93 protein-coding genes, 2 pseudogenes and 2 riboswitches (1 of these 97 only partly in view) are annotated in these 91610 nt (G+C 49.3%); of the genes and pseudogenes, 21 read left to right on the forward strand and 74 right to left on the reverse strand.

Annotation, left to right across the window (positions count from 1 at the left end; all coding sequences use genetic code 11):
• The 21 genes from wecB to E0698_RS13950 all read right to left on the reverse strand — a co-directional run.
• Positions 1-226 carry the 5' portion of a non-hydrolyzing UDP-N-acetylglucosamine 2-epimerase gene (wecB, locus tag E0698_RS13850; protein ID WP_192511930.1) on the reverse strand. 944 nt of this gene lie to the left of the window's left edge, so the window shows 226 of its 1170 coding nt (coding positions 1-226); its start codon is at positions 224-226; its stop codon lies beyond the left edge, outside the window.
• Between the two features lie 109 nt (positions 227-335).
• Entirely contained in the window at positions 336-965 is a 630-nt protein-coding gene (gene upp / locus E0698_RS13855) for a uracil phosphoribosyltransferase (protein ID WP_013312332.1), read from the reverse strand.
• 356 nt (positions 966-1321) lie between these two features.
• Positions 1322-2587: an ABC transporter substrate-binding protein gene (locus tag E0698_RS13860; protein WP_134912161.1), complete on the reverse strand. Its 1266-nt coding sequence runs from the start codon at positions 2585-2587 to the stop codon at positions 1322-1324.
• A 15-nt stretch (positions 2588-2602) separates the two neighbouring features.
• Entirely contained in the window at positions 2603-3439 is an 837-nt protein-coding gene (locus E0698_RS13865; RefSeq protein WP_192511931.1) for a carbohydrate ABC transporter permease, read from the reverse strand.
• Positions 3439-4320: a carbohydrate ABC transporter permease gene (locus E0698_RS13870; RefSeq protein ID WP_149095556.1), complete on the reverse strand. Its 882-nt coding sequence runs from the start codon at positions 4318-4320 to the stop codon at positions 3439-3441. Before E0698_RS13870 ends, E0698_RS13865 begins: the two co-directional genes overlap by 1 nt.
• Positions 4321-4485: 165 nt before the next feature.
• The gene (gene glyA, locus E0698_RS13875) at positions 4486-5736 is read right to left on the reverse strand and encodes a serine hydroxymethyltransferase (protein ID WP_134912158.1); all 1251 of its coding nucleotides are present in this window, start codon (positions 5734-5736) and stop codon (positions 4486-4488) included.
• Positions 5737-5864: 128 nt separating this feature from the next.
• Complete coding sequence (locus E0698_RS13880; protein ID WP_192511932.1) at positions 5865-6452, reverse strand: TIGR01440 family protein; 588 nt, start codon at positions 6450-6452, stop codon at positions 5865-5867.
• A gap of 284 nt (positions 6453-6736) precedes the next feature.
• Positions 6737-6818: riboswitch (ZMP/ZTP riboswitch) on the reverse strand.
• A 78-nt stretch (positions 6819-6896) separates the two neighbouring features.
• Positions 6897-7481, reverse strand: coding sequence for a low molecular weight protein arginine phosphatase (locus E0698_RS13885; RefSeq protein ID WP_192511933.1), 585 nt, complete (start codon positions 7479-7481; stop codon positions 6897-6899).
• A gap of 85 nt (positions 7482-7566) precedes the next feature.
• Positions 7567-8127 (reverse strand): manganese efflux pump MntP, encoded by a 561-nt coding sequence (locus E0698_RS13890; RefSeq protein WP_192511934.1) that lies wholly within the window; start codon positions 8125-8127, stop codon positions 7567-7569.
• A gap of 196 nt (positions 8128-8323) precedes the next feature.
• Positions 8324-9562: an L-threonylcarbamoyladenylate synthase gene (locus E0698_RS13895; protein WP_192511935.1), complete on the reverse strand. Its 1239-nt coding sequence runs from the start codon at positions 9560-9562 to the stop codon at positions 8324-8326.
• Between the two features lie 182 nt (positions 9563-9744).
• Positions 9745-10437 carry a stage II sporulation protein R gene (gene spoIIR, locus E0698_RS13900; RefSeq protein WP_192511936.1) on the reverse strand — a complete coding sequence of 231 codons (693 nt, stop codon included), beginning with the start codon at positions 10435-10437 and terminating at the stop codon, positions 9745-9747.
• Between the two features lie 259 nt (positions 10438-10696).
• Positions 10697-11890, reverse strand: a complete 1194-nt coding sequence (locus tag E0698_RS13905) for an FtsW/RodA/SpoVE family cell cycle protein (protein ID WP_192511937.1) — start codon at positions 11888-11890, stop codon at positions 10697-10699.
• Positions 11891-11965: 75 nt separating this feature from the next.
• Positions 11966-12865 carry a peptide chain release factor N(5)-glutamine methyltransferase gene (gene prmC / locus E0698_RS13910; RefSeq protein WP_192511938.1) on the reverse strand — a complete coding sequence of 300 codons (900 nt, stop codon included), beginning with the start codon at positions 12863-12865 and terminating at the stop codon, positions 11966-11968.
• Positions 12866-12868: 3 nt separating this feature from the next.
• Positions 12869-13936 carry a peptide chain release factor 1 gene (gene prfA / locus E0698_RS13915; protein WP_025683383.1) on the reverse strand — a complete coding sequence of 356 codons (1068 nt, stop codon included), beginning with the start codon at positions 13934-13936 and terminating at the stop codon, positions 12869-12871.
• Positions 13937-14149: 213 nt separating this feature from the next.
• The gene (gene ychF / locus E0698_RS13920; RefSeq protein WP_014278491.1) at positions 14150-15250 is read right to left on the reverse strand and encodes a redox-regulated ATPase YchF; all 1101 of its coding nucleotides are present in this window, start codon (positions 15248-15250) and stop codon (positions 14150-14152) included.
• A 142-nt stretch (positions 15251-15392) separates the two neighbouring features.
• Positions 15393-15887, reverse strand: a complete 495-nt coding sequence (locus tag E0698_RS13925) for a GNAT family N-acetyltransferase (RefSeq protein ID WP_192511939.1) — start codon at positions 15885-15887, stop codon at positions 15393-15395.
• Complete coding sequence (gene fni / locus E0698_RS13930) at positions 15884-16984, reverse strand: type 2 isopentenyl-diphosphate Delta-isomerase (RefSeq protein ID WP_192511940.1); 1101 nt, start codon at positions 16982-16984, stop codon at positions 15884-15886. The genes E0698_RS13925 and fni overlap by 4 nt, the downstream gene beginning before the upstream one ends.
• A 214-nt stretch (positions 16985-17198) precedes the next feature.
• Positions 17199-17816, reverse strand: a complete 618-nt coding sequence (locus E0698_RS13935) for a sugar O-acetyltransferase (RefSeq protein ID WP_134912149.1) — start codon at positions 17814-17816, stop codon at positions 17199-17201.
• A gap of 389 nt (positions 17817-18205) precedes the next feature.
• On the reverse strand, positions 18206-18697 hold the full coding sequence (locus E0698_RS13940; RefSeq protein ID WP_025683387.1) for a DMT family transporter: 492 nt from the start codon (positions 18695-18697) through the stop codon (positions 18206-18208).
• 35 nt (positions 18698-18732) lie between these two features.
• A complete protein-coding gene (locus tag E0698_RS13945; protein ID WP_149095544.1) occupies positions 18733-19437 on the reverse strand; it encodes a Crp/Fnr family transcriptional regulator in 705 nt (234 codons plus the stop codon).
• 57 nt (positions 19438-19494) lie between these two features.
• A complete protein-coding gene (locus tag E0698_RS13950; protein WP_044646203.1) occupies positions 19495-19920 on the reverse strand; it encodes a DMT family transporter in 426 nt (141 codons plus the stop codon).
• A gap of 375 nt (positions 19921-20295) precedes the next feature.
• On the opposite strand from E0698_RS13950, the gene E0698_RS13955 reads away from it, so the two are divergent.
• The gene (locus tag E0698_RS13955) at positions 20296-21834 is read left to right on the forward strand and encodes a phospholipase D family protein (RefSeq protein ID WP_192511941.1); all 1539 of its coding nucleotides are present in this window, start codon (positions 20296-20298) and stop codon (positions 21832-21834) included.
• A 42-nt stretch (positions 21835-21876) separates the two neighbouring features.
• Here E0698_RS13955 and cls read toward each other — a convergent pair whose 3' ends face one another.
• Complete coding sequence (gene cls, locus E0698_RS13960; RefSeq protein WP_025683391.1) at positions 21877-23388, reverse strand: cardiolipin synthase; 1512 nt, start codon at positions 23386-23388, stop codon at positions 21877-21879.
• Positions 23389-23597: 209 nt separating this feature from the next.
• Between cls and E0698_RS13965 the strand changes: the two genes are divergently transcribed.
• From E0698_RS13965 to E0698_RS13980, 4 genes are all read left to right on the forward strand, one after another.
• A complete protein-coding gene (locus tag E0698_RS13965; protein WP_192511942.1) occupies positions 23598-24191 on the forward strand; it encodes a TetR family transcriptional regulator in 594 nt (197 codons plus the stop codon).
• Positions 24192-24255: 64 nt separating this feature from the next.
• Positions 24256-24597, forward strand: coding sequence for a DMT family transporter (locus E0698_RS13970; protein WP_014278502.1), 342 nt, complete (start codon positions 24256-24258; stop codon positions 24595-24597).
• Positions 24597-24911 carry a DMT family transporter gene (locus tag E0698_RS13975; protein WP_137060600.1) on the forward strand — a complete coding sequence of 105 codons (315 nt, stop codon included), beginning with the start codon at positions 24597-24599 and terminating at the stop codon, positions 24909-24911. Before E0698_RS13970 ends, E0698_RS13975 begins: the two co-directional genes overlap by 1 nt.
• Before the next feature lie 14 nt (positions 24912-24925).
• Complete coding sequence (locus E0698_RS13980) at positions 24926-25858, forward strand: hexose kinase (protein ID WP_192511943.1); 933 nt, start codon at positions 24926-24928, stop codon at positions 25856-25858.
• Between the two features lie 89 nt (positions 25859-25947).
• On the opposite strand, the gene E0698_RS13985 is transcribed toward E0698_RS13980, so the two are convergent.
• Positions 25948-26382, reverse strand: a complete 435-nt coding sequence (locus E0698_RS13985) for an Lrp/AsnC family transcriptional regulator (protein ID WP_014278505.1) — start codon at positions 26380-26382, stop codon at positions 25948-25950.
• 159 nt (positions 26383-26541) lie between these two features.
• On the opposite strand from E0698_RS13985, the gene E0698_RS13990 reads away from it, so the two are divergent.
• Both E0698_RS13990 and E0698_RS13995 read left to right on the forward strand, forming a co-directional pair.
• A complete protein-coding gene (locus E0698_RS13990; protein ID WP_192511944.1) occupies positions 26542-27003 on the forward strand; it encodes a VOC family protein in 462 nt (153 codons plus the stop codon).
• Positions 27004-27241: 238 nt separating this feature from the next.
• A complete protein-coding gene (locus E0698_RS13995; protein WP_192511945.1) occupies positions 27242-27706 on the forward strand; it encodes a DUF3592 domain-containing protein in 465 nt (154 codons plus the stop codon).
• A 124-nt stretch (positions 27707-27830) separates the two neighbouring features.
• On the opposite strand, the pseudogene E0698_RS26860 reads toward E0698_RS13995, so the two are convergent.
• A pseudogene (locus tag E0698_RS26860) lies at positions 27831-28016 on the reverse strand (LysE/ArgO family amino acid transporter); the annotation flags it as partial.
• Positions 28017-28102: 86 nt separating this feature from the next.
• A complete protein-coding gene (gene mobA, locus E0698_RS14005; RefSeq protein WP_134912141.1) occupies positions 28103-28783 on the reverse strand; it encodes a molybdenum cofactor guanylyltransferase in 681 nt (226 codons plus the stop codon).
• Positions 28784-28980: 197 nt separating this feature from the next.
• On the opposite strand from mobA, the gene E0698_RS14010 reads away from it, so the two are divergent.
• Positions 28981-30204 (forward strand): MFS transporter, encoded by a 1224-nt coding sequence (locus E0698_RS14010; RefSeq protein WP_192511946.1) that lies wholly within the window; start codon positions 28981-28983, stop codon positions 30202-30204.
• A 191-nt stretch (positions 30205-30395) separates the two neighbouring features.
• Here E0698_RS14010 and E0698_RS14015 read toward each other — a convergent pair whose 3' ends face one another.
• Entirely contained in the window at positions 30396-32075 is a 1680-nt protein-coding gene (locus E0698_RS14015) for a glutamine--tRNA ligase/YqeY domain fusion protein (RefSeq protein ID WP_192511947.1), read from the reverse strand.
• A gap of 208 nt (positions 32076-32283) precedes the next feature.
• Between E0698_RS14015 and E0698_RS14020 the strand changes: the two genes are divergently transcribed.
• The gene (locus E0698_RS14020) at positions 32284-33009 is read left to right on the forward strand and encodes a copper amine oxidase (protein WP_192511948.1); all 726 of its coding nucleotides are present in this window, start codon (positions 32284-32286) and stop codon (positions 33007-33009) included.
• Between the two features lie 84 nt (positions 33010-33093).
• Positions 33094-33642: a GNAT family N-acetyltransferase gene (locus E0698_RS14025; protein WP_134912137.1), complete on the forward strand. Its 549-nt coding sequence runs from the start codon at positions 33094-33096 to the stop codon at positions 33640-33642.
• Between the two features lie 109 nt (positions 33643-33751).
• On the opposite strand, the gene E0698_RS14030 is transcribed toward E0698_RS14025, so the two are convergent.
• The 13 genes from E0698_RS14030 to E0698_RS14090 form a co-directional block, all read right to left on the reverse strand.
• Positions 33752-34246 carry a GNAT family N-acetyltransferase gene (locus E0698_RS14030; protein ID WP_134912136.1) on the reverse strand — a complete coding sequence of 165 codons (495 nt, stop codon included), beginning with the start codon at positions 34244-34246 and terminating at the stop codon, positions 33752-33754.
• Positions 34247-34349: 103 nt separating this feature from the next.
• Positions 34350-35603, reverse strand: coding sequence for an MFS transporter (locus E0698_RS14035; protein ID WP_192511949.1), 1254 nt, complete (start codon positions 35601-35603; stop codon positions 34350-34352).
• 47 nt (positions 35604-35650) lie between these two features.
• The gene (locus tag E0698_RS14040) at positions 35651-37783 is read right to left on the reverse strand and encodes a molybdopterin-containing oxidoreductase family protein (protein ID WP_192511950.1); all 2133 of its coding nucleotides are present in this window, start codon (positions 37781-37783) and stop codon (positions 35651-35653) included.
• A 359-nt stretch (positions 37784-38142) separates the two neighbouring features.
• Positions 38143-38991, reverse strand: coding sequence for a formate/nitrite transporter family protein (locus E0698_RS14045; RefSeq protein WP_192511951.1), 849 nt, complete (start codon positions 38989-38991; stop codon positions 38143-38145).
• Between the two features lie 386 nt (positions 38992-39377).
• A complete protein-coding gene (locus tag E0698_RS14050) occupies positions 39378-40739 on the reverse strand; it encodes an FAD-dependent oxidoreductase (RefSeq protein ID WP_192511952.1) in 1362 nt (453 codons plus the stop codon).
• A 387-nt stretch (positions 40740-41126) separates the two neighbouring features.
• Entirely contained in the window at positions 41127-41603 is a 477-nt protein-coding gene (locus E0698_RS14055; protein ID WP_192511953.1) for a glutathione peroxidase, read from the reverse strand.
• Between the two features lie 85 nt (positions 41604-41688).
• Positions 41689-42489 (reverse strand): hypothetical protein, encoded by an 801-nt coding sequence (locus E0698_RS14060; RefSeq protein ID WP_192511954.1) that lies wholly within the window; start codon positions 42487-42489, stop codon positions 41689-41691.
• Positions 42490-42499: 10 nt separating this feature from the next.
• Positions 42500-43393, reverse strand: coding sequence for an ABC transporter ATP-binding protein (locus tag E0698_RS14065; RefSeq protein ID WP_134912129.1), 894 nt, complete (start codon positions 43391-43393; stop codon positions 42500-42502).
• 232 nt (positions 43394-43625) lie between these two features.
• Positions 43626-44645 (reverse strand): LLM class flavin-dependent oxidoreductase, encoded by a 1020-nt coding sequence (locus tag E0698_RS14070; protein ID WP_192511955.1) that lies wholly within the window; start codon positions 44643-44645, stop codon positions 43626-43628.
• Positions 44646-44743: 98 nt separating this feature from the next.
• Entirely contained in the window at positions 44744-45907 is a 1164-nt protein-coding gene (locus E0698_RS14075; protein WP_192511956.1) for an AI-2E family transporter, read from the reverse strand.
• Positions 45908-46061: 154 nt separating this feature from the next.
• Positions 46062-47084, reverse strand: a complete 1023-nt coding sequence (locus tag E0698_RS14080) for an LCP family protein (RefSeq protein ID WP_149095529.1) — start codon at positions 47082-47084, stop codon at positions 46062-46064.
• 114 nt (positions 47085-47198) lie between these two features.
• On the reverse strand, positions 47199-48167 hold the full coding sequence (locus E0698_RS14085) for a cation diffusion facilitator family transporter (RefSeq protein ID WP_192511957.1): 969 nt from the start codon (positions 48165-48167) through the stop codon (positions 47199-47201).
• 238 nt (positions 48168-48405) lie between these two features.
• Positions 48406-50109 carry a DEAD/DEAH box helicase gene (locus E0698_RS14090; protein WP_192511958.1) on the reverse strand — a complete coding sequence of 568 codons (1704 nt, stop codon included), beginning with the start codon at positions 50107-50109 and terminating at the stop codon, positions 48406-48408.
• Between the two features lie 428 nt (positions 50110-50537).
• On the opposite strand from E0698_RS14090, the gene E0698_RS14095 reads away from it, so the two are divergent.
• The 6 genes from E0698_RS14095 to E0698_RS14120 all read left to right on the forward strand — a co-directional run bounded on the left by E0698_RS14095 (position 50538) and on the right by E0698_RS14120 (position 53790).
• Positions 50538-51182: an immunity 50 family protein gene (locus E0698_RS14095; protein WP_192511959.1), complete on the forward strand. Its 645-nt coding sequence runs from the start codon at positions 50538-50540 to the stop codon at positions 51180-51182.
• Between the two features lie 282 nt (positions 51183-51464).
• Positions 51465-52094 (forward strand): hypothetical protein, encoded by a 630-nt coding sequence (locus E0698_RS14100; RefSeq protein WP_192511960.1) that lies wholly within the window; start codon positions 51465-51467, stop codon positions 52092-52094.
• Between the two features lie 91 nt (positions 52095-52185).
• On the forward strand, positions 52186-52527 hold the full coding sequence (locus E0698_RS14105) for an SMI1/KNR4 family protein (RefSeq protein ID WP_149096471.1): 342 nt from the start codon (positions 52186-52188) through the stop codon (positions 52525-52527).
• A gap of 167 nt (positions 52528-52694) precedes the next feature.
• Positions 52695-52934, forward strand: a complete 240-nt coding sequence (locus E0698_RS14110) for a hypothetical protein (RefSeq protein WP_223263998.1) — start codon at positions 52695-52697, stop codon at positions 52932-52934.
• 30 nt (positions 52935-52964) lie between these two features.
• Positions 52965-53135 carry a hypothetical protein gene (locus E0698_RS14115; RefSeq protein WP_192511961.1) on the forward strand — a complete coding sequence of 57 codons (171 nt, stop codon included), beginning with the start codon at positions 52965-52967 and terminating at the stop codon, positions 53133-53135.
• Between the two features lie 295 nt (positions 53136-53430).
• Positions 53431-53790, forward strand: coding sequence for a DUF7716 domain-containing protein (locus tag E0698_RS14120; protein WP_192511985.1), 360 nt, complete (start codon positions 53431-53433; stop codon positions 53788-53790).
• On the opposite strand, the gene E0698_RS14125 is transcribed toward E0698_RS14120, so the two are convergent.
• Complete coding sequence (locus E0698_RS14125; protein WP_192511962.1) at positions 53780-55414, reverse strand: DUF6138 family protein; 1635 nt, start codon at positions 55412-55414, stop codon at positions 53780-53782. The genes E0698_RS14120 and E0698_RS14125 overlap by 11 nt on opposite strands.
• Before the next feature lie 208 nt (positions 55415-55622).
• Here E0698_RS14125 and E0698_RS14130 point away from each other — a divergent pair, with 208 nt between their 5' ends.
• Positions 55623-57044 carry an SMI1/KNR4 family protein gene (locus tag E0698_RS14130; protein WP_192511963.1) on the forward strand — a complete coding sequence of 474 codons (1422 nt, stop codon included), beginning with the start codon at positions 55623-55625 and terminating at the stop codon, positions 57042-57044.
• A gap of 18 nt (positions 57045-57062) precedes the next feature.
• Here E0698_RS14130 and E0698_RS14135 read toward each other — a convergent pair whose 3' ends face one another.
• Complete coding sequence (locus tag E0698_RS14135; RefSeq protein ID WP_192511964.1) at positions 57063-57677, reverse strand: TetR/AcrR family transcriptional regulator; 615 nt, start codon at positions 57675-57677, stop codon at positions 57063-57065.
• On the reverse strand, positions 57649-59193 hold the full coding sequence (locus E0698_RS14140; protein WP_192511965.1) for a phytoene desaturase family protein: 1545 nt from the start codon (positions 59191-59193) through the stop codon (positions 57649-57651). The genes E0698_RS14135 and E0698_RS14140 overlap by 29 nt, the downstream gene beginning before the upstream one ends.
• 389 nt (positions 59194-59582) lie before the next feature.
• On the opposite strand from E0698_RS14140, the gene E0698_RS14145 reads away from it, so the two are divergent.
• Positions 59583-60815 (forward strand): PHB depolymerase family esterase, encoded by a 1233-nt coding sequence (locus E0698_RS14145; RefSeq protein WP_192511966.1) that lies wholly within the window; start codon positions 59583-59585, stop codon positions 60813-60815.
• A 546-nt stretch (positions 60816-61361) separates the two neighbouring features.
• Here E0698_RS14145 and E0698_RS14150 read toward each other — a convergent pair.
• Positions 61362-61721, reverse strand: coding sequence for a hypothetical protein (locus E0698_RS14150; RefSeq protein WP_134912114.1), 360 nt, complete (start codon positions 61719-61721; stop codon positions 61362-61364).
• Between the two features lie 226 nt (positions 61722-61947).
• Here E0698_RS14150 and E0698_RS14155 point away from each other — a divergent pair, with 226 nt between their 5' ends.
• Entirely contained in the window at positions 61948-62217 is a 270-nt protein-coding gene (locus E0698_RS14155) for a helix-turn-helix domain-containing protein (protein ID WP_044646157.1), read from the forward strand.
• Between the two features lie 309 nt (positions 62218-62526).
• On the opposite strand, the gene E0698_RS14160 is transcribed toward E0698_RS14155, so the two are convergent.
• The 12 genes from E0698_RS14160 to E0698_RS14210 form a co-directional block, all read right to left on the reverse strand.
• A complete protein-coding gene (locus E0698_RS14160) occupies positions 62527-63405 on the reverse strand; it encodes a cysteine ABC transporter substrate-binding protein (RefSeq protein WP_149096460.1) in 879 nt (292 codons plus the stop codon).
• Between the two features lie 17 nt (positions 63406-63422).
• On the reverse strand, positions 63423-64178 hold the full coding sequence (locus E0698_RS14165; RefSeq protein WP_149096459.1) for an amino acid ABC transporter ATP-binding protein: 756 nt from the start codon (positions 64176-64178) through the stop codon (positions 63423-63425).
• Positions 64179-64196: 18 nt separating this feature from the next.
• Positions 64197-64874: an amino acid ABC transporter permease gene (locus E0698_RS14170; protein ID WP_044644408.1), complete on the reverse strand. Its 678-nt coding sequence runs from the start codon at positions 64872-64874 to the stop codon at positions 64197-64199.
• A complete protein-coding gene (locus E0698_RS14175; RefSeq protein ID WP_149096458.1) occupies positions 64855-65520 on the reverse strand; it encodes an amino acid ABC transporter permease in 666 nt (221 codons plus the stop codon). The genes E0698_RS14170 and E0698_RS14175 overlap by 20 nt, the downstream gene beginning before the upstream one ends.
• 220 nt (positions 65521-65740) lie before the next feature.
• Positions 65741-67189, reverse strand: a complete 1449-nt coding sequence (locus E0698_RS14180; RefSeq protein WP_192511967.1) for a SulP family inorganic anion transporter — start codon at positions 67187-67189, stop codon at positions 65741-65743.
• A gap of 271 nt (positions 67190-67460) precedes the next feature.
• Complete coding sequence (locus tag E0698_RS26865; RefSeq protein WP_337916268.1) at positions 67461-67652, reverse strand: type II toxin-antitoxin system VapC family toxin; 192 nt, start codon at positions 67650-67652, stop codon at positions 67461-67463.
• On the reverse strand, positions 67595-67882 hold the full coding sequence (locus E0698_RS14185; RefSeq protein ID WP_238353995.1) for a VapC toxin family PIN domain ribonuclease: 288 nt from the start codon (positions 67880-67882) through the stop codon (positions 67595-67597). The genes E0698_RS26865 and E0698_RS14185 overlap by 58 nt, the downstream gene beginning before the upstream one ends.
• Positions 67883-68122, reverse strand: coding sequence for a hypothetical protein (locus tag E0698_RS14190; RefSeq protein WP_044644405.1), 240 nt, complete (start codon positions 68120-68122; stop codon positions 67883-67885). It abuts the gene before it with no gap.
• A gap of 92 nt (positions 68123-68214) precedes the next feature.
• Positions 68215-68787: a hypothetical protein gene (locus E0698_RS14195; RefSeq protein WP_192511968.1), complete on the reverse strand. Its 573-nt coding sequence runs from the start codon at positions 68785-68787 to the stop codon at positions 68215-68217.
• A 23-nt stretch (positions 68788-68810) separates the two neighbouring features.
• Entirely contained in the window at positions 68811-70481 is a 1671-nt protein-coding gene (locus E0698_RS14200) for an ABC1 kinase family protein (RefSeq protein WP_192511984.1), read from the reverse strand.
• A gap of 1 nt (position 70482) precedes the next feature.
• A complete protein-coding gene (locus E0698_RS14205; protein ID WP_192511969.1) occupies positions 70483-70842 on the reverse strand; it encodes a phasin family protein in 360 nt (119 codons plus the stop codon).
• A 102-nt stretch (positions 70843-70944) separates the two neighbouring features.
• A complete protein-coding gene (locus E0698_RS14210) occupies positions 70945-71583 on the reverse strand; it encodes a ThuA domain-containing protein (protein ID WP_134912104.1) in 639 nt (212 codons plus the stop codon).
• Positions 71584-72009: 426 nt separating this feature from the next.
• Between E0698_RS14210 and E0698_RS14215 the strand changes: the two genes are divergently transcribed.
• Positions 72010-72459, forward strand: a complete 450-nt coding sequence (locus E0698_RS14215) for an AbrB/MazE/SpoVT family DNA-binding domain-containing protein (RefSeq protein WP_134912103.1) — start codon at positions 72010-72012, stop codon at positions 72457-72459.
• A gap of 173 nt (positions 72460-72632) precedes the next feature.
• Here E0698_RS14215 and E0698_RS14220 read toward each other — a convergent pair whose 3' ends face one another.
• The 19 genes from E0698_RS14220 to E0698_RS27485 form a co-directional block, all read right to left on the reverse strand.
• Positions 72633-74087 carry a cobyrinate a,c-diamide synthase gene (locus E0698_RS14220; protein ID WP_192511970.1) on the reverse strand — a complete coding sequence of 485 codons (1455 nt, stop codon included), beginning with the start codon at positions 74085-74087 and terminating at the stop codon, positions 72633-72635.
• Positions 74080-75168, reverse strand: a complete 1089-nt coding sequence (locus E0698_RS14225) for a cobalamin biosynthesis protein (protein WP_192511971.1) — start codon at positions 75166-75168, stop codon at positions 74080-74082. The genes E0698_RS14220 and E0698_RS14225 overlap by 8 nt, the downstream gene beginning before the upstream one ends.
• Positions 75161-75955 (reverse strand): precorrin-4 C(11)-methyltransferase, encoded by a 795-nt coding sequence (gene cobM / locus E0698_RS14230; protein WP_134912100.1) that lies wholly within the window; start codon positions 75953-75955, stop codon positions 75161-75163. Before cobM ends, E0698_RS14225 begins: the two co-directional genes overlap by 8 nt.
• Entirely contained in the window at positions 75952-76668 is a 717-nt protein-coding gene (cobI, locus tag E0698_RS14235) for a precorrin-2 C(20)-methyltransferase (protein WP_134912099.1), read from the reverse strand. Before cobI ends, cobM begins: the two co-directional genes overlap by 4 nt.
• A gap of 29 nt (positions 76669-76697) precedes the next feature.
• The gene (gene cbiE, locus E0698_RS14240; RefSeq protein WP_192511972.1) at positions 76698-77954 is read right to left on the reverse strand and encodes a precorrin-6y C5,15-methyltransferase (decarboxylating) subunit CbiE; all 1257 of its coding nucleotides are present in this window, start codon (positions 77952-77954) and stop codon (positions 76698-76700) included.
• Positions 77947-79092, reverse strand: a complete 1146-nt coding sequence (locus tag E0698_RS14245) for a cobalt-precorrin-5B (C(1))-methyltransferase (protein ID WP_192511973.1) — start codon at positions 79090-79092, stop codon at positions 77947-77949. The genes cbiE and E0698_RS14245 overlap by 8 nt, the downstream gene beginning before the upstream one ends.
• Before the next feature lie 74 nt (positions 79093-79166).
• Positions 79167-79811 carry a precorrin-8X methylmutase gene (locus E0698_RS14250; RefSeq protein ID WP_014278561.1) on the reverse strand — a complete coding sequence of 215 codons (645 nt, stop codon included), beginning with the start codon at positions 79809-79811 and terminating at the stop codon, positions 79167-79169.
• A 147-nt stretch (positions 79812-79958) separates the two neighbouring features.
• Positions 79959-80738 (reverse strand): precorrin-6A reductase, encoded by a 780-nt coding sequence (cobK, locus tag E0698_RS14255; protein ID WP_192511974.1) that lies wholly within the window; start codon positions 80736-80738, stop codon positions 79959-79961.
• A complete protein-coding gene (locus tag E0698_RS14260; protein ID WP_192511975.1) occupies positions 80735-81856 on the reverse strand; it encodes a sirohydrochlorin chelatase in 1122 nt (373 codons plus the stop codon). The genes cobK and E0698_RS14260 overlap by 4 nt, the downstream gene beginning before the upstream one ends.
• Positions 81857-81951: 95 nt before the next feature.
• Positions 81952-83769 carry a precorrin-3B C(17)-methyltransferase gene (gene cobJ, locus E0698_RS14265; RefSeq protein ID WP_192511976.1) on the reverse strand — a complete coding sequence of 606 codons (1818 nt, stop codon included), beginning with the start codon at positions 83767-83769 and terminating at the stop codon, positions 81952-81954.
• 128 nt (positions 83770-83897) lie between these two features.
• The gene (locus tag E0698_RS14270; protein WP_148639809.1) at positions 83898-84122 is read right to left on the reverse strand and encodes a hypothetical protein; all 225 of its coding nucleotides are present in this window, start codon (positions 84120-84122) and stop codon (positions 83898-83900) included.
• A riboswitch (cobalamin riboswitch) is annotated at positions 84084-84267 on the reverse strand. Its footprint overlaps the gene before it by 39 nt.
• 57 nt (positions 84268-84324) lie before the next feature.
• Positions 84325-84879, reverse strand: coding sequence for a TIGR00730 family Rossman fold protein (locus E0698_RS14275; RefSeq protein WP_134912094.1), 555 nt, complete (start codon positions 84877-84879; stop codon positions 84325-84327).
• 171 nt (positions 84880-85050) lie between these two features.
• The gene (locus E0698_RS14280; RefSeq protein ID WP_192511977.1) at positions 85051-85896 is read right to left on the reverse strand and encodes a uroporphyrinogen-III synthase; all 846 of its coding nucleotides are present in this window, start codon (positions 85894-85896) and stop codon (positions 85051-85053) included.
• Positions 85897-86003: 107 nt separating this feature from the next.
• Positions 86004-87176, reverse strand: coding sequence for a GerAB/ArcD/ProY family transporter (locus tag E0698_RS14285; protein ID WP_192511978.1), 1173 nt, complete (start codon positions 87174-87176; stop codon positions 86004-86006).
• A 39-nt stretch (positions 87177-87215) separates the two neighbouring features.
• On the reverse strand, positions 87216-87440 hold the full coding sequence (locus E0698_RS14290) for a hypothetical protein (RefSeq protein ID WP_192511979.1): 225 nt from the start codon (positions 87438-87440) through the stop codon (positions 87216-87218).
• Positions 87433-88656, reverse strand: coding sequence for a Ger(x)C family spore germination protein (locus E0698_RS14295; protein WP_192511980.1), 1224 nt, complete (start codon positions 88654-88656; stop codon positions 87433-87435). Before E0698_RS14295 ends, E0698_RS14290 begins: the two co-directional genes overlap by 8 nt.
• Positions 88656-90281: a spore germination protein gene (locus tag E0698_RS14300; RefSeq protein ID WP_192511981.1), complete on the reverse strand. Its 1626-nt coding sequence runs from the start codon at positions 90279-90281 to the stop codon at positions 88656-88658. Before E0698_RS14300 ends, E0698_RS14295 begins: the two co-directional genes overlap by 1 nt.
• A gap of 238 nt (positions 90282-90519) precedes the next feature.
• On the reverse strand, positions 90520-90690 hold the full coding sequence (locus tag E0698_RS14305; RefSeq protein ID WP_189338161.1) for a hypothetical protein: 171 nt from the start codon (positions 90688-90690) through the stop codon (positions 90520-90522).
• Positions 90691-91113: 423 nt separating this feature from the next.
• Positions 91114-91356 (reverse strand): WGxxGxxG family protein, encoded by a 243-nt coding sequence (locus E0698_RS27485; protein ID WP_149094200.1) that lies wholly within the window; start codon positions 91354-91356, stop codon positions 91114-91116.
• A 185-nt stretch (positions 91357-91541) separates the two neighbouring features.
• Between E0698_RS27485 and E0698_RS27685 the strand changes: the two are divergent.
• Positions 91542-91610 (forward strand): annotated as a pseudogene (locus tag E0698_RS27685) (DUF3231 family protein); the annotation flags it as partial.

The following is a 91610-nucleotide window of genomic DNA, read 5'->3' on the forward strand; positions in this document are numbered from 1 at the left end:
TGGAAATTTCATTAAGCGTCTGACGATCCTTCATCACATCCAGATCATAGTCAGGGTGAATATTAAATACTTCCAGAACCTGATCGAGCATTTGGCGATGTTGAGCCGTTACGCATACTACAGACTCGATATGCTCGGGGTGACGTTGAAGCTCCAAAATAAGAGGAGCCATCTTAATCGCTTCCGGACGCACGCCAAAAATAGTCATCACTTTGATTTTGGACATTTTCTGTTGAACCCCTTTTCAAAATAAACGCCCGACTCCAAGATCGTTCTCCTATGAAAAACGACTTGTCCGTAACGCCCATATATTATGCCTAATGACCAGAGGCCGTTTACTTGGTTCCGTACAAACGGTCTCCCGCGTCACCAAGACCAGGAATAATGTAGCCGTGATCATCCAGACGCTCGTCCAGTGCAGCAACATAAATATCTACATCGGGGTGGGCATCCTGAACAGCCTTGACTCCCTCGGGAGCGGCAATCAAATTCATCATTTTAATTTGGGTGCAGCCTCTCTTTTTCAACACATCAATAGCCGCGATCGCCGAGCCGCCTGTTGCCAGCATCGGATCAATTACGATCAATTCACGCTCAGTCACGTCTGTAGGCAGCTTCGTATAGTATTCCACAGGCTGCAATGTCTCGGGATCACGGAACAGTCCCACATGCCCTACCTTTGCTGCCGGCAGCAGTTTGACAACGCCATCCAGCATACCCAGGCCTGCGCGCAAGATTGGAATGAGGCCCAGCATACGACCGGAAATCACTTTACCTTCCGTCTCAGCAACCGGTGTCTGCACCGTAATGCTCTCCAGCGGGATATCCCGCGTAATTTCATAAGCCATCAATGTTGCTACTTCATCCACCAGTTCGCGGAAATCCTTGGTGTTGGTCCGCACATCGCGGATAAATGTAAGTTTGTGTTGGATCAAAGGGTGATCACAAACCACCAGTTTTGCCATGATATATTCCCTCCGGTATTATCGTCACGTTCTTTCGCACCAGAATATTGAACATTCTGCATGGAAAGGATCTATGTAACCTATTTGTACAAACCAAATAAGCACAGATGCAATGCGTGCCTGTAAATCCTGTTTATTATAACATTCCCTTGATTGATTTAACACCTGCCACCGCAACCTTTTGTCAAGAGGAAGATATGACAGGTAAAAAGCATACTTTGCCCACTTCAGGGGTGACTTTTGTCATACAAAAAGTGCATAAAAAAAGCTCTGACGGCACTTGACCGTCAAAGCCTTTGAACTTCGGACTACCCACCCAAGCTACAGGCATTGTGTCCTGATACAGTATCAATCTTTTATCTAAACTTCAAATTGTCCCATGCCCCCTGAAATTGCCCGAGCATTTCGTCCTTCGTAATAACCCCTGCAATATAGGCCTGCATGCTGCTGCTGAGATCCTGATTCAGTCCCTTCGGGAAACGTTGAAAGTTCCAGCTCCATATCTTTCCTTCCTTCACATGCTTGGATATCTCAGCACCCAGATCACCTGTCGTCTCGTCACTGGAGGGGATGCTTCTAAAGGCGGGTACGAATTTGAACTCCTTGGTGATGTAATGCTTGCCCGTTTCCGAAGTGACCAGCCAGTTGAGAAAATCCTTTGCTTCCTGCTTCACAGGCGAATTTTTATTCACCACCCAATTGGATGCCACACCCACAGCGAGTCTGCCCCCTTCGGACGGATCATTATCAATGGGCGTGGGCAGGATGCCCAGATTCAGATCCGGGTTAATTCCATCAATTTGCGGCTGAGTCCAGTTCCCTTGGTGCATCATCGCAGCCTTTCCTGTCGCAAACAACGTCACCTGTGTATTGTAATCCGTCGTAAGCGGGTTACGGTTACCATATTTCAGGGTCAGGTCAAGCAACTTCACCCACTGATCAAACACAGGGTTACCGGGGATGCGGGCCATTCCCTTGTTTAAATCCTCCACATATGTCTCTGGGTTCGGCTGTCTGGCAAACGGGATATTAATAAAATGGTTCCCCAGCACCCACCATTCCGCATACCCGTTAGCAAACGGTGTAATCCCCGCAGCCTTCAGGCGTTTAGCCGCTTCTTCCAGCTCATTTATCGTCTGAGGAAGCTTGGTTATCCCCGCCTTTTTGAACAAATCCTTATTATAAACAAAACCAAAGCCCTCCAGATTCATAGGCTGTCCGTAAATTTTACCGTTGACGGTCATCGGCTTGCGGGCGAAATCATCCAAATCCTTGACCCATGGCTGATCCGACAGATCCTCCAAATACTCAAACCACGTATCGCGGTCCTGGTATCCCTCATTCGTGAAAATGTCCGGCTGATCTCCCGATGCGAATTTGGCTTTCAACGAAGCTCCGTAATCCGTTCCGCCTCCGACAGACTGTATATCCAGCTTGATGCCCGGATGTGTTTTTTCATAATCTGCCTTCAGCTTGTTCAGCGGCTCCGAAATTTCTACCTTGAACTGATAGATGTGTATTGTCTTCGTCCCGCCCTGTTGAGCCTGCGTATTTCCACAACCCGAAAGCGTACATGCGAGCAACACGATCAGAGAAAGGACAAGCAGCGCTGTTTTGTTCATCGTTTATCCCTCCCGTCATCCTTTGACCGCACCGGCTGCAATGCCGGAAACGATGTATTTTTGCATCACCAGAAAAAACACAACAATAGGCGTAATCCCTAACACCAGCGCTGGCAGCGCCAAATCCCATTGCTTGGTATACTGGCCGAACAGCATATAGGTGGCAATGGGAATCGTGCGCAGCTCAGGATCATTCAAAATAAGCGAAGGCAGCAGATAGTCATTCCAGATCCATAAAGTATTCAAAATAAGCACGGTTACAAACACGGGCAGCAGCAGCGGACAAACGATGCGAAAGAACACACCGTACCGAGAGGAACCATCTACCCTCGCTGCCTGCTCGACCTCAATAGGCACCGATTTAATAAAGCCATGAAATAGAAACACAGATAAAGGCGCGCCAAAGCCCAAATAGCACAAAATCAGGCCCGGTATACTGTTGTTCAGGCTGAGTACGTTGGACACCTCCATCAGAGGCAGCATGATAGATTGGAAGGGAACCACCATGGCAGCCACGAGCAGACCGAACAGGAAGCGATTAAAACGTGTATCATGCCGAACCATCTGGTAAGCAGCCATCGAGCTGATTAGCAGCAGAAGTGCATTGCTGACAATCGTGACGATTAACGAATTCCCCAGTGCTGTAGGAAAATTTATTTTATTCCAGGCATTCGCATAGTTCTCAAAATGGAAGGTCATCGGCCACGAGGCAGAATGAGCCAAAATGTCGCCAAAGGATTTAACGGAATTGACGAGCAAAAAGTAGAACGGAACCAGAAAGATCAACCCGATCACAATGAGCAGGATTTCAGCAACCCATATGCCCAAACGGTAGTTTGATGTTTTCCCCATTACATTTCGACCTCCTTTTTCTTCGTCAGACGCACCTGAATGCTGGTAATGATCGCAACGATGACAAAGAAAATAATGGCTTTGGCTGTACCCAATCCAAGGCGGTTATTTGTAAACGCTTCATTATATATGTCCAACGCAACAGACTCCGTCGACTTGAAGGGTCCGCCCTTGGTCAGCGCCAAATTCAACTCAAATACTTTAAAGGACCAGGATATCGCCAGAAACAGGCAGACGGTTACGGCTGGCATAATTAACGGCACCACGATATGACGCAAAATCTGTCTGCGGCTCGCACCGTCAATCTGGGCAGATTCTATAAGAGCATGAGGGACATTATTTAACGAGGATATGTAAATAACCATAAGATAGCCGGCATATTGCCATACAAATACAATGACGGTTCCCCAGAAAGCGGTTGGCCCGTCACCAAGCCACGGCAGATTGAAGAAGGACAGTCCTGTAGCCTCTCCCACCGCAGAAAAGCCGCGCACAAAGATAAACTGCCAGATGAATCCCAACAGCAAACCTCCGATCATATTAGGCATAAAAAATACAGTACGCAGCGCATTACGGGTACGCAACGGCTTTGTAAGAACATACGCCAGGAAAAAGCCGATCAGGTTGGTCAGAATCACACCACATACGGTAAAACGGACCGTGAACCAGAACGCATTACGGAAGTCTGGATCATCCCTGAAAATGTGTACGTAATTCCCTAACCCGAGCCACTGAACATTTTCAGATACTCCATCCCAGTTCGTCATGGAATAATACAGACCCAGCAGGAATGGAATGACCATAATCAAGACGAAAAACAACGCCAACGGTCCTACAAATATGAGCTGCTGTAATAACTGCGCGGATTTTCTTTGACTCAATGCAATCACTCCTTTGTTGTAGATCATGAAGGAAAGCGCAGACAAATCCTTACCGTAATCGCTTATTACCCAAAAATGTAAGTTTCGAGTCGTTAGAAATCAAAAAAAGACTGTTTCTCCTCCGGCTTACGGAAGAAAAACAGCCTTATCAAACAAGTAAATAGATTAGTATTGAGTACCTGGGTAGATCGGGAATTTGTCTGTCAGTTCGCCAACAGCTTGGCTGGCTTTAGACAATACCGTATCATCCTTCGGATTTTTGAGAGTTTCAGCAATGATTTTACCGATTTTGACCATAGCCTCTTCATCCATACCACGGGATGTTGCAGCAGGTGTACCAATGCGGATTCCGCTGGTAACGAATGGACTGGTCGGGTCGAAAGGAATCGCGTTTTTGTTGACCGTGATGCCCACGGAATCCAGTACATGCTCCGCTTCTTTTCCAGTGATGTTCAAGTTACGCGTGTCCAGCAGCATCAAGTGATTATCCGTACCGCCGGATACAATGTTAATGCCTTCAGCCAGCAATGTCTCAGCCAGCACCTGGGCGTTGCGAACTACGTTTTGCGCATAGGTTTTGAAGGAAGGCTGGAGCGCTTCACCCAAGGCAACAGCTTTAGATGCGATCACATGCATCAACGGACCCCCTTGAGTACCTGGGAAAATCGCTTTATCAATTGCTTGTGCCCACGCTTTGCGAGTCAGAATCAGACCCCCACGCGGACCACGCAGCGTTTTGTGTGTCGTTGTTGTAACAAATTGAGCATGTGGAACCGGGCTTGGGTGAATACCCGCTGCCACAAGACCCGCGATATGTGCCATATCGACCATGAACAGAGCGCCCACATCGTTGGCAATGGAAGCGAAGGCTTCAAAATCGATGGTACGCGGATACGCGCTCGCTCCGGCTACAATCAGACGAGGGCGATGCTTGAAGGCTGCCTTGCGCACTTCATCATAGTCGATGCGGAAGTTGTCTTCACGTACGCCGTAAGCGGCAAAGTTATACAGCAAGCCGGAGGCGTTAACCGGACTTCCGTGTGTCAGATGGCCACCGTGCGCCAGGTTCATACCCAGTACGGTATCTCCAGGTTTAAGAGCTGCCAGATATACTGCCATGTTCGCTTGCGCTCCCGAGTGAGCCTGTACGTTAGCATGCTCTGCACCGAACAGTTCTTTGGCACGGTCGCGTGCAATGTCCTCGACGATATCCACATGCTCACAGCCACCGTAGTAGCGTTTGCTTGGATAACCTTCAGCATATTTATTCGTCAATACGGAGCCCATTGCTTCCATTACCGCTTCGCTGACGATATTTTCGGATGCGATCAGCTCGATATTGTGGCGTTGTCGTTTCAGTTCAAGTCCCATTGCTTCCAGCACTGCCGGGTCACTTTTACGCAGATGTTCCATCATGATTGATTACTCCCTCTCCATGGTCAATTGTCAGGTATACAGGCAAGCGCCTGCTCCTCTGTTGGGCACCTCATCATCAATGCAAAAAAGATCAGTACAAACATGCAGTCCAAGCCAAAATACAAATGCTAGTCGCAGCTTCCGCCGCCTTCTTGCTCCAGACTATACACTGCTCGCTGTCCGCCAATGAGCGGAGGACGAGTGAATGCCGCCGTCACACGCGCTTCGCCAATCCAGCGAAGGCCTGGACGAAACGGAACGGCAATCGGTCGCAAATGCATACCGATCAGCGTCTCACCAATGTCTACCCCCGCATGCGCCTGTACATTCGCCGCCAGACATGCATCTTCCAGCGCACGATAGGCGGCGGTAGCCATAGATCCGCCTGCCGTACGAACGGGAACAGCGGCGACCTCCGTCAGTCCCAGCCGTTCCAGCACGGCTCGTTCAACCACCAGCGCACGGTTCAAATGCTCGCAGCATTGAAACGCCACATCAAAACCGTACGCCCTGCGAACAGATTCCACTCCAGCCAGCAATTGCTGCGCCACATCGAGCGCTCCCGCCGTGCCAATCCGGCTTCCCGCCACCTCACTGGTGCTTACGCCGATAACCAACAGGCGACCAGCCTTGAGACTGGCTGCTTCTGCGATTTCCTTCACGACAGAAGCGGTCTGTGCTTCAAGCGTAACCTCATGATCCAATTGTCCTACCATTGGAACCTCCTTTGGTTGAACAGCCCCACAGAGACTGGGCACAGGCTTATGCCCCTTGTTCAACACACTCTCTCCTGATATCACAATCTGACTATATTATAGCCGATGAATCGGATTTCGAGCAGGAAAAATGGAAAAACTGCTTAAAGGACCCTCTCTCGGTTTGGATACTCGAAGTAACAGCATGCGGAAGAATAATAGCCATTTGTCTGGACAGAAGGCCATCGGAGGCCGGACCTAGCTCATATACGAAAAAAGAGCAGTCCACAGCCAATGTGGATTTGCTCTTTTGCCCAGGCGACCGGCCGTATATCCGATGCTCCATCGTGGTTAACCCCACTTTTGTCGCCAGTTACACCGGATTCTTGTTTTTCCACCTTATCTTAACGGATTAACCGCCGAAAATCAACAGATCCCGTACAAAATAGATGAGTGATACAAACTTTATTCGGACAAGGCCTTCAGCTTGTCCACCAGCTTGTGCAGCGCCGTTCGGATTTCCGCAGCCGTGACATCGTAATCTTCACGCGACCCGCCGAACGGATCGGAAATATCAAAGCCCGGAATACGTTGACGCAGTTCAATCATCCGCTCACGCTCCCGTGCCGAAAGCTCCTGACCTAATGATCCCATCAGTTGTTGCGAAGCGTACAGACCATCCAGCTCCTGTACATCATTCAGCACTGAATCCCGGTCCTCCACATATTCCTTGAGCGTAAACACTTTGCCCACCGTTTGGGGAAAGCGCTGGATGACTTGCTGCTTATGCCCTTGGGTCAAGGTTAAAATCAGATGTGCCCACTCGGCAAGCCCACCGTTCAAAGAAGTTGAGGTGATTTGATCCGAGATATTATGGTCACGAAGCACTGCCTCTGCATGTCGGGAAATGGGCGTACCTTCCATCGCGGCTACTCCCGCCGAGCGCACTTCCAACCCTAACCCGTGCTCAGCAGACAGCTTGCGCAGCATCCCTTCAGCCATTGGACTGCGACAGGTGTTCCCTGTGCAAACGAATAAGATATGTTTCAACGTCTTCACCCCCCCGTAAGTTAAAAAATATATAAACAGAGGATTACTAAAATCCTGTATTTATTTTACACTGTCCGCCCCAAAATCAAAACATAAACATAAAGCCAAACGCCAGTAAAATGGCACCGCCCACCGCTTCTCCATAGTCTCCCAGATTGCGGCTGACCTTGCGGCCTAACAGCAGTCCCAGCATCGCCATCGCTCCCCCGCAAAAGCCAAACGTCAGAACGGTCAGCACCAAATCACTCTGGAACATGCCCAGTGATACCCCAACAGAAAAGGAGTCGACGCTCACCCCAAGCGAAAATAGTAATAGGCCCAGGGGAGAACGATGGTCCAGCACCTGTACCCCGTCACCTTTGAAGGAATTATACACCATATGCCCGCCCAAAAGGATAAGCAATCCCCCTGCAAAATAGGTCGTCACATGACCCAGTAAAGAACTCATATAATGGCCTGTGAACATACCCAGTAATGGCATCAGTATGTGAAAAAAGCCAATGACCGTGCTGATCCGCAGCACGTCTCGCAGGCGTATCCCCTTCATGCCGATCCCCACGCCTAACGATAACGCATCCATCCCCAGCGCTACAGCCATGACCAGAATCGTTACAATCTGCCCGGCATGGGCAGAGGCTGCCAGCATACTCCATCCCCCCAGTATCCGTCCGCTCTTGTACACGTTATGCGGACAAGAGGCAAAACAGTACAAGCATACGGTTTACCGTGCTTGTACCAGGAAGAAGAGGGGCCAACTATGCTGAAAAGGTCAATCCATGCAAACGTGGGGACTGCATGTATAGGAAATGTTTAGGAAATGTTTGGATAGTGTCCGGATCGTCCTAGAGACGGACGACCCGATGGCCTGCTGCTTTAAGCAGGCGGTTCATAACGGCGTCTCCCAGCCCTTTCGGCGGACAAGCTTCCGCCAAGATGTAGGTGACGCCTTCCTCGTCGCAGCGGCGCAGCACGCCGTACAAGCGCTGCGCCGCCTCATGGAGCTCGTCCAGCTTGCCCAGCGTGTAAACGCGCTCTCCGGCATAGCCGGCGGCATGCTCGTCGAACGCGAGCACCGCCGTGCGCTCTCCACGCGCGGACGCCTCCGCCAGCGCAGCGCGAATCCAGCCCGTCACCTCCGCGGATGACGGGCCTTGCACTACGCTCAAGCGGCCTCGTGGCGCGTAGTGCGTGTACTTCATGCCCGGCGAACGCGGTGCCGGGCTATCGGCGTCCTCGCCGGGCGAAGCGGCGGCGAGCGCCGGGTCCAGCTCGACGGCGCGAGCGACCGCAGCGAGCTGCTCGGCCGTCACTCCGCCGGGGCGCAGGATGGTGACGGTTCCGTCGTCACCGGCCTGCACCACCGTGGACTCCAGCCCCACACCCGTGGGGCCACCGTCCAAAATGCCGCCGATGCGTCCCTCCAGGTCCTCCCGCACATGCTGTGCAAGGGTCGGACTGGGCCTGCCCGAGCGATTGGCGCTTGGCGCAGCCAGCGGACAACCCGCTTCCGCAATCAGGCGCAGCGCTACCGGATGATCTGGCATGCGCACGCCGACCGTGTCCAGCCCCGCCGTCACACGGGGCGACAGTGCTTGCGGAATTACGGGCAGCACCAGCGTTAGCGGTCCCGGCCAGAACGCATTCATCAGCGCCCGCGCCGTATCATTTACTTTCGTTACCATGCCATCCAACTGGGCAGGGTCGGAAATATGCACGATCAGCGGATTATCGGAAGGACGCCCTTTGGCGGCGAATACTGATTCTACCGCTTCCGTGCTACGCGCATCCGCGCCCAAGCCGTACACCGTCTCGGTAGGGAACGCTACCGTCTCTCCTGCTTGCAGCAGCACAGCAGCCTCACGAATGCCTTTTTCCGCCGCGATAAGGGCTTGTCCGGATAATATTTCACCAGAGAAATCCCCTTTAACCACCAAACCTCTGACGTCCCACCAATTCGTATGGGAAGCCGCCAACGGCGGCTTTAGCTCATGAAGCCCCCGTTCATCCAGTACCGATTCACATTTTTCCTTTTGCGCAGACTCTCCGCACAAACCTTGTATTTGATTCAATTTATCGCTCATATCAGATCATCCCATACGTTATTGTCATACAGTCCTGCTCAGTTTGCTCTATCGTCAAAGAACTTCCCTTGGCAGCTTATCTGAACCGAATCTGTCCATGTCTCATAGCTGTAAAACCTATATTTCATTATAACATACCGGAATCATCCACCCGTTGTTCTCTTTTCTACAGCTCACGACGCTTAGGCAAACAAGCCACTCGCCCATGCCCACAGCCCCGTCAACGCATCCCATAGAAAAAACCGTACTTCCGGCTCCTTGTCAGCGGCATTCGTCCGTCCGCCTCCTTGGTCCGCTCTTGCCGAGACCGCTTGTGCTGCTGCTTCCCCGCTGCTCGCATCAATAAAGCACAAGGGAGGAAACAGCACACACCACCAATTTTGCCCTTTGCCTTGTCCCAGCGTAACCCGAAGCGCTTCATAATCTCCTGCCGGATAAACAAGCCCACCGTACATCTTGGTCGGAAAAGGTACGTTTGCCAATTCCACCTGATGGTCGTACGAAATGCCCCGTCGAGCCAGTTCCGCGCCTACTAAACGGTCAATTTCGGGTAAATGATCAGCAATCAGCACTCTGGCTTGCTCCAAACTTTGCGGGTTTTCCAACTTGCCCACCCACGTATCCATCTGTTGTACGATGGAATCCCTTATTTCACGTTTTACCAACTGATCCTCCGGGCGATCCGAATTGGCCAAAATACGCAATCGGATGGAATCATGCGGAATGACGCCCGCTCCTGTCGTGGCCATCCCTGCCCCTACAGGCCCTCTTGACCCTGGTGTCATGGCGGCATCTGTTTTTTGACCTTCCCACGACATCATTAATATTGAAATACAAAATAGTATCATTGCAACTTGCTTGGTCCAGCTTCTCATCCCAATCCCCCCAAACTCTATCATGTCTATCAGTCTGTCCGGTTTGGGAGAGGCTAAACCTATCAATCTCGTAAAATGTTCAAGAAGATTTAAAAAAACATCCATAGCCCTACATCGAGCAACATGGATCTGCGTACCAAAGCTTGGGAGTAACCCGCGTATACGAAAAAGCCCAGATTTCACAATCTGGACCCTTTTGCATCTCACTATTTTTCTCACCCTAAAACACGAAGCTGCATCTATCCACAATTTGTACACACTAAGCTTTTTTCGCCTTCGTCAAGTTCACTCTGGAAGGCTGTGGCAGATCGTCCTCCAACTCCTGACCGTGTACCTTAATGCTCATAACCAAGCCAATACTAGCCATGTTAATGAGCAACGACGTACCCCCATAGCTTATAAAAGGGAGCGTAATCCCCGTCAGTGGCATGATGCCCAAAAACGCGCCGATATTCTCAAAAATCTGATACAGCAGCATGGACACAATGCCGACGATAAGATAGGGTCCAGCCCGATCACGGCATTCCAGCGAGATCAGGATCATACGGTGTATCAAAATAAAATATAGCAGCAGCAGCACCGATGAGCCGACAAAGCCAAATTCCTCCGCTACGACCACAAAAATAGAATCCGCATAGGTGTAAGGCACACGACCAGATTGCACCGAAGTCCCCTGCAAAAAGCCTTTGCCCATCATTCCACCAGAGGCAATGGCCAACTTGGCGTTTTTCGTATGATAAGATGCCTTCGCTGTCGCTTCTTCCGGTACCAGCCAAGGGTCCAGACGCTCTACCCAGTGACTACGGCCAATGCCCTTCATAAAGGTATCAATCTGATCGTGGAAGGAAATATACGCTTTGATCCCGCCGCCTGCGGCGACTGCAAAAATCGTAAATCCGATCAACGCATGGGAGGCCTTCACATTACCGATCCACAGCATCCCGAGAACGATGACAATGTACCCGAGCGCATTACCCAAGTCATTTTGCGCCATTACCATAGCGAACGGGACAAAGGTCACTAAAGCAACTGGAAGTACATCCTGTATAAAATAAAGCTTGCTCTTGCGCTTCTTTATCAGCATATAAGCCAGAAAAATAATAAGCACCAGCTTGAACACCTCAGCAGGCTGAAGGTTCAAGCCACCAATTTTCAAAAAGCCCTGAGAGTTGTTAACCGTCCCGCCAAAAAAGCCGAGACCCAACAGTAATATTCCGCCGCCATATACATACAGCGCTTTTTTAATAAAAATACGAAAATCCACCATCGCCAAACCCAAAACAGCCACAAAACCCAATATATAATACCCGATCATTTTCTGGTAGTCGTTTCCGTGCTCCGCAATGTTGGTAGGGCCTCTACCCGCGCTATACACCGTTATGATACTAATCGCCATCAGCAAAACCAGAATGAAGATAACCGGACCGTCAATTTTTTTCAATTTCTGAAGCATGATTTCCCCCTGAGCCGTTTCTCGGTCATACTCCTTTTATTCTAAAGGAAAGACTCGCAAAAAGAAAATGCAGCATTATTCCGCAACGCCCAGGACATGGCGTTCGATTCCTGCAAGGTCCGGAACGATCAGAATCGTATTCCAATGACCTGCCTGCTCCAGCAGTCCAGCCACGTCTCTGGCCTGTCCCATGCCCAGCTCGAACCCGATCAACCGCGGCGGGGCCTGAAGCAGCCCAAGCTGCTCCAGCATCGCCCGATACGGGCCAAGCCCGTCAGGCCCGCCATCCAGCGCCATGCGCGGCTCATGATCTCGCACCTCCGGCTGCAAGCCTGCGATGTCGGCGGCCGGGATATACGGCGGATTGGACACCAGGATGTCCACCGCCTTTCCCGCGAACGGCGCCAGCAGGTCGCCTTCGCGCAGCTCTACGGCTGCGCCGTTGGCAGCGGCGTTATGCGCCGCCATCTCCAGCGCTGCGGCGGAAATATCCCCCGCCGCCACGCGCCAACGGGGCCGCTCAGCCGCCAGCGTGACGGCAATCGCCCCGCTGCCCGCGCCGATATCGAGCGCCTGCGGAGCGCCGTCCGGCCACAGCCGGTCGCCGTGCTGAAGTATGGCCTCGACGAGAAGTTCTGTCTCGGGGCGCGGAATCAGCACCGACGGCGAAACCGCGAACGGACGGCCATAAAACTCCTGCCGTCCGATAATATACTGCGCTGGCTCGCCCGCTGCTTTGCGGGCTATAACCGCTTCCCACGCCTCTTTGCCCGAGGCTGGGAACGGATCGCCCAGCGCAGCGTAGAACGCCGTGCCTTCCAGCCCGAGCACATGCTCCAGCAGCAGGCGGGCGTTATGCTGCGGCTCCAGCACGCCGCAGCTCCCTAAAAAAGAAGAAGCCTCAACTAAGGCTTCTCTGATACTCATGCTCCGTTCCAACGACATCCGATACACAAAATCGCGTTCGTGTCCCAAAACTTAAACCTCTTGTTCCATCAAATCAGCCTGCTCTGCAATCGTGAGCGCCGATACGATTTCTTCGATCTCCCCGTTCATCACCTGATCCAGCTTGTGCATGGTCAGCCCGATGCGGTGATCTGTTACACGGCTTTGCGGGAAGTTGTAGGTACGAATGCGCTCACTGCGATCTCCGGTACCCACTTTGCTCTTACGCTCGCCTGCATATTTGGCTTCCTCTTCCTGACGAAGCATATCCGAAATACGGGCACGCAAAACCTGGAGTGCCTTCTCCTTGTTGGAGTTTTGGGATTTGCCGTCCTGACAGGTTGCCATAATGCCTGTTGGCATATGCGTTACACGTACCGCCGACTTGGTCGTATTAACGGACTGACCGCCAGCACCGCTGGAGCAGAATGTATCTACGCGGATATCCTTGTCGGAAATTTCAACATCCACTTCTTCGGCCTCAGGCATAACGGATACCGTAGATGTAGATGTATGAATACGTCCGCCGGATTCCGTCGTCGGAATCCGCTGTACGCGGTGTGCTCCGCTTTCGAATTTCATTTTGCTGTATGCGCCGCGTCCGTTAATCATGAAAATAACCTCTTTAAAACCTCCAAGGTCATTCATGTTCGCATCCATCAGCTCTACACGCCAGCCTTGGGTATCGGCATAACGAGTGTACATCCGGTACAGATCCGCTGCGAACAATGCCGCTTCGTCACCACCCGCTGCACCGCGAATTTCGATAATCACATTCTTATCATCATTCGGGTCCTTCGGCAGCAGCAAAATGCGGATTTTCTCGTCCAGCTCCCGCTTGCGGGCACTGAGCTCATCAATCTCCATTTTCACCATTTCACGCATCTCGTCGTCCAGCTTTTCCGCCTGCATGGCTTTAGCAGCGTCCAGCTCTTCAACGACAGTTTTATATTCGGTATATGCTTCATAAGCAGGCTGTAAATCAGACTGTTCTTTGGAATAATCTCTAAGTTTCTTGCTATCGTTCGCTACATCCGGATCGCAGAGCAGTTCGCTCAGTTTATCGTAGCGGTCCGCCAATGATTGCAATCGGTCCAACAAGCGATTCACCTCTTCAGTTAAATTAATATGAAGCCAGATTCAAATTCACTGGCTACAGCTCTTTATTATACCAACTAATTAATTAATTAGCTACTAAAAATACTTCTAATTCATGAATTGAATAACAACCATAATTTCAATAAAAAAAGCCGCCACCCAACACAGGCAGCGACTACTTTATTTAGAACAATGTTTTATACTGCAAACCTAATGTTATACATTAAAACGGAAATGCATAACGTCTCCGTCTTGTACCACATATTCCTTACCTTCCAAACGAAGCTGGCCACGTTCCTTAGCCCCATTCATAGAGCCAGCAGCGACCAAATCATTGTAGGATACAACCTCGGCACGAATAAATCCGCGTTCAAAATCCGTGTGGATAACGCCCGCAGCACCCGGTGCTTTAGTTCCTTTGTGAATGGTCCATGCGCGTACTTCCTGCACACCTGCTGTGAAATACGTATACAGACCCAACAAGCGGTAAGCGGCTTTGATCAGACGATTCAGACCGGATTCAGCCAGTCCCAGTTCCTCCAGGAACATCGCCTTGTCTTCGCCTTCCAGCTCGGCAATTTCAGATTCTACTTTGGCGCTAATCGGCACCACTTCTGCATTTTCCGCTACAGCAAAATCACGTACCTTTTGAACATATGGATTGCTGTCGGCTTCCGTTACACCGTCTTCGCTGACATTAGCTGCGTACAGTACAGGCTTCATCGTAAGCAAATGAAGATCACGTACAATCAACTGTTCTTCATCCGACAATTCCACGCTGCGCGCAGGCTTATCAGCATACAGTGATTCCTTGATCCGCTCCAGCACTTCAACTTCCTGGGTGTATTGCTTGTTGCCACCCTTCATGTTTTTGCGGGAACGCTCAATGCGCTTGTCTACGCTTTCGATATCTGCCAGAATCAGTTCCAGATTAATGGTCTGAATGTCACTGATCGGGTCGATTTTGCCATCCACATGGGTAATGTTCTCATCTTCAAAACAACGTACCACATGCACAATCGCATCCACTTCACGAATATGAGCCAGAAACTTGTTACCCAAACCCTCGCCCTTGCTCGCGCCGCGTACAAGTCCTGCAATATCAACAAATTCAAAAGCCGTCGGCACCGTTTTGTTCGGCACAACCAGTTCAGTCAGCTTATCCAGCCGTTCGTCCGGCACTTCAACGACACCTACATTCGGATCAATCGTACAAAATGGATAGTTTGCGGATTCCGCACCCGCCTGCGTTATTGCGTTAAACAGTGTTGATTTGCCCACGTTCGGCAAGCCCACAATCCCCGCTTTTAAAGCCATAATCAGAACAACTCCCGTTTATATAAAATGTGCGTTATGCCATCCGTTAGTTTACCAACCCACATTATATATGAGAACCTATACATGCGGCAAGCATACGACTGTGACTTTCAGGATTTTGCTATATCCTCTACTTCTTCATTTAAATCTCTTTGCTCATCTGAATATCCGTAACCCGATAGCCTGACTTGCGGTACACATGCAAAGCCCGTTCATTATGCCCAAATACATGCAAACCGATGCGGACAGCTCCCAGCCTGCGAGCTTCCTGTTCCAAAGCCCCCATCGCCAGCGTACCTAGCCCCCGCCCCTGATATGAATCGTAGACGAGAATATCCAGCAGAAAAGCTTCTTTTCCTTGTGCGCTATCCGTAATATTGAACCAGATATAGCCCGCTTCCTCTTGGCCCTCCACAACATCCGTATCCGAATACATCAGCATGTAAAGGTGAGCATGGGGAGTATCCAGTCTCTTTGGCAAATACTTGCCAAAGCTTTCCCTAGCCCGTTCCGGTGCTTCCTCCACCGTCCACGTCCCTGCTTGAATTTTGTCCTCTGCGTAATCCACAAGCGAGCGCTGCTCAAAACGATCATACTGCTCGTCGTTCATAGGAACCAATCTGATGAATCCACTCATCTGTTCGCCTTCTTTCTTAATCGAGTCGTATCTTTAAGACTTTCAATCCCATCTACCCCGATGCCAAACATGACTGTGCGCAGTTCCAGTTCCACCTGCTCCAGCCGCGCTTCCAGCGCCTCTGTGGAGGCGACCGCCGATCCGAGCAGCGACCGTCCGAAACCCGCCATATCAGCGCCCAAGGCAAGCGCCTTGGCTGCATCGACACCGTCTCTCAGTCCGCCACTGCCAATCACTGCGCCATTCGGCTGCGCCGCCCTGACCTCTACGATACAATCTGCGGTGGAGTTTCCCCAATCCGCAAATGCTTCCGCCGCCGCACGGCGTACAGGATCAGAATTGCGGAATTTTTCCACCTGACTCCAGCTTGTCCCGCCTGCGCCCGCGACATCAATAAAAGCTGCACCCGCATCATACAGTCTCGAAGCCGTCTCGCCATCTATGCCCCAGCCTACTTCCTTCACGCCTACGGGCACTGAAAGCTGGCGGCACAGCTCTTCAATACGTCCAAGCAATCCGCCAAAATCCAGATTCCCCTCGGGTTGAAAAACCTCCTGCAATCCGTTCAAATGCAGTACAAGCATGTCCGCTCCGGCAATCTCTACCGCACGGCGACAGTCGTCCACGCCAAATCCGTAATTCAACTGCACTGCTCCCAGATTGGCAAGGATCGGAATATTCGGTGCCAAGCGACGAACCGCAAAGGTCGGAGCCAGTTCTTCTTTTTCCACCGCAGCTCGCACCGAGCCTACTCCCAGCGCCCAGCCGCGTTTCTCCGCTGTTTCTGCCAAGCGCTCATTAATCGCTCCCGTCTCTGCGCTGCCGCCTGTCATGGAGCTAATCAGCAGCGGCGTTCGCACTGCGCGCCCCAGAAAAGTAGTGTCCAAACATACCTCATCAAAATGCAGTTCAGGCAGTGCACAGTGTTTAAAGGCATAGCGCTCCAGTCCATTCGTGATGCCTTGGCCTGCCACGTCCTCTTGCAAACAAAGGCGGACATGCTCTATTTTTCGTTCACCTGTGCGTGCAGCAGGCAGCAAAGAACCGGATTTGCCGGAACTCTCAGGTGTTTCAGATTTATTTTCCACATTACTCATCTATGTCCCACCTCATTCAGGTCACTTCATGTATTTACATTGGTCTGAAAACACAAATAAGACCGCTCCCGAACACGGTAACCGATCTATTTATGTATGATTACAGGCAATTATTTAGATACTTTTATTGTAGCATGGATGGAAAAATATATACACAAAATCGCGAGCCTTTCCTCTGCTTATATAAACCGTTCAGGTGAGTTTTATTTGTACCTTAGTCCTCAATGTCAGCGTAATAATCATTTTTTTGCTTTTCCCAGTACCGTCTGTCTTCATCTGTAATTTCCCTTAGCACTTTACATGGATTTCCTACGGCAACCACATTATCAGGAATGTCTTTGGTAACGATAGATCCCGCCCCGATAACTACATTATTTCCAATATTCACTCCTGGAGTGATTACGGTATTTGCGCCAATCCATACACTGTTCCCAATCGTTATCGGTTTACCAAATTCGAGCAGGGTGTTGCGTACATCTGAATCTATCGGATGCCCAGCCGTATATACACCTACCCTGGGGCCGAAAAAAACATGATCCCCTATTGTTACTTTCGCTACGTCAATAATGATGCAGTCATAATTGGCATAGAACTGATTGCCCACTGTAATGTGACAGCCATAGTCACAGCGAAATGGGGGTTCGATATATATCTCCTGACCTGTAGACTCGAACAGTTGTTTAAGTAGCTCTACCCGGTACTCCTGTTGCTCTTCCGTACTGTTATTGAACAAGCGGGTAAGCATTCTCGATTTCTTGCTATCCTTTGCTAATTCTTTTCCACCAGCCATATATAATTTGCCTTCTAACATATTATCTTTATTCGTTGCCATGTACACTTTCCTTCCTGTTTAAAAGGTTTTCATTTCACTCCATGAAGTTGGACAAATGCCAGATACTAAATTATAGTATAGTTTATTATTATACTTTTAATAAGCATTGTCAAAAGCGAGTGGGTGCAGTGGCTACCACCGGATACATTGCCTTTTTAGTAGGCCCCCCAGGATTAGGATTTCTGGGAGAGTCTTTCGGTCTCTTACACGCCATGATCGCGGTGCTTATCGGTGTTATCCTTGCTGGCCTTTTATCAGACGCTGCCAAGCCAATGGATTCAGGAGGAACCCGGCAATGCCATATAGCTAATCATGATTTAATATAGCGTCATATTATAGTAAAAGACAAAAGAAGCCTTGAATATCAAGGCTTCTTTAAGTAAAATCCGTCATCCCTTCATGGAATCAGGTACATGTGAAATGCTTTCCTGCTGCTCCTTCGTACGCCCGTTACCAAACTTGAATATCAGGATGCCACCGATAATGACCAGCACGCCGATCAGCTTGGTAAAGGTGAACGGAATCTTTTCCAGTCCCAGCCATCCTAACGAATCCCACAGCAAAGCAGTACCCAATTGTGCCGTTAATACGATAGATATCGCATAAGTCGGACCAAGCAGCTTCACTCCTTGTACCAGACAGAACACCACGCCAACACCAATCATCCCACTGACCCAGTACCACGGCTGCATATGTTGTAGTGTAAATGTATTTTTTCCTGCAAAAATAAGACTGCCGAGCAAGGAGGCCAGAAACCCCGTTCCCAGCACAAGTGTGGTTGTGGCCCATGAACCTGTCCGTTCGTTCACCTTATTATTGAATATCGTTTGCAGGCTAACAAAGGCTCCTGCGATTACCGCCAGTACAATTCCTAATAGCATGATTCAGCTCTCCCCTGCTAATTCTTTACAAATGATTATGCTTCATAAATATTATGGCCTGCCAGTTGGTCCAAGCCTTCTCTGTCACGAATCACAATATAGCCCCGTACTCGTTCCACCAATCCATCTGCGCTCATCTTGCGAATCACACGGTTGAGATGCCTGTAGCTGGTTCCGATCAAATTCGCCACATCTACGAGACTGGATGCACGCAATTCTTCATGAAAAGAGGAAGAATCCCCTTCCTCAAAAGAAACGGATAGCAGGTAACTGGCCAGTCTGACTTCCACAGGATACATTAAGTTAAAGCTGGAAAAGTCGGAATCCATGCAAAACTTCCGGGTAACGATATCCAGCAAAAATTGCAGCATTGGAGCATAGTCTCTGCCATATTTATTCATCCATTGCTGGTGAATACCGATTACATATATAGGGGACACAGCCTCCACCGTATTGATCACGTTGCTTCTGCGAATATATTCAACATCCCCAATAACCTCAATTGGTGTTTTGAAGCAGAGAACCAGTGTTTTGCCTTCCGTTGAACTGGTATAGATCTTGACCTTGCCCTGTACCAATATGTACAGATGTTCAATGGAATCCCCTTGTGAGCACAGTTTTTCCCCTTGTTCCAAACGATGCAGTGACAAATAAGGCCGCAGCGGCTCATGTAGTATGGTTTCCAGCTGATGCAATTGTAAAAAATGCTTCAGTTGCTCTTGATCCTGAATTTCTTTCATGCTTGAGCTCACCTTCGTTTTCTACGTTCTGGGTTCCTTCTCTGAATGAAGTTCTATTTAGAGCTTCAAAATGATCACACCCGCGATCATCATGCCAATGCCTATAAATTGCGGCAGCTTCATTTTTTGCTTCACTACACCAAACCATCCGTTAATATCAACCAGAAAGGTTAGGCACAACTGGGCAATCAACAGCGCCGAGATCGTGAATGTAACTCCGATATGCTGAATAGCGGTCACTTCACTGAATATGATGATAGCTGCAAAAGCGCCACCCAAGAGATACATAGGCTTTACCTGCTTCATCTCCGCCACATTTCCATCTCGTGTGAACATCCAGATCAATGCCGCCAAAATAACACCCGTCAACTGAGTAACCGTAGCCGCCTGCCATGTACCGATATCCTGACTTATCCGTGTATTCGCCACCCCTTGCAGCGTAATACAAGCGCCTCCCAAAAAAGCAAATAAAATTCCTCTCATAAATCGTTATTCTCCCTATCTAAGTGACTTTTCTATTTATTAAAGTATAGGTTAGTCTCACCATAAAGGACATATGTCCTGAATCAACAAAAAAATCCCCTCTTCATAATAAGAGGATTAGGATATGTCCCACCTGTTCTGTGAAAATGCTCTCCGTAAATGAGAAAGGGATGGGAACCTATACTGTTATGATCTATTCCGATTCCACATAATCTATAATGGGTGCCCATTCCAACCATCCATACCTTTCCTTCCAGTCATTACGCTTCAATCCGGTACACTTGCGTTAATAACTAGACAGTATCCCATCCTAAAACTGCATGTTCCGGTACGATGAAGTGGAATGCAGCATTCAATAGAGGAGTTGACCCCCATATGGCTAAGCATGATACGCTGCATTCTGAGCCGGCATATAACCCTGTTTCCCAACAAAAGATATCTAAAAGAAAGATATTCCAAAGGAAATCCGGGCGAACAAGCCGCGCTATTAAAATCATTATCCTGTTACTCATCCTGTGGCTGATTGCCATCATGATCTATCAGACCCATAAGCCACTGCCCCCCTTCGTTTCTTATGAAAGTCAGGAGTATTCGACCAACGAGGTAAACTTCTGGACGGATTTGACCTATCCTGCCGGGGATGGAAGTACCGCACAGCACGAAGGGCAAATTTTGAACCGTATGCTTGGGATCGTTGACGAAGCCAAACAATTTATCGTCATCGACCTGTTTCTGTTCAACGATTATAAACATAAGGGCCAGCGCTTCCCCCAAGTCAGCGCACAGATGACCGAGCATCTTATTGCCAAAAAGAAGGCCAATCCTGATATGCCTATCTTTTTCATTACAGATGAAGTCAATACCAATTACAATTCATCCCCCAATCATTTGCTGGAGAATATGAAACGAGCGGGGATTCAGGTTGTGCAGACCGATGTGGACCCGCTGCGGGATTCCACGCCAAGCTATTCTGCGGTGTGGCGTACCTTTTTCCAATGGTTCGGACAGCAGGGCACAGGCTGGATTCCCAACCTGATGGCCAGTGACGGACCTGACGTTACGGCACGCTCTTATCTCAAGCTGTTAAACGTCAAGGCCAATCATCGAAAATTGGTTGCCAGCGAGCAAACAGCGCTCATTTCCACAGGGAATGTTCACGATGCGAGTGCATATCACTCCAATGTGGCGCTGGAGGTGAAGGGACCCATCATCGGGGACATTTTACAAACCGAGCAGGCGGTGCTGGACTTCTCCGGCGGAGGGCAGCTTCCTGCCTATACGCCACAAGCGGAAGCCTCTGCTCAATCGGGAAAAGACAGCTACCGGATCAAATATCTAACCGAAGGCAAGGTATACACATCGGTTCTGGATGCCATCGGGCAGACAAAGAAAGGCGATAGCATTCATATGGGCATGTTTTATTTGGCAGACCGTAAAGTGTTGAACAGCCTGCTGGATGCCTCTGCACGCGGTGTGAACATCCAATTGTTGCTGGACCCGAATCAAAACGCGTTTGGACAGGAAAAAATCGGCATTCCCAATCGTCCGGTCGCCAAAGAATTGTCCGATAAATCGGGCGAAAAAATCCAAATCCGCTGGTACAATACGACCCATGAGCAATATCATACCAAGCTGATTTATATTGCCAAGGGACAGGGAGATCACATCATTTTGGGCGGGTCTACGAATTTGACACCACGTAATTTGAACGACCTGAATCTGGAAAATGAATTGTGGTTGGCCGCTCCGGCGGACAGCAAGCTGACCCGACAGATTGCGGCCTATTTTGATACATTATGGAATAACCGGGGAGCTGAATACAGTCTGGATCTGGAGGCTTACGAGGACAAATCTACATTTTGGAAAGGTATACTATATCGTTTACAAGACATCTTGGGCTTTACCACATTTTAAAATTAGGAGGGCACTGTAGCGTGCTTACTTTATTCATTCAACTTACAGCAGTGGTGAAAGCAGCCGGGCGAGTGATTCCATCAAACGCTTGAACAGACGCTTTTTCATAAATTCCTCGCGTACGATCAGGCTGGCAGACTGCAAATCCCGCTCATAATCCGCCACCATCTGCTGTACACTATGCGTGCGAATCAACAGAGCGTTGACTTCAAAATTCAGGTGGAAGCTACGCATGTCCATATTAGCTGTCCCGATGGTCGCAACCTCCCCGTCAATAATGAGAAGCTTGGAGTGAAGGAAGCCTTTTTCATACTCATATACCTTGACCCCAACCTCCAGCAACGTTTGGAAGTACGAATGGGACGCGAGGAACGGCAGCCACTTGTCCGGTTTGGCAGGAAACAGAATCCGCACGTCCAAACCGGACAGAGCCGCCATCCGTAGCGCGGTCAAAATATCTTCATCCGGGATAAAATAAGGAGTGGCAATCCATACCGATCTGCGGGCGGATGTGATCATGGAGAAGAACAGATTTTTGAGCACTCTCCGCTCATTATCTGGGCCGCTGGCAATAATCTGCACGCCTCCGTCCGTAATTGGCTCGATTTTTGGGGACAGATATTCCTTATTCAGCACCGATTCACCCGTCATATGAAGCCAGTCCTGCAAAAATATAAGTTGCAGCGTTCGCACAGCCTCGCCCTTCACAATCATGTGCGTGTCACGCCAAAAGCCGTAGGCTTTGTTACGGCTGAGGTACTCATCCCCTACATTCAGACCGCCAATCAATCCAATATTGCCGTCGATAACCACAATTTTACGGTGATTACGGTAGTTTACCCGGCTGGAAAAGAACAAGATCCGTGCACCGCCATAAGCGACGACCTCTACCCCCGCATCCCGCATTTCCTTCAAGAAAGCCTTCGACAGTTGAATGCTGCCCACCGCATCGTACATAAACCGTACCTTGACGCCAGCTTTGGCCTTTTCGATCAAGATTTTCTGAATGCTGGTGCCGATATCATCCGACCGGAAAATGTAGTATTCCATGTGGATATGATGCTCTGCCTTGCGCAGTTCCGCCAGCAGCGTGGAGAAGGTCTCATCTCCGTTGTTCAAGATTTGGGTTTCCGCCGCAAAATAAATCGGGGAACGGGCCAGCCTGCGTGCCAAACGCATCAACTGCTGCTGCTCATCTGTAAAGCAGGTCAGATCGCGTTTGACGTGCATGGCATCCTTCTCGATACGCTCGTAAGCCTGCTGGTCACGCAATGCCTTTTTGTCATACTTGCGGCGTTTGAACACATTTTGCCCGAATAAAAAATAAAGAGGAAGTCCAACCACCGGCAGCAAGGCCAGCAGCAAAATCCAGGACATCGTAGTGGAGGGATTGCGATTCTCCGAAAAAATAATCAGACTGATGGAAATGACCGTCAGTGTGGAGAAAATACTGATGACCGTTCCTTCATTTCTGCCGATGGAATTAAACAATCCAAAATAATATATCACAAAAACCATAGCCGCAATTAACACAGCCAGTAAGCTTCGCCTCATAATTTACCTCATTTCCAATGCACTGCATTTGACAGTATTCTTCATTATATTGTACATGAGCACCTTAATTCTTCCCACTTTTTTGTTAGGATTTATGAAGAAAAAAAGAATCCAGGGGAAAACTCAAAACAAAACCGGATAAAGCCGGATTGACACTTACTTTTTTTCATGAGAAAATAAACTAACGAACGTTAGGTAGGTGATTAATATTGGGTATGGAGGATATCCGAAAGGCTGCTCTTTGTCAATTTGCCGCCAATGGGTATGAGGGAGCGTCCTTGAGTAGTATTGCTGCTGAGGTCGGTATTCGAAAACCGTCTATATATGCGCATTATCAAAGCAAGGAGGATCTGTTTCTACAGGTAGCGAGGTACGCTTTTCAAGAGCAGAATTTACGTATTTTTGAATACTTTTCGGAACGCAGAGATCAGTCGCTGGAGCATACGCTGCATGACTTCCTGTTTTGGATGGGACAGGAATATGAGAGCAACAATACAGCCAAGTTTATGCTTCGTTTTTCCTTCTTACCGCCTGTGTCCTTGTATACCGAGGTGCTGGATATTGTTAATCCTTTTCTGGAAAATATGGAGCGAAAATTAACTCGCATCCTGCGGAATGCACGAGATAGGGAACCCTTTGGACATATGGAGCCAGTGGATGTGGCTTTATCCTTCATAACACTGCTGGACGGAATCATGGTGGAACTGCTCTATAGTGGGAGCCTGAACTACCACCGAAGATTGAAAGCTGCATGGCCTATTTTTTGGCGCGGGATTACGTTAACCCCGCCTCATGAAGCGTGAAGGAACAAGAACGTAACGGGTGATTAATTTACAACTAATCTATATTTAAAGGGGAACGCTCATCATGAATCGCAGCTGGATTTATGTTTTTATAGGTGGCCTTATTGAGGTCGTATGGGTCTCGGGTCTGAAGCACGCAGATTCCGCACTCGCCTGGATTGTAACCGTGCTGGCTATGATAGCCAGCTTTTATTTGATCATGAAAGCGGCCAGCCGTTTGCCTGTAGGCACGGTGTACGCTGTATTTACCGGACTTGGAACAGGTGGGACGGTTGTAGGTGAAATGCTGCTGTTCGGGGAACCGTTTCAATGGTCCAAAACACTGTTAATCGCTCTTTTGCTGGCAGGGGTGGTCGGCCTGAAATTGGTTACTGACCGTGATGCTCAGGAAGGGAGTGGCGCATAATGGCTTGGATTGCATTGGTTATCGCGGGATGCTCGGAAGTTTTTGGAGTCATCGGTATGAAGGGAGTTACGATCGGCAAGGGCTGGAAGGCATTCATGCTCATGGTTCTATCTTTTGTCATTAGCTTCTCGCTGCTCAGCTACGCCATGAAGAGTTTGCCTATGGGAACTTCCTACGCGGTGTGGACAGGCATTGGAACGGTCGGCAGCACGATTACGGGCATGTTCTTGTACGGTGAGCAAAAAAGCGTATTGCGTGTGTTGTTTATCGCTATGATTCTTGCTGCAGCCCTGGGCTTAAAGCTGATTTCTTAAAGGAGTGATGCCTTGTGATTACCACCGTAACGCTTAACGCGGCTGTAGATAAAATCTACACGGTTGCAGGCTTCGGTCTGAATGCCGTCCACCGGATCGAGGGCGGCCTGACGGTGCCGGGCGGCAAAGGCGTCAATGCCGCCCGTGTCATTCGCACGCTGGGCGAGCCTGTGCGGGCGACCGGGTTTGCCGCCGGACACACCGGACGGCTGCTCATCGACGGGTTGAACGCGGAAGGCGTAAGCGCCGATTTCATCGAAACGGCGCACGGGGAAACCCGTCTCGCCATTACCGTGCTCGACCCGTCCACGCGCACGCAGACCGAGCTGATCGAAAGCGGCCCGACTATCGGGCCGTCTGAGCTGGCCGCGCTGCGGCGCAAAATCACGACCCTTGCCGCGGACTCGGCTTGGGTCGTGTTCTCGGGTAGCCTGCCTCCGGGCTGCCCGCCGGATCTGTACGCCGAGCTGTGCACGCTGGCGAAGGCGCGCGGTGCGCGAGTGGCGCTGGACGCGAGCGGTGAGGCCTTGCGCCTGGGGCTGCGCGGAAGGCCCGACCTCGTGAAGCCTAACGAGGACGAGGCCGCCCGCTTCGCCGGCATCGAGGACGCGCGCCCGGATGCCGCTGAAGCGGCGGCAGCGCAGCTGCTTGAGGCCGGAGCGCAGCTGGCCGTCATCTCGCTCGGCGCGCGCGGGGCGCTGGCGGTGACGCGCGATGCGCGCTACCGCGTGAGCCTGCCGAACGCGGACATTGTCAGCGCGCTCGGCAGCGGTGACGCCATGGTCGCCGGGCTGGTCACCGGCGCGGCTGCGGGGCTGGAGCTCCCGGCCATGCTACGGCGGGGGGCGGCCTGCGGCACGGCGGCGGCTTTGCACGCCATGGCCGGAAAGATTGAGCTCCAGGACGTGCAACGTCTGGAGCAGAGCATTACAGTGACGCTGTTGTAATCGGCGTCACTTTTTTTCATGCAATCCAATATTCGTTTGTTCGAAGTTGCGAATGTTTGATGCTCGAAATGTCCTGTTCTCCGACTGACTTACAGCAAAACCCTGTTTTCCAGTATATTTTTCATACAAATATGCGACTTCGAAGGGCCTAATTTCACCAGTGAATCCTGAAACTCTGCAATTTCCTCTACCGACGCGGTTTGTACCTTGATGAGATAATTAAATTCCCCGCTGATGCGAAATAAATCGGTGACCTCCTTCGCTTCTCTACAAAAATCGACCAGCTCCTGGCAATACTCTGTCTTTAATAGAATAAACGTGGTCGTCCCACGATTCAGCTCCCGTAAATTAAATACGGTGCTATACCCGGAAATAATTCCTCGTTCCTCCAGCTTCATCATTCTTTCTTTAACGGAAGGTTGAGACATCGAGATTTCTTTACTGATCTGGGAAATAGATATCCGGGCGTCATGCTGAAGCAACTGCATAATTTTGTGGTCAATATCGTCTATGTGATGATGCATATCAAGCACCTCCTGTTTTAATTTTAAAAAATAATGTTTTTTGTGCGAATTAACTTTTATTTAATAACTAATATAGGCTGAAATCCTCACTTTTCATATATATGAACCTTATTATTATCCATATAATAAGGTAAACTTATTTATAAGGGGAGATTTTGAATGAGCGTGAAGGGTCTTGCACATGTGGCGATTCAAGCCCAGGATTATCAAGCAACCATTGCATTCTATACTGAGGTATTGGGTTTTAAAAGAGGACATCATTGGAGTCTGCCGTCTTTTCAAATTCGGGAAGCTTCCATGCTCATTTCACCGGATCAAAGAACCTGTCTTGAGATTTTTGATAACGACGCAGTCATTCCTGCTCAAGGAAAAAAAGCTTCCTCCGAGGATGAAATTGCCCACGGTGCTTTGCTGCACTTCGCATTTTATGTGGATGATGTAAACGAAATATACCAAAAAGCCCTTGCTCATGGAGCAAGAACCTTTGTAGAACCGGATCAGCTCACGCTTGGTGAACCCCCTCTGGTGGTAAAAAACGCTGTGATCTACAGCCCCAATGGCGAGGTTATCGAATTTATCGAGGATGTAGATTTTGATATGTCTTATTCCAACAAAAAATAGTCAGCATCGTTATAAGCTCATGATTTCAAATTTACTGAAAAGTCCGCTTCCCTAGGAAGTGGGCTTTTTCATATTTCACTTAACCCTGATCTATGATCAATCTGCAAGAATTAAAACGATTTTAATCAAGGACCGATATATTGATGAGCTACTTTTTTCACCAACATGGATGGTCACGAAATTATATTTAATATTAAGCTATGCAAAGGAGTAGATTACCATCTAAATTGATTTCAATGTGTATTGGTTTCATTTTAGCTCCGAACTGCTGATGCCGTTCTTCAGCTTGCTTGGACTGGTATTCATCTATTTTGGATTCAGAACGATCCGCCACCATCGCTACCGCAAACGCCATTGGGTTCGTACCAAGGGGCAAATCGTGGATGCGCATATCGAAGTCGACGTTGATGTCGTTCCCTTTGACCGTGATGATCCGGTAGATACCAGCTACACCCGCCGATTGAAAGTACGCTTCTACACCACTTCAGGTGAAGTCGTAGAATTCTGGAATCCTTATAGCACCAATCTGAGCTTCAACCGGATTGGCAGAAAGATTAACGTATTATACAATCCGGCAAATCCCCGGGATGCCCTAATCGCAGGCGGTGTAAATGGTGCAGGCTGCCTTGCCGTTATGCTGTTTCTGATCGGTGTTCCCTTCGCTTTAAGCGGGGTATTCGCTTTACTGAAGTTTTTCTTGTAACAAGGTTTGGATCATATGCTGTTCATAAAATTTACCGCCATATAAATAGCCAAACCTAAAATAATCAAGGCTGATATTTCATTAAGCACAGTGCCGAATCTTCCTTCTAAATCCATACGCCCTACGAGACGCCCCCAACTGCGAGCCCGATCAGGACCGTGTCACAGACTCCCGCCGTAATAACGGCAGGCAATGCATTACGAAACCGGGACTGCGATGCCCCCTGATTGAACACAAATACATTTTGTACCCCCAAGGGCAGAATCAGCCCTACTGCCAATAAAACGGCATGGATAATAGCCTCTAGCATGAATATATTCCCCCAAATTCATTCCATCATATTCTCTCTGGTATTTTCTCTCTTAAATAGTTCTCGAACAAAGAGCTTGTACGTTCCTAATCCTCCTGTGTTTCCTTTAAGTTTTTCACGTTCTGCGTGTTCTGTTGTACGCTATGCTTCAACTGCTCTATAGCAAGCTGGTAATCCTGCGGATTATTCATGTTAAATGTGGCCTTATGCCATATGTCTTCACTCACCCCCGGCAAATCCTCTATCTTCGCATAACGAACGTTCAGCTTGTCTAACCAATCAGTGAGACGAAGTCGTCCACTGCGCAAACATTCCTCGGCAGACGGCAGCACACTCTGATGGTACACAGCCAGCAACGGGTGTATACGTCCGTCCACAGAAGAGATTACAGCTTGCAATGCTGGTTCTGTCGTCCCTTGCAACTCCGCCCACTTCTCAGTTACAGCGAGCAGGACATGCAGCACCTCTGGCTGTACAAAAGGCATATCACAAGCGATAACGATGCCCCACTCCGTTCCAGAAGCAGACAACCCTGCATGGATGCCGCTCAAAGGTCCCATGCCCGGGTATACATCAGGTACATTCTCCAAACCAATCGTCCCATACCCCTGCCCGTCACGAGTGACGACAATAACCCGCTCGGTCACCTGCTCTAAAGCGGCAGCCGTCCGTTCAAGCATAGTAGCTCCCTGGATCTCAAGCAGGGCCTTATCCTGTCCCATTCGACTGGAACGTCCTCCAGCGACAATAATACCAGTCACCTTCACGACCACATCCCCTTTTCTCAATGAAATAAGTTCATAAAATAACCCCTTGAACTATTGGACAAAATTTAATATTACATAATTGTTAATTTATTGGTTTGTTAACCCTTTCAACACATGATACATTGGATAGAGAACCTTCCCATAGATCGGCATCCTATGCTTTATTCTCTACCGGGCTAAGAAAGGAATGGCTTGTCTTGCAAAATAGAGAAATTCAAGAGACTCCTCTATACTCCTTAAAGCTGTACAATTTTTTTCTGTATGGAGCCATGGTCATTTTCTCCAGCTTCTTCCCGTTGTATCTGCAAGAGATCGGCATGGACAAGCTTGAGATTGGGAGCCTGATGGCGATTGGGCCTTTTGTATCGGTATTCGCAAATCCCTTCTGGGGCTATACCAGTGACCGGAGTCGTAACCTTCGGCGTATTTTACTGTTTATGATTGCAGGTACATTACTGCTGTTGCAAGCTTTATTTCATGTCCATACGTATGTCATGATTTATGTGTCGATGATTGGCTTTTATTTCTTCCAAAGTCCTTTGTTTGCCCAAAGTAACAGTCTCATTCTCAGCTACATTGAAGGCACGGACCGAAAATTCGGCTCCTTCCGCATCTGGGGCTCCTTCGGCTGGGCTGTGACGGCGGCCGTCGCCGGCCTGATCATTGACCAAACGGGAGTATTCAGCATATCCAACATCTTTACGGTGCTGCTTCTGGCTGCCCTGATCTGTACCCTGGCGATTCCACCGCTGAAAAGCACTGTTGAAACGGCAACCATTCATTTGCGTGGCTTTGGCAGCATTTTAATGAACGGATACTTTATATCTTTCATTTTGCTGGGGATCTTGGTATCCATTCCGAATTCGATCAACAGCGCCTTTATGTCCCTGTATATCACCGAACTGGGCGGGTCCAAGCTGATGCTGGGTTTCGCTGTCTTTATGTCATCGGTATTCGAAATCATTGTCTTTTTGCTGTTTGATCGCTTTTTGAAGAAAAAAATGACGGTTATGGTCGGCTGTCTGGCCCTCGTTAGTTTGCTGTTTGCTCTACGTTGGGAGCTAATGGCTTTGGCCACAGACCCGATTCAGATCGTGTTCATTCAGGCACTTCATTGCGTCACCTTCGGTGGTTATTTTTATGTAGGCACCCAGTTGACCGTCCTGTTCACACCGATAGCTTACCGCTCATCCGGGCAGGCCGTATATACGTTGACGTGGAGCGGGATATCTGGCATTGTAGCAGGCTTTGCAGGAGGCTGGCTGTTCCAGAATTTCGGTGGTGAAATGATGTACAACGCAGGCGTTTTCTTCGCCTTGCTCGGCTTTGCGGGATTCACCATCATGTGGTATATGCTGTACAAGAACGGTTATCAGCCCTTTCATGCCGACGACCACAAACGAGCAGAAGAAGCCCCTTAAAAACATCCGTGGGACGTGACACCCTTTTTTTCACTTGCTTGCCCGTTACGAACAGGGAGGGAATGTCTAAATATCGCCAATTATCATTACATATAGAGCCCGTGAGCGTAAAGTAAAGGAGTCTGCCGATGGCAGACTCCTTTTTTGACTTGGTCGCACGAGGCTACCATCCGTCCCACGCTGTCCAATAACTATTGCTTGGACAATTGGAAAGAGCTCTTCAGTGATACTACACGGTTGAATACAGGCTCACCCGGCTTGGAAAGCTTCGGATCGACACTGAAATAACCATGACGGAAAAATTGGAACTTGTCCTGCGGTCGTGCTTCCTTCATATTCGGCTCGACAAAACCGTGAGCAATTTCGAGAGAGTTCGGATTCAATTGGTCAAGGAAGGTTTTTTCCGTTCCATCCTCTTCAATCGCTTCCGGGTCCTCTGCATTAATCAAAGGTTCATACAGGCGGAATTCAGCAGGAACGGCCTGAGTAGCCTCCACCCAATGGATTGTACCTTTCACTTTACGTCCGGTAAAGCCGGATCCGCTCTTGGTTTCTATATCATAGGTACAATGGATTTCCGTTACATGACCGTCGGCATCCTTAATGACATCGTTACATTTGATGAAATAAGCATGCTTGAGACGTACTTCATTGCCAGGGAACAGGCGGAAGTATTTGCTCGGCGGATTCTCCATGAAATCCTCACGCTCGATATAAATCTCACGTGAAAACGGAATTTGGCGTGTGCCCAGCTCCGGATTTTCCGTGTTGTTTTCCGCTTCCAGCATTTCAACCTGTCCTTCAGGATAGTTCGTAATGACCACCTTCAACGGATCAATGACCGCCATTGTACGAGGTGCCTGTAGCTTCAAGTCCTCACGTGCAAAATGCTCCAGCACTTGCAGGTCGATCACGCCGTAGGCTTTGGAAATACCCGTCTCATATACAAAGCTGCGGATCGCTTCCGGCGTATAGCCACGGCGGCGCAAGCCGGAAATCGTCGGCATACGCGGATCATCCCAGCCGTCTACATGCTTCTCATCTACCAGAAGCTTGAGCTTGCGTTTGCTGGTTACGGTTTGAGCCAGGTTCAGCCGTCCAAATTCATATTGGTGCGGTACCTTTTCCATCTCGCATTCAGCTACAACCCAATCGTACAGCGGCCGCTGATCCTCAAACTCCAGCGAACAGAGCGAGTGCGTTACACCCTCGATGGCATCCTCCAGCGGATGAGCGTAGGAATACATCGGGTAAATGCACCATTTATCACCCGTGTTGTGATGCTCGGTATGCGAAATACGGTAAATTACCGGATCACGCAAATTAATGTTCGGCGAAGCCATATCAATTTTGGCACGCAGCACCTTTTCACCGTTCTGGTATTTTCCTGCACGCATTTCTTCAAACAGCTTGAAATTTTCCTCCACGCTGCGGTCGCGGTATGGACTGTTTTGCCCCGGTTCGGTCAGTGTGCCACGAGTTTCGCGGATTTGGTCCGCGCTTTGATCGTCCACGTAGGCTTTACCCTTCTGGATCAGCAAAACAGCGCGCTTGTACATTTCGTCAAAATAGTTGGAGGCAAAATGTTTTTCCTCCCATTCGTAACCCAGCCACTTCACGTCCTCCTGAATGGAGTTTACGTATTCCGTGTCTTCCTTCGCCGGATTCGTATCGTCAAAACGCAGGTTAGTGCGTCCTCCGAATTCATCACCCAACGAGAAATTGATCCAGATGGCTTTGGCATGTCCAATGTGTAAATATCCGTTCGGCTCCGGTGGAAAGCGTGTAACAACTTCCTTTACCTTACCAGTACGTAAGTCCTCTTCAATGACACTCTTAATAAAATTGGGGGGAGTGATCGGCTTCTCCACGCTAATCAACCTTTCTTCCGTGTAATCTGTACAAAATCTGTTCCCTTAAATATACCCTTTCACACCGCATAACTCAATAAAATGAAAAACCTTATGCCCTCTTCAGCCCAAAAAGTAACAAGTTATGAAAAAGAGTTAACATTTCTGACAAATAAATTCGTTATAGTGTATATATCTTTTATTTTACCCGGAAAAGGAGAACCCGCCTGTGTTTAAGCTACTCATCGTGATCCTGCTGTCCATGCTGTTGTCCTCCTCCGGTATGATTTCCGGTCATCCTTCACCGGACCCGGTGCCTGAACCCATACAATCTCGTCCGTTAGCCGTCGCTCCTGAAGACTCATCCGTCAAATTGTATGTTATGGAGCCTTCCCAGGGACTATTCCGTACAGCTACGCTGGAAATCGGCCAGCAGCGACGTGCATTCGCATGGTCAGGCTCGGCAGATATCGCCACCGCACCGCAGTTGTACTATACGGATGTAAACGGCGATGGTGTTCGCGAAGCGGTGGTCATACTGACCCTCGCCTCAGGCACAGGTGTCGAATTGCAGGAGCTTCATATCGTCAACGCACAGACCATGGACGAATATCCGGTTGAATCGGCGGCAGATGCTGTGTCCCGGCGCGTCCACAGCAGTGTGGAGCTGCGTGACCACAACCAACAGGTGCATATTGCAGTCACGATTGATGGCATCACACACACGCTCGACCCAAAAGCATCTGCGTTTTACGATGATCCAGCCCATTTTACAGACCACCTCGATTTCAGCTCTGTCGTCATGTATGATGCCGAACAACGTCCTCTGCACGCCACCGTATCCGGCAGCGTATCCCCAACCGAATTTGTAGGGGATTTGGAGCTGAAGTATGTATATGAGCATGGACGGTTCCGGGTGGGACCTATTGAGTTTGCAGCTTCCTCTCCGTTTTGACGACTCTCTCAGAATAAGGTAGCATGGGATTAAATGCTAGACTGGCTGGTTTAGCGATTTTCCGAGTGAAAGAGGGGATCAATCATGTTTACATACGCGTTGGACGAACGCACAGTCCTTCGTCCGCTCACCAAAGAGCATGTGCAGCCTCTGTTTGAGCTGATCGAAATGTCCCGTGACCGCCTGCGTCAGTGGCTTCCATGGGTGGATTCCACCACGGAAATCAGCCACACAGAGCAGTTTGTGCAAAGCGCCTTGAAGCAAGCCGCAGAGAACGGGAGCGTGACCGCAGGAATCTGGCTGGATAATGAGTTGGCTGGCATCATCAGCTACCATGAAATCAATTGGACTCACCGTTCGGTCAGTATTGGATACTGGCTTGGACACGGTTACGAAGGACAAGGTCTCATGACCAGCGCATGCCGCGTTTTCATCGAATATGCGCTGATTGAGCTGGACCTGCACCGGATCGAAATCCGTTGCGCCACCACCAACCGCCGTAGCCGGGGTATCCCGGAACGTCTGGGCTTCGTGCTCGAAGGCATTATCCGCGAAGCGGAACTGCTGCCCGACGGCTATATGAACCATGCTGTGTACGGCATGCTCCAGAGCGAGTGGAAACAGCTTCGGTAACCTTGCACCATAAAACAGCGCCGCAACCCGTTTAGGGTCTGCGGCGCTGTTCCTTATGAACGGCTTATAGAAGGCTTATAAGAAGCTGATTGCGCTATAGAATCCATGTCTATTTCAAGAAAGAAGCCATTAACACATCGTCCACGAATTGGCCCGCTATGTAAAACTCCTCATGCAAACGTCCTTCAATCGAGAATCCGCATTTTTCATAAAACATAAGGGCCTCCGTGTTGCACGAGAGTACCCGCAAGCTTAATTTGCGAATGCCCTCAGCGGCTGCAATATCCTTCATGGCACTCATAAGCGCTGTCCCAATACCTTTGCGGTGATAGGCTGGGTGCACGGCTATATTTATTTCCAACACATGACAATTACTAGCCAATAGCGTTGGAGAACGAAATCCGATATAACCGCAGAGCACTCCCTGTTCGATAGCGACCAGTTGAGAGCCCGGAGGCGTATTGCGCAAAAACTCCCCACGCGACTTCCATGACAGCGAGGCGGGGGCCGTTCGTTCATTCCATACCAATTCATCCAGCGCAATCAGATCAGGAGCATCCTTCATCTCCGAATGACGTATCGTCAGGGGTTGACTTGTAAGCAATTTCTTTCAATCCTTCCTGTGAAGGCATTCCTGAAGTATAGGCAGCAACCATTCGTCATTTATTGTACCATAATCACGGGCTTGTCACAGTCTTTATTAGGACTTAAGAACTGGAAACGTCTGCCTTGGACGTAGTAGTCTCAAAAGCATCCTCTTCACAGCGGGAACGGTTCAATCCGCTATGCAGAATAAAGAACAGGATGGACAAAACCGCCACGCCCGCTGCCAGCCAAAGTGTGGGTGGCAGACCTCCGCCATCATATAGCCTCCCCATAATATAAGGCCCCATCACCCGTCCGGCAGCGCCAATCCCCCCGACTAACCCGATGTAAAAGGGTGCTCCCCGACCTCCGTGGTCGGACAAAAATGCCGGAACCGCTGGCGCGATCAGCATCTCTCCCAGGGTTGCCAAAACCATGGCGAATATCATCCCCGTATAGTTCTGTGTGCCTAGCATGACGATATAGGCTACCAAATAAAATCCTCCGGCCCACGTCATTTGAGCCGAAGCATGCCGGGCATAAAGACGCTTGAGCCAGAAAATAATCGGCTGTGCAGCAAAAATAAGCACACCGTTCAGTGTCCATAGCAGCCCGTACATCGTTTTAGGCAAGCCCTGCTCAATAATATACGGGGACACTCCCGTATTCCAGATCGAATTACCGAACCATAAAAAGAGCGAGCCCAATCCGACGAAGAGATACAGCCTGGTATCACGGAAGAGCAGCCGCGCTGGTATTTCCTCTGTTCTTTTCTTCACGGACTTGCTGAGCTGAACTTCCCCCTCTTCCCGATCTACCCTGCTCAGATAGGACCAGAAAAATCCGGCAAATACCGCAGAGGTAATCCCGTTCATGACAAAGCTGAGCTGATAGGAGAGATCGGCCAGAACGCCGCTCAGTCCCGTTCCCAACGCCACCCCTATATTATTGGCAACATAGATAATGTTGAACAGCTCTCCACGGCGGTCAGCAAAGCGAAAACCTACAAATGCCTGAATCGCGGGCACAGATACGACATTAAAAAAGCCGATAAAGCCCATCATAATAACAAACGCAATCCAGTGACCGCTGGTAAACGGAAGCGTGAGAAGTCCCAACGCGTTCATTGCCAGCGAGCCGACAATCAGTTTTTTGGCCCCAATGCGGTGATAAAGGGCTCCTCCTAACACCTGACCAAAAATCCCGCCCAGAGACTGCACCAAAATCGCAATCCCCGCATCTCCCATACTGCGGTGCAGCTCGTCAAACACATACATGCTAACCAACGGCCACATTAGAGAGCTTCCGGCGGAATTAATCAGGCTGGCGACAAGAAACACTTTCACTTCTTTCGGATAAGAATCCAACCATTTCATATATTTTGTTTCTCCTTTAGCATCTGACACCATAACAACACATTATTTCATTGGCGCTTCACATTCACCACCGTTGAAAAGAAAGTAGCTCCCCGGCCCATATCCGATAGCCGATCAGAGGTCAACACATTAGCACGCTGTCTGCGTCCTTTACCTTCCCACCATAACCCTTGGCTAATCACTGTACCGGGCAACATCAGATCCGTGACTTTGGCTTTCAGCTCATACGTTCCCCGGTCGTTCCATACCGTAACCGGATCACCGTCCGCGATGTCTCTTGCCTGAGCATCCTCCGGGTGAATTTGCAGCAAAGGCTCCCGTTCCAGCCGCTGATGTTTGGGCAAATTCGCGAACGTTGAATTCAGAAAATTATGATTCGGCGGCGAAATAAACATCAGCGGAAACCGCTCGTCCGCTTGCGGTCGATGCTCTCCGTCGTATCCTTCGATCAGCGGCACATACGAAGGCATCGCGGGCAGACCCGCTTGCTTCATCTTTTCTGAATACAGCTCAATCTTGCCCGAAGGCGTAGTCAGACGATCCAGATAGGTAGCCTTTGGCGTCATGTCCAGTTTGACAAAAGGTGACTTTTTCAAGGCTTCCAAAGTCACACCGTTGAGATAAGGATTTGTCGGGTTATCAAGTGCACCCGCGATCATGTCCTCTTCGCTTTCCGTGAAAGCAGCCTCGTCAAAGCCCATAGCCTGTCCGAGCAGGCTAAACAGCTCATAGTTGCTTTTGCTTTCCCCAAGTGGAGCAATGACCGGCTCCTGCATCTGGATATAATGATGCCAATACGATTTATACAGGTCTGTGCCTTCAAAAGAAGACGCCGCAGGCAGTACAATATCTGCATAGCGGGCCGTATCGGTAAGGAACAGGTCGTGAACGACCGTGAACAGATCCTCCCGTTCAAACCCCTGCGTCACCCGATCGGCATCCGGTGCTACGATAACCGGATTGCTGCAGTACACGAGCAGCGCCTTGATCGGCTCGTCCTTCTGTAGCAGCGCTTCGCCGATTTGGTTCATGTTGATCACCCGGGCATCCGGGTTCTTACGCAGATCAGGACGTGCCAGATTGGCGCCGTTGAATTTGCCGTAAGCGCCGTTGGAACGCGATGCTCCCCCGCCGTGCTTCAGCCATTGCCCGGTGAGCGCAGGCAAGCATGTAACCGCGCGTACATTCATACCGCCATTATCGTGATGCTGAAGTCCGTTGCCAATGTTGATATACGCCGCTCGCGCCTGCCCGTACATCTCCGCCAGACGGATAATATCTGCTTCCGGCACGCCTGTAATGCGTGAGACCCGCTGCGGGGTATATGCCTTCACATGCTCGCGCAGTTCCTCATGACCGACCGTATAGCGACGCAAAAATTCATCGTCCGTCAGCCCTTGCTGGAACAGTACGTGCATGACACCCAGCGCGAGCGCGGTATCTGTTCCCGGGTATAGCGGAATGAACCAATCCGCCCATTGCGCTGTCCGGTTACGGTGAACATCAATGACAATTACCTTGGCACCTTTTTTACGTGCCTTCTCAGCCAATACCACCTGATGCATATTGGTGCTGATGACATTTCCTCCCCATACAATAATGAGGTCAGCATCCTCTGTATCCTCCGGACTGGTGCCGCCCTTAAAACCCATGACGGATGCCCAGCCTTCATTCCCAGCCACGCTGCAAATCGTCTGGTCCAGTTGGCTTGAACCCAGCGCATTAAAAAAACGGCGATCCATCCCATCCACACTCAACACGCCCATATTGCCATAAAAGCTGTAGGGGAGAATAGATTCCGGGCCGTCCGTGCGAATCAGTTCCTTGAAGCGGCCTGTAATGGTATCGACTGCCTCCTCCCAGCTAATTCGTTCGAACTTCCCTTGCCCCTTGGAACCTACACGCTTTAACGGATAGAGCAGCCGTTCGGGGTCATACACTCGCTCCGTCATATTGCGAACTTTGTTGCAAATGGCCCCTTTTGTAATGGGATGATCCGGATTACCGGTCACCTTGACGATCTTTCCATCTTCCTTGTGGAGCAGGAGCCCGCACGTATCCGGGCAATCCAGCGGACATACAGCCGGAAAAACACCGTCCGTACGCTCCGTCGTTCGCTGCCCCCTTTGCAAGTCTTGCTGAAGCACAGCCTCAGGAGGCGCGCTGTTGCGATGATCCATGGTGTTGATGCTCCTTTCCGTTACCATTTCCAAAAATTACACTGTTCTTATCATATATACAGCTATGTCCTATGGCAAGAGAAGGATTTTGCCAACCCAAATACGTCCAAAAGATCAAAAAAATCCGCTTGCTGCTCACAGCAAAACGGATTTCTAATATTCTATATTATATTTTGATCATACCTGTTTCATTATTGAATGCCAAGGGTAAAAGAGATCAAGGCATTATGGACGAGAGCACACTCATCCTCCATGCCAAATCATGGACCACTCCCAAAAAAATCCGCCATGACAGGTTTCGTTCCCCCGGACCTGCCATGGCGGATTTGCTTTGTTCCCATTTTCTAAGCCCAGCTTAATCAGGCATGGTCACTCAACGGAGTTGTTGCAGTAGACGAGGGTGCCTGAGATGAATCATTCACAGGATGCACAGCGGTATGAGGCTTTTTCAAATACGCCAACCAGTAAGCCCCAGCTACAAACAGGCTTCCTCCCACCAAATTCCCCAGCCAAACTGGAATGAAGTTCATGATATAATCTGCCCATGAAAAATGACCTGCGAAAATAGCCGCCGGAATCAGAAACATGTTGGCAACAACGTGCTGGAATCCGATAGCTACAAAGGCCATTGTCGGGAACCAGATCCCTATAATTTTGCCGCCGATCGAATCCGTACTATACGCCAACCATACAGCCAACGCTACCAGCCAGTTACATCCAATACCGGATATAAACGATTGCAAAAAGCTTTCATGCAGCTTGTGTCCCGCCATATCCACCACTTTGTCCAAATAAGGCCCTGTTTCGGTCAGGCCCAGCACATGACCAAAGAAAAAAGCAACAAACAACGCACCCGCAAAATTACTTAGCGTAATAATCGCCAAATTACGGAACATTGCCCCGGTCTTGATCCGTCCTGCCCATCTCGCCAGTGGCACAGCCATCATATTACCAGTCAGCAACTCTCCGCCGCCGATCAATACCAATACCAGACCTACAGGGAACACGGCTGCTCCAATAAAGGTAGCGATACTTCCCCATTCTTTGGGTGCGCTTGCGATAACACGTATATCCAGCAAAAAACCAAGCGCAATAAATGCACCTGCCAAAAATCCCAATACCACCGCCACAGTCCATGGATTGTTCGCTTTGGCCACTCCTGTTTCTACCGTCTTTTCGGCAATTTGCCCCGGTTTATAACTTGCCATATATTCCGCTCCTTTAACATCTTTTCACTCGAATGTTCTCTCTCATATTTTATTTAAAATCAGTGATTTTGTTTGTGAAAAAAATCACTTTATTAAATATTAAAAAAACAGCCCTTGGGTAAAGGACTGTTTTTCATGTATTATTACGTCTACTGCGCTACTATGCGCTTTATATTTAGTTGTATTCTTCCTTTTCAACTGCTCTCAAGAACCAAATAACTCCACCGAGGCCTCCCAGCGCCACGACTACAAGAAAAAGGATATAAAACAAACCCATAAGCTACTTACCCCCTAATCCTTATGCTACTCTATATTGTACTATAAGGATTCGTCCATTCATCTCAGATTGTTGACAAACTTATGAACAATGTCACAGACAAAATGAATTATACGGTAACTGGCTTCCGTTCAGACATGAGCGGCAAGGCTTGCAAACCGGCTGCATTCAGGAAATTCCAAGGCTTGTTATAATGCGGCTGGAAGAAGAAATCGACAAAGGCCAGTTGATCAATGGTCATATGATTCTGAATGGCTACGGATAGCGTGTTAATGGATTGCGTCAAATCCACCTTCGACATAATTTGTGCCCCAACAATTCTCCGTGTCTCCTGCTCATATACAACTTTCAGCAGTACCTTTTCGGAGGTTGGCATAAATTCAGGTCGGTAGCTGTCCTCAATGGTAACAGCCTCTACAGCCATACCTTCGTCCGTTGCTGCCGCTTCTGTCATACCTGTTCCTGCAATATTATCTTCATAAATTTTAATACCCGAGGTTCCCTGTGTTCCCATATAAGCAATGGTCGGTTGTACCAAATTGCGTGCCACCAGCGTACCCATACGAACAGCGTTGGTTGCCAATGGAATATAAGCTGATTTGCCTGTCGGGTTGTAGTGGATTGCACAGCTATCACCTGCAGCAAATACGTCCGGGCAACTGCTTTGCATATAATTGTTCACAATGATCGCGCCGTTGGGCAGCATGTCTACCTGACCTTTAAGCAGATCCGTTTGAGGACGGAAGCCGATACAGAGAATAACAAGCTCTGTTTCATATTCTCCTTTAGATGTCACCACTTTATTCACCTTACCGTTACTTCCTTCAAAACGGCTCACTGTTTCTCCCAGCACCAGCTTGATGCCATGCTTCTTCAAGGAATTTTCAATCCGGTCTGTATATTCCGGGTCCAAATATTTATTCAAAATACGATCAGCGCTGTCGATCAGCGTTACGTTCTTGCCGTTCATTTGAAAAGCTTCCACCAGTTCAACACCGATATATCCGGCACCGACAACCGTAATGTTCTGTACATGCTTGGCTTTCTCAATGATGTCATTGGAATGATTATAGTTTTTGCAGAGCAAGATATGATCAAGCTCAATACCTTCCAGCTTCGGAATAATAGGCCACGAGCCCGTAGTTACAATTAATTTATCAAAGGTGTCCGTAAATTCTTCTCCTGTTTGGAGATTGCGTGCTTGCAGCGTTTTGCCTGCTGTATCGACATTCGTTACCTCATGAAGCATCTTGGTCACGACACCCAGCTCAGCCAGTTCATTCGGGGAAGAATAAAACAATCCGTGCGGATCTTTGACGACACCACCTACGTACAGAGCAATACCACAGGATAAAAACGAAATATTGTCATTACGCTCGTAAACGGTAATTTCTGCATCTGGATAACATTTGGCTGTGTTGACGATGGCTGCCGTACCTGCGTGTGTACATCCGATAACTGCTACTTTCATGTTGAATTCCTCCTTGGTGTGTGGGCATACAATGTATAATAATTGTGAATTGTTTCACGTAACTGTGTTATTGATTGTGATTTATTTCACTTCATGCGCTTATTATAATGTGACATTTTTCACATTGCAATAGCTTTCTATGATATTCACAATTTGTCCACATTTTTAAAGTCAGGAAGATACAAAGTCAGCCGTTTGCTGAAACGACTCTTTGCTTCATTCAGTTTTTCCCGTACGGGGCTTGATTATGCCTTTTATCAGGCTTCCAAATGCTACTGCAACGATCAACCTAATGTGAAATGCAGACAATAAAAAAGGCCGAACCCCGGAAAAACACCGGAAATTCAACCTTATCTAAACGCATATTTCTGACTAAGCTGGAAGCTATTACAGGAGTTGCTCGATAGCCGCTTTCATCGCCTCTGGTGATTCCTTGGGTTCAAAGCGATTCACAGGCACACCTTCACGATCCACAATGAATTTCGTAAAATTCCATTGAATCGTGCCGTCTTCCTGCTCTCCAGGCTGCTGCTTTTTCAAATATTCAAACAGAGGTGCTGTATCCGGACCGTTAACGTCCACTTTAGCGAATACCGGGAAATTAACCCCGTAATTCAGTTGGCAAAATTCAGCCGCTTCCTCGCTGCTGCCCGGCTCCTGACCGCCAAATTGGTTACAAGGGAAGCCTAATACAACCAGTCCCCGATCCTTATATTCATCATATAGCTTTTGCAAATCCCCATATTGCGGGGTAAGTCCGCATTTGCTTGCGGTATTTGCGATGACCAGCACCTTACCGGTGTAGGTATCCAGAGGAACCTCCTGATTCGCTGGTGTTACGGCATGATGTGAATAGACAGACATATAGCATCCTCCTTTGTTTTGCTTGGTTTAAGTTTCATCACCTATTTTACCCAAAACGAAACGGACATGCCAACATCCCTCGACTTTAGCGAGACGCCACCACTTCGAGTCTGCGTTCTTCACGTTCTGAAGCGGACATCCTTGGACACGCAAAACAATACCGCTGGCCTCCACCTGTCTTGTAATATTGGCAGCAGGACGGTTTCATATATGCCTTCTCACCGGGACGGTAAGGGTTATCCAGCTCAACGAGACGAACCGTAAACGGGTTTCTTTTACGCCCGAATACCTCTCCCTCCAGCTCCCGTGTCACATAATCATAATCTTGTTCAAAATGCTCCACATCCTGTGGTTCGGTTAGCGATGGCTGTACTCTGTCCTTAAAATACAGCAAAGTCAGCGGGAACTGTCCCCACATCTGTCCAACAGATGCACCTCCTACCGAAGCCATCGCCTCCAGTATCGGTCTGATCTGCAAGCTGTAAAAGTCACGCAACACCTGCTGCGCCTGCCCGGATGAATGATGCTCGTCTTGCCTGATGTTGTCCAGCTCAGTTGTGTCGATGACCTGAAAGCTGATGGCGGGATATTTCCCTTGATAACAAATATGAAATCTGAGATTGGAAACCGACAGATCGAGACGGCGTTCACACAAAGACACCATAAAATGCTGAGCAAACACAAGACCACGCAGCTGGTTCACAAAATAAACGGCTGTGGTCAAGCCGTCTTCCGCACGCAGCAACTCACCATAATACTCCATCACAGAGCCAAGCTTATCCGGTTCAAGCCATTCTGCCACAGGCCCGGAGTATACCGCATCTTCTGGTGTGTCTGTCACTATTCGCGCCAATTGCTCAAGCTGATCATAATCCAGTGGTTTCATTAGGTCTCCTTTATCCTCTTGCCGCTACCTGTGGTCTGGCTTCACGCCGCTCGGAAACGGAGCCTACTAATTGATTCTCTTCCAGTTTCAATCCCTTTACGGCTTGGCTTACGGCTGGTTGTCCGGCCAAAGCATATGGAAGACACAGCGGTACACCCGTACGAGGATCTGTTACGATATCCGCTTCAATACCGAACACCTCGCGCAGCACGTCAGGGGACATGACCTCGGTTGGCGTTCCTACAGCCTCTGCCTTCCCTTTTTTGATCGCGATCATATGCTGGGCGTACCGGGCTGCATGGTTCAAATCATGCACGACCATGACAATGGTACGTTCGGCCGAAGTGTTCAAATACTCTAGCAAATGCAGCACTTCCAATTGATGCGCCATATCCAAAAAGGTAGTCGGTTCATCCAGAAACAAAATATCCGTATCCTGCGCAAGCGCCATGGCAATCCATGCACGCTGGCGCTGCCCGCCAGAAAGCTGGTCGATCGGGCGATCGTGGAACTCGCTCATTCCTGTCACCTGAATGGCCCACTCTACCATTTTACGATCATCTGCTTTCATAGAGCCAAAGCCTTTTTGATAGGGGAAACGTCCGTAAGATACCAGTTCCGTCACAGTCAATCCTTCCGGTGCAGTCGGATTTTGCGGCAAAATAGCCAACTGCTTCGCTACCTCCCGGGTGGATTGCTTATGAATGGATTTACCGTCGAGCAGAACGCTGCCGCCTTTAGGATTCATGATGCGAGCCATCGTCTTCAGAATGGTGGACTTGCCGGAGCCATTTGCGCCCACCAAGGCTGTGATTTTCCCTTGCGGTATTTCTACGTTCAGATCCTCCACAATCAACCGATCTTCATAAGCAATATCCAGATTAGCCGTTTTCAGACGAAACATTCGGAATCATTCCTTTCCCTTATCTAATATATAGTCACGGGCTTAACGCACGTTATTCATCAAAACTTCATCCTATCTTTATATAATAAAGATATTGATAATCATTATCAAGTGTTGATTGGCGCATTTCACTTTAGCATACGAATCATTTCACGGAAAATGACCCCGAAAATTCACAAAAAAAGACCACAGCTCCTCAAAGCTGTGATCTTCTAATATCCGGCAGACAACATCAAGACTGTACAGAACGTAGCCCAAATGCTTCAGCCATGAGACGTATGGATTTCAACTTGGCGTCAAAGTCATGAATAATACTTGCGACCATGATTTCCTGTGTATGATAAGCCTCACTCAATTGCTCAATTTGGTGCTTCACCTGCTCAGGCGAGCCCACCACCATGCGCTTGCGATTCTCGCGGATGCGCATCCGATCATATGGCGTATAAGGATACGTCAATGCCTTTTCTACGGAAGGTGTGCCAGCGGAGCGCATTCCCTGCTCCAGTAACACCAGAGACAAGTCCATGCTGGAAGCCAGGCGGTTCGCTTCTTCCTCGGTATCCGCACAGATAGCAAATACGGCAACAAGTGAACGCGGACGGTCACTATGCTGCGAAGGCTTAAAATGCTCCTGATACTCCTTCATGGCTCCTGTGCCGCCTTCGCCGTTGATGAACTGCGCAAATGCAAAACCCACGCCGCGTTCGGCTGCAAGCCCTGCACTGTCGCCGCTGGAGCCGAGCAGCCACATTTCCGGCACGGTTTCTACGAGCGGCATCGCCTGTAACGAGCCAAAACGATGCTCACTGCCTGTACTGTCATGCAGATAGGCCAGCAGATCATCCAGTTGCTCGGGGTACAGATCAACGCCGCCCCTGATTTTGCCCTCCTGCAAGGCTCTGGTGGCTATTGGCATTCCTCCCGGGGCCCGTCCCAAACCCAAATCCATACGCCCCGGGTATAACCCTTCCAGCACACGAAAGTTTTCCGCTACTTTATAAGCGCTGTAATGCGGCAGCATCACACCGCCCGAGCCGACGCGAATGGTTGAGGTACGGGCGGCCAGATGTGAAATTAGTACCTCCGGGCTGGACCCTGCAAGATTTGCGGCAGAATGATGCTCTGATACCCAAAAGCGATGATAACCCAAGCGTTCCGCCTCTATAGCAAGCTCAGCGGTCTTTTGTAACGCTTGCGCATGCGTCATGCCTTCCGATACCGGAGATTGGTCAAGAATGCTGAGTTTTATCATATAAAGTCTGACCTTTCTGTTTGGGAATAGGAATAGGCATTAATTATAGCACGCGAAGCCACAGTTACCCAAGAGGTGCCTTGATCGACCAGAAAGCTCTATTTTTCGTAGAGACTCTCTCTGGCTTTATCTGCTTCATAGAGGTGTGAACGTTTCTTAAAGAAATTGAACAGATGGGTGACGATAACCTTCAATACAGCATAGCCCGGAACCGCCAGTATAATCCCTACCACTCCAAACAGATTGCCTGCTGTCAGAATGACAAAGATAATCGTGATCGGATGCACCCGGAGAGACTTGCCCATAATTTGCGGAGAAATAAATTTACCCTCGATGAGCTGCACAACTGTCCATACGATGACCATCTTGAGCAGCATAACCGGAGATGTTACCAAAGCTACAATTAATGCAGGCGTAATGGCTATCACGGGTCCCAAATAAGGAACAACGCTCGTAAAGGAAGCAATGACGGCAAGCGTCAGAGAATAGTCCAGTCCGATGATCAAATAACCGATATACAACAGCGCCCCGATACAGAAGCTGACAATAATCTGCCCCCGGATATACGAGCTGACTTGATGGTTAATTTCACCCATTATATGGTCAGTTTCTTTACGCAGCATAGGCGGGAACATTTTCAGAATCGTCTGTGGCAGCTTGTGTCCATCTTTCAGCAAGTAAAATAAAATGAATGGAACCGTGGCAATAGAAAGCACAGTTTCCGTTAATGCGCCCAAGAAGCTCCCCACACCCGTCCATGCATTGTTGATGAAAGCAGATATCTTTTCCGAAGCCTTGGAGGCCAGCTCAGATGGATTAATTTGAATAGTATTCTGGAACTGATTCACAAAATTGCTGCCGATCAGCTTCTCGAATTGTCGTTGTACTTGTTCGCTATATGCAGGCCCATTTTGAATCAACCCCTGAATCTGATCACGTATCACTGGCACTACCGATGTAATCACGATGGTAATAATCCCTAAGATAAGCAAATAAAGCACAATAATGGAGTATATCCGTTTGACCTTATTGCGCTCCAGCATATCAACCAGCGGATTGAACAGATAGTACAAAACACCGGACAAAATGACAGGGAGAATGATCGTTTTCAGCAGCACAATAACGGGGGTAAATATATACGAAATTTTGGTGAGCACCAATACATTTAAACCGATGAGCAGCAGTACCAGCAGGAATAACACAAACTTGTTGTTCAGAAAAAACTTTTTGAATCGGTCTTTCCATGCCGGAGTTGTTTCCACATGACATTCCCCTTCTCTATAAGCAAATAAGTGTAATGATCCTTCATACAGATAAGATATATTTTTAGATCAAAATATACAAGGTTATACCCGAATAAACATAAAAGCAAACAAAGTTGTACAACTTCATACAAACTTTGCTTGCTTTGGGATTTTACGGAGTATCATTTGTCTTGGTAGCAGCAGAATCCGTCGTTGTGGTTACAGGCTTGTTTTCCTGTTCAAACAGGTTTTGTACAAAGCGCTTGAGCTTTCTCTGGTCCACACCCAACACCTGCGCCCCCTTAGCCGTTGTCTCTCGCACCAGCTCATTCGGTGGAATTTGCTGTTTCGCAATCGTCTTGGCATCGATATTAAAGCCCAATGAAGCCAATTGCAGCATTTCTGTTGTGCTCAGGTTCGTTTCAATATAAGGAGAAATGCTGTTTAAAATACTTGGCAGCTTAATCAGAGACGAGGTCGACTGAATTTTGCCACCCAGCTCGGTAATAAATTTACGTTGCCGCTCCGTACGCGTAAAATCGGAAGTGGCATCATGACGAAAACGCACATATTGCAAGGCCGTTTTACCGTCCATGTGCTGCATTCCCTTTTTCAGATCAATATCAAACTGGTGCTTATCTGCTTTGGAGGTGTAGTGCATATCCTTTTCGACATCCAGATCAATACCGCCCACAGAATCCACCAGCGCAATAAAGCCATTAAAATCCGTGTATACATAGTATTGGATCGGTATGCCGAGCAGGTCGCTCACCGTTTGTCTGGTCAGATCAGGCCCGCCGTAAGAAAATGCGGCATTCAATCGACTTTGCCCATGGCCCGGAATATCAACATACGTATCACGCAGGATGGACATGAGCGTAGCCTTCTTCGTGACCGGATCAACAGAAGCAACCATAACAGAGTCAGAACGTCCTGAATCCTCCCCGCGTGAATCGCCGCCCAGCAGCAAAATATTCACTCTCTCTTTTCCATCCCACTCCGGGGGAAGAGACACTTCTACAGGTTGTACATTCGTTGGGGACTGGCTTTGTGCTTGCGGCTTAAATTTCGAATCCTGACCGGTAGCGACCGAAATTTGATTTGTAAAATGATATATAGAGTAAGCATAATATCCGCCCACCAAAAGAACTGCCGCAGTCACAGAAATGCCCAGCCATTTTAATATTTTTCGCATATTTTCGAGTAACCTCGCTTTTATTCAACATCTTTCAGCTTATAAAAGCATACCCTCCCTGCAAGTTATCTGTCAATTTGCGTCGTCTGTTCAGCGTACACGATTGACCTGTGACTAATGGTAGTTTTCCTTGTCTGTCACGCTGTTATTCTTATGTTCTTGCGGCGCCAGGTTAGCATTGTCAGGAGTGTCCGCGTACCATGGATTAAGATGCACAAGCACCTCGTAAACCCTCGGCTCCTGCTTCATCACAGCCCCTTTGATCAGCCGGATAATATCATGTCCCTGCTGAATCGTCAGGGAGGCATCCACAGAAGCGCGGATATCCACAATAATGTAATGACCATGCTCACGGGCACGGATGCGGTCAATTCGCTGAACCTCGGCTACACTTAGGGCTGCTTCGGCATAGCTTTCGATTTCCTCGGTTGCAATCGCCTTTTCCATCAGTACATCTATGGATTCACGGCCCATCTCCCACGCCAGCCTCAGAACCAGCAATGCGACCACAAACCCGGCAATCGGGTCACCGTAGGATAAAATATGAATGCTCCAGTGCTCCCCGATCAAGCCCAAACCGATACCCAGTACAGCAGCAGCGGAGGCATATACATCCGCCAGATGATCCTTGGCCGTAGCAATGAGACCCTGGCTATTGGCTGCCCTTCCGATACGGATCGTATATATATACAGCCATTGCTTCCAGAGCAGGGAGATGATCGCCGCCACCAATGCCAGTATATGCTCCTTCGGCATCGGTTCAAACAGCGCCATAATAGAATGGTAGCCGATAAATATGCCGGCTGCGAACAAAATAACCGCCACCACGCTAGCTCCAATAACCTCTGCCTTGCCGTGACCATATGGATGATCCTCATCCGGCGGCAGACTCGATATACGCATCGCCCCCAGTGCCGTTGCCGAGGCGATTACGTCCCCGGCGTTATGCACACCGTCAGCAACCAGCACCTTGCTGCTGAACATGACGCCTGTAATGATCTTAATGCCGGTTAATAGGATGTTGCTGATCAGGCTGATCCACGCTGACACCATAGCGCGTTTGCCCATATCCTGTTCCTGCATGATGTATAACCTCCGTATCTATCTTGAAAGCAACTGTTAACCCCAAGTCAATCGTTACTTTCAAGGCAGCTAAGCTGCTGGTTTTCTTTAGTTGCTCAGCGCAGTAATGCTGCTTATGTCATCCTATGATGCTGCCGCATCGGCGGTATGGGTGGAGATTACAATAGCCCCGGAAGATGAGCCTCTCCGGGGCTATTATCATAACCATAGTTGAGCGTTCTATGAGAACACTCTTGCTTTATCTGGACCGTCCGCGACGGCCTCCCTGTCCTTGAGCTCCGTGCGGGCCGCCTTTGGCCTGTCCACCGCGACCACCTTGACCTCCGCGGGCGGAGCCGCCGCTGCTGCGGTCATATCCGCCGCGTTCGCTGCTTTGCCCTGCAGAACGGCCTTGGCCTCCGCGTGCGGAACCGCCGCTGCTGCGGTCATATCCGCTGCGTTCGCTGCTTTGCCCTGCGGAACGGCCTTGGCCCCCGCGCGCGGAACCGCCGCTACTGCGGTCTAATCCGCTGCGTTCGCTGCTTTGCCCTGCGGAACGGCCTTGGCCTCCGCGCGCGGAACCACCGCTGCTGCGGTCATACCCGCCGCGTTCGCTGCTGCTGCGGCTGGAGCGACGTTCGCCGCCTGCGGATGCAGCGCGCTCTTCGCGCGGCTGCTCCCGCTCGGTGCGGCCACGGCCTGCGCCGTCACGGCGACCCGCCTGTTCGCGGCCGCTGCCCCGGCGTCCGCCGCCGGAACCGTTGCCGCCGAAGGAACGGCGGTCGTTTCTGCCTGAGCGGCGTTCTCCGCCCTGCCGCTCAGCTGTATTGGCAGCAGATCTACGCTGCCCGCCGCCCTCGCTGCTGGTGAAGGTAACACCAGCAACCTTCTGGATGTTCCGAAGCTCTGGAACATCCCGTGGCGTGGCGAGCGTTACCGCCACACCTTTGCCTCCGGCACGGCCGGTACGCCCGATGCGGTGAATGTAGCTTTCGGCATCCTGCGGCATGTCATAGTTAAAGACATGCGTTACGCCTTCCACATCCAGGCCGCGTGCGGCTACATCGGTCGCTACGAGCAGTTGAAGCTTCGCTTCACGGAACGCCTTCATTACTTGCTCACGCTTGTTCTGGGACAAGTCCCCGTGCAGCTCGCCGCTCTGGAAGCCCATTTCTTGCAACTGCTCATTTAGCGCAGCAGCGCGGCGCTTCGTACGGCAGAAAATCACAGCCAAATACGGACGATCTGTATTCAGCATATCCACCAATGCCTGCTGCTTGTCCCGATCTGTCGTCTGTACAACGACCTGACGGATTTGGCTCACCGGAACGGAAGAAGCGGACTTCACTTTTACATCCACGGGTTCATTCATATATACACGAGCCAATTTGCGGATACCTGCTGGCATCGTAGCAGAGAACAGCATCGTCTGCCTCCGGTACGGAACTTCCTGAAGAATCGTCTCTACATCATTCAGGAAGCCCATGTGCAGCATTTGGTCGGCCTCATCCAGCACCAGCATTTTAACACCGCTCAAATCCAGTGTGCCGCGTCTCAGATGATCCAGCAGTCGTCCGGGTGTACCGATAATCAACTGTGCGCCGCCCTTCAGCTTGCGAAGCTGACGCTCTACATCCTGTCCTCCGTAAACAGCCAGCAACGACAAGCTTGGCTCCGTAGCCGCCAATAAGTTCGCTTCCTGTGTAATCTGGAGCGCCAGCTCACGCGTTGGAGCAATCACGAGCGCCTGCGGATGGCGCTTGTCCAGATTCATTTTTTGCAAAATCGGCAGTAAAAACGCAAGCGTTTTACCTGTTCCCGTATGCGCCTCGGCAATAACGTCCTGACCTTCCATCAACAGCGGAATAGACTCCTGCTGTACAGGTGTTGGTGCTGTAATTCCCTGCTCTTTCAAGGCGTCTACCCAATGCTGCTCTACGCCTAATGCTGAAAAATTCTTCAAGTGGTATTCACTTCCCTTATCTGTATTCAATATGTGTCACGTAAAATAGGTTCATGTGCCATATGACATCCATCGTTCCATAGTTCAGAATTCCCATTTTTGTATCGGTTCTCTTTCAACCCTTTTCAGGAAGGGAGCTTATCCGTTATCGTTGATTCTGTTCATGTAACCAAAACATACGGCCGCAATGCGGCTCAGGCCGTTCCATATATGACTTTCCTAGTATACGCGAATATGAACGGGTTTCCAAACCATTTTAATGAACAGTTGCAAAAGGTGAATTTAGTTGCCCTGTCATATATTATGATAGGAGAAATGCTTGAACAGGATACCCCCGATATGAATTATGTTTTCCAATCATGGAATCGCTTTTCTTTACCACATACTTGAAAAAATCCATTATACTAAACATCAGGAGGTTGAAACTTATGCATATTCAGATTCAAAACGTTGAAAAAAAAGAAAACGATTATCTCATTCATTACAAAGCCGGGGGCGCACTGCCGTTCGTTCCGCATGATATTGTTCTGATTCATGGCAAGCAGTATTTTATCGGCACGATTGTGGAGGTAGGGGCGGAACAGGCTCTTTTACGTATCAATCCGCAATATGAGAGCCAGTTGGCAGGCTCCATCGGGCTTGAACTGGCTTTCTCACCGACCGTCTCCATTCAAGGAGCAGATAAAATCGTGGAAAAGCTCGGATATTTCCCTCCCTTTCATTATGACCAAATTACAGCAGCAGATATCACAAAAGACCAGATAACATTAACGATTGAACTATCACCCGTTACCATACTGACACCCAAATCACCCGATCTGACTCCTTCGGCTGAGCAGCCTTCGCTTTCCACGTCTTCAACGGCAACTGTACCCCGTTACGCGGTGACTTTTACTTTTTTAGAGACAAAGGAACACGAGTTGACCGCTATGGAAACGGAAAATATCATTTTACAGCTTGATTTCCGTTATGAGGAGGCGGACATGGTCATTGATATTGATGCACTGACCGGACTGTCAGGCAGCTTCCTGTGCAGAGGCATCCGTGCGGAGATTGCAGAGTTGAATGAATAAACAGGAGTCTCGGGAGCTGACCGCAGAGCAAATTAACACACTCGACAATTGGGTAGATACCATTTCCTAATACGGTGATGGTGCTTCTGGAGGGGGGCGAGGTCAAAGAAGCTTTCTGTTTCTATAGAGAAAAGGTATCCGGGAATGACAAGCAGATAGATACCTGAAATCCCCCTTCGCACAACATGCCCTGAAGCAATTGCTGCAACATGAAGAATTCGGCGTGTCTGCCAAGCGGGAACTGTCAAGATAATCGACATCCAAAGGAGAATCAACCTACTCATGCGAGTCAAAATATTTATATTCATACTTATCATCGGGGTAATATGTGTTCCCGCCTATTTCATCATGAGCAGCTTCGGGTTATTTCAAAATGAAAAGGTACTTGTACAGTACAAGGTTGCCGTGGACGTGGAGGGTGAAAAGTATGATGCCTGGCCTGTCATCAGCAGCTTTACCGCTATAGACAAAAAAGGCGTCGACCGTCAGCTCTACTATCAGGCGAAAGGCGCCGGCTTGGAGTACCTGTTTCAGTTAGCCTATGGACAATATGAACTCAGGCCCTCCAAAGAAAATCCTTTTCTGGACGGAAGAATTCACTACACCATGGATCATCCCGATTACGTCCAGCAAGAGAAGAAATATAAGAACGCCAACGATTACAGCCAGTTACAGCATTATTATAACCAGCAGGAACAAGTCATCTATACTTATAACCCCGAAGCCAGACTTGACAAGGCATATGTTCGCTCCATCATCACTACAGGTATGACTCGCAGCTCTGGTGGATCAAGCAGTCAGGTGAAAGATAACTATATCAATATCACTAAGCTGTTCAAGGACAAGCTGGAAATTACCGTAAAAGTAGATGTGGACGAGGACAACAAAATCGTCACTCTATCCATGATATAAAAAAATAAAGGTTTCATATAACGGCTTTTATGTAGCCTCCCCTTTTTATTGCAATGTTCCCTTCGATAAGGTGGATAACGGAGACATTGATATGACTTGTCTATTCGGTTACGAGGTGGACAATAAAAATCATGACCTTCTGGCGCTTAACCATGAATTTCTGGATGAAATCAGTCATGTTGATAATGCGTTAATCGTTGGTGCAGATGCGGGTGATAATTTTTACGTTGTGATTTGCAGTGAACATACTCCTTATGTGTACTACTGGGATCGGACGCACCTTCATGCCTATGACGATAAACTGCACTATGATATCGCAGAGCAGGATGAATGCGGACATTTATATTTGGTGGCGATGGACTTTATAACGTTTTTGAATCGTGTGATCGAACTGCTCAACGAACAGGATGCCAACCTTCCGTACCTAAAATAATAGACAGGTCTATACTTAGACTTCTACGGAACGGCGCAAATAAAGATAGGAAGGAATGATTTACTTATGACAGAAACACAACAATATCGTTTGGGGCCTGCTTATCTGGAAAGATGGACTGTACCCGAAAACCCGGAGGCATGGATCGAGCAGGAGTGCCCCCCCTTTTGCCCTATTTAGATGAAGACGGTGAAGATACCTTTGAGGTAAACGTGACCGCTTATTATAATGTCGATTGGGATGACGAGTTTTCAGACGATGTGGATGAGGATGGGCAGCTTGAACTGATCAACGGCGAGCTATGCGATTTTGAAGAGGTGAAGCGAAACGGCTTTGATGCGATCAGCATTACGATTACCAGCGCCAAAGGTCTGAAAACAGAAATCATTCAGGAAGAGCTGGCCTGACGAGGTTGCAAAGCCAAAGGAGCCACGATCATGTTCAAAAGAATCAAACATCAGGAAGGCGATATTTTTGTCATCCCTATGCATGACGGCCGGCCGACGTCATCCGATGCTCCCATTGCTACTATGCCTGTCAGGAACCGGAATCATTTAAATACGATGCACGCGGCGTATGCAGCCATTGCGAGCGATATTTTAATATAGAGATTCACGATGACAGAACAGCCACGCACAAATATACGAATATAGACCGCACTCACTGTGAGACACACAACCAGGTTCCCGTACATCGCGTTGCCTCGCATGAATGGCGTACAAACGTAGTTCAGGATGGAAAGGACCCTATTTTTCATCTCCAGCTATACTATCTTGACTATGATGCGCACAGCTTCTCACTCGATCCCCAAATACATTAAGGATGCGAAGAATCGCCAGGCCATTTTGAAAATATTACAAAAGCTACAGCATAAGCAAGCATCCGAAGGAGGAAGCTCTGAGCGTGAGTATACAAACCTTTGACAACCTAGAAGCATTAGTTCGAGCCGTTAGCCAAACAGATATGAATGAATGGGTATTCACCAATCTGGAACATTTTCAGAGCAATCCTGTCGATGCCACCTATTATATTATCCCGGAGGAAGAGCTATGGGAGCTGGAGGATGCAGGTCTCACCGTCACCAATCACCGCGATGAAAATATTCCTGCGTCCCTTCCCGATCATCACGCACAGACATGGCTGGAGATAGCGACCGTGCAGGATGTCTTTGAAGTGCTACGCCGCAGTGGAAACGAGCCGGACATCCACCGCATCGCACAGGGACTTCAGTATTACCACGAATATGATGCTTTTATGGAATAAGAGATTCCAGCAGTGCTTTTACCTCAGGAGCAGCCTGTTTCAGGCTGCTTTTCAGCTTTTTCTCGCCGCCCCAAATTCGGTAAACGAGCAGCTCTTTGTCGTAATCCTCCAGCTTCTCAAGCTCCTCGACCAACACCCGTGCCTGCTCTACGCTTTCGATTCCAGACGACTTCAACGGCTTGGCACTTTGGTTGCCTGCCAGAAGAATCTTCGTCCAAACTGGAATCGTGTCCGGTGTCAGTCCATGCGCATCTGCAAAAACAGCCGCGTAGCCATCCTGTACCGACTGATGCTCCGTATCCACCAGCTTCATATAGCGAATCACCAATGGAAAATAGTCCGTTCCTTTCAGGCCCAGCCCCATCACCACATAGGTGCCTGGCATCGCCGATTTTTCCCCTGGCTCCACATCGTTGTACCACTTGAACTCTTCCATCACCATATCTGCATATTCAGCCAGTAGCGGGTGGAGAGCTGGGTATTCCAGTGCATTGGCAAAAAAACGATGCAACGTGGATTTAGCCAGCTTGGGCACAGGCAGGAAATTTTTCACCTTGCTCTTGAGCTTCAAGCGGTATTCCCTGGTAAAGCCTTTCTGTAAAATATCGCATACATATACGAGCGCTTCCCTGTAGCTCTCTTCTTCCTCCGAAAGAATATGAACCTCCAGCGTTTGCAAAATATCATTCGCTTGGCAGGTGACGCGCTTGCTTGTATATAGTGCTGGAATACTCCCTGACCCGCTCTTGAGCCACTGGGCAGCCTGCTCCGAGCCTAGCTGTGCAGCGATCTCCAAATATTTCTGCCGTGCATCGGCATCGGTCGAACCCACTCGCATCGCGGTGAGCAGGAACATCTCCATAGCTGGCGCAGGAATATTTGAGGGATGAATATCGGACTTCACCGTATAATCCAACCCGTAGCTTTTTTCCCGATCCGCATACTTCGCCAAAAATTCATCTTCAGCCCAACGCTTTAAGCCACTGTTGAGCTGATGTCTCCATGCTTCCTCACGATTGCGGCTCACTTTCACTTTTGCATCCATTCGATTCAGAAGCTCATCCACCCGTTGGGCATCTATAGGGTACAAGTGAGGATCGAGCATGTGCCTCACAAAGAAAAAATCGTCCTTTTCCTTCGGCACAGCTTTACTGGCAGGGTTGAGCTTCTGCTCCACAAACTGCTGGATAATGGCTAACAGGTGCTGCCGTTTATCTTCGTTCAGGAGCGAGAATGTAAAATGACTGGATTTCTTTTCCAAGACCACTTCCAGATGAAATTCCAGCCGATAACGAAAGAACATGGGACTACATTCTTCAGACTTAAATAGAGCCTCTATCCGTTCCCTGAACACAGGCATCCATTCGTCCTGCACTTGCTGGAGCGTTACCCCCTCCGTAAAACCAGAAATTTTCGTATCCGGTCTACGGTTATCCCAATCAAACGGTTCATAGGTATCCACCCATAGCCCGTCCTCCTTACAGGTCACTTTTAAGTATTCATGAATCCCTTCGTGAAGGACACTTTTTGTCTGGAATTCGGCAATGCGCTTTTGCTCAGAAGCGTACGCCTTATCAATTGCCTCGAAAATCGGATCTATGTATGCTTGTACCCCTGATGCCATACAATGTGCTCCTCCTTCATCCCCTTACAAATTGTAGTTCTAACGAAATTAAGATAGACTAATCTAAAACTATTTTATTTCCTGATTATAGCATATCTCTCATTTACTTTTGGACTCTATCCCTATAGATAGAGTGCCGGAATGAGATTCTATTATTCTTGCAGAAGCAGCATTGCCGGATTTTAAAGTAAGAGGAGGACGAATGAAAATGACGGCATATTTTGAGCAAACCCTTGAGAGGCTGGGGCATATCGCCGACCGTCTGAGACAAAACGGAATGCCTGACGTGGAATACGAGTGGACGGAGGGCATCTCCACAGGTGAGGTAACTGCGCTGGAGGAACGACTACAGAGACCTTTACCCGCCTCCCTGTCTGAACTGATCCAACGGTGCGGCAGCTTATATCTGTTATGGTCGCTTCCTCAACATTGCATTGTAGCTGATGTATCGGGACGTACAGGTGAATATGGTTTCACCTCTGATGACGGACTGAACATACTCGACGATATCACGGGTGAGTTTGGCTGGAACCATGAGTACATTAGCTATTTCACATCCTATGGGGAAAATACAGACTCACCAGCGGCAATGGACGAACATCGGTATCTGATTTTTAACTATAACGGTGCGGGCGATCCAGTGTTACTCGATTTGGCGACATCCACTACCGAGCCTGCGGTGTTCTGCTATGATCACGAGCAGGATCGGTTCACCTTGCTTGCGGACAATCTGCCCGCCTATATAGACACCATCCTCACGTTGCACGGCCTATGGGTATGGGATTGGACGACAGTGATTGACGAGCATGGCATTCAGCTCAAAAGTCTCCCACTACAAATGTGGGTACGCTGGCTGGATGCGTTCTGCAATGTGAGGCTGGAGGCTGCTCATTCGCTTGAAGATTTGATTAAATATGCCACGATGCATGGCGTAGATAATCCTGCCGTTTTGCAGGCTTTTCAGCCCTATGATCCGAAGGATATTTTCCTTGCCTGGGAGCAACGCATTCAACATAACCCTACACAACTCGATACATGGGCCGTTTTTATAGGAGAAACCGCTGGCGACGGGGCTGCCGATTGGGTCCGCTCCTTATGGCAGCCGGGCAACCTGCAAGCGTGGACTTCTTCTTCGGTTCCCAATAGCGACTCTGTTGGTGTAGGTACATTTGTATCCACCCGTGCCTACCTGACCGCCCGCTGTCTTCCTGGGCATGAAGGCTTGGCATACGTGTGCAATTACCTGCTACAGCATTCAGCGGTGGATGGTAAATTAGAAGGGTACACCGCTAACGGGCAGCTACAGCATTTTCATTCACCACAGGTCATTGACTGGATGCGGGATAAGGTGAATCATCCCGTAGAGGGTTTGGCAGCGCTTTTCGCCCACTCCCGTCCTACAACTAAACAGTTGCTTGAATGGCTATCCGACAGCGAGCTTCATCAGAAAATCACAACCGAAGCATTGAATATCATGATTCAACGGGATCTTCTTCCCACTCTGGAAGCAGACACTTGGGCTAACATCTCAGACCTGCTTCATGCTTCTTTGCAGCTTGTTATGCTCAAAAAAGATAAACGCCGTATTGAAGCAGTGCTGGAGCAGCTTTCTGATTTGGAGCAATGTTAGCCTTTTGGAGCCACTACATCAGCGGCTTACCCCCCGGAAAAAGGTATCTATAGTGAATGAAATTAATTCATCATTCGATTTTGCCGTATGGAAATCAAAATTCAGGAGCAGTGAAGTCAATCCGTGCAGCATGCTCCATACGGATGTAGCGATCAGGCGCTCATCCCCTTGAGTTATGCTGCCATCATTCATAGCAGCTTTTAGTCCGGATTCAAGCAGTTCAAAGCCTTTAAAGCGTTCACTATCAATAAGGCTGATTAAACTTACAGATTCCAGGTTGCTGATAAACAGGATATTGTAATATTCCGGGTTAGCCGTTCCAAAACGAACATAAGCGTCAGACACTGTTTTCAGCACATCCAGGGCATTCAATCCTGCTGCCTGCGCTTCTTCCGCACGCTGCTGAAGAGACTGTAAAAACATGGAATTTCCTTCTATCAGCAGTTCACGGACAATCGCTTCCTTATTGGCAAAATAATGATAAATGGTCGTTGGCGAATATTCGATCTGATCCGCAATTTTGCGCATGGAAACTTCGGCATACCCTTGGTTCAGGAAAAGCGAACGGGCGGCCTCGATTATTTTCCGGCGAATCTCACTGCTTTCACGTTCTCGGCGTTTGATATGTTTCATGAGTAAATGTACTAGCCCTTTCTGCCTGCCCCAATTTGGCGGCGATGCGATCAGCTTCCATTATACCTGAGTTCATTGCCCCTTGGAACCCGCCCCCCGGCTGTGTCCATGCCCCCACCAATGACAGGCGTTTCACCGCTGTTTTGCGCTTCAATCTTTTCATGCCGGACTGCCGGACCGTTTGTGCGTAGCCATAAACGGCCCCGTCGGGATTAGCGGTATAACGCTGCATCGTGCGCGGTGTGCCCAACTCGGCTACCACCACTTTACTGCCAAAACCCGGATATAGCTGTTCTAGGCATCCCAATATCTGCTGTGTCACGGCTTCTTTTTTGGCTTTATATTCGGGACGTGCGACAGGCCAGTTCTCCAATCTGTCCAAAAATGTAACTGCAATGACGCCTTTCCCCGGCTCATTAAGCGTGGGGTCCATGGCGTTATAATTGGTGAGCATCCAGTTGCCTTTGGTATACTGACCGCTCATCATGACTTCATAATCTGTCTCCGAATCCGGCTCGTTACGCAGGATTAAGTCTTCTTCGGTGATGCCAAGCTCATGGGGTTCACATAATAACCCAAGATATAACTGGGTGAGAGACGTGCCGGTCTCCAGGCCGCTGACGGCTTCCAGCTCACGGCGGGCAGCATCATGGTTCGATAGCAGATGGCCATAGGTATGATGGGGACTGATACCGGACACAATCCAATTGGCTTCATATACGTCCCCTTTTTTCAGGCGTACACCAACTGCTTTGCCGCCTTCAAGCACAATCTCCGACACCTGACTGCGCAGGTGAACCTCTCCGCCGGCTGACTCAATGGCGGCAACCAGCGCATTGGATAAAGCCTGTGCGCCTCCCTGAATGTAATACGTTCCCTCCAAATGATAGCCGATCCAGGGAATGAAAAAATACAAGGCGGCAAGCCGCTTCGGGGGCAATCCATAATAGGGCCAGAGCGCAGTGAAAAATTCCGTGAATTTCTCAGACAGCCCGAACTGACTTACAGCCTCCCAAGTGGTCATTTGCGTCCAGCGGAAGAAGGTTCCTGCTTTGAGCAGGCCAGCCGCCTTGCGCCAGGAAGTGAGGGAAGAGGAAGAGAAGGCGGAGAAGCCTTCCTCAAAACGGCGAATACCTGCAAACAGGCTGTCGATGGCTGCCTGCTCAGCAGGGAACATGTTTTTGAGGAGCTGCACATATTCCTGCACATCGGACGGGATATCAACGATCTGCCCTTCCCAACGAATGGAATACGGGTGTTTTTTGCGGAGAGGTACGATCTGTCGGTCCACTTTGCAGTCTTTCAGCAACTGAGCGAAGCTGCCTTCTTCGAGTCCGCCGACGCCGTGCAGGGATACGTCAAAAGTATAACCCTTTCTTTTGAATTCAGTTGCGAATCCGCCGGCCAGGGTATGACTTTCAAAAACAGCCGTCCGGTAACCGAGCGCGGAGAGTCTTGCTGCACAGGACAAACCGCCCAGACCTGCGCCGATGACGATAACATCATACTTGTTCATGGTTTCATCTCCTTTGTTAACATTGTTATTTAAATTAACACTGTTAAGTTAAAGGGATTATAACCCACAACATTACGTTTGGGAAGCCCCGGTTTTTGGGGTTATTTGCCGGGGCTAACCATCAAAACATAAGAAATTTAGCTCTTATTACAGCTGCAAAAGTTGAGATAATACAAAAAAAATCCAAAATTGTAGCGCTTTCACTTGTCAAATTCCAATGAAGATGCTATCCTGCAAGTGGGATTGTTACTGAAAAGGCAAAACCCGAGTACATTTGTGTACCCGGAGTTTGCCTTTTTTTGATTTTATATTGATGCAGCATTATACAGTCAACCATCCCAAGCATGTGTAAGCGCTTTAAAAAAATGACACCAAAGGAGATCAATTTCATGCAAAGAAGACGTTTCGCCCTTGTTTTACTATCTTTCGTGTTCCTGCTCACGATCGTTTTCCCGTCCTCCAGCTCTGCCGCAGCATCCGATGTTCCAGCACCACAGGCCACCCTGCTCACCCAGGTACAGCCTTTAGGTGAAGTCGTTTCTGCCGTTGTACTGAAATATAGCGCCAATATCGACGGGGCATCCCTGTCCAAATCCAGCTTTCAGGTACAATCTGTACTCAATGATGTATACACAGACAGAACCGTGACTGGTGTGTATACCAACGATTCTGGAATCATCACCAACCGCAGTACTCATGGCAAATATGTCGTGATCGAACTGGATACACAGGATAAAAATGCAAGTACCCTTACTTACGATGCAACGAGTGGCGTCAACCGCATCAACACGTTGAATTATTACATTAGTCAAAAGAAAGACATTGCAACTCAGAAGAAAACAGTCATTCCAGCCACTGCACAGACTGTAAAAGCAACCGATAAAGTTACACCGATCGTGGACGATTTCCAAAAAAACACCTTTGAAAATAAAGACGGCTTCAAACTGAACTACTTTACGTTTGAGCCTAAAGTAGAGTCTGGCAAAACCTACCCGCTGGTTGTGTTCCTGCACGGAAACGGTGAACGTGGTGACGGAAACGGAGTGAACCTACTGGCGAATGCTGGTGCCGTTACTTGGGCTTCTCCTGAGCAGCAAGCCAAACACCCTTCCTTCGTAATCGCTCCACAAAGCCCGATTGACCTGGAACATAAATTCATTTGGGCGGATGAGCCGCGCAACAGCGCTGTAGCCGATCTGGTACGTGAAACGGCGTTAAAATATCCGATCGACACCAACCGAATCTATATCGTTGGTATTTCTCAAGGAGCTATGGGAACGTGGAGATTATTGGAGAAAAATCTTGATTTGTTCGCCGCAGGTGTACCGATTGCCGGTTTGACCAACTATGAAAAAGCCGTTAACATGTATGCACCTGTTGATCCTAAACACGTCGAAGTACTGAAAAACGTACCTATTTGGGCCTTCCATGCCGTAGACGACACCTCGGTAAGCCCTAAAAACTCGCAAGAAATGGTATCTGCCATTCAAGCACAAAACGGAAATCTCATTCATTTTACTGAATATGAGGCAGGCATTATCAAACCCATAGGGCACTTCTCCTGGGTTCCCGCTTTGCAAAATCAGGATATGATTGAGTGGCTGTTTGCACAAAAGAAATAAAATGATGTTTGTATATAAACCGAACTTAAAAGTTTCATATCATGCCACTACGCAGTCGGATAGTGCTTCCCATCGCCACCGCCCCCGGATTTCTTGAATAAAGCCTTTCACAAGGGTAGAAATCCGGGGAGGTGATGCTTCCGAAGCGAGCTTTCCTACGGAAAGCTTTTAAAGCGACCGCTTCGCTTGTACAGCACTATTCCGCCTACTCCGTTTATATGTTCATTTTTGAACTTGGCTTATATACCTCTAAAAATAAAGCGCCAGGCGGTTCGATACCCGTCTGGCGCTGTTCTGCTATTAAGGCACCTGCCTTCCTGTTACCACCATCAGGAGTGCAGGTACCACATCTGTTTTAGCCATGTGTAAATCACTATTCTATTCATTTAGGCTCTTATTGGGAGTCTGTGCCTAAAGACTATTTGTAGAGTAAATATGTACCTTGAGTAATGGAAGAGTTTGTTTCACCCTTTTACGCTTCTGTGTTACATTATATAAGTAAAGCGAGAACAAAAATTCGAATCAGAATTTACGTTCGCCATTTTTTCATAGTCCTTTATTCCGAACTAAACCAAAGTCTATATCTTCCCGACATGTATTCCATAACAGTTCGTCTGTAAGAAAACTTAATGCATCCATGTTGCGCAATCGTTCGACCAACTCAGTAATCACATCTATGTCTTCACGTTGTACATGCCTTGCAAGAGTGATGCCACCTGTATCGCCGTCAACATATAGATGCGAATGATGTCTTTCCTTTTTTACATGTCGAAGGGTAAGCACGCTATTGTCGATCATCATGACGTAACGGTCCTTGATCAGATAGCCCTCAAAAAGCTCATACATATGCGGAAGATCGCAGGGACCAAGAATGAGGCTTACTTTTTCAAAATTACTTTTGTTCATTAGTATTTAGCTCCCTCTTTATGAAATTAGAGTATTACTATTAGGGCAGACCTATTAACAATTCATTAAAAAAATATTCTTAAAAAACAACAGTAAAACTTCTGAAGTACATTTAATGTACTTTTATAATAATACTTCTGTAGTAAAACTTCAATGATTTTCGTGATTATTTTATTATAACGCGATCAAATCCATACTTTAGATACACAAGAGGAGAATTCAAATTATGGATGTTAAAAATAGATACCATTTTAAACTTGGTGACATCTTGGAAGAACTTGATATTACACGTAACAGACTGGCCGTAGAAGCGAAAATACGTCCTGCTACCGTCATTGACATGGTAAATGGAAAAACCAAAAGACTTGAACTGGAAACACTCGTCCACATACTTGATGCTCTGAACAAATTTGCCCGCCAACGGAGATTTACACGGACTATTACTCTTGCTGATATTGTTGAGTACATTCCTGAGGATGAAATGGACAATCATTGATTCTGCCTGTGATATTAATGTCAAAATAAACAAATTAAATAACAAAAAGACACTGTCTTCAATCGAGGCCACTGAAAAAGTCCCCATTGTTGAGAGTAAGAGAATATCCAAAGAAAAACGAGCCTCTAGAATCGCTTCTAAGGCTCGTTTCGCGTTTGGGGAATCATATTTGACCCCCTAAAGTTTTGGTGTTTTTAAAAATAAGGTAGTTTTTCAGTGGCCTCTCTTCAATACAGTGTCTTTTTGCGAATACGTCAGATCGTTCTTAAGCGGGTTGAGTAACCTCTTCTTTACATACAGCTTCCTCAATCATTCCACTTTGCCGCCTTCTACGACCAATTGGTCTGTGAAGCCTTCTCCGTAAACAGAGGTCAGTGTGTCCTTGTAGGCTTGATGCACAAAGTTTTCCTTGCCTAATGTAGCCAGCTCATTGTTGATCCAGTCCAGCAGCTCTTTATTTCCCTTCGCTACTGCGGGGGCAATGGTATCCTGGCCGCCAAAGGCCGGAATGGTTACGGTGAAGCCGGGATTGGCTTTCGCCCAAGCGATCAGCTCTGTATTATCGTTAGCGATGGCCGCGCCGCGCTTGTCTTTGAGAGCTGAGAAAATTTCCGTGTACTGATCGAATTTGAGCAGCTTGATGTCAGGATAATTTTTCGTAAAATAAGTCTCAGCCGTCGTTCCTTTTGCGACAATCAGCTTCTGATCCGAGTTCTTCAATTGATCAATCGTAGTGATCGGAGCGCTGTCGGGTGATACAATGCCGAAGGATAATTTCATGTATGGATTAGTAAAATCGACCTTTTCTTTGCGCTCGTCCGTCACGGTAAAGTTAGCCATGATGATGTCTACCTTGTTGGATTGCAAATAAGCGACCCGGCTGGCAGCATCCACCAGCACGAACTCTACCTTGGACTCATCGCCCAGTAGATCCTTGGCAAACCGCTTCGCAATATACACGTCAAATCCCTGATTTTTCCCTTCCGAATCCACGTAGCCAAACGGTGGCTTATCCGCGAAAACACCAATTCGGATTTTGCCGTTCTTTTTAATGTCCTCAATCGAAGCAAATTTTGCCGAGCCAGAATTGCCGTTGGCATTGCCTCCTGCTCCCGCGCAGCCCGTCATTCCGATGAGCAACAAGCTTACTGCCAGCAATAATGCCGTTAACTTCAATCCTTTTTTCATCGTATTCATCCCCCTGTTTATGTAGTTTCATACTGAAATATATCCAGAAAGTGCTGGGCACGCTCTGTTTCGGGTTGGGTGAAAAATTGCTGTGGCGTGGTCATTTCGCATATTTGTCCTTGATCCATAAAAACGATGCGATCCCCCACCGACTTGGCGAATCCCATCTCATGCGTCACGATAATCATCGTCATCCCCTGTCGTGCCAGCTCCCGCATCACATCCAGCACCTCTCTGACCATTTCCGGGTCCAACGATGCTGTCACTTCGTCAAAGAGCATAATTTCGGGGTTCATACACAGTGCGCGTACAATCGCAATCCGTTGCTTTTGTCCGCCTGATAACTCTCTCGGATACGCATCCTTGCGATCCAACAGACCGACCCGTTCCAATAATTGCTCCGCTTGCTTGAGCGCTTCCTGCTTGTTTCTCCGCTGTACTTTAAGCGGGCCTAGCAATATATTTTCCAAAACGGTCATATGCGGAAACAGCTCATAGTTCTGGAATACCATCCCGATATGCTGCCGTACCTCCCGCCAATTCACTTTTTTGTCCGTAAGATCCTGTCCTCTATATCGGATTTCTCCGCCTTGGACTGGTTCCAGACCATTGAGGCATCGCAGAAGTGTGCTTTTTCCGCAGCCCGAAGGGCCAAGAACAACCACGACCTCGCCCTTCGTTACCTCCATATCAATCTGTTGGAGTACCTTTCGATCACCGAAGCTCTTGTCCAGCCCTCGAATCTCCAGCAAAACCTCCACAGCCTCTGCCATGACGCCCACCCCATCCTGCTAATTTTGCCATCTGCGTTCGAATCTCTTGGAAAGTCTGGACAACGGATAACATACGAGAAAATATAGTATAAAAATAAAACCATACACCCAAAAGGATGCCGCTGGCGCTTTAATCACACCAAGCTCAATAATCTGTTGTCCGACCTTTACCACCTCTACCACGCCGATCAGCACCACCAATGACGTCGTTTTGATCATCCGTGTCGCCAGATTAATAGAACCCGGCAGCATTCGGCGTACCGCCTGAGGAATGAGCACATGACGGTACAATTGTCCATACGTCAAACCGAGCGCTTGCCCGGATTCCACCTGATGCTTGGGCAATGATTCGAGCGCACCACGAACGATGTCACCGATCTCCGCCGCACCCCAAAGGCTAAACACGATAATTGCCGTTAGTTCCCCGCTAATGTTCACATTCAGCAAAGGCGTGAAGCCAAAGTACACGACATACAGCCAAACTAAAATCGGAATAATGCGAAATGTCTCCAGATAAAGCCGTAATACAAATCGAATCGGACCCGACTTTAAAGTGCGCAATAGCCCCATCACGATGCCCAGCACTGTGCCGATCACAATCGAAATAAATGCAATTTCCATCGTAACGAGTAATCCACCTAACAGACGCTCAAAATTGGAACCTTCAAAAAGCACATTAATCCCCGAATTCTGCATATCGCACCTTCCTTTCCACCCATGTCAGCAGCATCGACAAAGGCAAAAGCAGGATGAGATAAGCCAGCACCAGCAGAATCAGCGATTCCGCCGTTTTGTAGTACATGCCGATCAGGTCTTTTGCCACATTCATAATATCTAACAAAGCAATGGCGCCAACAATGGAGGTTTCTTTGAGCAGAAAAATCGCATTCGCACCCAATGATGGAACACTGATAGCAAAGGCCTGCGGCAAAATAACATACCGCGCCAGTTGCACCTTGGACAGTCCCAGGCTAAGCCCGGATTCCGTCTGCGTTTTACTCACCGCTTCAATTCCGCCACGGAATGCCTCTGCCATATAACCTCCGCCCAAAAAGGTCATACCGACGATGGCACACGTCATTTCACTCATATGCAGACCTATTTTGGTAAAGCCATAATACAGAAAATACAGTTGTACCAGCAGTGGTGTATTTCGGGAAAGCTCGATATACGCTGTAATAATGCCGCTAATTCCCTTCACCTTGTAATACAACACAATACTGCACAACAAACCGACGATCAGCGAAAAAAGGATGGCCCAAAAAGCAATCTTCAATGTAAGCCACATCGCCTCACCATACAGTGGTAAGCTCTCTACGATAAACTCCCAGTCTAGATTCATATGTACATACCTTTCAATTTTCAATTAATCCTATGTATTTTGTAAGTTTAATAACAATGATTGTATTCCAGCCCAATTATTACGTCAATACTTTGACGAAAATTTGTCATATTTATCTGTGATTTAGGAAGAAAAACTTTGTTTCATTTCAGAAATGCATGCAAAAAAGCCTGAAATGGTTAAATTCCATTCCAGGCTTTGATCTATTCTATACGATTTATCACACCAGTGGCTCCGTAACTACAGGGCCGCCGAGCTTTTCCACAATCAAGCGGCTTTCCTCGTTCAGTCCCCGCAGGGTAATCAATTTACCGGATTTCGTGTACTTTTGCAGCACCTTCCCAATGGCGGTTACCGCAGAGTGATCCCAAATATGTGATTGGCTGAAATCCACCACAACGCGCTTCGGATCATCCGAAGGTTCAAAATGGTCGACAAAATGAGTCGTCGAAGCAAAAAACATCGGACCTCTAACATGGTACACCTTTTCATCGTTGTCCTCTGTTGCGCTGATGCGAATTTTAGCCATTTTCCAGCCAAAATGAAGGGCACTCAGCAGCACGCCCACAATAACACCCTTGGACAAATCATGCGTAGCCACCACAATGACGACCGTCGTAACCATGATAAATGTGTCCGCCTTGGGAACCTTGGCGATATTTCGGAGCGAATTCCAGTCCACTGTCCCGATACACACCATAAACATGACTCCCACCAGTGCGCCCATCGGTACTTCCTTCACAACCCCGCCGAGCACCAGCAGCAGAAAGGCCAGAAACATCCCTGCCGTGAAGGTGGACAAGCGCCCTCTACCTCCCGAGCTGACATTAATAACGGATTGTCCAATCATGGCACAGCCACCCATACCGCCGAAAAAGCCATTTACAAAGTTGGCAATTCCTTGCCCGCGGGCTTCCCGGTTTTTATTGCTTTTCGTTTCGGTCATTTCATCCAAAATACTGGCTGTCAGCAGCGATTCCAGCAGTCCCACCAGCGCCATCGTAAAGGAATACGGCAGTAAAATCCACAAAGTATGCAACGACCACTCAATCTGCGGCAAATGGAATGAAGGCAGTGAGCTGGTCAGCGTACCGATATCGCCTACGGTTTTGACATTTAACCCGAACGCATACGTGATGATCGTCATGATAATGATTGCCGTCAATGGAGCGGGAATGCTTTTCACAAACCTCGGCAAAATATACACAATGAGCAGCGTACCCGCCACCATCGCGTACATGATCCAATTGGCTCCATGAAAGTGGGTGAGCTGTGCCATAAAGACGAGGATCGCCAGCGCATTCACAAACCCGGTCATGACCGGCTGCGAAATAAAGCTCATAAAACGCCCTATTTTCAAAACACCCAGCAGCACCTGAATCATACCTGCCAAAATAGTAGCCGCAAACAGATATTCCACGCCATGATCCTTCACTAAACCAACGACCAATATCGCTACAGCCCCGGTTGCTGCCGAGATCATCGCCGGACGTCCGCCTGCAAAAGAAATAACAATTGCCATTGAGATGGAGGCGTACAGTCCGACCATCGGATTGACACCGGCAATGATCGAGAAGGCAATCGCCTCCGGGATCAGCGCCAGCGCCACGGTCATGCCCGCAAGTATATCGGCCCGGATATTACCGAACCATTGTTGTCTAAGATTCATACGGTTTCTTTCCAGCCTCCTATATTAACGGAGAACCGCGTGTTGACCCGCAGCCCGGTATCGTTCCGGGCCTCCGTCCAGCGGTCAATCGCATAGGCTCTCCTATGATTCGGCTCGTTTCTCTCACACGAACCCGCCCGTTACATTCAGTCCATCATTATAACGTAAGGGATTCGCGGAAACGAGTCAGGTAAGAGGCTGTTTATAAAAAGAAAACAGGCGTTTCCTTGGAATATCGCCTGTTTCCTTCGTTTGATTCGTTTTCTTATATTTAAAATTTTCGCAATTCCTTAGACTCCGGTTTGTTAAAATTTATCACTCTAACCTCATACTCGAACTCCGCGAACTGCAAATCTTGATCCGCCGTAACCAATATCAATTTGTTTATGATAGCTGTCGCAAGAATCAAAGCGTCTGGGGTCTTAAGCTTTCTCCCACACTTATCTTTTTGTTCTCTTCTGATACGACCCGTTTAAATGCAATCTCTGAGTCAACTGAAATAAAATCTCCGCCAAGAAAAGGTATCGAATTTAAGTCGGTTTCAGTGGGTAACCCAGCTATAAACTCGGACTGGGTTATAGTTGAAAAGAAAATATTTTCTTTATCTTTCTCAGCCTGTCGAATTACTTCATCCAAGGAAGAATCAAGTCTATGAAGGGCAATAGCTGCATTCGTATCAAATAAGTACCCCATCTATTCCCAATTCTCCCTGGATTGCTTGACGCTCTCTTCAATCTCAAGCAATTGTTCCTTACTTAAGCTGCCTCGCGACTTCAAAACAGCTTGCAGTCCCTTAGGTAATGAAGGCTCTAAATCAATAACCTCGGTTTCGCCTTCCTTAGTTTCTATAGTAACCTTAGATGGTTCGAACCCAATATCCCGAAGGAGACTTAGAAGGCGTATACGATGTATATCCGTTAATTTCTTAGCCATCAGAAACACTCCTTAGCCAAAATTAGTTTCCAGCATGGTCCACCTGATATTGGGGTGCTGAACACCAGCTCGTTTGATTCGTTTTCTTATATTTAAAATTTTCGCAACTCCTGCACAAGCTCCAATAGGGCGTCAGAGATATCCGGGTCGGAGCTATGCTGGAGCATACTCTCAAAATCAGGTAATGCCCGTTTCAATAGCCGAAAGCTATAATCGTAATAGCTCCAAAAGGCCACCGGATCATAGCCTCGCGCTTCTTCCTCTTCCCACTCCAGTTCATCTTCTTCAGGATCGGTATCTTCTGGCCACAGATATTTTTCATCCAACAGCATGGTCAGGGATTCGACAGACTTCTGTGAATCGGCTTGTGCATTTTCCATGTCCAATGCCTCGATAACTGCATGATAACACTCTAATTCGTCTAGCGTGATATCATTCACTTTTCTCGCATGTATATTTCTTAATAAGAAAAGCAAAGCCCACGGCGTAACCTGCCACAATGTGCCCTGATGCTCAATCAGATTAGCAACGTCATCATATTTTCCGTCCGATATCAATTGCGGCAGCTCGGTACCCCTGCCATATGGAGTCGTCAGACGGTGCCACGGCACATCGGTGATTTGGAAACTATGAGTGGGGATGGTGCTGATCTCATGATTATCCATGGCTCATCCTTTCCGATCGGTATCTAAAATCTTCCCGATTTAAAAATAGAATATAGCAAAAAGGCAACCATTAAGAGAGCGACGACAAAGCCAATCTCAATCGCAGGCACATTCCACAGCATGGTCGCCTGATGATTCAGCGATGAGCCGATAATCAGGCCGACCATAATAATGCTGAACGCCAGCAGTACAATGCTGAATGACAGGCGATTGCTGATTTGATCCAGCCTGCGCAGGAGCACTTCCAGCTCGGGCACGGTGACCTCCAGCTTGAGCTTGCCTTTGCTGATAATCGAAGCCAGATGCCTTGCCTGTCCTGGCAGCTCCATCAGCGTCTCCACTAGCTCGGTCGCACCACCCAGCAGCTTGCCCCGGATACGGCGACTGCTAAAGCGCTCCTTTAACAGCTTGTTGCCAAAAGGCTCCGCCAGAGCAAGAATGCTAAGATCAGGGTCGAGATGCTCAACGACCCCTTCCAGCGTCAGCAGCGACTTGCCGAGCAGCAAGACGTCTGAAGGCAGGCCGATCCGGTGCCGCTGTGCTGCGCCGAACAGGTCGTTCAGGGCATTCCCGATGCTGACCTGCGAGAACGGAACGTCCGAGTAATCTTCGCGCATCTTATCCAGATCGGCACGCAGCGCGTTCATATCCGTATCTGGCTCAACCAGCCCCAGCCGTTCGATAGCCCGAACCATGGCATCGGTATTTTTGCGCATCAGCGCGATAATAAGCGAGGCCAGATGATTCTTCATCTCTTCACTCAGCCGCCCGGTCATGCCGAAGTCCAAATATGCGAGACTGCCATTTTTCAGGACAAGCAAATTCCCCGGATGAGGATCGGCGTGAAAAAAACCTTCAATAAATATTTGATGCAGCATACTGTTTACCAGCCGCTGCGCCAGGTCTTTCAAATCATATCCACGACGTAATAGTTCTTCGCGATTGCCCAGATGAGTACCATCCAAAAACTCCATGGTTAATACACGTGAGGAGGTATGGTCCCAATATATTTTCGGAATATGAATATGCGGGTCCTGCTCGAACTGGAGCGAGATTTTCTCCGTATTGCGGGCTTCATGGTTGTAATCCAGTTCCTGAATGAGCGATCTGCCCAGCTCCTCCACCATCTGGCTAAGTTGATAGCGTTCCACCCATTCCCAGCGTTTGACCGCCATTGCAGTCAGTTCCCTCAAAATATCCAGATCCCGCCGAATGATGCGGTTAACGCCGGGGCGCTGGATTTTAATGGCGACCATTTCTCCACTGTGCAGCTTCCCCAGATGCACCTGACCAATGGAAGCGGCAGCCAGCGGAACATCATCAAAACGGGCCATGATATCCTCCAATGACGTGTCCAGCTCCTGTTCCAAAATGCCACGTGCGGTTTCAGAGGAAAAAGGCGGCACCTGATCCTGAAGCTTGACCAGCTCACGGATAATCGGCTCCGGCAACAGGTCTGCGCGCGTGCTTGCCAACTGCCCAAGCTTAATAAACGCAGGCCCCAGATCCTCCAGTACCAGCCGAATCCGTTCGCCCAGCGTTTTGGACTCTGGCGTTTCTCTCATCAGCCACTTGCGAGGCAGCGATAATAGCTGGAACAGGCCCATTTCCTCCACCATATAGCCAAAGCCATGACGCGCCAGCGCCATGGCAATTTCCCGGTAACGACCGGCGTGCTTTATACGAACCGCCATTTTAATCCGGTCGATTCCCTTCCTCAGCATCGCTCGAACCCGTAAGCGCCGCCTTTTCTTTTTCCATCTCCGCTACCTGTTTTTCCAGGGATGCCACACGTTGCTCCAAACTTGCGACATCATTTTCGGTAGGTATATCCAGCTCCTGCAAAATGCGGCTAACCTGCTCGCGGATCACCGTTTTGAACTGTCCCTGTTCCTCTGCGCCCCGTTCGATCAGACGATCAACCAGCGCTTTGGATTCCGAGGGTGCAAGTTCTCCCCGGTTCACAAGATCCTCGACGGCTTTTTCCACCTTTTCTTTGCTGACAATGGTGAGGCCCCATCCCAATGAGATGGCTTTTTTGAACAAATCGCTCATGATATATCCTCCCCTACCTGTATTTCCTATAGTATAACCCGAAAAGGGGAACCGCATAAAGTCCGCAGCTCCCCTTCCCTAGTTTTGACGACATCAGCTATGTTAGCCCGGCAAGCGTCCAGCCCACTTGGCAGCCTGAAGAATCAGCTTACGATATCCTTCATGCTGGAAGCTTGGCTGATTGTGTCCAGGCATCAAGTAGACGACCCGACCCAAGCCATAGGACAACGACCAAGCTGCTGGCCACCATTGGCCCTCGTGTTCGTATTCCATCAGCAGTGTTTTTTCAGTAAACGGGTCAAAATCAAACCGATACGGCTCCTCCTCGATCTCAAACGGTTCAATCCCTTCCATAATCGGATGGTCCGGCTCCGTCACCTTGAAGGACAACTGACCCGCAGCAGGATGCCGCAAAAAACGCGCCCCAATGAGCTGTGCAATTTCATACCGACCTTGCAACGTAATTCCGTTATGCAGTACGAGCAGTCCACCTCCGCCACTGACGTAGGATAGCAGCCCTGCTGTTTGCTGGGGAGACAAAACCTCCTTGCGGCTGTCGCAGTACGAGATGCACAAATCAAATGAGGCTAGGTTTTCCTTGAGCAGCATTTTACGATTTTCGCTGCATTGTACCGTCATCCAATCCTGTAAAATATGGCTAATCTCTCCGTCCACCCCTTGTAGCGGGTGGAACTCCGGATACGTATAATCTCCTAACAACAATGCTTTTCTTCTTTCCATGATGAATCCTCCTTGCCTAATCTGTATATAAGGATTTTAAAGGCGATGCCCCGTGTCATTTGTTCTTATTGGTGGATCGGGCGCTCCAAAATTTCAATTAACCCTCACCTGTTGCGCATAACAACGCCATCATCGTCCGGGCTACGGCATATATAAATAATTCTACAGGCGGGCTATGAAATCCTTTAGCAGAAGATTATAGCATATATATTTGATCGGAATAAACATACTCAAAAATTTATATGCGTGAACGCTGGCGAATTAATCGGTTTATGGTATACTCGTAAGAAAAAAAGCGTGTATATGCGTTTTCTAAAAGGCTGGATCGCTTTTTAGTGAAGTTTATGCTTGCGGTTGTAGAATTGTTAAGCTTTGCTTAAAACTTATACATTCTATGAATCTTAAAAAACCGGGGAGGTTGCATGAATGAAGAGGACTGGAATGACCCGGCCTTTGGACAGCTTGGGACGAATTGTGCTTCCTAAAGAGTTGCGCATGACGATGGAGATTGACATCGGCGATCCATTAGAGTTTTTTATTGAAGACCAGACACTCATGCTCCGTAAGTACAAATCAACCAATTGCATATTTTGCGGTGCGGTTGATACAAACACCTATTTTAAGGACCAGTTTATTTGTGACGAATGTGCAGCCGCAATGAAAACGGAAGATTTGCTTCCAGTCACTTCGGCAGAAACCAATTCGGCTCCAATCAAGCAAAATATGCATATGAAAAAGATTTATCAGCGTACAGATGTTATTCTGGAAAAAATGAGAGAGCTTATGGAAGAGCACCCGGCATCCTCACAAAAACAACTCGCTTCTATGCTAGGCGTGAGTCAGGGAAGGATTTCCCAGTTGAAGAAGCTCATGTGAGCGAATCACCAAAAAAGTAATGAATACGCTTCCATGTAATGTAAGATTGAATCTTGCCTAAGTTTAGAAAAGCCGGACCCTTGTGATAAAGGGAACCGGCCTTTTTGCGTACATATCAAGTTCTTCATTTATCCTGTTAGGAACTACAGTTGCGATGGGCGCTATATAGCGGATTACTGACCGAATGCCCTGCACTTTTCTACCCAGCGTGCTGCTGCTTTGGGAAAAGAGGCAAGGTGAATATGCGTGTAGGCTGCCAACAGGTTACCCTTTGCATAGCCTTCGCTCTGGAGCCCCCGCATCCCCTTGGTTTGATAGGCATAAGGGTACGGGGAGGCTGATTCATCATAGACCATCACGGAATAATGAAACTCATGTCCCCGAATTGTCTCTCCAGCCTCCAGCAACAGACAATCCTGTAATGCAGTTGCTTCCCGGTATCCGAGCGCGGCCCGCTTGTCCTGCATTCGCACATCGGACGGGATGACCCCCGCCATGCTATGCACAGCACCGGAACGATCTGTAAGCGTACGTGCCAGTACCATGTAACCACCGCATTCGGCGAATAGAGGCATATCCCGGTTTACCGCGTTGCGGATATCTTCCAGAAAGCCTGTATTCGCAGCGATATCTGAGGCGAACTCCTCGGGGAAACCGCCGCCCAGGTATAGGCCGCTTGCATGCTCAGGTACGCGTTCTCCAGCCAGCGGACTGAAAAAGGAAAGTTCAGCTCCCGACTGACGCAGCAATTCCAAATTTTCCGGGTAGTAAAAATTGAACGCCGCATCTCTGGCTACGGCAATGACCGGATATTCCCCGGCGTCGGCTTGCTTCTCCGACGAAAGCCGATCCGGGGCAAATAACGGCTGCGCTGGCAAAGACAGCGGCGGAGCCGAGTCCGCCAGTGCCCGCAGCGCGTCCAAATCCGTGCCTGCGCGGATCAGCTCTGCCGCCCGTTGGAAGAGCGGTTCCAGCTCGCCGCGCTCGACAGCCGGGACCAAGCCCAGATGACGCTCGGGAATATCCAGCCCGTCGTCGCGTTGGAGCCAACCGAGCACGGGGATGCCGCACTCCTGCTCGATTGCCTTTTGGACGATGCTATAATGTCCTTGGCTTCCGCAGCGGTTCACGATCACACCCGCAATACGCAGCTTCGGCTCCAAACGCTGGAAGCCGAGTACAATAGCGGCAGCGCTTCGTGCCATACTACGCACATCAACGACCAGCAGCACAGGGCTATCCGTCAGCAAGGCGATTTCGGCGGTCGACCCGGTATTGCTGAGCGGGTCCTTGCCGTCATACAGCCCCATGACGCCTTCGATTACAGAAATATCCGCACCCTCGGAGGCGCGGATAAAGGTTTCACGCACCGTGTCCGGCGAGGTCATCCATGAGTCGAGATTACGCGAAGGCGTTCCGGTCGCGGCGGTATGATAGGTCGGATCAATATAATCCGGTCCACACTTAAAGCCCTGCACCCGCAGGCCGCTATCGGCAAAAGCTTTCATCAGCCCAAGGGTAACGGTCGTCTTGCCCGCGCCGCTGCCCGTTCCAGCCACGACGATACGGCTTCTGGGTGCACCAGCGGCCTGATCCGTCCGCACATCCTGCTTATTGCGGTCAGTCATAAGAAACCCGTGCTACGGAAATGGTCATGTTGCCGCTTTTTTTCTTCTCCAGCAGCCAATGGTCTGCACCGGAGGACAGCAAGGCCGAAGGCTCGCTGACACCGTACGCTCCTGTGTACTTGAAGACCGTTTCCGATGGATTGAGAAGCTGTACGGTGTTTAGCTCTGAAGGCGTATACGTCACCAGCTCCCAGCCATATTTGGCGCAAAGGGCAAGCAGGCCCTCTTCATCCTTTTTCAGATCAATGGTCGCAATATTGCGCACGCTTTTCACAGACAAACGAAGCTCATTCAAGGTGTCCAGCACGCCAGCCTCCAGCTCCTCCACAGCAGTACCCCGATTACAGCCGATGCCGAGCACCAGACTTTTCGGACGATACAGCACGCCATTCGTTAAGAACTGTTCCTCTTCCTCCGGCTCCAGCAGGCGGTCGCTAACGACCAAGGCCGCATTAAACGGCTCTTGTGACGCTTCTGCCATCGAACCATATACCTTGATATGGGCAGGCACAGGCTTGTCATAACGCCACCAGTTCCGTTCGCCTGTCTCTTGAACAAGCGCCACAGGCTCCTCATTCACAACAGCCGCGCTCACCGGAGTTGCCTTGTCGAAGCTGTCGACCACCCAACCCAATTCCCGACCGAACATGTCCACCGGAATCGTGCCCTGTACATCCGATGCAGTCGTAATTACCGGGCGTGCGCCGAGTACGGAAGCCACATGACGGGTCAGTTCATTAGCACCGCCCAAATGCCCGGACAGTACGCTAATGACATGCTCCCCGCGATCATCAATGACGACCACCGCCGGGTCTACCTTTTTATCCACTAAAATCGGCGTAATCATACGGACGACCGCACCGAGGGAAATAAATAAAATAATACCGCTATATTGCTTAAATAAATCCGGCAAAATCAGCTTAACCGAGCCTTCGAACAATTGAATGCCGCGCTCCTGCTCGTCTCCCCGCTCAAACTTGGACATGTAATACACATCCGTTCCCGGAAAGTTGGCTCCTAAATGACGAACCATCTCCACTCCGTGCTTCGTGATCGCCACAGCGGCAAATGGATTACTCACCAGGCTTCACTCCCTTCCGGTAGCCGTGGGTGAACGACTTATCATACAGCTTGGAACGATGCGCGTCCTTGTCTACCAGACCAGGGTCCAGCGCCCAACCTGCCAAAATCATCGCATGCATCGTAATTCCCGCTGCGCGCAGATCGGCAGGCAATTGAGCGAGCGTCGTGCGCACGATCTTTTGGTCTGGCCAGGTTGCACGTTGTACAACCGCTACAGGTGTGTCCTCGCTCCAACCAGCCGCCAGAAACTCGACAACGACCTTCTTCGCCAACGTTGCACTAAGGAACAACGCCACTGTACAGTGATGGGATGCCAAGTCGCGCAGCTTTTCCCGATCCGGTACAGGTGTGCGGCCTTCCGCGCGCGTCAGGATGACGGTCTGCGTCAGGTCAGGCACAGTCAGCTCTGCGCCAAGCACGGCAGCAGAAGCGAAGACTGAGCTAACACCCGGCACGATTTCGTAAGCAACTCCGCGCTGCTTCAGCAATACCATTTGCTCCAAAATTGCGCCGTACACTGCCGGGTCCCCCGTATGTACACGAGCTACACTGCGCCCAGCCTGTACAGCCTCGCTCATAATTTCGACCTGCCGCTCCAGATCCATGCCTGAGCTTTGCAGCACCTGCGCCTCTGGCTTGGCCGTGGCAATCAGCTCGTCGTTCACAAGTGAATCCGTATACAACACAACATCGGCTGTACGTAAAATCCGGGAGCCCTTGACGGTAATCAGTTCCGGGTCGCCGGGACCCGCTCCTACGATATATACTTTCGGCTCCAAACTCATTTGCTCACCACCATCAGACTCAGATATTCAAGCTCCTGTCCGCGCAGCTCGCGCGCGTTACGCCATACCATTTCATAAGGAGAAGTGACCTTGGTAATAACAGACGCCCGATCCCCCAAATTCAATTCATCCAGCACATCCAAAATCAAATCCAATACCTTGGCAACCTTGATAAACACGACCGTATCGTGATTCTCAATCGCCCGCTTCATCGCTTCCCGATCATCCGTAGCCGGAATAATACCGACCTGCTGATCTCCGTCTGCCAAAGGCACTTCCAGCGCCGCCGCCGCTCCCAACACAGACGAAATTCCAGGAATAGATACAATCGGCACCTCGGGATGGAGATCCTTCATGAGCCGTGCCAAGTGAATAAAGGTACTGTACAGATTAGGGTCCCCTTCGGTGACAAAGGCTACATCCTTGCCTTGACTCAGAGCCTCCCAGCAGGCAACCACCGTTTTGTTCCACTCCCGTTCCAGTACAACCGGGTCCTTGGTCATCGGGAAAATGAGCCCCAGCATCTCTTTTTCCTCCGGGTTTACGTACAGCTCCACGATTTCATGAGCATACGATTTGCCTCCACGACGTTTTTTCGGATAAGCCACAACTGCGCATTCCCGAATCATGCGGTACGCCTTGACCGTAATCAGCTCGGGATCACCCGGCCCCACGCCTACGCCGTAAAGTGTTCCTGTTGCCGCCGTATTCATGCTGTCTCTCCCCCTCTTGATCTACCAAATTACTCCCCTGCTACCTCGTCAGCCGCTTCCACCGACGGCCGCCCTGTAATGACATATATCGGATTCAGTCCGTCAAAACGCGTCATATTCAAAATCGGCTTGCTACGCGCTGTTTGCAGTAACGTCACCGAGGTTTCCAGCCCCGCTTCTTGCATCGCCTTCATGCCGTCATGCAGCGTTTCAATCGTTGCGGCATTCACTACGATTCGTCCATCCGCACGCAGACGAGAAGTACACAGACGGATCAGCTCCGCCAGCTCTCCCCCGCTTCCGCCGATAAACACCGCATCCGGGTCTGGCAGCTCGTCCAGTCCGGCAGGCGCTTTGGCGTGAATGACCGGAAAATCGGTGCGGAATTTGATCTTGTTCGCTTCCACATTGGCGAGATCGCCTTCATTCTTCTCAATGGCAAACACTTGCCCGTACTTCGCCAGCCGCGCACACTCCACAGCTACAGAGCCGGACCCTGCGCCAATGTCCCATACAATGCTTCGCTCCGTCAGACGCAGCTCGGACAAACTGAACACGCGCACTTCACGCTTCGTAATTAGCCCTTTTTCCGGCTTGCGCTGGTGAAATTCCGCATCCTCAAAACCAAATCCCCGACGAATCGCAGGCACGTCCGCACCCTTACGGCGGCGCAAAATAACCACATTCAATGGTTGGAACGTTCCCTGCGCCATCTCTTCCAGCGTATAATGCCGATACGTCTCACCCGGTCCGCCCAAATGCTCGCCGACAAAGGCATCGTATTCCGTCATGCCATAATGCAGCAGATAGGCAGCGACTGCGGCGGGATGATTCCGGTCGTCCGTCAGCAGCGCGACCTTGTGCTGTCCGTCGATCCGCTGAACCAGTCCGGTCATCGGACGGCCATGTACGCTTTCCAGCACCGCATCCTGCCAGCTCTCTCCCAGACGTGCAAATGCCAACTGAACCGAGCTGAGATGCGGCAAAATATCCAGATGCTCAGCCCCCAGCTTGGCGGACAAATACCCTGCAATTCCAAAAAAAAGCGGATCGCCTGACGCAAGCACGACAATATCCTTGTCCTCACGCAAACGTCCCAATTCTTCCACCACGGCGGAGAAGCCGCTCTTTAATGTTCGTTTTTCGCCTGCGAATGCCTTGAAAAAGGCTAGCTGGCGCTCTCCGCCAACCAGCACGTCCGCACGCTCGATTCGCTCCAGCGTCTCCTGCGACAGACCTGCCGCTCCATTTTCGCCGATACCAATGACACGGATCACTCTACTCACCGACTCTCGCCCTCCCCAGCACATTCCCTTTCATCGTTACCAGTACCATTTCTACAACGATTTCGCCACCTGCATGCTCCAGACAATGCTGACAGCCATAGGTGCACAGCTTTTCAAAAAAGCTCAGCGCATTCGCCTCGGTCATCATATCCGCCACCTGTGTAGCTGTATTCGCCTCAGCCACCGCCGCTGCAAGCGACTCGTCCACACCCGCTTCACGCGCGACCTCGGCCAAAAAGCCAAAATCCACCGGGGCGCTCTTGGAATGAACCATCATGACACCTTGAGCGACCTTCGACAGCTTGCCGGGCATGCCGACGAGAATGATTTTCTTCATGCCTAACCGTTTTCCATGCTTGATCGCAAAGCCGACAAAATCGCCCATCTGAATAAAAGCTTCTTCCGTGAGCTGATCGTACATTTGCATTGCATATTTTTCACTGCTACCGCCTGTGGTCAGGACAATTTCCTTGCAATCCATGGCTTGCGCAACCGATATGGCCTGCACGACACTGGCTTTATAAGCCGACGTGGAAAATGGAACCACCACACCTCGCGTACCCAGTATGGAAATACCGCCAAGAATACCAAGTCGCCCATTCAGCGTCTTCTTGGCGATTTCTTCGCCGTCCGGTACGCTGATGACGACACGGACACCTTTGGCCGATCCATGCTCTTCAAGCACGCCTGTGACGGCCTCCGTAATCATCCGGCGTGGCACAGGATTAATCGCTGCTTCCCCAACAGGTACAGGCAGGCCGGGCTTCGTCACCCGCCCCACGCCGATGCCGCCGTCGAGCTCAATGCCCGGTTCCTCCCGCCAGCTAACGGACGCGATAATTCTCGCCTGATGCGTCGCATCCGGGTCATCGCCGCCGTCCTTGATCGTCGTGCAGGAAGCCTCGTCCGCGTTCAGCACAGGCTCGATCAGCTCAAACGCATGATCGAATCCCGCTGGCAGCGATATCACCGCTTCCTTCGGCGGAATGCCCGTGATGAGCAGTTGCACCGCTCCCTTGGCAACCGCAGCCGCACAGGCTCCGGTTGTAAAGCCTGACCGCATCGGCTTGTCCGGCGCGGGGGCTTCACCACTTTTCATCCGTTTGGGTCTGTCGGCGGACGCCGCTTCCTTTTCCATGCCCATTCCTCCTTAACCTCTCATGCTGATCATGCTCCAATTCATTTCATGATACAGCAAACAGACAACCGCATCTAGCGGACAGCCATTAAGGAGATCGCATTCAATGCCGCCACGACGATGGTACTGCCACCCTTGCGCCCAATATTCGTAATGAACGGAATATCCAGCTTGCGCAGCTCGTCCTTCGATTCTGCCGCCGATACGAAGCCGACAGGCATTCCGATAATCAGGCCGGGCTTGGCCGCTCCTTCTTTCACCAGACGAATCAGCTCCAGCAGCGCTGTCGGCGCATTACCAATCGCATAGATACCGCCTTCGCCTGCCTGAATCGCTTTACGCATCGAAATAATGGCGCGTGTCGTATTCAGTCTTTTTGCTTCCTCCATCACGTCCGGGTCCGAAATGTACACATGCACATCTCCGCCAAACTGACGGATACGATCCTTGCTGAGTCCCGCCTGAATCATTTGCACGTCAGCAACGACCTGCTGCCCTGCGCGAATGGCTGCAACCCCGGCTTCAATCGCTTTCGGATGAAACACCATGCTGCGGCCCAGCTCAAAATCAGCAGACGCGTGAATCACACGTTGTACGACTGGATATTGCGCTTCTGTAAAAGGATGCTCTCCCAGTTCTTCCGTGATCATCTCGAAGCTTTTGCCCTCAATCTCCTGCGGCTGCACCGTTAACGGTTTGAAATCTGTTTTAAAATCCATCGTTTCGACTACTCCTTTATGGAAAATTAGTTTATATACGTATTTTAAGATGACTATATTTTAAATACACGTCAGAAAAAGTTCTGGATTTATCGGATTGACTGGGTTGTTAATTACCCGGATCGATCAGATTCACAGGGTCATAGTTCAGATCGAAGGGTCCACTTTGGTTGTGCGCAGTGCGTCGATCACTCCGTCAAAATGATCAAATACGGTGCCAAATTCCACTTCCGGTCTGGATATCAAAATGACATGAATCCCCAGCTCCAGGGCAGATTGAACCTTCTCATCTACCGCTCCCGTTCGTCCGCTTTCCTTGGTGACCATCACCGTCGTGCCGAAATGCTTGTACAATGCTTCGTTCATCTCGCGGGAAAAAGGTCCCTGCATGGCGATAATATTTTTTTGCTCCATGCCCAGCTCGCCGCATTTCTCCATATTGTCCAGACGCGGGAGCATGCGGGCAACCAAACGAATATCCGGGTCTCCCAGCAAATGCTTGGTGAACGTGCCGAGCGTCTTGCCGCCTGTTGTAAGCATTACAGAGCCTTTGAGCTGCTTCGCTTCCAATGCGGCTTCCTCATAGGAAGGTACGATGTGAAGTAACAAATGATTGTCATACACCAGCCCTGCCCGCTCATAGCGAACATAAGGAACCCCGGACTCGCGGGCGGCTGTCATGGCATTCGCATGTGCTTCTTCTGCAAAAGGATGACTGGCATCAACGATAGCCTGTACTCCCTGTTCCCGAACCACTGCTGCCATTTCATCGGCTGTCATTCGACCTGTACGTACGTCCAGCCCCACTTCGGACAGACTCGCTGTCGCACTTTCTGTTACGACGGAGGCCAATACTTTGAAGCCGTTGTCACGGATTTGCAGCGCCAGTTCCCGAGCATCGCTCGTTCCGCATAGCATGAATATCATGAGCCCTTCACCTGCCCGCTGCCAGAAATGCCGCTCCCGTTCACCACAGACGGCGTATGTGAATGATCGTGGTGGTGTTCATGATCATGGCCATCATGGCTGTGCGCATGTACATGCTCATGCTCGTGATCATGTGAGTGTTCCTCATGATGATGATCGTGTCCATGTGCATGGTGGTCATGGTCGTGATGATCATGATGGTGATCGTGATGATCGTGGTCATGTCCGTGATCGTGGTCATGTCCGTGATCGTGATCATGGTCGTGGTGATGATGGTGGTGCTCCTGCGCCTCCAGACGGAACTGGCAGTTATCGCAATTGGCCACCACCTTGCCAACCAAGCCTTCGTTGGCACGCTCCAGCACCAGCTCGACCAATTGTGGATGGAACCCAAAATATCCGCCCATTTCCACGTGTAATTCAGGATGAGACTCCGCAAATTCCTCTGTCATTTCTCCGATACGCTTAATCAGCACACCCGTGAATAGAAAGTATGGAAGCACGATGATTTTTTTGGCACCTAGACGTAGACAACGCTCCAAGCCATCTGGAAATGAGGGTTGTGTCACACCGATAAAGCTGCTCTCCACCCACGTATACGGGAGTTTTTCCCACAGCATACGGGTAATTTTGAAAAAGTCGCTGTTCGCATCCGGATCGCTGCTTCCGCGTCCCAGCACCAGCACAGCCGTTTCTTCATCCGTCACCTCAGCAGAAGCCTCCACAGCGCTATCCATACCGGCTGGAACCGCAACCGGACGGGCCTCTTTCAAGCGGCTTTGCAGAATGCTGACGATTTTTTCGTGAACGCCAATCGGACGTCCGTATACAAATTCCACCTGCGGATATTTCGCCTTTGCCCGGTCAATAGCCATCGGAATATCAATTTTGGCATGTACCGCTGCGAACAAAATAATCGGAATAAGAACGACACGCGTCGCCCCTTTTTCCACACATGTCTGCACTCCTTCGGCAATGCCGGGACGTGCCAACTCCAGGAAACAGGTTTCCACGCACATATCCGGTACCCGACCTGCCACCGCCTGTGCAAATTCCATCAGCTCCTGATTCCCCTCCGGGTCCCGACTTCCATGTCCAACCAACAATATTGCATTCACTGCTGTATTTTCCTCCTCATCAAAATAGGGATGACCTGCAAGACGCCCTATTTTATCTATATGCTTACATCCATAAAAACAGGCTTTCTAGCCCATTAATCGCCACAGACGGCATTCACTTCCACTATTGCAGGCGCATCTTCATGCCGAAAACCCGCTACCACGCCCACACGCTTGAAAAATTTATGAAAACGCTCGTTCGGATGCCCTTTTTCCTTATATTCAGCGATGACGTTCTCAACGATATCCGTAATCTGATCCCCCGGAATGCCCTCTGCCACAGGTTGAGCGGCATGAGCGTTGCGTCCGAATTTTTTGCCGCCGAGGAACAGATCATATCCTCCCTTGCGGTACACAATCCCGATATCCTCCAGCACCGCTCCATAGCAGGCCATACCGCAGCCGTTCAAAGCAATGCTCGTTTCCTTGGGTGCCTGCAATCCGCCCAGTACAACCTGTAGATGCTCCGCCACAGGCACAGCGTCATCCTTCTCCATATTGCAGAAGTCGCACGCCTTCACCTTAAACACATCGCCAATCGGCATCACGATGAATCGTTCATCCCGTAGCCGCCCTACCAGCTCCTCCGGGTCCGCGCACGGCACGCGCAGCACGATCTGGTGATCCGGCGTGTACTCCAGCTCGCCTTCATCACCCGCTACCTCGGCGAGCAGCGCCATCTGGCGAGCGGTGAACTTCTTGTTTCCCACGCCGGGGGAAACGCCCACCTCAAACAGCGCAGGCTTGCCAAAGCTGCCTGTCGCTGTCCCGGCCGTAGCCGCCGCTCCGGCCACGGCTGCCGTTCCGGCGACGCTCACGGCGGGCGCTTGCCCGTTCCAGCGCGCACTCGCTTCGCCCGGCAGCTTGCCGCCCGCAGCGAGGCGGCTCAGCGCCTCCGCTGCCAGCGATGCCGGGGCCGCCCCGGCTTGCACGGCAGCCACCGCTTGCGGGCGTGCCTGCGTGGCAACCGCAGCAGCACCGCTCGCGGAAGGCGCGGGCGCGGTCCCGCCAGCACCCGCAGGGGCTGGCACTGCGGGTGCTGCGCCTGTCTGCGACGCATTCAGCGCGCGATCCTCTTCCGCACCCAGCGACCACGGCTCCGCTTCCGTGCGGAGCCGCTGATGCGGCTTGAGCGCCTGCTCGGTCGCACCCAACGTATACTTGCGCTGATACCCGCGCGGCGTCACGATCAGACCGTCATACACCATCGTCGAAGAATTGCCGATGATGACGGTCGTCAGCATACCGATATCATGGTTGAGCATGTCCTCCAGCGTCGTCACAATTACTTGCTGACGGTCGCGATAAGCACTCTTCACCAGCCCGACGGGAGTCTGCGGATCACGGTAACGCAGCAAAATGGACTGCGTCTCAACAATCTGGCGTGTACGCCGACCACTGCGCGGATTGTACAGTGCAATGACAAAATCCGCCGAAGCTGCCGCTTCTACACGTTTCACAATCGTCTCCCACGGGGTCAAATGGTCACTCAGACTGATCGTGCATGCATCATGCATGACGGGCGCACCCAACAGCGAAGCACAGGACTGAATCGCCGATATTCCCGGCACGACTTCTACCTCAACCCCGTCCTCACGGCGCCAGCCCTTTTGCATCAGCACTTCGTACACTAGCCCGGCCATGCCATATACGCCTGCGTCTCCACTGGAAATGACGGCTACCTTCTTGCCCATCTCCGCCTGTCGAACCGCCTCCTGCGCACGGCTCACTTCCTCTGTCATGCCTGTGCGCACAATCTCCTGTCCGTTCAACAACGGGCGGATCAGATCTACATAGGTGTTGTAACCGATAATGACCTCACTCTCGGCCAGCGCGTCCAGCGCCCGTTTGGTGATATGTTCCATATCCCCCGGTCCGAATCCAATCACGAGCAATTTCCCTAATGGGCTCATCGTTATCCTCCTTCTTAAATCTAGGCTATGTTTTCCACACTTCTATCTATTTCACTTATATATGGACATCCTGTAACTCAAAAAAACCCATCCTGCCCGGATGGGTTTCCTATGTACGCATCGTATCATCAGACGGACACAGCATAAGAAGACACTTCTTGTCTTCCGCCATCGTGCCGTTGCTTTCCATCTGCCTGTTCACGCTTGAAATGCTTCTGCATGTTCAGCTCCACGCAAACCTGCAACCAACATGGAAAAAGCAGCGTGCGCCTGATTTCCTGATTTCGTACACCCATCCTCTCCGCGAAGGTTAACGGTGCATACAGATCAAGGTAGGTCTCCTGGCTCGGCATCAACAGATTTTTTCGTCTTCCCCGTTTTCTCACGAGTGACGTCTGAAAAAATCCTCTTCCTTACAGTGGCGGGACCGCTCGGGACTTGCACCCGATTCCCTGTTACCCTTCGCTATCACAAAGGCACCTTGTCTGTCCGCTATTTGATTATGGGTCTTATCATAACCTTGGCTCAATCAGTTGTGCAAGCATGAAAAACGCTTTATTTCAAGTTCTCTGCCTTATTTTTTAACATATGCAACAATTCGTCCGGGTCCGCAGAGATACTCAGCAGCGTTGGATGGTCAACTCCGGTAAATCCCTCGCGCACACTATGACGCACCATTTCCGCCAACGGGTCAAAATATCCGTTCACATTCAGCAGCCCGATGGGCTTGCGATGAATGCCGATTTGCGCCCAGCACAGCACCTCGAACAGCTCTTCAAATGTTCCCAATCCCCCCGGAAGGGCAATAAAGGCATCCGCCATTTCGCTCATGACCGCTTTGCGTTCATGCATGCTTGCCACCTCAATAAATTCGGTGACTCCCCGGTGAATAATCTCTGCATCGAATAACAGGGTCGGCATAATCCCGGTGACCTGACCGCCCCCGGCCAGCATCGCATCTGCGACCTCACCCATCAGCCCCTTGCTGGAGCCTCCATAGATCAGACGAACATGATGTCGGGCCATAGCCTCTCCAAGCTTGCCTGCCTCCTGAAGATATACCGATGAATGTCCGGGTCTGGACCCGGCAAATACACAAATGGAATTCATAATGTCTCAGCTCCTGTTCTGGTATCCCGCATCGAGGCTTTTTCATTATATTAAATAAATATTTTCGTTATAACAAAAACTTCTGTCGATGCATTTCCAACAAAAAAAGATAAAGACCCTGTAGGCCCTTATCTTTATTTTACCCTTTATCGCAAGGATATAGGTTAGTTTTCAGTTCACAACTTCAAGACCGTAGCCGTGCACCGAGGCGCTATGCTCAAAATATCTTCCCAGCTCCACCATCATCGCGCCCATTCGTTCCTCCACTGGAAACACGATCCGTTCAATACCTTCCTCCAAAATGGACTGCGCCGTCACCTTGCCTACCGACACAGCGATCACATCATGGCGAAAAGCTTCCAACACGTCTTCCATCTGCTTCTGTTCCCTCGCATATTGGCACAAAAAGCGGATTTGCGGACCACTGGTGAACGTAACTGCATCAACATTACGACTTACAATATCCGCTAGCAGTGCTTGCAAATTCGCTTCCTCGGGTGGAATATGCTTATAAGGGAGTACCTGCCGGGTAACTGCCCCCTGCTCGTCCAGCCATTTCACCAGCCGTGGGGTCGGATCACCATGCAACTGCAACAGCACTTCCTTCCCCTTCAGATCATACGGCGCAAAAGCACGCGTCAACCCGTCCAAACTTCCATCCTCGTCCCGTACATCTGGTATGAAGCCACGCTTTTTGAGTCCATTGACCGTCTTGTAGCCGCGCGCCGCAATGTTCGAGGATTGCAGCAGCTCCATAATCTGCTCCGCCACGCCCATATCCTCCGCCATATCGAACAGCGCGTCCAGCCCCATACCTGTCGTAAAAATGTTCCAGTCCGGCGGCTGCTTCACCCACGATACAACCGCATTGCGCAGCTCAATATCATCCAGAAAAACCGTACCCTGGGCCGGACGCTGCACTGGCTCGCCTCCCATTTTTGCAACCAGCAATGCCATTTCGTCTGCTTTACGGGGACCGGCAAGGGCAACTCTCTTGCCTGCCATGCGTTGTGCCATCCTGTTCCCTCCCTTGTAGAAATCGAAGTCATAATCCTTTCTACCAAGTATACAATTAGAGGGCTGAAAGACAAATAAGAATTCTTTTTCCAATGAATATAGTAAACTTATAAGTTAGCTTGTCCTGTTCTGCCTGCCTGTTGGCTTTCTTGCTGGCTCGTGCTATCCTGCTGACTCACACTATCCTGCTTCTCTCCAGATGGCTTAGGATATTTGCTATCTTCTTTAGGCTTGGATCGGAGCAGCAGCCATAGCACAAAAGGCATGAAAACAAAGAAAATAACCATTACCATCGTCCATTCCCGGCTGAAATCATAAATTTGGACGATATTAGAGAACAGCATAAAGGAACAGACATAACCCAACAAGCCTACGGGCCAAACCATCAGACTCCCCCGTGTGTGGGCAAACATGCGCTTTACCGCCAAACTGGTTACATACAGATCAACACCAATCTTTGTAAGCAGGGTTGGTACAGTCAGTGCAGCCACAAACAAGTCGAACCGATCCAGAAAGTCGGTTAACTGCAATTGACGCGCCAGTTCATACGATGGATAAAACAGCCGCGACAAGATAGGAACTCCAATAACCAGCTCCTCCAGCAGAACCATGATGATCAGAAAAGCGGTTCCGGTCAAATGTCCTAGCCACGCGCTCCGGGGACCATAGCTTTTTCCCGAAATCACAAAAGGCAGCAGCATAATATCTGCCATATATCCGAGCATACGCCAGCTACCTTTGATAACTCCATTTACATCCGGGTGCAAAATCGGTCTCAGTGCCGAAAAATCCATATTACGCCCGAAAACAAGCGGCATCGTCAGTATCGTCAGAACCGACAACGGTACAAAAATCTCCGCCATATTCACAATCGTGCTTATACCGCCCTTGGCCATGAACGTTAAGGTCAGCAGCATAATAAGGGATATGACAACAATCGGAGTCAGCGGCAAAAGTACAATTCCCACCAGATCGGTAATAATTCTCATATCTCGTGCAAAAATGATCAGAAATAAAACAATATAAACCACAAGTAGCATACGCCCTAGCACGGGGTGAGAACTGACTATGGCCTGTAGCAGATCCTGATCCGGAAAACGCCGCTTAAGCTTCAACATCGCCCAGATCGGCAAGCATATTACGATGGCAGCAATCGCACAGGTCCAATAGGCATGCTGATGCGCGTAATCTGCTGCCTGCGTCGGAGCATGCACAATGGTAATACTGACCTCCATCAACATACCAAGCAGCACGATTTGTCTGGTTGTAAACTGTTTCATACAGGAGACCTCCTTTTTCCCACAGGCATCTTGCGCTCGTTACAACGCAGGAGGGAGCCACATATCAATAAAACGGCTTAGCCATGTGGCCACATAAACGGAACTCTTTGTCGAGGTTCCGTAGATCCAGATACCCATGCTAATGACATACAATACGCGTGAGACCCAGCGATTGACGGCAGGTGCAGCTTTCAGACTTTGGCGTTCAATCAGATACATGAGCAGCATAACCAGCACCAAGGGTAACAAAAATACTTTATTCATTCTGGATTTGCTCCTTTTTGATCCCGAATGGTTTGGTGATCGCACCGATATTCTCAATATGCACAATCGGGTTTATGGTGACCTCCACCTTGGGATACAATTGCTCCCATCGAGGTTTAATCCGTTTCCATTCATCTGGACGACTCATAATGATAGCCCGGCCAAAGCCAAGTATGTCTGAATGATATTTTTGCTGAATAACCCGGACAGCCTCACCCAGCTCTTTCTTGATCTCTTCGGCAACCTGCTGCTCCAGCCACTTCAAATTTCCCTCATTGGATATATCGAATGTTGTCTCATCCTCCCTTACATTCCCATTGCAGTTCAGACGAATGGTCATTCGTATATCATCCCCCTGAATATGAGGCTTGATATGGACGCTATTTTCGATGAGATGAACGGATATATAACCAGCACCTTTAGGAGGAGGAATGAATATCTCCGTATCCTTGGCCTGCTCCATCCCCAATAGTAGAAACCGACTTAGATGGTTATCGATAATCCCTGTTACCCTGTCTTTGCGAAATACAGCCAGCCCATCCACCTGAATATTCGTCTTCTTGTCCTTTATGTTGGCGGGACCATTTTTCACGAGAGACATCACCGGCACAACCGGATCAATACCATCCAGCAGGATTGAATTCATCAACAACTTAATGGAGCGGGGTTCCTTCATATATGCAATGTTGAGCTCACGCACCATCTCTGCTGGATATTGCTCAATCGGGGCATCCGCCTGAAGCACTTCCAGCGCCGAGCCCTTCGTGATGACTATCAGCGAAGACAGACGGTTCTGCGGAATACGCGCCAATACATCCATAAATTTGCTGATCCCCTCACGTGCCAGTGCCTCGCCGAATAATAGTACCCGTCGATGGGAGAAATTCAGCGTTCGTGAAACTCCCCGCTGTTCCTCGGTGCTTGCTCCCCGGAAGCTTGGACCTATCTTGGACTCCAGATAATAGGATTTCGTTCCCCTTGTGCCTCCCCCACCTCCTGTGCTTCCCGAAGAACCGAGCTGTCCGGGGAGAGCAATTTGCATCGTTACACGGTATTGATCCCCTTCCTTATCCAAACCGGTACCCATTACAAAGGCTACATCGTTCACTTCACGACGATCCCAGCATCCCCCCAAAAGAACAGAACAAAGCAACAAACAACTGAGCACAGCCGCTTTACGCACTTTTCCTGCATTACATCCTTCGGGCTTCTTCATCACCATCCCTCCTCGGTTGTAGGCGATCCATTCATCTTTTCCTTCGCTCGTTTGTTGTTGCCTTTTCCAATCCAGGAAGGTCGTTTGGTCAATTTCCACCATGGCGCACGAACGACGATATCCTTTTGGTCCATGTGATTATACGGGCTATACCCGCTCATGTAAGGCACACCAAACGACGTTAGCTGGGTTAAATGTGTAGCGAGCAGTGTGGTTGCGATAATGATTCCAAACAATCCGAATACCCCCGCCATCAGCATGATCGGAAACCGCAGCAAACGAACGGTGATAGCAAAGTTAAAACGCGGAATAGTAAACGACGCAATACCTGTGAGTGACACGATAATAACTACCGGTGCCGACACAATTCCCGCCTGTACAGAGGCTTGACCGATAACGAGCGCGCCGAGGATACTGACAGCCTGGCCGACCGTTTTGGGGAGACGAATCCCCGCTTCCCGTAACGCCTCAAAGGAAATCTCCATAATCAATGCTTCCACCAGGGCGGGGAAAGGGATAGATTCACGCGCCGCCGCAATACTCAAAATGAGCGTCGTCGGCAGCATATCCTGATGATAAGTTGTGACCGCTACATATAATGCAGGCAAAAAGAGGGCTAATATGAGAAAAAGAAACCGAATCCAGCGCACCATATTACTGATGAAAAAGCGTTCGTAATAGTCTTCGCTCGCTTGCATCATCTGCCACATCGTGACTGGCCCAATCAGGGCAAAGGGCGTTCCGTCCACAAAAATGGCAAAATGTCCTTCCAGCAATTGCGCGGTGACCGTATCCGGACGTTCCGTATATTCCATTTGCGGGAACGGTGAAAACGGGTGATCCTCAATCAGTTCCTCTATATATCCCGTCTCCAGCACACCATCAATTTGGATATCGCTGAGTCTTTTTTTTACATCCTCTACCAGCTTCGGATCTATGATCCCCTCGATATAGGTCAGTACGACGCTCGTTTGGGTTTCTTTCCCGATGGTCATGCTGTGCATCTTGAGCTTGGAGGTCTTTAGCTTGAATCGCAGCAAGGCCGTATTCACGCGAAGGGTCTCGGTAAATCCTTCACGCGGCCCGCGAATAACCGCTTCAGTCTGCGGTTCCTCCACGCCACGGCGGACGCCTCCCTTAGCACTGAAAATATACGCACGAGGCGAACCATCTACGAACAAAGCGGCATTGGCATCCAGTATCGCCGCCGAGACCATTTTCCATTGATCCATCGTTTTGGTCTGGGACATGGAAATCCGAGTTTCATCCAGCGGATCTAATGTTCCGTTTACCTCGGGGTCCTTAAGCATCATGCCCAAAATGAAAGGCCGCAGGATATGATCCTGCAAATCCTCCGATTTCACCGTGCCTTCAATATAAGCCAACATCCCTTTGCGTTCAGGGGAAATCATCAGCTCTCGATAGACGAAATCAGAGCAATCCTTGAAAATATCACGCAAAGCAGTCAAATTGTCTTCCAGACTGCTCCTCAACGGCTGTTCCAACCATGATGGTTCAGGCAGTCCTTTAAGAGCATCGTAATTTCGTGTCTTGCGATCTGCAGCCGGAATCGTGCGCCGGCTCCACGGTAATCTCGGCAGCTTGGGAAAGTGTACTTTCTTCATCGTTATCCCCCTCTACGAATGGCCGATCAGGAATATGACATGTAGGATGTACCAGCCTGCAAAGGATTATGTATCCAATAAGCACAAAAAGAAGACTCCAGTTCCACTTTAAGGTGGTTTTGGAGTCTTCTTTTAATCTGATCTTAAAAGTTACCTATTACGCCACTGCGCAGTCGGATGGTGCTTCCCATCGCCACCGCCCTGCTCTGCCGACCAATTTAGGTTAGCAGAGCTTTTTTTATTTCTCTCGTTTTGACAATGTAAAATTGATTATCTCTCCAGTTACAGTTCCAGTCAAAATAATATAAAACATCATAGCATTCAGCTTATATCCCAGTGCATAAAAAATTCCTATGCCTATTGCATAGCCTAGCAAAATACCCGCATAACGTTTTAAAAATTTGTTCATGGAGTACACCCGATAGGGACAACAGGAATTATTCGATGGGCGTCGTCTTTAAAGTTTGTTGTTATAGTTGCTTCTCCACGGTCGGTCTGAATAACTTCGGTTTGGATCTGATTTTCCTCTGACTCAGTCAATTGCTCCGCACTACCTACTGAAGGTAAAATAGTTGCGCAGAGTAATACCGATGCCAAAGTGGGTACGAACACTTTATTGAAAATTCCCATAAATAAATCTCCATCTTACCTGGCTTAATGCAGCTGCAAATAGTTCTATATCCGATTTTAACACTTTATATGTATGGTATATGCTGATCACCTCGATAATCATTCGATGAACGATGTGGTAATTCCTTCAACAAAACAATCCCCGCCGACCAGTTAAGGACAGCAGGGATTTTTAAGGTGTTTTTTGAGTTGTTACTTACGATTATCTTTTTTTGTGGTTTTCATGGTCGCGACGTCTTAAACCTGCCAATCCAATTAATCCTAACAGACCAAGCCATCCCCAATTATCATTATCGTCATCGTTATTATTAGTAGTCAGCATTTGTGTTCTACCATTGTCGTTTGTGCCCCTATTGGTTTCACTGTTTTCAGCAAATGCTACCACCGCTCCAAAACTTGAAATCATTAATGCAACAACAACCATTATCTTCATTTTTTTCAACATGCCTAAACCACTCCTTTAAATTTGTGTTTCCAATCAATTCTTTAATGTATTTAGCATGCCCAGTAGAACTTATTTCGTATACATTATTTGTAATGACAGCATTACTCTTACCTTCACATTAAATCTTCACTACTGGGAATCATAAATTTGTACAACATTAAAATAAACAAGGAGTGGTTTTTATAATGGGTATCCTAAGCGGGAATCCAAAAGACGAGCCCATGCATTACGGAGAAATTTATAGTGTGTGGCAG

The organism is Paenibacillus sp. 23TSA30-6, from assembly GCF_014858585.1.
GTDB lineage: Bacteria > Bacillota > Bacilli > Paenibacillales > Paenibacillaceae > Paenibacillus.

What these genes read in the sequence shown, in the direction of transcription:
- upp (WP_013312332.1), bottom strand. Translation starts at nt 965, where the DNA reads ATGGCAAAACTGGTGGTTTGTGATCACCCTTTGATCCAACACAAACTT.
- E0698_RS13860 (WP_134912161.1), bottom strand. Translation starts at nt 2,587, where the DNA reads ATGAACAAAACAGCGCTGCTTGTCCTTTCTCTGATCGTGTTGCTCGCA.
- E0698_RS13865 (WP_192511931.1), bottom strand. Translation starts at nt 3,439, where the DNA reads ATGGGGAAAACATCAAACTACCGTTTGGGCATATGGGTTGCTGAAATC.
- glyA (WP_134912158.1), bottom strand. Translation starts at nt 5,736, where the DNA reads ATGATGGAACATCTGCGTAAAAGTGACCCGGCAGTGCTGGAAGCAATG.
- E0698_RS13880 (WP_192511932.1), bottom strand. Translation starts at nt 6,452, where the DNA reads ATGGTAGGACAATTGGATCATGAGGTTACGCTTGAAGCACAGACCGCT.
- E0698_RS13890 (WP_192511934.1), bottom strand. Translation starts at nt 8,127, where the DNA reads ATGCTGGCAGCCTCTGCCCATGCCGGGCAGATTGTAACGATTCTGGTC.
- E0698_RS13895 (WP_192511935.1), bottom strand. Translation starts at nt 9,562, where the DNA reads ATGAGCGATAAATTGAATCAAATACAAGGTTTGTGCGGAGAGTCTGCG.
- spoIIR (WP_192511936.1), bottom strand. Translation starts at nt 10,437, where the DNA reads ATGAGAAGCTGGACCAAGCAAGTTGCAATGATACTATTTTGTATTTCA.
- E0698_RS13905 (WP_192511937.1), bottom strand. Translation starts at nt 11,890, where the DNA reads ATGCTTCAGAAATTGAAAAAAATTGACGGTCCGGTTATCTTCATTCTG.
- ychF (WP_014278491.1), bottom strand. Translation starts at nt 15,250, where the DNA reads ATGGCTTTAAAAGCGGGGATTGTGGGCTTGCCGAACGTGGGCAAATCA.
- E0698_RS13925 (WP_192511939.1), bottom strand. Translation starts at nt 15,887, where the DNA reads ATGAGTGGATTCATCAGATTGGTTCCTATGAACGACGAGCAGTATGAT.
- fni (WP_192511940.1), bottom strand. Translation starts at nt 16,984, where the DNA reads ATGAGTAATGTGGAAAATAAATCTGAAACACCTGAGAGTTCCGGCAAA.
- E0698_RS13935 (WP_134912149.1), bottom strand. Translation starts at nt 17,816, where the DNA reads ATGGCAACGAATAAAGATAATATGTTAGAAGGCAAATTATATATGGCT.
- E0698_RS13940 (WP_025683387.1), bottom strand. Translation starts at nt 18,697, where the DNA reads ATGCTATTAGGAATTGTACTGGCGGTAATCGCAGGAGCCTTTGTTAGC.
- E0698_RS13945 (WP_149095544.1), bottom strand. Translation starts at nt 19,437, where the DNA reads ATGAAAGAAATTCAGGATCAAGAGCAACTGAAGCATTTTTTACAATTG.
- E0698_RS13950 (WP_044646203.1), bottom strand. Translation starts at nt 19,920, where the DNA reads ATGAGAGGAATTTTATTTGCTTTTTTGGGAGGCGCTTGTATTACGCTG.
- E0698_RS13955 (WP_192511941.1), top strand. Translation starts at nt 20,296, where the DNA reads ATGGCTAAGCATGATACGCTGCATTCTGAGCCGGCATATAACCCTGTT.
- cls (WP_025683391.1), bottom strand. Translation starts at nt 23,388, where the DNA reads ATGAGGCGAAGCTTACTGGCTGTGTTAATTGCGGCTATGGTTTTTGTG.
- E0698_RS13970 (WP_014278502.1), top strand. Translation starts at nt 24,256, where the DNA reads ATGAATCGCAGCTGGATTTATGTTTTTATAGGTGGCCTTATTGAGGTC.
- E0698_RS13975 (WP_137060600.1), top strand. Translation starts at nt 24,597, where the DNA reads ATGGCTTGGATTGCATTGGTTATCGCGGGATGCTCGGAAGTTTTTGGA.
- E0698_RS13985 (WP_014278505.1), bottom strand. Translation starts at nt 26,382, where the DNA reads ATGCATCATCACATAGACGATATTGACCACAAAATTATGCAGTTGCTT.
- E0698_RS13990 (WP_192511944.1), top strand. Translation starts at nt 26,542, where the DNA reads ATGAGCGTGAAGGGTCTTGCACATGTGGCGATTCAAGCCCAGGATTAT.
- E0698_RS14025 (WP_134912137.1), top strand. Translation starts at nt 33,094, where the DNA reads ATGTTTACATACGCGTTGGACGAACGCACAGTCCTTCGTCCGCTCACC.
- E0698_RS14035 (WP_192511949.1), bottom strand. Translation starts at nt 35,603, where the DNA reads ATGAAATGGTTGGATTCTTATCCGAAAGAAGTGAAAGTGTTTCTTGTC.
- E0698_RS14040 (WP_192511950.1), bottom strand. Translation starts at nt 37,783, where the DNA reads ATGGATCATCGCAACAGCGCGCCTCCTGAGGCTGTGCTTCAGCAAGAC.
- E0698_RS14045 (WP_192511951.1), bottom strand. Translation starts at nt 38,991, where the DNA reads ATGGCAAGTTATAAACCGGGGCAAATTGCCGAAAAGACGGTAGAAACA.
- E0698_RS14050 (WP_192511952.1), bottom strand. Translation starts at nt 40,739, where the DNA reads ATGAAAGTAGCAGTTATCGGATGTACACACGCAGGTACGGCAGCCATC.
- E0698_RS14055 (WP_192511953.1), bottom strand. Translation starts at nt 41,603, where the DNA reads ATGTCTGTCTATTCACATCATGCCGTAACACCAGCGAATCAGGAGGTT.
- E0698_RS14060 (WP_192511954.1), bottom strand. Translation starts at nt 42,489, where the DNA reads ATGAAACCACTGGATTATGATCAGCTTGAGCAATTGGCGCGAATAGTG.
- E0698_RS14065 (WP_134912129.1), bottom strand. Translation starts at nt 43,393, where the DNA reads ATGTTTCGTCTGAAAACGGCTAATCTGGATATTGCTTATGAAGATCGG.
- E0698_RS14070 (WP_192511955.1), bottom strand. Translation starts at nt 44,645, where the DNA reads ATGATAAAACTCAGCATTCTTGACCAATCTCCGGTATCGGAAGGCATG.
- E0698_RS14080 (WP_149095529.1), bottom strand. Translation starts at nt 47,084, where the DNA reads ATGCGAAAAATATTAAAATGGCTGGGCATTTCTGTGACTGCGGCAGTT.
- E0698_RS14085 (WP_192511957.1), bottom strand. Translation starts at nt 48,167, where the DNA reads ATGCAGGAACAGGATATGGGCAAACGCGCTATGGTGTCAGCGTGGATC.
- E0698_RS14095 (WP_192511959.1), top strand. Translation starts at nt 50,538, where the DNA reads ATGCATATTCAGATTCAAAACGTTGAAAAAAAAGAAAACGATTATCTC.
- E0698_RS14100 (WP_192511960.1), top strand. Translation starts at nt 51,465, where the DNA reads ATGCGAGTCAAAATATTTATATTCATACTTATCATCGGGGTAATATGT.
- E0698_RS14105 (WP_149096471.1), top strand. Translation starts at nt 52,186, where the DNA reads ATGACTTGTCTATTCGGTTACGAGGTGGACAATAAAAATCATGACCTT.
- E0698_RS14115 (WP_192511961.1), top strand. Translation starts at nt 52,965, where the DNA reads ATGTTCAAAAGAATCAAACATCAGGAAGGCGATATTTTTGTCATCCCT.
- E0698_RS14125 (WP_192511962.1), bottom strand. Translation starts at nt 55,414, where the DNA reads ATGGCATCAGGGGTACAAGCATACATAGATCCGATTTTCGAGGCAATT.
- E0698_RS14130 (WP_192511963.1), top strand. Translation starts at nt 55,623, where the DNA reads ATGACGGCATATTTTGAGCAAACCCTTGAGAGGCTGGGGCATATCGCC.
- E0698_RS14135 (WP_192511964.1), bottom strand. Translation starts at nt 57,677, where the DNA reads ATGAAACATATCAAACGCCGAGAACGTGAAAGCAGTGAGATTCGCCGG.
- E0698_RS14140 (WP_192511965.1), bottom strand. Translation starts at nt 59,193, where the DNA reads ATGAACAAGTATGATGTTATCGTCATCGGCGCAGGTCTGGGCGGTTTG.
- E0698_RS14145 (WP_192511966.1), top strand. Translation starts at nt 59,583, where the DNA reads ATGCAAAGAAGACGTTTCGCCCTTGTTTTACTATCTTTCGTGTTCCTG.
- E0698_RS14150 (WP_134912114.1), bottom strand. Translation starts at nt 61,721, where the DNA reads ATGAACAAAAGTAATTTTGAAAAAGTAAGCCTCATTCTTGGTCCCTGC.
- E0698_RS14155 (WP_044646157.1), top strand. Translation starts at nt 61,948, where the DNA reads ATGGATGTTAAAAATAGATACCATTTTAAACTTGGTGACATCTTGGAA.
- E0698_RS14160 (WP_149096460.1), bottom strand. Translation starts at nt 63,405, where the DNA reads ATGAAAAAAGGATTGAAGTTAACGGCATTATTGCTGGCAGTAAGCTTG.
- E0698_RS14165 (WP_149096459.1), bottom strand. Translation starts at nt 64,178, where the DNA reads ATGGCAGAGGCTGTGGAGGTTTTGCTGGAGATTCGAGGGCTGGACAAG.
- E0698_RS14170 (WP_044644408.1), bottom strand. Translation starts at nt 64,874, where the DNA reads ATGCAGAATTCGGGGATTAATGTGCTTTTTGAAGGTTCCAATTTTGAG.
- E0698_RS14175 (WP_149096458.1), bottom strand. Translation starts at nt 65,520, where the DNA reads ATGAATCTAGACTGGGAGTTTATCGTAGAGAGCTTACCACTGTATGGT.
- E0698_RS14180 (WP_192511967.1), bottom strand. Translation starts at nt 67,189, where the DNA reads ATGAATCTTAGACAACAATGGTTCGGTAATATCCGGGCCGATATACTT.
- E0698_RS14185 (WP_238353995.1), bottom strand. Translation starts at nt 67,882, where the DNA reads ATGGGGTACTTATTTGATACGAATGCAGCTATTGCCCTTCATAGACTT.
- E0698_RS14190 (WP_044644405.1), bottom strand. Translation starts at nt 68,122, where the DNA reads ATGGCTAAGAAATTAACGGATATACATCGTATACGCCTTCTAAGTCTC.
- E0698_RS14195 (WP_192511968.1), bottom strand. Translation starts at nt 68,787, where the DNA reads ATGGATAATCATGAGATCAGCACCATCCCCACTCATAGTTTCCAAATC.
- E0698_RS14200 (WP_192511984.1), bottom strand. Translation starts at nt 70,481, where the DNA reads ATGGCGGTTCGTATAAAGCACGCCGGTCGTTACCGGGAAATTGCCATG.
- E0698_RS14205 (WP_192511969.1), bottom strand. Translation starts at nt 70,842, where the DNA reads ATGAGCGATTTGTTCAAAAAAGCCATCTCATTGGGATGGGGCCTCACC.
- E0698_RS14210 (WP_134912104.1), bottom strand. Translation starts at nt 71,583, where the DNA reads ATGGAAAGAAGAAAAGCATTGTTGTTAGGAGATTATACGTATCCGGAG.
- E0698_RS14215 (WP_134912103.1), top strand. Translation starts at nt 72,010, where the DNA reads ATGAAGAGGACTGGAATGACCCGGCCTTTGGACAGCTTGGGACGAATT.
- E0698_RS14220 (WP_192511970.1), bottom strand. Translation starts at nt 74,087, where the DNA reads ATGACTGACCGCAATAAGCAGGATGTGCGGACGGATCAGGCCGCTGGT.
- cobM (WP_134912100.1), bottom strand. Translation starts at nt 75,955, where the DNA reads ATGAGTTTGGAGCCGAAAGTATATATCGTAGGAGCGGGTCCCGGCGAC.
- cobI (WP_134912099.1), bottom strand. Translation starts at nt 76,668, where the DNA reads ATGAATACGGCGGCAACAGGAACACTTTACGGCGTAGGCGTGGGGCCG.
- E0698_RS14245 (WP_192511973.1), bottom strand. Translation starts at nt 79,092, where the DNA reads ATGGAAAAGGAAGCGGCGTCCGCCGACAGACCCAAACGGATGAAAAGT.
- E0698_RS14250 (WP_014278561.1), bottom strand. Translation starts at nt 79,811, where the DNA reads ATGGATTTTAAAACAGATTTCAAACCGTTAACGGTGCAGCCGCAGGAG.
- cobK (WP_192511974.1), bottom strand. Translation starts at nt 80,738, where the DNA reads ATGATATTCATGCTATGCGGAACGAGCGATGCTCGGGAACTGGCGCTG.
- cobJ (WP_192511976.1), bottom strand. Translation starts at nt 83,769, where the DNA reads ATGAGCCCATTAGGGAAATTGCTCGTGATTGGATTCGGACCGGGGGAT.
- E0698_RS14270 (WP_148639809.1), bottom strand. Translation starts at nt 84,122, where the DNA reads ATGCCGAGCCAGGAGACCTACCTTGATCTGTATGCACCGTTAACCTTC.
- E0698_RS14275 (WP_134912094.1), bottom strand. Translation starts at nt 84,879, where the DNA reads ATGAATTCCATTTGTGTATTTGCCGGGTCCAGACCCGGACATTCATCG.
- E0698_RS14280 (WP_192511977.1), bottom strand. Translation starts at nt 85,896, where the DNA reads ATGGCACAACGCATGGCAGGCAAGAGAGTTGCCCTTGCCGGTCCCCGT.
- E0698_RS14285 (WP_192511978.1), bottom strand. Translation starts at nt 87,176, where the DNA reads ATGAAACAGTTTACAACCAGACAAATCGTGCTGCTTGGTATGTTGATG.
- E0698_RS14290 (WP_192511979.1), bottom strand. Translation starts at nt 87,440, where the DNA reads ATGAATAAAGTATTTTTGTTACCCTTGGTGCTGGTTATGCTGCTCATG.
- E0698_RS14295 (WP_192511980.1), bottom strand. Translation starts at nt 88,656, where the DNA reads ATGAAGAAGCCCGAAGGATGTAATGCAGGAAAAGTGCGTAAAGCGGCT.
- E0698_RS14300 (WP_192511981.1), bottom strand. Translation starts at nt 90,281, where the DNA reads ATGAAGAAAGTACACTTTCCCAAGCTGCCGAGATTACCGTGGAGCCGG.
- E0698_RS14305 (WP_189338161.1), bottom strand. Translation starts at nt 90,690, where the DNA reads ATGAACAAATTTTTAAAACGTTATGCGGGTATTTTGCTAGGCTATGCA.
- E0698_RS27485 (WP_149094200.1), bottom strand. Translation starts at nt 91,356, where the DNA reads ATGTTGAAAAAAATGAAGATAATGGTTGTTGTTGCATTAATGATTTCA.